Here is a 112,733-nt window from a genome sequence, read left to right as displayed (position 1 = left end):
CGCCGCTCGGGGCGGCTGGTGACAGCGTGGCCGACGGGGGCGCGGCCGACGGGGGCGTCCTCGACGACGCGCTGCCGGTCCTCGTCGGCGCCGCGTTCACCGCGGATGCTCCGGCGGACACCTACCTCGACGTCTCCGGCGCCGGCCACGGCGTCGCCTACGTCAACGGATTCTGCGTGGGCCGGTACTGGAACATCGGCCCCCAGCAGACGCTCTACGTCCCCGCGCCGCTCGTGCGGGAGGGTCGCAACGAGGTGCTGCTGCTGGATCTGGAGCGTCGGCCGACGGGGCTGGCGCTCGCCGAGGGGCATCGGTTCGGGCGCGCGGGCGCGGTTGCGGGTCCCGTGGGCGCGGTGACGGATGCTGCGGGCGCGGTGACGGATGAACGCGATGCCGGCGCGACCGCGACGGGCGGGCAGGCGTGAGCGGCCTGCGGATCGGCGTCGTCGGCCTCGGTGCGCGCGGCGGCCTCGCCCGGCATGCTCATCGCCCCGGCGAGGGGTCGGAAGTCACCGTCGTCGCCGATCCCAGCGAGCGCGCGGCAGTGCAGGCGAGCGACTGGTTCGGGGAGGATGTCGCGACCGTCGGCTCGGTGGATGAGCTGCTGGCCGGGCACGAGGTCGACGCCGTCATGGTGCTCACCCCGGACCATCTCCATGCCGAGGTGGCGCTGAAGACCCTCGGCGCGGGCCTGGCCACCTTCTGCGAGAAGCCGATGGCGATCAGCGTCGAGGACGCGGACGCGATGCTCGAGCTCGCCATGGAGAAGCGTGCCCGGCTGTACATCGGCCACAACATGCGCCACATGCCGGTGGTCCGCCAGATGAAGGCGATCGTCGACTCCGGCCGCATCGGCCGGGTCCGCGCGATCTGGTGCCGCCACTTCGTGGGCGCCGGCGGCGACTTCTACTTCAAGGACTGGCATGCCGAGCGGGCGAAGGCTATGAGCCTGCTGCTCCAGAAGGGCGCCCACGACATCGACGTGATCCATTGGCTCGCCGGCGGCTTCACCCGGCGCGTCTCCGGGATCGGCGACCTCGCCGTCTACGGGGACATCACCGACCGCCGCGACAACTCCGACCGGCGCATGGGTGACTGGTTCGACCCCGACATCTGGCCGCCCACCGCGCAGAAGGAGCTGAACCCGATCACCGACGTCGAGGACATCTCCATGCTTCAGATGACCCTGGACAACGGCGTGCTCGCCTCCTACCAGCAGTGCCACTTCACCCCTGACTACTGGCGGAACTACACGGTGATCGGGGACGCCGGGCGGATCGAGAACATGGGCGACGGCGGTGGGGACCAGATCCACATCTGGGAGTCCCGCCGCTCCGGTCCCGGCAGGCCCGACGCGGTCGAGGTGGTCGCCCGGGCCGACGGCGGGCACGGCGGCGCCGATCCGAGCCTGATCGGCGAGTTCCTGCGCTTCGCCCGCTCCGGCGGCGCCACCGAGGTCTCCGCGATCGCCGCGAGGGAGGCGGTCGCGACCGGCGTGAGCGGCGCCGAGTCGATCCGCGCCGGTGGCATGCCGAGGGACGTCCCGCCGGTGCCGGAGGCGGTGCGGGAGTACTTCGACGCCGGCCAGCCCGCGGAAGGTGTCGAGCCCCGCTGAGCCCGGCGGGCCCCACTGAGCGCGGCAGGCTCCGCAGAGCTGGGCGGGCTACGCGGCGTCGCGCTGCGCTGTCCCCGGGCAGCCGCCGACGGGGGCGGTCACGGTGCAGCGGTCACAGCACTCCGGTCACGGTTCGCCACACACCCTTCAAGCAGAGCCAGGGGCGGTGCTAACGTGCGCTTGGTACGGCCGGGAGGTCGGCGACGGAGCTTCTGGTCGCCCCACCTGCACCGACGTCGGAAGGACCTCGACCGTGACCGCTCTGGACACCACTGCCCGCAATGCCACCAGCGTGCCGATCGCGCCCCTGCTCGCCGAGCGCTGGAGCCCTCGCGGCTTCACCGCCTCCCACGAGCTGAGCGACGAGGAGGCTCGCAGCCTCGTCGAGGCCGTGCGCTGGTCCCCGTCCTTCATGAACGACCAGCCCTGGCGCGTGGCCCTCGCCCGACGCGGCACCGCCCTGTTCGGCGGGATCGTCCAGACCCTCGCCGGCTTCAACCAGACCTGGATGCCGGCTGTCTCGGCGATCGCCGTGCTGGTCACCGAGACCGAGCGCGACGGCGAGGCCGTGCCCTACGCCGAGTACGACGCCGGTCAGGCCGCCGCCCACCTCTCGATCCAGGCCGCGCATCTGGGCCTGTGGGCCCATCAGGCCGCCGGCTTCGACCAGGCCGAGATGTCCGAGCTGCTCGGCCTCAGCGCTGCGCAGAAGCCGCTGACCGTCATCGCGATCGGCGAGCACGCGGACACCGACGAGGTGCCCGAGAAGATCCGCGAGCGCGACGCCCGCCCGCGCGAGCGCCGCTCGGTCGACGAGATCCTCCTCGCCCCGATCGCCTGAGCGGTCGGCGGGGGCCGGCCGTTCGGTCGACGTCTCACCGGGCCGACGTCCTACCCGGCTGACGACTCAGTCGGCCGACGGTGCGAATCCGTAGGCGGCCAGCGCCTCGGAGACGTCGGCCGACGCAGCGGCGCCAGCGTGCAGCGGCCAGGCCGCGGCGACGAACCCGTCGGGCCGGACCAGGTACAGCCGGTCCGGGCGCATCTCGCCGAGCGGGTCGGCCGGGAAGGCGAGCGGACCCTCGATCGCCGCCGTGACCTGCGGTCGCAACGCGGTGGGCACGGCCGCCTCACCCACCTCTCCTGGTCTCGCACTCGGTGACGTTGCCGCTGCGCTGGTCACGCACCCACCCCCGTAGGTGTGCAGCTGCCAGGTCATCCGTCGCAGCGCCGCAGTGTTCTCCGCCGTCGGCCGCAGCCGCCTGCCCACCGCTGGATCCCGCGCCCAGCGAGGCTCCTCCTGCCCTTCGGGCACCGGGTGGTAGTGGATCCGGTACTGGCCGAGCAGCCCGGCGAGCCGCGGCCCGGCGGGGGAGCGCAGTACCCGCGGGATGATCAGCCCGGCCACGTCCCGCACCCGTCGGCGGACGAAGCCGGTGCCGCGCCCTGGCCTGGCAACCGCACCGAACGCCCGGTCGACCGAGCGCACGAGCGTCACGGCCACCGGGCGGCGCTCGGCCTCATAGCGGTCGATCTGGGCGGGGTCCCGCAGTCCGCTCGCGATGTCGGCCAGCAGGTTCACGAGGTGGTGGGCGTCCTGCAGGCCGGTGTTCATGCCCTGGCCGCCGACCGGGGAGTGCACGTGCGCGGCGTCGCCCGCGAGCAGCACCGGCCCCACCCGGAACCGGGAGGCCAGGCGGTGGTGGACCCGGTAGGACGAGAACCAGTCCACCCGCTCGTAGCGGATCCCCAGGTCCTCGCGCACGCCCGCGAGCGCTTCCTCCTGATCGGGACGGTCCCCGCCGTGCAGCCAGATCAGTCGCGCGTGCCCGCCCTCGCCGAGTGGGAACAGGATCGCGAACTTCTCCCGTCCTAACCGGGCCGAGAGCGCATCGGCCGCAGCGCCCTCGACGCCGTGCAGATCCGCGACGCAGAAGGTCGCGTCGTCGGTGACTCCGTCGAAGGTGAGGCCGAGCTGGTGGCGGACGGGGGAGCTCGCCCCGTCGGCCCCGATCAGCCAGCGGGTCCGCACCCGCACCTCGCCATCCGGTCCGGAGAGGACGGCGTCGACGCCGTCGTGGGCGTCCGGGTCGGCGGTGAAGGAGCGCAGCTCATGGCCGTAGGCGACCGGTGCACCCTCCGCGGCGAGGGTTTCGGAGAGCAGGGCCTCGGTGCGGCTCTGCTCGAAGATCCGCGCACCGGGGAACGGGGTCCAGCCGCGCTGCGCATCACCGAAGTCTGCCGCGATCGGCGCGGCACCCTGCCGGATCCGGATCCGTCCGGCGAGCTGCGCTCCCTCGAGTACCGGGTCGGCGAGCGCGAGCTGGTCCAGGATCTCCATCGACCGCGCCTGCACCACGATCGCGCGCGACTCCCGGGTGGGGCCGGACTTCCCGTCCACGACCAGGGTGGACAGGCCGCGGCGGTGCGCGACCAGACCCGCCATCAGGCCGGTGGGTCCGGCACCGACCACCAGCACGTCGACAGTGCGGGGGAGGGGGCGGGAGGTCGGGGCGGTGCTGCCCGTGCTGATGCCGGAGCCGGCGGCGCCGGTGGGGGATGCCATGCGGTCGACAGGGGAGGAGGCGGGATCAGCGGCGGTCATGTCGGGCTTCGTCTCGACGCAGGGGCGGAGGTGAGGCCCACGGTAGACCCGGCCGGTCGTGCCGGCGACGGCTGAGTGGGCGCAGAGGCTGCGGTGGTTCCTGCGGTTGGCGGAGAGCAGGGCGGCGAACTCTGCGCTCTCTGCGCGACCTCGCGGCCGTATGGGGCTTGAGGTCACGCACGGAGCGCAAAGTTCGCAGCTACGGGTCTGGTCAGGGTTGCGTCGGAGGCAGTGGCCCTGAAGAAGTGTCCTCAGCGTCGGAGGTCGGCCGTATAGCTCGAGCTCCGACGCTGACGACAGATTTCCAGGGGCCGCAGCCTCAGACTCGCAGCCCAAGACCCGCTGCCGGACCTGGGCTCCCCTCACTGCACCTGGCCCCCACCCGGCAGCCCTGCCCCTCACCTCACCGCGCCGTGACCGCCTCGCGGAACCAGGTGGTGATGGTGGTGGGGTGGGTGATGGCGGTGCCGACCACCACGGCCCGGGCGCCGGCGTCCCGGGCGGCCGCGGCGTGGACCAGGGTGTGCACGCGGCCCTCGGCGACCAGCAGTGAGGTCTCCGGCAGGATGCCCGCGAGCTCCTGGATCAGAGCCAGGTCCGGTCCCTCGGTCTTCGGCCGTGCGCCGGTGTAGCCCGACAGGGTGGTGCCGTCCAGGGCGAGGATGTCCGCGCCCGCGTCGACGACCTGCAGGGCGTGGTCGAGCGTGGGGTGATGAACACGCCCTCGGCGCCGTCCTTCCAGATGCCGATCACCGGCACGGACGCCGCGGCCCTGACCTGCCGGATGTCCTCCAGGCCCTGGGCGCGCACCGCGGACGCGCCGCCGATCTCGACCGCGGCGGCGACCTGCGCCATGGTGCGCGGGTCCCGCATCGGCTCCCCGGGGTAGGCCTGGCAGGAGACGATCAGGGTGTCCTCGAGCGAGGCGGTCAGCGCGTCCAGGGGTGCTCCTTCGAGGTGCCGACCGAGGGCCGGTACCGGTGGCGTCGTCGTCTCGACGCCCAGCCTATGGCCGCTGCTGCTTCAGCCCTGCCGCCCCTTGAACCGCGGCTTCACCTTGTTGATCACGTACACTCTCCCGCGCCGGCGCACCACCTGAGCACTCGGCTTCGCGGCGAGGGAGCGGAGCGAGGCGCGGACCGTCACGACGCGCTCCGGTTCCCGTAGCGGCGGCGGAACCGCTCCACGCGCCCGGCGGTGTCCAGGACCTTCGCCTGACCCGTGTAGAAGGGGTGCGAGGCGGAGGAGACCTCCACGTCGATCACCGGGTACTCGTGGCCGTCGGTCCAGGTGATGGTGCGCTCCGAGACGGCGGTGGAGCGGGTGAGGAAAGAGAAGTCGGCGCTCGCGTCGCGGAACACGACGGGGCGGTAGTCGGGGTGGATGCCCTGCTTCATGGGGCGGGTCCTCTCAGGGACGGGGCGAGATCGCGCTCACCAGCTGGACTTGGTGACTCCGGGCAGCTCACCGCGGTGGGCGAGCTGACGGAAGCGCACCCGGGACAGACCGAAAGTGCGCAGGTAGCCGCGGGGACGGCCGTCGACCGCGTCGCGGTTGCGCAGCCGGGTGGGGCTCGCATCGCGCGGCATCCGCTGCAGCGCCCGCTGGGCGAGCACCTTCTCGGACATCGGCGCGGCAGAGTCCTTCAGCGTGCGCTTCAGGGCGGCGCGCTCCTCGGCGTGCTTCGCGACGGTCGCGCGGCGCCGGGCGTCGGCGGCGATCTTCGAGGTCTTCGCCATCTCAGCGCTCCTCGCGGAACTCGGTGACCGCGCGCAGCACCGGATCGAACTTCCGCGTGACGAGCCGGTCGGGAGTGTTCCGGCGGTTCTTGGTGGTCATGTAGGTGTAGCCGGTGCCGGCGGTGGAGCGCATCTTCACCACGCCGCGCACATCGTTCTTCCTGGCCATAGGGGTTTTCCTCTCAGATCTTCTCTTCGCGGGCGCGGATCTCGGTGACGACGGCCTCGATCCCGCGGCGGTCGATGGTGCGCATCTCCCTGGTGGAGACGCGCAGGCGCACGGTGCGGCCCATTGACGGGACGAAGTACTGCTTCGTCTGGATGCCGGGGTCGAAGCGTCGCGAGGTGCGGCGGTGCGAATGGGACACGGACTTAGCGAAGCGGGGGACCGGTCCGTTGACTTGACAGCGCTGGGGCATGGACGGCGATACTAGTAATGAGAATGATTATCGTCAAGCGGGAAGTGCAGGACCCGTTCCCGAGAACCGCTCCTCGATGCCTCCTTCCCCGAACCACTCCCGGGGGCCCGGCATTCCCGCCCTGTCGCCGTCGTCACGGTGCTCGACCAGGTGCTGCGCGACGCTCTGCTGGCGAGCCTCCTCCTGGACGGCCAGGGGTTCCTCGCCCTGCGCTACGAGGTCACTGAGGACTCCTCCGCGCTGCGCCGCCTCGCCGTCGCGGCCGACGGGGTGCACGAGGACGAGCTGGTCGACCTCGCCCGCCTCGCCCGCCTCGCCCGCCTCCCCGAGGTGACCGGCATCCTGCTCGCCCCGCCGCTGAGCGCCGACCCGTCGATCGTGGCGGGCACGCTGCGCCCCCACGAGGACGCCTGGCACCTCGCCTCCGCCATCGCGCTCGCCGCCCTGCGCGAGTACTCCGACCTGCTCGTGCTCTCCGGCGACGCGGACGGCGCCGGGGCCGAGCTCGTCGAGCGCCTGCGCGCCCCCGAGCAGCGGCTCCTCCACGACCCCTTCGCCGCGACCGTGCAGTACGTGCTCGGCGGCGGGCGCCTGCGCGGGCGTGGCCGCTTCTGGGTGCCGGAGCGCCCGGACAGCATCTGCCAGTGGGACGGCGCCGGCGGCCAGGTCTCCATCGGTGCCGTCTGGCGGACCGACTCCGAGCTGCCCACCACGCGGCTCGTCATCACCGGTCAGGACCCCGAGGGCCTGCCGCGGGTGCGGAACGCCTTCGCCCGCAGCCTGCTCACCCCGCAGGAATGGGCGTGAGGCCCCGCACCGTGGTTCGGCGCCGAGGACCCCCTCCCACCCTGGCTCGGGGAGCGGGACGCCAGGGTGTGAGAGGGTCCGCAGGCGGTGCTCAGGCTGCCGTGACGGTGCGTCGGGCGTGTCTGCGGTGGGTGAGGATCACGAGGGCGAGCAGCGTGCCCCCGCTCACCGCAGCCACCACGATCCGCAGCACCAGGCTGCCGGTCGCGTCCCAGGCCGTGTGCAGAACGACAGCTCCGAGGACGGCGACCGCCAGCGCGAGCGCCCCGCGAGCCCTGTGGGACGTCTCGACCAGGAACCACAGCGCCGCGCACACCGCACCCGTCCAGGCCACGTGCCCGGCCGGGACCAACACCCCACGAAGCACGAGCGTCGTATCCAGTGCGCCGAGCCCGCCGCCCTTGGACAGCAGCGCCCCGAAGCCGTAGCCCATCGTCTCGAGCACCGCGAAGCCCGTGCCGGCCGCGATGCCGATCACGAGCCCGCCGCCCCGGGTCGCGCGATGGACGAGGGCGAGCACGATCAGAGGCACCACGAGCTTCGCGGATTCCTCGATCACCCCGACCAGCAGGATCGAGGCACCGCCGAGCACGGCGCCCGCGATCCGCTCCTCGAGGCCGGCCGCGCAGATGCCGAACAGGCCGCTCGCCGCGACCGTGACCAGCACGATCCGCCCAGGGACGAGGGGACCGCTGCGGGTGGACTGCGCGAGCAGCAGCACGGTCACGGGGATCGTCGCCGCGCCCACCAGCAGCAGCGTCGGCAGCAGGATCGGATTGCCGGTGAGGACCATGATCACGAAGGTCGTGACATAGGCGAGGAGCCCGCCCGCCAGCACCAGCAGCCAGGACAGCCGCAGGTGCCAGGGGTAGCGGGCGGGGGCTGCGCCGTTCGGCGGAGCGAGCCGGACCTGCGGGCCGGGCGCCGTCGCTCGAGGCTGCGTCGTGAGCCGCCCGTGGAGTCCGGGGGCCTGGGCGACAGGGCCGGGGACGGCCGCGCGAGCGGGGGACCGCGGGGCCGGGGGCCGAGGTGCTGGTGCCTGTGTGACGGGGAACTGTGCGGTCATCGCCCGCTCCCTCATCCGGCGGGCTTGCTCGTGCTCACCCGAGGTGAGGCGTCGTCATCGCGGCGGCGTCGAGGACAGTATGCCCCCGCGGGGAGGCGACGGCATCGTCTGCTCGGTCACTCCTCGTCGAGGCGCTGGTGCGCACGACTCCGACGCCGAGCCGGCGCCGCGTCCCGCCCCACGGACCCGCCGACGACGAGAGCCGTGACCCGGACCGGACGAGCTCGCTCGTCGGCGCCGGATCACGGCTCTCAGCGTGTGCGTGTGCGCCGCCCGTCGGGGCGGCGCAGGGGCTCTCAGGCGGTAGCGGTCCTCGCCGGCAGCACCTTGTCGGCGTAGCGGCGGCGGAAGCGCTCGACGCGCCCGGCGGTGTCCAGCACGGTGCCGCGACCGGTCCAGAACGGGTGCGAGGCCGAGGAGACCTCGACGTCGATCACGGGGTACTCCCGGCCGTCCTCCCAGCGCACGGTCTTGTCCGAGGTGCGGGTCGAGTTGGTCAGGAAGGATTTCCCGGCGCTCCGGTCCCGGAACACAACGGGTCGGTACTGAGGGTGGATGTTCTTCTGCATGGCGTTCTCCTCACCGCGTCGATGACTGAAGGATCAACGACGCAGGGGGTTCGCGTATTCCCGTGTGGCCCGGCCGGCTGTCGCGGCCTGTCGCGGCGCCCGTCGCCGCGAGGCGACGGGCGCCGCGGGGCGTCAGGCGGCGGTGTCGACGAGAGTGCGGCGGGCCTGCTCCTCCTCCACGGCGCGGCCTCCGGTGCGTGCCAGGTGCGCGGCGGAGGAGAGGTCCACCTCGATGACGGGGTAGATGTTCCCGTCCTCCCAGGTGGTCGAGTGCTCCGAGGTGCGAGCGGAGCGGGAGAGGTAGCGCAGCCCGGCGCTCTGGTCGCGGAAGACGACGAGATGGGGCTGAGGTCGATGGTGCTGTCGGTGGTCGGTCATGTGGTTCTCCTTCGATGTCGGCGCGCGGCCGACGTGATGTCTGTGTCCGGCACGGTGCCGGGTGGGTGTGCGTGCGGCAGCTCCGCCGGGGCGGAGCGGTGAGATCCCCGCGCGCAGGGCTGTCGGTGCCGCTGCGGCGTGGCGGGGTGCTCGCGGCGCCCGCTGGGGCGGGCTGCTCGCGCTGCACGCGGTGCGAGATCCGGGCGCCGCCGTCGTGGCGGGTCCGGCCGGGAGGGTCGCACGTCCGGCGACGGCCTGGGGCCGTGGTCCGGAGTGCTGCACGGTACGGGGCGGTCAACGGGGATGTCCAGGGGTTTATTCCGTGCCAGTGGGACGGCAGGGCCGAGGTGGTGAGCGACTGCACAGGCTGCTCTCCGTCGTCCGGGGTCTCTTGGAGTTCGGCAGTCGGTGTGATGGGCGAAGATTCATTGATCTGCCTCGGAGTGTCGAGGCTTCGAGACGAAAGGGTGCCGTGCGCCGCGCGGCCCAGGTGATGGCAGCGTCCTTGCCTCCGCAGTTCCCGGGTGAGCCGCAGCAGCCGATGTCGGGGTCGCCGAGCTCCCGCCCTCAGGGTCAGCCGCGCTTCGGCGCGACGCCGCCCGGTGGGTCGCCGAGCGGGGCGAGCTCCCCGTATCCCGCGCAGTGATCTCCGTACCCTGCCTCGGCGAATCCGCCGGGACCGTACGGTGACGACCGCGACCGCCGTCGAGGACGCCGAGGCGGAGGAAGCTGTCGAGGAGGACGTCGCCGAGGAGGACACCTCCGAGCCCGCGCCGGCCCCGAGGGGCAGGTCTACATCACCGTCCCGGTGACGGTGCAGTACACCGGACCGGAGTCGATCACCCCGTGGATCGAGCTCTACATCTCCTACGTCGCCGAGGACGGACGGTCCTACGACGAGGCCTCCGTGGTCCTCGAGGACGACTTCATGGACGTCGGCGACCTCTACGACGGCGGCACCGCCGAGGGCACCATGGCCTTCCTCATCCCCGAGGAGGCGGTCGGCTCGGGCACGTTCAGCGTCGAGGGCTTCCTGACCTCCGGCACGTACTTCGTCGCAGCGGTCTGAGCTGCTCGATGACGGGGCGTGACGGCGGGTGGCCTTCGGGTCACCCGCCGTCGTCGTGATGGCCGCGACCTGCAGCCCGATCCACGATCAGCAGCACGTCGGCCGGGCCTCCCTCGGCGCCGAAGGCGTGGGGGACCAGGGTGTCGAACTCCGCGCACTGATCGCCGGCGATGTGATGGCGCTGAGCGCCGAGCTGCAGGACCAGCGTCCCTGAGAGCACCACCAGTCACTCCTGACCGGTGTGGGCCCGCATCCGCGTGGGATCCGGGGGCGGGTCCACGACCCGTCGGCGCAGGATCACGGTGTCAGAACATGGTCGCGGTCAACGCGCTGGGTGGCACCTTCTGCTCCCCGCTGCTGGGGGAGGAGGGCGCCGGCGGGCGGGTGCCGAACCTCGCCCGCCTCCAGTTCCTGGATCCCGCCTTGCACGACCTCTACCCGGACTGGGAGCGGTTCGCCGAGATGTGCGTGGGGATCATGCGGGCCGAGGCCGGGCGCGACCCCCACGACCCGGTGATGCAGGAGATGGTGGGCGAGCTGTCCACCTGCTCGGAGACCTTCCGCCGACTCTGGGGCGCGCACGACGTGCGCACCCACGGCTCCGGCACCCAGCGCTTCAGACGCCCCGTGGTGGGGGAGGTCGAGCTCGCCTACGAGGAGCTGGCGATGACCGCCGAGCCCGGCCGGGTCATGCTCGTCCACACCGCCGAGCCCGGCTCGACCAGTGCCGAGCGCCTGCGCCTGCTCGCCAGCTGCGCGGCGTCGCAGCAGGTCCCGCGGCCGGCGCGAGGAGTCACGGGCCGGCTGCTGAGCCGCGCCGCGTGACGAGTCAGATGGCCGCGGCGGATCCTGATCCCCGCTCGGCCGCGGAGGCGGACTCCTGTGCCCATGGCCGCAGCGGGGAGACGGCATCGATGGCGTCGCGGCGGGGGCCTTGAGGACCGAGGACGACGTTCGAGGCCAGCGGGATCTGGTGGGACGCGCTCTCGAGGATGTGCATCAGGTACCCGGCAGTGTTCGGGAAGGCGAGAAGGTCACCGATCGCGACACCCTGCGGGAAGTCGAGCCTTCGACGCAGGATCAGCTCCGCCTCGATGCAGTACGCCCCGACGAGGAACGCGTGCAGCGGCGCAGAGCGTGGACCGTCGCCGGGGACCAGCAGCGGATCGACGAGGAAGTCGTCCGACGTGGATCGGCACTGGGTCCGATTCATCTCGAGCCCGATGAGCGGCACCCCATCGCTCGTCGTGGTGCGCTGCACGACGCGGGACAGCGTCAGGCCGCATCCGTCGAGCAGCGACCTGCCGGGTTCGCAGCGCAGCTCCAGGCCCCGCTCCCTCAGCGCGACGGCTGCGGTCTCCCCGGTGGCGAGCCGTGTGCTCAGCACCTGTTCGAGCCACTCCCCGCGCACCGGTTCCTGGTGGTACGGATAGACCTGGCGCAGAGGCTCTGCGCGCCACGTGACCGCGTCGACGCGGTCGCTCGTCGACGCATCGTGCGCTGTCCAGAACGCGTCCCACTGACCGGCGTCGTCGAGATAGGACATCGGGACGCCCCCGCCGATGTCGATGAACCGAAGGCCGTGCCCGAGGTCGCGGAGCGCATCGCCGAGACGAAGCGCCTCGTCGAGGGCCAGGGCGCGGTGCTGCGCGGCGTAGCCGTGGAGATGGAAATGTACTCCGTCGATCCTGAGGCCGGCGGCGGAGGTCCGGGCGCGATCGGCCCAGTGCTGCCAGGTCGCCGCGGACTCCCCGAATCGTGTGGGGGCGACGCCGCTGGCCGGGGTCGGTGCGAGGCGGAGCGCGACAGGCTGCGGCCCACCGGTCCTGTTCTCCGCTGCGACCTGCAGGAAAGCCTCGGCCTCGTCGAGGTTGTCGAGCACCAGCACGACACCCGTGTCGCGGGCGAGGCGCAGCAGCTCCGGTGGCTTCACAGCCGCGGTCACCACGACGTCCTCGGGCGCGTACCCCTGGTCGAGCACCTGGGACAGCTCCCGGTGGCTCCCGACGTCCACCCCGTGACCGGCGCGTCTCGCGGACTCGACCAGGCCCAGGGTCTTGTTCGCCTTGCGTGCGACGAAGATCCTCAGCGGCACGCCGTGACGGGCGGCCGCGGACTCCAGCTCGGAGGCGTTGCGGGACAGGGGCGAGAACTCATGGACGTTCACCGGGCTGCCGTACTGCTCGATCAGTGCGGAGCAGGCTCGACGATCCGCCAGCAGCTCTCGCATCCACGGCTCGAGACGGGCGCTGAGCGGGGGGAGCCCGCCGCAGCGGCGTCGCAGGGCCTCGGTGTCGCCGGGCGGATGATCGGCGGTGGGGTCCGCAGCGGTCGAGGACGAGAGGGCAGGTCTGGTCATCGCGAACCGATTCTTTGCTCGGGGGTGGTGGTCGTGGTCGGGCAGGGAGGGGCCGAGGGCTCGCCGTCGGTGCGGCGCAGTCTCGAGGTGATCCGCGCCGCCCAGAGACGCGGCTCGTCGTGGAGGTGCCGGTTCAGGGTGTCGTGCCCGATGACGTGGTCCTCCGTCGGGCGCCCGAGCAGGGCGAGGCCCTCCTGCCGCTGGCTCTGCCCGCGCGGGCGGCCCCCGGCGAGCGCAGTGCCGTCGTGGTCCACGGCCGCGCCGCGCCGTGCCGGTCGCACCTCGACCAGCGACTGGTCCACCAATGCTCGCGAGAGCGGGTCGAGGATCCCCACGATTCCCGGCGGCGCCAGCACGGCATCGACCACGACGTCCGGAGGGGCGTGACCGGGCGGGACGCCCTCGACTCCGGACGCCGTGATCCGGGTCCCGGCGTCCACCCAGGAGAGGTCCAGCGCCCCGGACCCGATCATGGCCAGCAGCATCTCCGCGACCTCGAGGGGAGGGCCGAACGCGAACCTCTCGAGCACCTGGGAGGCCCGACGGAAGCGAGCCCATTCCTCGGCGGGGGCCGCGGAACCGCGGACCGCGCGCGTGAGGGGGCGGTAGAGCCCGGCCCAGACGCGTCCGAGGATCCATGCGGGGCCGGGGGCCCGGCGACCTCGGCCGATCTCCACGCTCCGTCGCAAGGCGTCCTCGGCGTGGCCCGGTCCGCGGTGCAGATCCGGGTCGGATCCCGAGGCCAGTGCGCGTTCGACCGCCTCTCGCCCGAGGTCGGGTTCCGACACCGTTGTAGCGAGGGCGGCCGTGGCGACGTCCAGGACGAGGTCGATCACGGCATCGGGGCCGACGGCGGTCCGCTCGGAGCGGCTCAGTCGCCGCGCTCCCTCGGCGATGGCACCGCCCACCCCGGCCGGCAGGGGGAGCCGAGGGTCGGGCTTCGCGTCCAGGAGGCGGCCGTGGCGCGCCGTGGGCAGGAGGACCAGCGGCTCCTCGGAGCCGCGCCGGTGGAGGAGGCCGGGGACGCCGTCGGCGCGCGGGGTGAAGCGCCCGCCGCGCTCGAGGGTGAGCACGAGGGCGGCGTCGATGAACGTCAGGGCGCTGCCGCGCAGCGCCACCCGCGCGCCAGGCGGAACGTGATGAGAACCCAGCATCTCCGCGGCGGGCAGCACCGCTGGACGCAGCGGGATGGTCGAGGACCAGGTGCGGGCCAGGGCACCGGAGTGTTCCGCGGCATGTCCGGTGGCGAGCAGGATCTCCTCCACCGGCGGGAGCGCGCCGTGGATCGCGGTCACGATCTCCCAGTGCCCGGCCGTGCGCCGGAGGGACACCGCACGATCACTCACGGTCCTCGCCGTCACCCCGCTCCGGGCCATGTCCGCCAGCATCCGGAGCCACCGCGCATGGAGGTACTCGCCGACCACGGCGCGCGGCGGGTAGGTCGCGGAGACGAGGGCGGGATGAACTGCGGCGACCCAGTCGCGGAAGGACGGGCTCGTCCCGGTCGCCGGGACGTCCAGCAGAGCGGCGTCGACGTTGAGCCGCAGGGAGTGCGGTTGGGTGACGTCATAGGCGGCGCCGGTCCCCGCGACCGTTCCCGGGGCGACCACGGTGATCTCGAGGGGTCGGAGGGAGTCGTGGCATGCGGCGTCGCTGAGCTGGGCGCACAGCTCCTCGAGCGCGAACAGCGCCTTGGGGCCGTCGCCGACGACGGCCAGGGAGAGCGGCTGATCGCGCGCCGGAGCGCCCTCAGCCACGGCGGGCGAGGGCCCGCAGGGCCGTGGTCGCGGTGGCGACGTCGGAGGGAGCGGCGTGCAGCGTCGTGCGCACCCAGCTGTCGTCGTAGACGGTGCCGAGGTAGGGGACGCCGCTGTCGTGGACGATCAGGGCGACCCGGCTCCCAGGGGCGAGGTCCGGCACGAGGGTTCCCAGCGCGTGCACGATGCCTCCCGTCGAGGCGCCGGCGAGGATGCCCTCGCGCTCGGCGAGAAGTCGCGCGCCGACCACGCAGTCGAGCCCGCTGACGCGGACGACTCGATCCGGGTCGACCGTGCGGGAGATGTCCGTGACCACTCCGGCGCCCAGACCGGGCAGAGGGCGAGGGGCTGCGGTCCCTCCGAACAGCACGCTCCCTTCCGCGTCCACGGCGACCGTGGTCGTGTCCATCGAGGTGCGTCGGAGGTAGGCGCTGCATCCGGCGAGGGTGCCGGTGGTGCTGACCGCGGCCATCAGCACGTCGAGCCGGTGACCGGTGGCTTCGGCGATCTCTCGCATGGTCCCGTCCTCATGGGCGGCCGGGTTCGCAGGGTTGCCGTACTGGTGGAGGTTCACGGCCCCCGGGATCTCCGAGAGGAGATGCTCGACGCGACGCAGTCGAGCTGTGAGGAGGTCGCCGGTCTCCGGATCGGGGTCCGTCACCATCTCGATGCGTCCTCCGAGGGCCCGGATCGCCGCGACGGCGGTCCCGTTCGTGCGCGAATCGACCACGCAGACGAAGCGCACGGCGTGCTCCAGGCACACTCGCGCCAGGGCCACACCGAGATTCCCCGAGCTGGACTCGACGACCGTGCCGCCTGGACGCAGTCTGCCCGAGGCCACAGCATCGCGCACCATCGCCAGCGCAGGCCGGTCCTTGGTGCTGCCTCCCGGATTGGCGGATTCCAGCTTGGCCAGGACCTCGATGCCGGACTGCGGGAAGAGCCGGTCCAGGCGGACCAGCGGCGTTCGTCCGATCGCGGCGGAGACCCCGACCGCGATCGACTCGCGGCCCGTCGTCTGAGGGCGCCACGCGCCGGAGCCTTCGAGAGTGGTGCTCATCCGCTGCACGCTACGCCACCTCGCGCCGACCGAGGGCTCTTTCGGCCAGGTGCGCTCCACCGGATCGGTCGGCTCACCCCGGACACTGCATCGGCCCAGCTCGGAGCGGTGGCGGGACGCACGACGAACCGGTATCGCGAGGAGTCGGCGATGAACCGAACGGTCGGCATCCCTCCTCCCGCAGCGGAGATGGGTACGTTGCAGTGGTCGCGAGTCGTCATGCTGTGAATGGCCGCGATGGCGCAGCCACCACGATCGGAAGGAACGCCATGAACGGTATCGAGGAGTTCGGACAGAGCGACGTCGTGCGCATCCTGCGAGGGACGGAACTGGTCATGCTGACCACCGCGCTCCGGGACGGTGCGCTGGTCTCCCATCCGATGACGATCCAGGAGGTGAGCGACGACGTGGACGTGCTGTTCTTCGTGGGCCTCGACAGCGGGCATGCCGAGGCGCTGAGGCAGGGATCGGCCGTGAACCTCGCGGTGGCAGAGGGAGGGACCTGGCTCTCGGTGGCCGGGAAGGCCGTTCTCGAGGACGACCGCGCTCGGATCCGGGCTCTCTGGACCGATGCGGCCGAGGCCTACTTCCCGGAAGGGCCCGAGGACGAGAACCTGGGCCTGCTGCGGTTCTCCGGGGACTCCGCGCAGTACTGGGGCGTGCCGGGTGGGAAGGTCGCCGCGGTCGCACAGATCGTGAGGGCGCGCCTGACCGGGGACCGACCTGCCGGCGGCACCGCGACCACAGATCTCTGAGCGCTGAGAGCCCGAGCCGTGGCGTCCTCGGAGTGGGAGGTGTCGACACGGGCGGCCCCACCCCGAGCCATCGGGCGGTCCGCGCTCGACCGACGGGAGCCCGAGCGGTGATCGCCCCGCCGGTCCGACCGGTCGGATCCCTGCTCTCGTCCCCGGAGCCGGGCATAGCATGCGGGCCTTCAGGCTCGACGACGAGGGAGGCGCCATGGCTGATGGCTCGGACGGCATGGCGTCGAAGCATGGCCCGGCGAGTCCCGGCCATGAGGCGCGACACCCGGTCCCCTCGTCCCGCGTTCCGGGCCGAGGCTACCGGCTCCGGGTGCTCGACGTCGAGACCGGCCGCGCCACCGTCGTCCACGAATCCTTCGAGCTGCTCCTCGAGTCGGTGAGCTGGCCCGACGGGGGAGAGACGCTGATCGTGAGCGCAGGCGGCGCGCAGTGGGGCATCCCCGCCGGGGGTGGGGAGCCGCAATGGCTCGGCCCCGCCCCGGCCCCGGCGGACCCCGTCGACGGAGCGACCGGGGCCGCAGGGGGCGGGCGCGACGAGGCCGTCCTCACCCGTGTCGGCGCGTGCCGGCTCGCGGACGGCACCTGGATCCCCCGCGGGTCGTCCGCGTCCCCGGCACCGGAGGGGTTTCGGCCGCTCCGGCCGGCCACATTCGCGCTCGCGGAGCGGGCCCGGACCCGCGGGGCGCCGCGCACGGCGGCGGCTGGGCCGTCTTCGACGCGGAGAGCGACCCCGCCGCGCCGGGACATTCGCAGCTGTTCCGCATGCGACCCGACGGCACCGGGATCGAGCAGCTCACCCACGACGAGCGCGTGAACCGCTTCCCGCAGGTCTCCCCGGACGGCCGGCTGGTCGCCTATGTCAGCCAATCGCCGGGGATCGAGGAGGGCACCGTCGGAGCCGACTCGCTCCTGCGGCTGTGTGCGGTCGACGGGTCGGGAGGGCGCGATCTCGCCCGTCTCCACGGCGTGCCGGGGACCGCGGGCGGGCACTGCTGGTCCCCGGACTCCCTCCGCGTGGTCTGCCTCGATCGTCCGCAGGCGGACTGATCCCCGGCGGGCGGAGCGGGCCGGCGACGGTCGGCCCGCCGCTCAGCGGCGCCGGTCGCGGAGCGTTTTGAGCCAGCAGTCGACCACGTCCCAGGCGGCGACCGCGAGGATCGAGACCACCAGGATCACGCCGAGGGTGTGCATGGACTGCGCGTCGATGTCGCCGACGGTGCGGGCCAGCTCGAGCAGTTCCGGGCTCAGCAGCAGGTCGTTCGCGAAGAGGGCCAGCGTCCAGCCCGCGAAGAGGAGCGCGAGGACGGTGTTCGCCACGGCGAGACCCGTGCTCCAGCGGCCCCGGGCGTGCAGCACGATCGCGTGGACCATCTCGGCCAGGACGATCGCGACCAGCAGCAGCGTCCACAGCGGCCACAGCCCCGGGTGCAGGACCGGCAGCCAGTCGTCCTCGATCCGGACCAGCCCGATCAGCCGGTCCCAGACCAGGGCCGCGAGGACCAGTCCGAGCACGACGAGGGAGGCGATCAGGTCGGCGCGGCCAGTGCCGGACTCCTTCGGCTCGGGCAGGTCCTCCACGCTCCACGTCTCGGCGGTGTCCGCGCCGGTGCGCTCGAGGACCACGAACACGAGCGTGGTCCAGAAGGCCACGTGCACGGCCGCGGTGAGCGCGGTCGAGATCGCCTGGCCGATGATGGTCCCGACGTCGGCGCCGATCAGCGCCTGGGACAGGCCCACGCCGACGAAGGCGCAGGCCGGGACGATCCACAGCAGCAGGATCAGCAGGCGTCGCCAGGTGAGGTAGTAGCGCGGCCCCAGCAGGTGCAGAGGGCGGTCGGCGTAGCCGGCGGCGAGAGCGGCGGGGTCACCGAGGCCGGTGAGGACCTCGCGCTCGGCGGCCTCGGGGTCCTCGCCCTGTTCGGTGCGGGCCTCGACGGCATCCGCGATGGAGGCGGCGAGCTCGGCGCGCACGTCCTCCTGGGACTCGGCGGGGAGGGAGCGGATGGTGGCGCTGATGTAGCGCTCGGTCAGGGTGGCGGACATGTCAGGACTCCTCGTGCGCGGGGTCGGGCTCGGTGAGGGAGGAGAGCGACTCGGTCAGAGCGCGCCACTCGTGCTGGAGGGTCTCGGCCAGGCGGATCCCGTCGGCCGAGGTGGAGTAGAACTTCCGCGGCCGGGACTCCTCGGTGTTCCACTCGCTGGTGAGGAAGCCCTGCTTCTCGAGGCGCCGCAGCAGCGGGTAGAGGGTGTTCGCATCGGTGGGCAGGCCATGGGCGTCCAGCCGTTCGAGCAGCGCGTAGCCGTAGCCGGGCTCGCGCAGCAGCTGCAGGCAGGCGAGCACGACCGTGCCGCGTCGCAGCTCCTGCAGGTGGGTGTCGACAGCATCGCTCATGCCTCACACCGTAGTGTGTGAGACACAGTGTTGTCTAGGGGATAACGTCGTCCGGGGTCCGGAGCGGCGTGAGCGGTGCTCAGTCCGCGCGGCGGGCGGAGAAGCGGTGCAGCAGCTGCGGGGAGTGCCCAGGTGCCACGCCGTGGGCGCGGTCGAGCTCCAGCAGCTCGGGCAGCGGGTCCGCGCGCACGTCGACGAAGCCCGCCTCCTCCCAGACCGCGCAGATCCGCTCCACCCCGGCGCGGGCGAAGTCGAGGTGGTCAACGGCCGCCTCGTCGTAGGCCTCGGCGAAGTGCTCCTGGCGCGCGGTCGCTGGCGCCGCACCCCCGTCGTCCTCGGGCTCGAACCACTGCCCGTCGACCGCGACCAGCACGCCGCCCGGGCGCAGCAGCTCGTGCCAGCGCCGCAGCGCCGTGGGGGCGTCCCGCAGCGTCCACAGCAGGTAGCGGGAGACGATCGCGTCGAGGCTGCGGTGCGGGAACGGCGGATCCGTCGCGTCCGCCTCGAAGAAGGTCGGAGGGTGCGGATGGCTTTCGAGCTTCGCCCGCGCCTCGTCGAGCATGCCGGGGGAGAGGTCGATGCCGGTGACGTCGTATCCGACGGCCGCGAGGAGCAGGGCGACGTTGCCGCTGCCCGTGCCGAGGTCGAGCACCTCGCGCGTGCCGGGCGGCAGCGCGGCGCCGAAGGCCCGCGACCAGGCCTCGCGCTCGCCGGGCAGGGAGAGACGGGTCAGCTGGTGCTCGTCGTACTCGGCGGCCCAGCGGGTCCAGTAGCGGTTCCAGGCGAGCTGGTCCTCGGCGGCGGTGCGGGTCATCGGGGCGGCTCCAGGGGTGGTCGGGCAGCTGCGGCGCCCCGGAGTGCCAGGGCGGAGAGGGACAGACGAGCGACGGGTCAGCGGTGGCCGTCGCCCGCGAGGCGGAGCTGGTCGCCGCGACCACCCGCAGGAAGGGCAAGGGCATGGCACCGTCGGCCGACGCGACCGCCGCGGCCGACGGGACCGCGCCGATCTCCGCGACCGCCGTCGACTCCGCCGCGACGTCCGATGCGCCCGCCCCCACCGGAGGCACCTCGTCGGCCGCGACGTCGACGGAGGACGACGACGAGGAGGACACCCTCTCCTACAGCAACGTCATCGACGCCGCCGCCGGCGGAGCGGCCGACGGGCTGCGGCTCGCCCTGACCGTGGGCGCGATGCTGCTCGCCTTCATCTCCCTGATCGCGCTGATCAACCTGCTGATCGGCACGGTCGGCGGCTGGTTCGGCGCCGACGACCTCACCTTCCAGCAGATCCTCGGCTGGGTGTTCGCGCCGATCATGGTGATGATCGGGGTGCCCTGGAGCGAGGCCGTCGCCGCTGGCAGCTTCGTGGGCCAGAAGGTGGTGGTCAACGAGTTCGTCGCCTTCGCCGGCTTCGGCCCGCAGATCGAGTCCTTCAGCCCCAAGACCGCCGCGATCACCAGCTTCGCGCTCACCGGCTTCGCCAACCTCTCCTCGCTGGGGATCCTGCTGGGCGGCCTGGGCGGCATCGCCCCCAGCCGGCGCTCCGAGATCGCACAGCTCGGGCTCAAGGCCATCCTCGCCGGCACCCTCGCCAACCTCATGAGCGCCACCATCGCCGGGATCATGATCGGCTGACGCACCGCGGCGACACAGCCCGCCGGCACCCGTCGGCGTCGGCATCATCGGCGCCGGCACCGTCTCCGCGCATCTCCTGGACATCATGGTGGGCATCGAGACCGCGATCGCCGAGAACTCGATCGTGGAGATCTCCTCGACCTTCACCGAGGTCGAGCCGGTGCCCGCGGACGTCGACCCCTTCGCCGCGACGCTCTCCGAGGCCTCCGCCGCCGTCTGAGCCAGGGGGAGAGCCCCGGCCCGCTCGCTCGCGTCGGGGCTCTGCGCTGTACTGCGGCGCGGGGCGGGTCAGCGGGAGTCCGTGGCCCCTGCGCCGTGCTCGCGCCGCTCCCGGTCCTGCGCGGCCTGTTCGCGCTGGTCACGCCCGGCGCGCAGCGCGCGCCTCCCTCCGCTGCTCGAGCACACGGCGCAGGATCCACAGCAGGCCGACGAGCACCGCCAGCACCCCGGCCGGCACGCTGCGGGGCAGCTCGATCGGGCCCATCGCGATCGGGCCGAGAGCGAGCGCGAGACCGGCCAGCACGATCGCGAGGCCCACCAGGTATCCCTGCACATGGTCCCCGCGGCGCTGGGAGGGGGTGCGGTGCATCAGCGGATGGCTCCTCCGGGGTCGCGAGGTGTACACGCTACCGAAGGAGCGCATCGCGCTTCTTTGACGGGCTGTTCAGCCGGTCAGCGCGATCACGATCAGCAGCTGCGTGAGCAGGAAGCCCGAGAGCAGGTTCAGCCACAGGAACCGCCGCCAGCCCCGGTTCGCCTCCTCGGCCCGCTGATCGGCCAGCGATCGGAACGGCCAGGTGCTGAGGATGTAGGGCAGCACCAGCGCACCGGCCAGCATCGCCGGCCACCCGGCCAGCAGCATCACCAGCCCCGCTGCGGCGTACAGCGCGATCGCGAGCCGCACCGTCGGCGCGGCGCCGAGCACGGTGGCGATCGAGCCGATGCCGGCCTCGCGGTCCGGCTGGACGTCCTGGACCGCGCCGAAGGCGTGCGAGGCCATGCCCCACAGGAAGAAGGCGAGCAGGCTCGCCGCCGCCGTGAGGCTCAGCGGCGCCCCGGTCAGGGCGAGGCCGAACACCGCCGGGCCCACGAAATGGGTCGAGGAGGTCAGCGAATCCGCCACCGGCCGCTCCTTCAGCCGCAGCCCGGGCGCGGAGTACCCCACCACCGCGGCCAGCACGATCACCAGCACCACCGCAGAGACCGGCCCGCCCCAGGCGAGCAGCGCGATCACGAAGGGCAGCGCGAGCAATCCCGCGGACCACAGCGTCATCGCATGCCAGCGACGATCCAGCACGATCCCCTCCACGCCGCCCTTGCGGGGGTTGCGCAGATCGGACTCATGGTCGAAGACGTCGTTCACGCCGTACATCAGCAGGTTGTAGGGCACCAGGAAGAACACGGTGCCCACCACCAGCGGGATATCCACCCCGCCGCCGGCGAGCAGGTACGCCGCGGCGAAGGGGTAGGCGGTGTTGATCCAGCTCAGCGGACGGGAGGAGGCCAGCAGCTGACGCGCCGCCCCTGCCCACGAGCTCGCCGTGGTCATCGTGCTCATCGTTCACTCTCCGGGCCCAGCAGCAGCCACAGCGAGGGCAGCAGCAGCCCGGCGGCGAGCGGCCAGGCGAGGTCCTCCACCGGGGCGAGGCCGATCCGCACGCCCAGTAGCTCCGACTCCTCGAAGCGGAACAGATCCGCGGCGATCATCAGCGAGTCGAACACCGCCGTCATCACCCACAGCACCACGATGGTCCCGGCGGTGACCGCCCACCAGCCCCGGCCCGGCCGGCGCAGCACCACCGCGAGCGCGGTGACCAGCACGGGCACGATGAGGAACAGACCGGCCAGCGCTGCGTAGCTCATCGCTCCTCCTGTGGTCTCGAGGTCGGTGCCGAGACCCGTGACCGCGCGATGGCGGGGCGGAGCATGCCCACCAGGCCGTGCAGCACCAGTGTCAGGTAGCTCAGGAAGGTGATGAACACCAGTTCCTCGAGCGGCAGCTCGGGCCCGAGCATGATCCCGGTCATCAGCGGGCTCTGACCCATCCGGTAGTGGCCCACGGCGATCGCCGCCAGATCCCACAGCAGGAAGAACCCGATCCCGCCGCAGACCACCACCAGCGCGCGCCGCGGCGCGCGCCACAGCGCCAGGCGGAAGCGTCTGTCCAGCAGTCCCATGCAGGCCAGCGGCACCAGCAGCGCGCACAGATACACGAGCGAGATCATGCCACCGCCTCCGCCGCAGGCTCGGGCAGCGGGGAGGCCGAGCGATCCCCGCGCAGACGCTTGGCGACCAGCTCCGCGCTGATCAGGCACATCGGCAGACCGATCCCCGGGATCGTGCTCGAGCCCGCATACAGCAGCGACTCCACCTTCCGCGAGGCGTTGCCGGCGCGGAAGAACGCGCTCTGGGCCAGCGTGTGCGCAGGCCCCAGCATGCTGCCGCGCCACGCCCCGAGATCCTCGGCGAAATCCCCGGGACCCACGGTGCGGCGCACCACGATCCGCTCCGCGAGATCCGGGATGCCGGCCTGCGCGGAGAGCATCGCGAGCGCCTCCTCGGCCACGCGCTCCACGGCCGCGTCGCCGCCGCCGTCCAGCCCGCCGCGTCCGATCCCCGGATCGGCGGGCATCGGCACCAGCACGAAGAGGTTCTCATGCCCGGCCGGTGCCACCGACGGATCCGTCGCGGAGGGACGGCACACGTATGCCGAGGCGGGAGAGGGGATCCGCCCCTCGCGCAGGGCGGAGAAGTTCTCCTCCCAGTCCCGGGTGAACAGCAGGGTGTGGTGCGCCAGCTGCGGCAGCTCGCCCGTCACTCCCAGCATCACGAGCACGGCGCCGGGCCCGGGGGTGCGGCGCCGCCACCACGACTCGGGGTAGGTCTGCAGGTGGGGCGGCAGCAGGGTGGTCTCGGCCCGGTGCAGGTCAGCAGTCGCGACCACCACGTCCGCGGGGAGCGTGCGCGATCTCCCGTCGGCCCCGCGCACCTCCACGCCGCGCGCTCGCGCCCGGCGCGGCCCCCGTCGGCCCGAGACCCCCTCGCCGGGTTCCTCGGTGAGGATCCGAGTGGCGCGCGTGGAGGTGTGCATCCGCACGCCCTCGCGCTCCGCGAGCTCCGCGATCACCTCGATCAGGTGGGCGAAGCCGCCCATCGGGTACTGCACCCCGCCGGTCAGATCCAGGGCGCTCATCAGGTGGTACATGCTCGGCGCACGGTCCGGCGAGGAGCCCAGGAACACCGCCGGATAGCCCAGCACCTGCTGCAGCCGCGGATCCCGGAAGCGACGTGCCACGAAGCGGTCCAGCGGCTCGGTGAGCAGCTGCAGCAGGCGAGGGGCCTGCAGCGCCAGGCGCGGGGACAGGAACGGCCGCAGCGAGGTGAAGGAGGAGTAGAGGAACCGCTCGAGCGCCACGTCATAGGTGCGGGCCGCGGAGTCCAGGTGCTTCGCCAGCTGCAGCCCGGCGCCCGGCTCGATCCGCTCGAAGGCGTCGGCGTTGCGGGCCGCAGAGGCGCTCACATCCAGCCCCTCCTCATGCCCCTCGAACAGCACCCGGTAGCCGGGATCCAGCTGCCGCAGATCCAGCTGCTCGGCGGCGGAGGTCCCCAGCAGGCGGAAGAAGTGGTCGAACACCTCCGGCATCAGATACCAGGAGGGCCCGGTGTCGAAGCGGAACCCGCCGTGCTCCCAGGAGCCGGCGCGCCCGCCCAGCTCCTCGCGCGCCTCCACCAGGTCCACCTCGTGCCCGTCGCGGGCCAGCAGCGCCGCGGTGGCGAGGCCCGAGATCCCGCCGCCGATCACCACCACCCGGCTCATCGCCGCACCCCCAGCGCGGCGCGCGTGAGCACCAGCGCCTTGCGCGGCGCGGGCACCCGCACCCGGGCATGGCGGATCCGGGCCGCGGGGGTGGCCCGCAGCCGGCGGGCCAGCTCCGCGTACAGGCCGTGGGCGGCGGCGACGGCGCGACGGCTGGAGGAGGGCAGATGCGGCAGCGCGGTCGCGGCGTGGGCGAGGTCCTCCTCGATCTCGTCCAGCAGCAGGTCCCGGCGGGCGTCGTCGAACGCCGCCGGGTCCAGACCGGGCCCGTAGACCCGTCCCAGCTGGTCGTGGTCCTCCGCGAGATCGCGCAGGAAGTTCACCTTCTGGAAGGCGGCGCCGAGCGCGCTCGCCGCCGGGGCCAGGCGCGCGTACTCGGCCTCGTCCCCGTCCAGGAACACCCGCAGGCACATCAGCCCCACCACCTCGGCGGAGCCGTGCACGTACTCCGTCAGACTCGCCCGGTCGTGCACGGCGACGGTGAGGTCCGCCCGCATCGAGGCGAAGAACGGATCGATCAGCGCGGCGTCGATGCCGCAGCGTCGGGCGGTCACCGCGAACGCCTGCACCACGAGGTTCGTGGAGCGCCCTCCGGCGAGGGCGCGGGCCGTCTCTGCGGCGAGGTCCTCCAGCATCCGCGACCTCTCCTGCACCGTGAGGGCGGGCTCCGGATCGTCGACCACCTCATCGGCGATCCTCACCAGGGCGTAGATGCTGCGCACGTGCGTGCGCACCGGCTCGTCCAGCAGGCGCGAGGCCCATCCGAAGCTCGTCGAGTAGCTGGCGATCACGCACCCGGCGCTGCGCTGGGCGACCCGGTCGTAGAGCGTCGTGGCGGGCACGGCCCGCTCCCGCGGGGTCATCGTGCCAGCTCCGTCGGTCGATGCCCGCCGCGCGGGGAGCGGGCCGCCTCGGCGGCGGGACGGACGGCTGACGGGGAGCGGCCGGGCTCCGGCGCCTGCGCGGTGCGCCACAACGCCCACACCGCCGCGGCCGCGATCACCGCCGCGGCGGCGAGGGCGGCGACCGCCGTGACGGGGGAGTGGGGCGCGTCCAGCGCGCGGCCCGCGGCGATCCACGCCAGCCCCCAGATCATCGCCGCCGGGGCGGCGACCGGCCGGCGTCCCGCCCGGACCAGCGCCACGCCGAGCACCGCGACCACGGCCAGCACGGCCGCGGCGAGGACGCCGGGTGCCCCGAAGCCCGCGAACCCGGCGCCCTTCAGCGCGGCGGCGATGTTCGCGCAGGTCGCGACGCTCACCCATCCCAGGTACACCCCGAAGGTGCCGTCCACCACGAGCTGTTCGAGGGTGCCGCCGGCGGGGCGTGCGGTGAGCCGATGGGCGAGCAGGCCCAGCACCGCCAGCAGCAGCACGATCACCACCACGCTGACCCCCACCGCCCCGGCCTGGATGCTGAGGATCCACGCCGCGTTCAGCAGCAGCGAGGCGATCGCGGGCAGGGCGACGCCGCGGTGGTCGTGGCGGTCCCACCACTGCCATACGGCGTAGGCGCCGAGTCCCAGGTAGATGAGGCTCCAGATCCGGAAGGCGCCGGTCGCGGGGGCGAGGTGGGTGGCGTCGGCGGCGAGCAGGCCGCCGGCGGCCTCGTCGATCGGGTCGCCGCCGAACGCCCCCACCCCCACGGCGGTGCCCAGCATCGCGAGCGCGAAGCTCACGGTGACGGTGAGATGGCGCAGGAGCGGGCGGGCGGGGCGGGTCATGAGAGCTCCTCGGGGTCGGTGCCGGAGCGGGCGGGGGCGGCAGGGGCGGGACGGGCTGTCGAGGACCGGGCCGGCTCCGCCGTCTCGGCGGTGCGGGCGATGTTGCGCTGCATGCCGCCGAACACGATCCCGTGGAACGGCCACACCGCCCACCAGTACAGGTCCCCGCGCAGGCCGCGGGGGTGATAGATCGCGCGCTGGTGGAGGATCGCGGAGCCGTCGGCGGTCTCCTCCACCCCGAGCTCCAGCCAGGCCCGGCCCGGCAGGCGCATCTCGGCGCGCAGTCGCAGCAGGCGCCCCCGGTCCAGGCGCTCCACGCGCCACCAGTCCAGCGCCTCTCCCACCGCGAGGCGGTCGGGGTGGCGGCGACCGCGGCGCAGCCCGGGCCCGCCGACGAGGCGGTCCATCAGCCCCCGCGCCACCCAGCCCAGACGCCAGGAGTACCAGCCGCGGCGGCCGCCGATCCCCTCGATCACCGCCCACAGGGTCTCCGGCGCGGCATCGACCGGGCACTGCCGTTCGTCGCAGCGCACGATCCCGCCGGACCACTCCGGATCCTCCGGCAACGGGGAGGAGGGCGCGCCGGCCGGGGTGGCCGAGTGCCAGGCGGTGACCACGTCCAGCTCCCGGATCCTCGTCAGCGCCAGCGCGATCGCCCGGTCCACCCCGGTGAGGCCGCCCGGGGGTGCGGGCACCAGGCGCTGCAGATCCGACTCCGCCGCGACCGATTCGTGGATCAGCGACTCCACCAGCGGCCTCGCGATCGCCCTGGGCACCGGGGTGACCAGGCCGATCCAGTGGCTGGCCAGGCGCGGGGTGAGCACGGGGACGGTGAGGATGCGCCGCCTGGGCAGGCCTGCGGCCCGGGCGTAGGCCTGCAGCAGCGCGGCGAAGGTGAGCACGTCCGGCCCGGCCACGTCGAAGGTGCGGTTCGGGGCGCCCTCGAGGCGGGCGGCCGCCACCAGGTAATGCAGCACGTCCCGCACGGCGATCGGCTGGATCCGGTTGTGCAGCCAGCGAGGCGCCACCATCAACGGCAGACGCTCGGAGAGATGACGCATCATCTCGAAGGACGCGCTGCCGGAGCCGAGGATCACCGCGGCCCGCAGCACCACCGCCGGCACCTCGCCGGCCAGCAGGATCTCCCCCACCTCGCGGCGGGAGGCCATGTGGTCGGAGAGCGACTCCTGGTCGGGATGGATCCCGCCGAGGTACACGATCCGTCGCACCCCGGCCCGGGCCGCGGCCTCGGCGAAGGCACGCGCCCCCTCGCGGTCGCGGTCGGCGAAGCGGCGCCCGCCGCCCATGGCATGGATCAGGTAGTAGGCGGTGTCCACGCCGGCGAGGGCCGCGTCCAGGCTCGCCCCGTCCTCGACGTCGGCCTCCACCACCTCGACCGCACCGCGCCAGGGACGGCCCTCGAGCCGGTCGGCGTGACGGGCCATCGCCCGCACCCGGAGCCCCGCCTCGAGCAGGGCCGGGACCAGGCGCCCGCCGATGTAGCCGCTGGCTCCCGTGACCAGGACCAGCGGCGAGGAGGCGTCGGCCGGGGGTGGGGCGGTGGTGCTCATGCGGGCTGGTCCTCCTTCGCGCGGGGCGGCGCGGTGCCGGCCGAGGGGTGGGCGGGGCCGGGCAGGGTGAGCTCCACGCCGCGGAGGATCTGGGCCGTGGTGGCCTCGAGGGCGTCGCTTAGCGCCGCGGGCAGACCGTGCCGCAGAGCGGCCTCGGAGGCGCTGGTGAGGTGCCAGTGCGCGAGATCCTCCACCCAGGCGCGGGAGCCGCACGCGGTGAGCAGGTCGCGGGCGCGGGAGGCGTCGTGGTCGTCGAGGTCCGCGCGCCCCAGCAGCGACTGCAGGGCGGGCCAGGTCTCGGTGGTGGAGGCGTGGGCGATCAGCGCCGTGCGCTTGCCCTCGCGCAGGTCCCCGAGCGCGCTCTTGCCGGTGCGCTGCGCGTCGCCGAAGGTGCCCAGCAGGTCGTCCACCAGCTGGAAGCCGATCCCCAGCAGGCTGCCGATCTCGTCGAGGGCGGAGTGCACCTCGGAGGGCGCCTCGGCCAGCAGCGCCCCGGCGCGCAGCGGCAGCTGGAAGGAGTACAGAGCCGTCTTCAGCTCCGCGACCGCGAGCACCTCGCGCAGCGGGGCGGGGTCGGCGGCCGGTGCGAGCTGGAGGCGCACGTCGGCGAGCTCGCCGGCGGCCGTCGCGTGCAGGGTGGTCTCGAACAGGTCCAGCAGCCCCTCCACCACCGGGGCCGGGGCCTCGCAGCGGGAGATCGTGCGCATCGCCGTGATCAGTCCCAGGTCCCCGGCGAGGATCCCGGCGGCCTGGCCCAGCCGGCGCGCCCCGGCGGGGGTCGCGCCGTGCCGGGCGGCCTGCGCCGCCGCGCCCCCGGGGACGCTGGGCACACCGCGGCGCACCTCGTCCCCGTCGATCACGTCGTCCTGCACCACGAAGGCCGTGTGCAGCAGCTCCAGCGCCGCCCCCACCTGCACGGCGGCCTCGTGCCTCGTGCCGCCGAGCGCCGCATGCGCGGAGAGCAGCAGGGCGGGGCGCAGCCGCTTGCCGCCCTCGACGGCGTCGCCCAGCGCGGTCCACAGCTGCTCGTGATCGGGCAGCGGGAGCGGGCCGGGCAGGGCGGCGCCGCGCGCCAGCTGGCGGCGCAGCTCGCGATCGACGGACGGCAGGTGGGCGTCGCTCATGGCGTGCTCCCCGGTGTGAGGGCGTCCCCGAGCTGCGGCACCTGCGCGACCGCCCACGGGCTGAGGGTCCACGGGGCGAGGTCCACCAGGGCGGCGAGGTCGGCGGGCTCCACCCAGCGCAGATCCATCACCTCGTCCGGGTTCGGCGCGGGGTCGCTCTGCGCGTGGGCGACGAACACGGGGCACACCTCGTTCTCCACGACCCCCGAGGCGTCCACCGCGCGGTAGCGGAACTCCGGCAGCACCTCCCGCGGTGCGCCCACGCGCATGCCCAGCTCGTGCCGGGCATGGCGGGCGATGGCCTCGGGGAAGCTCTCGCCCTGGCGGGGGTGGCCGCAGAACGAGTTGGTCCAGACCCCCGGCCAGGTGCGCTTGCCGAGCGCCCGACGGGTGAGCAGCACCCGGCCGCCGGCGTCCACCACATGGCAGGAGAAAGCGAGGTGCAGTGGAGTGTGGGCGGAGTGCACGGTGGCGCGCGGCGCGAGACCGCACGGCGCGCCCTCGGCGTCGAGGAGCACGACGTGGTCCTCGACGCCGTCCTCGGCCCGGGCCCCCTCCGGCACGGCGGTGTCGATCACGAGCGCTCCCAACTACTTAGCCTGTCTACGTAAATGGACTGTAGCATCTGGGCATGACCGAGAGCACGGGACGCGACGGCGCCGCGACCGCCGCTCCGTACTGGTACCCCGAGCAGGACGGCGCTGTGGCGCTGCTCGCCGCGCTGCGTCGCTTCCGCGCCGCGAATCTCGAGATGCGCCGGCGGATGAGCGCCAGCATGGACATGAACACTACCGATCTTGAGGCGCTGCGCTTCGTGATCGCGCACGAGCACGCCGAGGACCCGGTCACCCCGCTGCAGCTGGCACGGCACCTGGAGATCTCCGGCGCCTCCACTTCGAAGCTGTTGGACCGGCTCACCGCCTCGGGCCACCTCGCCCGGGCGCCGCACCCCCACGACGGCCGCTCCCGGATCATCGTCGCCACCGACCACGCCCACGCCCAGGTGCGGGAGCGGCTGCGCGGGATGCACGAGAGGATGCTGGAGATCGCCCACGACGTGCCGCCCTCCGCGCGCACCGCCGCCATCGGCTTCCTGGACGCGATGGCGGAGCAGCTCGAGACGGAGGCCGCGCCCGAGAAGCTCACCCCGCCCGCGCCGTGAGGCGCGCGGCCGTGCGGCGGGAGAGCTCCTCGGGGAGCGGTCGCTCAGAACCTCCCGGCGGCCACCAGCTCGGTGCGCTCCTTCTGGCGCGCCACGTCCCGGGGGTGGACCCGGTAGAACAGCGTCCAGTACACGGCGTTGAGCAGGTACGGCGCCACCACGAACCACAGGAACATGGTCTGGCTGCTGAACGCCTCGGCCACGAAGCCGAGCCCGAGGGCCATCAGGGCGGTGATGCCGCCCTGGATGAGGGGGCACAGCATCGCGAACGCGGTGGCGCTCAGCTGGGAGGGGACCACGTTGGAGACCATCGGCAGCACGCAGCCGGAGAAGCCCACGGAGAACACCAGGCCCAGCAGCAGGTTCAGCGGGATCGAGACCACGAAGCCCTCGTAGGGGAGCTGGGTGACCAGCGCGACGGTGCCCGCGAAGGAGACCAGGTAGATCTGCATCAGCATGATGCGGCCCTTCTCGCCGAAGCTCCGCACGAAGAGGTCCGCCATCATCTCTCAGAAGGGCCCGAACAACATGCGCGCGAACTTGCTGATCGCGCTGAGCAGGCCCAGCATCCCCTCGCCCACGCAGAAGGCGGCGCCGATGAGCAGGAAGAAGGTGTTGATCAGCCCACCTTCGGAATTGTCGACCGCCTGGGAGAAGCCCATGGGGACCATCGCCCTGCCGGTGCGCTTGCCGGAGGGGGCGTCCCCTCCGAGGGCGTCGGGGCGGCGCGCGTCCCTGTCGACGACGGCGACGCCGGGGCCGCTGCCGCCGGCGGGGGCGACGATCGAGCCCGTGGCCGTGGAGACGTTGCCGGGGAAGGTGTCGGGCCGGCCGGTGCCGGCCCCGGGGGAAAGGTCGTCCATCGACGGTCCTCTCGAAAGCTGCCCGAGGGCGGAGGTGAACAGCGGTGTTCCAGTGCGAGGGAGCGGGGTGCGCTCGCGGACCGCGCAGGGCGCTCCCGGCGGGCACACGGCGGGTGGCGGGTCCGGGGTGGCGGGCGGCAGGGACCGGCGTATGGGAGCGCTGTCGCGGGACTTGCACGCATGGTCGCGTTTCGTCCACGTCGCGAGGAGCGCTGAGAGCCTGCGCCGCACCGCGCCCGCAGCACGTTCCGGGCCGCTCTCCGCAACGCCTTCTCGAGGGTGCCGGAGCACCGCGCAACACGGTGTGGCCGAGGCCACCTCGAAAAGGGCCGTTCTAGCTTGACGGGGTGGTTCCGGGGCCCGTAATGTTCTTCCTCGTGCCCAGGAGATCGGGACAGCGGGAAGGACGAGAGTCCAGCCAGCGAAACCGGTCGTGACCTGGGGCGGAAGGTCTCTCGGAAGAGGATCGCGACGCGGATCACACCGCAACGATTTGACTTGGGAGAGCGGAAGTCCTAAGTTATCAGGGTTGCCTCGGAGCGAGGAACCGCGAGAGCGGTTCGGTAGCACTGAGTGCGCGTGTTGCTTGATATCTCAATAGCGTGTCTGTTTATCGATGCCATTATTTTTGAATGGCAAATCATAACGGATGATACAGCAGTTTAATGCTGGTTGTTTGTTTATTTTGTCAGGTTATAGTTTTTCATGATTTTCATGGAGAGTTTGATCCTGGCTCAGGACGAACGCTGGCGGCGTGCTTAACACATGCAAGTCGAACGATGACGGTGGTGCTTGCACTACCTGATTAGTGGCGAACGGGTGAGTAACACGTGAGTAACCTGCCCCTCACTTCGGGATAACCTCGGGAAATCGTGGCTAATACCGGATATTAGTGTGCACCGCATGGTGCGTGTTGGAAAGATTTATCGGTGGGGGATGGACTCGCGGCCTATCAGTTTGTTGGTGAGGTAATGGCTCACCAAGACGATGACGGGTAGCCGGCCTGAGAGGGCGACCGGCCACACTGGGACTGAGACACGGCCCAGACTCCTACGGGAGGCAGCAGTGGGGAATATTGCACAATGGGCGAAAGCCTGATGCAGCGACGCCGCGTGGGGGATGACGGCCTTCGGGTTGTAAACCCCTTTCAGTAGGGAAGAAGCGAAAGTGACGGTACCTGCAGAAGAAGCGCCGGCTAACTACGTGCCAGCAGCCGCGGTAATACGTAGGGCGCAAGCGTTGTCCGGAATTATTGGGCGTAAAGAGCTTGTAGGTGGCTTGTCGCGTCTGCCGTGAAAACCCGAGGCTCAACTTCGGGCGTGCGGTGGGTACGGGCAGGCTAGAGTGTGGTAGGGGAGACTGGAACTCCTGGTGTAGCGGTGAAATGCGCAGATATCAGGAAGAACACCGATGGCGAAGGCAGGTCTCTGGGCCATTACTGACACTGAGAAGCGAAAGCATGGGTAGCGAACAGGATTAGATACCCTGGTAGTCCATGCCGTAAACGTTGGGCACTAGGTGTGGGGGACATTCCACGTTTTCCGCGCCGTAGCTAACGCATTAAGTGCCCCGCCTGGGGAGTACGGCCGCAAGGCTAAAACTCAAAGGAATTGACGGGGGCCCGCACAAGCGGCGGAGCATGCTGATTAATTCGATGCAACGCGAAGAACCTTACCAAGGCTTGACATGCACCGGACGACTCCAGAGATGGGGTTTTCTTCGGACTGGTGCACAGGTGGTGCATGGTTGTCGTCAGCTCGTGTCGTGAGATGTTGGGTTAAGTCCCGCAACGAGCGCAACCCTCGTTCTATGTTGCCAGCACGTCATGGTGGGGACTCATAGGAGACTGCCGGGGTCAACTCGGAGGAAGGTGGGGACGACGTCAAATCATCATGCCCCTTATGTCTTGGGCTTCAAGCATGCTACAATGGTCGGTACAATGGGTTGCGATACTGTGAGGTGGAGCGAATCCCAAAAAGCCGGCCTCAGTTCGGATTGGGGTCTGCAACTCGACCCCATGAAGTCGGAGTCGCTAGTAATCGCAGATCAGCAACGCTGCGGTGAATACGTTCCCGGGCCTTGTACACACCGCCCGTCAAGTCACGAAAGTCGGTAACACCCGAAGCCAGTGGCCCATCCTCGTGAGGGAGCTGTCGAAGGTGGGATCGGTGATTGGGACTAAGTCGTAACAAGGTAGCCGTACCGGAAGGTGCGGCTGGATCACCTCCTTTCTAAGGAGCATCACCAATTATGGTGGCCATCGTCGTCCGCGAGTGTCGGGCGGGTGGTTGCTCAGGGTGGAACATCGATGAATAGGCACTTCATCCGAGATCGGACGAGCTAGTACTTCCCAGTAGGGAATGGAACGCGAGACTGGTTGAGGGTTTGAGGTGGAGGCACGCTATTGGGTTGTGAGGCTGCACGCAGCCCCGGAACTTTCGGGTTGTGGGGTGTGTGGCTGGTCCTCCCTCATTTCTGAGCACTTTGTGTGTGAGGTTGTGGGTGTGGGGTTGTTTTTTGAGAACTGTATAGTGGACGCGAGCATCTTGTAAGCAATTTTTATATGCAAAGAGTGTCTTTGTGTTGCCGTAAGTTTTAAAGGGCGCACGGTGGATGCCTTGGCACAAGGAGCCGACGAAGGACGTGTGAGTCTGCGTTAAGCCTCGGGGAGTTGACAACTAAGCTGTGATCCGAGGATGTCCGAATGGGGAAACCCACCAGGGGTCATGCCCTGGTACCCGCTGCTGAATGTATAGGCAGTGTGGAGGGAACGCGGGGAAGTGAAACATCTCAGTACCCGCAGGAAGAGAAAACAAATAGTGATTCCGTGAGTAGTGGCGAGCGAAAGCGGAAGAGGCTAAACCTGGTCTGTGTGATACCCGGCAGGGGTTGCAGGCTTGGGGTTGTGGGACGTGTCTGATGGGTCTGCCGGCTTGTCGACGTGTACGTGTAGTGGTAGTCGAAGTCGTGGTGAGTGCGACGGCGTAGAGGGTGTGACCCCCGTAGACGAAACTGCTGCACGGCGTGACGCTGTTCCCGAGTAGCACCGGGCCCGTGAAATCCGGTGTGAATCTGCCAGGACCACCTGGTAAGCCTGAATACTACCTTGTGACCGATAGCGGACAAGTACCGTGAGGGAAAGGTGAAAAGCACCCCGGGAGGGGAGTGAAATAGTACCTGAAACCGTGCGCTTACAATCCGTCGGAGCCTTGAGGGGTGACGGCGTGCCTTTTGAAGAATGAGCCTGCGAGTTAGTGGTCGGTGGCGAGGTTAACCCGTGTGGGGTAGCCGTAGCGAAAGCGAGTCTGAACGGGGCGTTCAGTCGCCGGCTCTAGACCCGAAGCGAAGTGATCTATCCATGGGCAGTGTGAAGCGCGGGTAAGACCGCGTGGAGGCGCGAACCCACTTCAGTTGAAAATGGAGGGGATGACCTGTGGATAGGGGTGAAAGGCCAATCAAACTTCGTGATAGCTGGTTCTCCCCGAAATGCATTTAGGTGCAGCGTTGCGTGTTTCGTGCCGGAGGTAGAGCACTGGATAGGCGATGGGCCCCACCGGGTTACTGACCTTAGCCAAACTCCGAATGCCGGTACGTGAGAGCGCAGCAGTGAGACTGTGGGGGATAAGCTTCATAGTCGAGAGGGAAACAGCCCAGAACATCAGCTAAGGCCCCTAAGCGTGTGCTAAGTGGAAAAGGATGTGGAGTTGCTGAGACAACCAGGAGGTTGGCTTAGAAGCAGCCACCCTTGAAAGAGTGCGTAATAGCTCACTGGTCAAGTGATTCTGCGCCGACAATTTAGCGGGGCTCAAGCACACCGCCGAAGCTGTGTCATTTCAGCATTTGCTGGGATGGGTAGGGGAGCGTCGTGCAGCCGGTGAAGCCGCGGGGGAACCCAGTGGTGGAGGCTGCACGAGTGAGAATGCAGGCATGAGTAGCGAAAGACGGGTGAGAAACCCGTCCGCCGATTGATCAAGGGTTCCAGGGCCAGGTTTATCCGCCCTGGGTTAGTCGGGACCTAAGGCGAGGCCGACAGGCGTAGTCGATGGACATCGGGTTGATATTCCCGAACCGATCGTAGGAGGACCCATACCGAGGCGTCTGATGCTAACCACCCGAGCTTTCCCCATACCCTTCGGGGTGTGGAGGTTGGTGAGGCTGGGAACCAAGGTCGTAGTAGGTCAGCGCGAGGGATGACGCAGAGAGGTAGCTTCCGCGGACTTAATGGAATAGTCCGTCTAAGCGTGCAGCCCGTTCCCGGGTAATGCTGGGAACATTGAGGGTCAGGCGTGATGGGGATCCCGTATGGGCGTAGGTGAGTGATCCTGTACTGCCAAGAAAAGTTCCGGCGTGACGAATACGGTCGCCCGTACCCTAAACCGACTCAGGTGATCAGGTAGAGAATACCAAGGCGTTCGAGAGAATCGTGGTTAAGGAACTCGGCAAAATGCCCCCGTAACTTCGGGAGAAGGGGGGCCCGACCTGTGAGAGCGGGAAGGGCCGCAGAGACCAGGGAGAAGCGACTGTTTACTAAAAACACAGGTCCGTGCGAAGTCGTAAGACGCTGTATACGGACTGACGCCTGCCCGGTGCTGGAAGGTTAAGAGGACCGGTTAGAGCCCTTTGGGTTCGAAGCTGAGAATTTAAGCCCCAGTAAACGGCGGTGGTAACTATAACCATCCTAAGGTAGCGAAATTCCTTGTCGGGTAAGTTCCGACCTGCACGAATGGCGTAACGACTTCTCCACTGTCTCAACCGCGAACTCGGCGAAATTGCATTACGAGTAAAGATGCTCGTTACGCGCAGCAGGACGGAAAGACCCCGGGACCTTTACTATAGTTTGATATTGGTGTTCGGGACGGCTTGTGTAGGATAGGTGGGAGACTGGGAAGCATTCACGCCAGTGAGTGTGGAGTCGTTGTTGAAATACCACTCTGGTCGTTCTGGATTCCTAACCTCGGTCCGTGATCCGGATCAGGGACAGTGTCTGATGGGTAGTTTAACTGGGGCGGTTGCCTCCCAAAAAGTAACGGAGGCGCTCAAAGGTTCCCTCAGCCTGGTTGGCAATCAGGTGTTGAGTGTAAGTGCACAAGGGAGCTTGACTGCGAGACAGACATGTCGGGCAGGTGCGAAAGCAGGAACTAGTGATCCGGCACCTCATTGTGGAATGGGTGTCGCTCAACGGATAAAAGGTACCCCGGGGATAACAGGCTGATCTTGCCCAAGAGCTCATATCGACGGCATGGTTTGGCACCTCGATGTCGGCTCGTCGCATCCTGGGGCTGGAGTTGGTCCCAAGGGTTAGGCTGTTCGCCTATTAAAGCGGTACGCGAGCTGGGTTTAGAACGTCGTGAGACAGTTCGGTCCCTATCCGCTGCGCGCGTTGGATATTTGAGAAGTCCTGTCCCTAGTACGAGAGGACCGGGATGGACTGACCTCTGGTGTGCCAGTTGTTCTGCCAAGGGCATGGCTGGTTGGCTACGTCGGGAAGGGATAACCGCTGAAAGCATCTAAGCGGGAAGCCTGCTTCGAGATGAGATATCCTTGCACCCTTGAGGTGTGTGAGGCCCCCAGTAGATGACTGGGTTGATAGGCCAGATGTGGAAGCACAGTAATGTGTGGAGCTGACTGGTACTAATGGCCGATGACTTACAACAACTCATCTTTTTGTGTTGTTGCTGCTTGTGTTCGCGTCCACTGTGCGGTTCTCGAGAAACAACCCCAGCATCACGTCAGTGTGGTGTGTGGGCTGGTTGTGTCTCATAGAGTTACGGCGGTCATAGCGTCGAGGAAACGCCCGGTTCCATTCCGAACCCGGAAGCTAAGCTCGATCGCGCCGATGGTACTGCACTCGGGAGGGTGTGGGAGAGTAGGTCGCCGCCGGACATCTTCACTGGGAGTGGAGGAGTGCTTGAACCCCTGAAATGGGTGTTCGCCTCCTCCACTCCCTTTTTTCATGCCCGGATTCTGGTCCCGCTGCGGAGCGCGCCGCCGCTCAGCGGGTCAGGTACTCGTACTCCGCCGAGAACCCCTCGAGGGTGCCCTCGGTCCGCGTGGTGAGCGTGATAAAGGTGTCCTCGTCGGAGAGTCATTGCCGAAGGGCTCGTTCAGGTCCAGGGCGAGGTCGCTGATCGCCACCGGCGCCTCCGGGCTGAGCGGGTACTCGACCTCGCCGTCGGCGCCGGAGAGCGTGAGGGTGCCGCTGCCGGCCTCGACGGTGAACGTGCCGGACACGACGATCTGCGTGTGCCAGTGGTCGCCGGTGAGCTTCTCGCTCCACTGGCTCGTGGACTTCGAGAACCCGGCTGCGCAGCTCATTTCGTGGTGCGCGCCGCTGCAGCGGTTGTAGGATCCCTCGGTGCAGGCGCTCAGCAGCAGCATCGGCGCGAGGAGGAGTCCGGCCACTCCGGCGCGGAGGCGTGATTGCAGCATGCCGGTGAACGTACCCGGCACTACGGTCGCCCGGGACGGCGCAGCGCGGCCCGGCCGGCTCCGCCAGTAGCGCCGTGTTCCGCGCGGTCCGCGCGCTCGAGGCCACCAGCTCGATCCCGAGGCGCATGAAAAGCAGGGAGAACAGGGCGGGGATCCACCCGAGCAGCAGCGCCACGATGGCCGGGACGCCGTTGAACGTGGGGGAGCCGGTCTCGAGGCCCACCCCGCTGACGAGCATGCTGACCGCGATGCCTGCGCCGATGACCATCAGCCGGGTGAGCGCTGCGAGCACGATCGAGAGCACGTGCAGGACCGGGGGGAACCGGTCGGCGACGTAACGGTCGGCCCTGACGTCGAACAAGGCGCTCTCTGCCAGCTCACTTCCGAGGCGACCGCCGCGGCTGTGGCCAGCGCTGCTCGGTGCGTTCCTCGCTGCCCTCGTCATGGAGGCCTCCCCGCCGACGTGGATCGGCCTCCTCCTCGCCGCCGGTGCGGTCACCGCGCTCGGGGCGTCGCTCCGGCGCCTGTCCCATCGCCCGGACTGGTCACCCCGCCATGTCGCGGCGGCGGGGCTCGGGCTGATGCTCGGCCGCGGTCTGCTCGCCTTCACCATCACCCCGCTCGCGGGCCATGTGGACCAGGCCGCGAAGGTCGGCCACAACGCCGTCCTGCTCGCCGTCGTCCTGCTCGCCGGGGCCGTCGCGCTGGGGCCTGATCACCGGGACCGCTGAGGAGCGGGGCTGATCCTGGCCTCACCGCGTCGTGACAGGAGGAGTGTCCAACTGTGCGTAGACGTCATCGGCCTGGCCGTCCGCCTGCATCTGCCTGAGGGCGTCCGAACGCTGCTGCTGGAGGCTGTCCTGATAGGCGACGATATCACCAAGGCGAACCCTGCGGTGCCGGCCGCGCATGTCGAAGGGAAGTGGGCCTTCCTCGAGCAGCTTCACGAAGGTGGGACGCGAGATGTTGAGCATGTCTGCCGCCTCCTGCGTGGTGAGGAGCTGATGGTGGGGGACGACGGTGACGCCCTGCCCGTCGGCCAGATGGTGCACGATCTCCTCGAGGACCTCGGCGACGTCCGCGGGCAGCTCGAGCCGCGTGCCGGAGGCGGTCACCAAGGCAGGGAGCGGAGCGACCTCGGAGCCGCGGTCGCGAAGTGCGGTGACGAGGTCGATGAGCTTTCCGCGCTCGCTCTCGCGCGGCAGGTAGGTCTCCGGTGGACGACGGCGCGTTGCAGGCATGGCAGCTCCTCGAGGTCAGGCACCGTGCTACTCGAAAAAGCCGAAAGCTTGAAGGGTGTGGAGTGGCCGCGACCAAGCACGGCATGACACGCGAGGGCGCCTGCACAAAGGGGCGTTTCAGGGCACGGTGCGACGAATATCGTCAGCGCGTGCTTTGAGACGCCCTATTCTGCAGACGCCACCCCGAACGGGCGGGCCGAGCCTCACCCCGCGACGGGGATCTCCTCGGTCGGGGTGCGGGTGGGCAGGTTCTCCTGCCCGGCACCCGACTGTGCGGCCCCCGCCCTTGCGACCTGCTTCCGGTGCAGCGCGTAGCTCGCGCCCACGATCCCGAGGCCCAGCACCGCGAGGACCGCGCCGGTCCAGGCCGGGGCCACGAGGCCGAGGCCCGCGGCGAGCACGGCGGCACCGAGCGCGGCGCCGAGGGAGTTGCCGATGTTCAGGGCCGAGTGGTGCAGTGCCGCGGCGAGGGAGGGGGCGTCGGGCGAGGCGTCCATGAGGAACAGCTGCAGCGACGGGCCGAGGAACTGGGAGGTCACGGCGATCGTGAAGAGCACCGCCATGCCGGCGATCGCGTTCTCGGCCACGAGCGCGAACAGCGCCAGGGTGATCGCCATGCCGGTGAGGCCGATGACGAGGGTGCCGTAGAGCGACCAGTCGGCGAAGCGGCCGGCGATCAGGGTGCCGAGCGTCATGCCCACGCCGAACACGAACAGCGCAATGGGCACGGCCCGCTCGGGCATGCCCATCACGCCCGGCACGATCTCGCCGATGTAGCTGTACACCGCGAACATGCCGCCGAAGCCGATCGCGCCGATTCCGAGGCCGAACCACACCTGGGCGCGGCGCAGCGCCGAGAGCTCACCGCGCACCGAGGCGGCGGCGCCGGAGTTCTCCGGCTCGGGCACGAGACGCCAGATGGTGGCGGCGGTGACCGCCGCGATCACCACGACGATCCAGTACGCGGCGCGCCAGCCGACGGTCTGCCCGAGCGCCGTCGAGGCGGGCACCCCGAGCATGGTCGCGATGGTCAGGCCCAGCATCACCAGCGACACCGAGCGGGCGCGGCGTCCGGGCGGGGACAGGCGCGAGGCGACCAGCGCCGCGACGCCGAAGTAGGCGCCGTGGGGCAGGCCCGACAGGACGCGCGAGATGGCGAGGACCGCGAAGTCCGGGGCGAGGGCCGAGAGCAGGTTGCCGACGCCGATCAGGGAGATCAGCACCATCAGGAGCCTCGCGCGCGGCACCCGCACGGCGGCGATGGTGACCAGCGGCGCGCCGACCACCACGCCGAGCGCGTACAGGGAGATCAGCATGCCCGCGCGGGGGATGGAGACGTCCAGGTCGTGGGCGATCTGCGGCAGCAGGCCCATCGACGCGAACTCGGTGACCCCGATCGCGAAGGCGCCGAAGGACAGTGCGAGGATGACCAGGCGCAGTCGGCCGGGGGAGAGCGGGGTGGAGGACGCGGTGGGCGCGGTTCCGGGAGAGGTCGTCACGACGGGCTCCAGCAGGGGTCGGCAGGGGAGGAACGCTGCCGACGCTGGTAGCGGTGGGGACTCCGCGATGCTATCGGCCGACGGGGGCTCGGCGATAGGGGATGTGGGGGAGTCGCCCCGCCTGGATCGGCCGACGGGGCGGCCCCTCGGCGGCGCGGGTCCGTCAGCGGCTCGCGCCTCCTCAGCGACCCTCGCGCCTCAGCGCCCGAGGAGTCGGGCGAAGAAGCCGCGCGAGCCCGGGGCGTCCACCTTCGAGCCCGGGGTGCCCGCCTCGTGACCGCCGCAGCGCTGGGCCGCGGGGACGTTCTTCATGACCTGGTCCACGTGCTGGCCGCAGCCGGCCCAGGTGGTCTTTCCGCAGGTGGTGCAGGTGACTGCTCGGCACATCTCGGTGTCCTTCCGTCGTGGGGTGGTGGCGGGGCCGTGGGTCGGCCCGTCGAGGGAGGAGCCGACGAGTCGTCGGTCTCGGGGTGGTGGGGTGGTGTTCAGGCCTGACCGTCGGCCCAGCGGGACCAGCCGGCGTAGCTGCCGTCGAGCTCGACCACGTCGTGGCCGGCGCGGCGCAGAGCCGAGGCGGCGACGGTGTTGCGCAGCCCGGACTGGCAGAAGGTGATCACCCGCGCGGTGCCGGGTGCCGGGAGCCGGTCCTGGTGGAAGAGGACCTTGCCGGCGTTCAACTGCGAGGCCCCAGGGATCGAGCCGGCGGCGTGCTCGCCGCGGCCGCGCACGTCCAGCAGCAGCGCATCGGGCTCTGCCTCCTGGAGCGCGGCGAGGTCCGCGGGGGCGACGAGCGCGGGCGCCTCATGGGGGAGGCCCTCGAGGTCCGAGGTGAAGCCGGTGAGGGCGTCCACGCCCACGCGCACGAAACGGTCGCCCCACTGCGCGGCCTCCGCCGCGTCGGCCGCGAGGACCACAAGCTGCGCGGGATCGGTCTCGGGGTCGAAGGCCGAGCCGATGTGGGTGGCGGCCTTGCCGAGGGAGGGCAGGCTGAGCGCTCCGGGCACGGCGCCGGCGTGCACCTCGTCCACCCCTCGGGTGTCGACCAGCGCCACCGTGCCCGCCGTCATTCCGTCGGCGATCTCCTGCGCGGTGAATTCTCGCGGCACCGGTCGCTCGCCGAGCAGGGCGGGACCGGCCTGGTTCTGCCGCTTCATCCGGGCGAAGTAGGCGTGGGCGTCGGGCTGCCCGTCCAGCAGCGCGTCGACGAAGCCCTGCTCGTCGTCGGCCGCGAGGAAGGGCGCCCACCAGGCGAAGCGGCGCTCGTAGCCGACCGTGGTCGACGGCAGCGACCCGATCGCTTTGCCGCAGGCGGAGCCGGAGCCGTGGCCGGGGTGGACCTGCACGTGGTCGGGCAGAGGGAGGAAGACGCGCCTCAGCGAGGCGAAGAGCTGCTTCGCGCCCTCGAAGCGCGTGTTCTCCATGCCCACGGCCTCGTCCAGGAGGTCGGGTCGGCCGAGGTCGCCGGAGAAGACGAAGTCGCCGGTGAGGACGTAGCCGGGCTCGTCGGTGACGGCGCCGTCGCTGACGAGGTAGGCGAGGTGCTCGGGGGGTGTGGCCCGGGGTGTGGCGGGCGGACACCGTGACGTTGCCGAGGGTGATCGTGTCCCCGTCCATGAGGCGCTGCGCCTCGAAGCCGTACTGCCAGTCCTGCCCGCCCTCGCCGGAGACGTAGGCCTGCGCGCCCGTCGCCGCGGCCAGCTCGCGGGTGCCGGAGAGGAAGTCGGCGTGGATGTGGGTCTCGGCGACCGCCACGATCCGCATCCCGCGCGCGGCGGCGAGGTCGAGGTAGACCTGCACGTCGCGGCGCGGATCGACCACGAGCGCCTCGCCGCGCTCCTGGCAGCCGATCATGAAGCTCGCCTGCGCGAGGTCCTCGTCGTAGATCCGTTCGAGAAGCATGTCCCTCTCCTGTCCCTCCGGTGCGGAGACCGGGCCCGTCGGGCCGTGTGCCGCCGAGTGTAGGGGATACCCCAGGGGGTATGCAAGATACCCCCGGGGGGATAGGATCTCGGGTGTTCACCGCGCTCCTCGCAGCGCGTCGCCACCCGGCAGGCGCCGGGCCCACTCCCCAGGAGGCCGTCATGGAGCTCGACCCCTCGGAGATGACCGGTGTGATCAACCGGCTCAAGCGCGCCCAGGGTCAGCTGAGCGCCGTCACCCGCATGCTCGAGGAGGGCAGGGACTGCAAGGAGGTGGTCACCCAGCTCTCCGCCGTCTCCAAGGCGCTGGACCGCGCCGGCTTCGCGCTCATCGCCACGAACATGGAGAAGTGCCTGACCAGCCCCGACAAGGAGACAAACACCAAGGAGCTGGAGAAGCTGTTCCTCTCGCTCGCCTAGCGGTCGACCGGCAGTGTGCGGCTGGCACGATGGTCGGCCGACGGGGCGCACGGCCGACGGAGGCGACCGGGATACCCGCCCCATTGCCGCCCTTCCCGCCCCGTGCCAGCCTGAGGGCATGTGCCGCAACATCAAGCCCCTCCACAACTTCGCGCCCGAGGCCACCGCGCAGGAGGTGCACGACGCCGCCCTGCAGTACGTGCGCAAGGTCAGCGGGATGAACGCGCCGTCGAAGGCCAACGCCGAGGCGTTCGAGCGAGCCGTCGCCGAGATCGCCCACGCCACCGACCACCTGCTGGCCGACCTCGTCACCACCGCTCCACCGAAGGACCGCTAGGTCGAACGGGAGAAGGCCCGGGCGCGGGCCGCGAAGCGGTTCGGGACCGCCGCGGCGTCCTGACGGCCCACCCCGACCCACCCGGCCCCGGTTCCGTGCCCTGGACGCAATGGTCTCGTTTCGATCACGACGCCCTTCTGGCATAGGCGTGAAACAAGTGTTGCGGTGAGGTGGGGGCACCACGAGATGCGTTCCGCCCCGCATCCCGGCCCGATCAAGAAGGTGGTCCCCCGGTGAGCCGAACCCTGCACTCCACGCTCCGCGTCCTGCACATCTCCCCGGCACCCCTCGCGCTGCGCCGCCCCGCCCTGGGGGCGCTGGCGATCCTCCCGCACACCGTGCACTACAGCGGCGCGGACCTCGCCGAGCTGCGCCGCGCCCCCGAGTGCGATGTCGCGGTGTTCGATGCGACCTCTGACCTCACCTGGGCCCCGCACATGGCCGCCCGCCTCGAGGCCGCGCGACTGCACCTGCCGCTGGTGCTGATCATGGCCGAGAGCGGCCTGGCCGCCGCGAACCAGGACTGGGGCGCCGCGGATTACCTCCTGCCTACCTCCGGCCCTGCCGAGGTCGACGCCCGCCTCCGCCTCGCGCTGCGCTTCGCCCCGGCGCCGGACCTCGGCCCGGAGCTGATCACCGCGGGCGGGCTCGTGATCGACGAATCGAGCTACACCGCGACCCTGCATGGGCAGACGCTGGAGCTGACCTTCAAGGAGTTCGAGCTGCTGAAGTACCTCGCCCAGCACCCGGGCCGCGTGTTCACCCGCGCCCAGCTGCTGCAGGAGGTGTGGGGCTACGACTACTTCGGCGGCACCCGCACCGTGGACGTGCACGTGCGGCGCCTGCGCGCCAAGCTCGGCGCCGGCATCGAGTCCGCGATCCACACGGTCCGCAACGTCGGCTACCGCTTCGACCTCGCCGTCTCCGAGGCCGTCCCGGAGCTGCAGAGCGCCTGAGGAACCCCGTCATGACCCAGCCCGATCCGACACCGTCGCCGGAGCACCTCAGCCTGCCCGACACCACCGCCCTGCCCGACACCACTGCCCTGCCCGAGACCATCGCCTTGCCTGACACCACCGCGGTCCTGCTCGCAGCCGGGGAGGGGCGGCGTCTGGGTCGCGGCCCGAAGGCGCTGCTGCCGCTCGGCGGGGAGCCGCTGGTCGCGGTGCTGACCCGTCGCCTGCTCGAGGGCGGCTGCCGCGACGTCCTGGTCGTCACCGGCGCCTACGCCGACGAGGTCGGCGCGGTCGCGCGCGATGCCGGGGCGCGGGTCGCCGAGAGCCCGCTGTGGCGCACCGGCATGGCCGTCTCCCTGCGGGTCGGGGTCGCGGCGGCCGACGCCCCGCACCTCATGCTCGCCCTGGTCGACCACGTGGGGCTGAGCCCCGCGCTGGTGCGCCGGGTGCTCGGCGCGCACCGTCCCGGCCGCGCGACCGCCGCCTCCTATCCGGGGCCCGACGGTCGGCTCCTGCGCCGCCACCCGGTGCTGCTCGAGGCGGCCGACGCCCGCGCCGCCGCCGCGGAGGCCCACGGCGATCGCGGCGCCCGCGACTGGCTGCACCGTCACAGCGACCGGGTGGACCTGGTGGACTGCGGGGACCTCGACGACGGCGGCGACCTCGACACCATCGCCGACCTCTCCCGCCTCGCCCGCCGCTGACCCGCGCCCGTCGGTCGGCCCCGTCGGCCGCGCCGACCCCGTCCGCCGCGCCGACGACAGCTCGCCCCGCAAGGGACCGGCCCGCCCGGCCGGCCCCGTCGGCCGCGCCCTCATCCCCGGGCGCGCGCGTGCCCGACCAGCGCGACCGCCGCGCAGAGCGCCCCGGCGAGCAGCAGCCCCGCCCCGACATGCACCTGCAGCAGCAGCGCGCCGACGGCGGCACCGGCGAGCATGAGCAGCACGGCGAGCAGTCGGCGCAGCCACAGCGCTCCGGTCCCGCCGGCCAGTCGCGAGTCCATCGCGAGGCCGGTGATGGTGGAGGTGATGACCACGGTCGTCACGTCCTTCACCGCGAGGGCCCGGGCGGTCGCGGCCTGCGCCCCCATCGCGAGGCCCAGTGCTCCGGTCACGCCGAGCAGCGCCGTGTGCGGGGTGTCCTCCCACAGCAGCAGCATCGCGCCCGTGCCCACCACGACGGCGGCGACCGCGCAGAGCAGGGCGGTGGTCGCGCCGGTCCAGGCGCCGGTGCGCCCGCCGAGGGCGCGGCCGGCGAGGATCGCACCGAGCACGAAGCCTGCCAGCGCCAGCACCGGGCCGACCACGGGCAGGTCGTCCGCGCCGGTCAGCGCCATGCCGAGGATGACGACGTTGCCGGTCATGTTCGCGGTGAACACCCGGTCCAGCCCCAGGTAGCCGACCGCGTCGACGATGCCGGTGGCGAAGGTGAGGGCGAGCATGAGGCGCAGGTGCCGCGGGCGCAGGTCGGGCGCGGGCACGGCGCTCGTCTCCGGGGCGGCAGGGGCGGCGGGGCCGCTCGCGGGGGCGGAGGCGGTGTCGGCAGCAGGGGATCCGGTCATGGCCCCGGACGCTACGGACCTCCCGAAACCCCTGCGGCACGGCCGTGTAACAAGGGCGTAAAACCCCGCCCCTAGCGTTGAGCGTGAGCTGAGGAGGACCATGCTGACGGACATCCTGCGAGCGGGCGAGAAGGTGCCGGCCGGAGTTGCGCACCTCCCCGTGGAGGAGGGGACGAGCCTGTGGGGCCGACTGCCCTGCGCGGCCGACGCCCCCGTGCTGCGCCTCGAGCCCGGCGACGAGGCGGTCATCGACACCCTCAGCCACGAGGGGATCCTCGAGGACCAGGGCCGGGACCCGCGCGCCTTCTTCGGCGCCCACGGCGTCGAGCCCGAGCAGGTGCTGCCCGACGCGATCGCGCTCGCCGCCGGCCATCCCGGCCGCGACCGGGCGACCGACGGCCCCCATGTGGTCACCGGCCCGATCCACGTCGCCGGCGCCCGCCCCGGCGATCTGCTGAAGGTGACGATCCTCGAGCACGAGATGCGCGTGCCCTACGGCGTGGTCTCCAACCGCCACGGCCGCGGCGCCCTGCCCGGCGAGTACCCGGCCGGCCCCGCCACGGTCAGCGTGTTCGCCGGGGTCGAGGACACCGCGGACGGGCCCGTCGGCACCATGGCGCCGCGCGCCGGGGCCGAGCGCACCCTCCGCTTCCCGCTGCGCCCGTTCCTCGGGATCATGGGCGTGGCCGTGCCCGGTACGGATCGCCCCCACTCGGTGCCGCCCGGCCGCCACGGCGGCAACATCGACATCAACCTCCTCACCGCCGGGACCTCCCTCTACCTACCCGTCCAGGTCGAGGGCGCGCTCGCCTACGTCGGCGATCCGCACTTCGCACAGGGCGACGGGGAGGTGGCGCTGACCGCGATGGAGGCGAGCCTGCGCAGCCGGCTCCGGTTCGACGTGATCGCCCGCGACGACGCGGTCGCGCAGTTCGGCGAGGTGGTCGGTCCCCTCGCCGAGACCAGCGAGTACCTGATCCCCACCGGCATGGACGAGGACCTCGACCTCGCCGTGAAGGACTGCGTGCGCCACGCGATCGCGCTGCTCCAGGCCCGCTGGGGCCTGGATCCCGAGCATGCGCTCGCCTACCTCAGCGCCGCCACCGACTTCGACATCTCCCAGGTCGTCGACGTCGTCAAGGGCGTCCACGCCCGCATCCGCACGGCCGACTTCGCGGAGGTCCGCCCATGAGCACCACGTCGAGCTCTGTTCCTCCGGCCGACGTCCTCGCGGACCGCGCCCGCCCCGTCGCGCACGGCCCCGAGATCCCCGGGCTGCTCGAGGCGTTCTGGGAGTACGAGCGCGCGCTCATGGCCGACGACCTCCCGGCGCTCGACGCCCTGTTCGCCCCCGGCCCGGACACCCTGCGCGGCGACGCCGCGGGACTCCTGCGCGGCCACGACGCGATCAGCACCTTCCGCGGCGGGCGCGGCGGCGCCCCGAAGCGCCGCATCGTCGAGGTCGAGGTGCGGGCGCTCGGCGAGGACCACGCCGCGGTCGTCGCGATCACCGAGCTGCTGCGCGGCGGACGCGGCCAGCAGACCCAGGTGTGGCGCCGCGGCGAGGACGGCTGGAAGGTCGCCGTCGCCCACGTCGCCGTCGCCCCGCCCGCCATGGACCGCCGGATCTGGCGGGTCCTCGGCGCCCCGCTCGTCCCGGCCCCTGTCACCGCCGGCGGGGAATCGGCCGACGAGGGAGCGGGCCCCCTCGCCGGGGAGAGGATCGCGGTCAAGGACGTGATCGCGGTGGCCGGGCAGAGGATCGGCGGCGGCAGCCCCGCCCTGCTCGCCGGTGCCCGCCCCGAGCCCCGCCACGCCGACGCGGTGGAGCTGCTGCTGGACGCGGGCGCGGAGGTCACCGGCATCGCCGCGACCGACGAGCTCGCCTACAGCCTCGCCGGCACCAACACCCACTACGGCACCCCGCCGAACCCGCGTGCCCCGCACCGCATCAGCGGGGGTTCCACGTCCGGCCCCGCGTCGGCCGTGTCGCTCGGGCACGCGAGCATCGGGCTCGGCACCGACACCGGCGGCTCCCTCCGCATCCCCGCCGCCTACCAGGGGCTGTGGGCGCTGCGCCCCACCCACGGCGCCGTGCCCCGCGATGGGGTGCTGCCCCTCGCGCCGAGTTTCGACACGGTCGGCCTGCTCACTCGCACGCCGGACCTCCTCGCCCGCGCCGCCGCCGTGCTCCTGCCCGAGGAGCAGGTAGTGCTCGAGGACCCCGTGCTGCGCACCGTCCCGGGACTCGAGACGCTGCTGGACCCCGAGGTCGCAGACGCGCTCGACACCGCCCTCGCACGCTGGCGCACCGCGATCGCCGTCGAGGAGGCGGACCCGCTGGACGCCGACGAGCTCAGCGGTTTCGCCGAGACCTTCCGCCTCCTCCAGGCCCGCGAGGCATGGGCGACCCACGGCGCGTGGGTGCGCGCGCACCGCGACGCGCTCGCGCCCGACGTCGGCGCCCGCTTCGACGCCGCGGCGCAGGTCACGGCGGACGAGGCCGCCGATGCCCAGCAGGCCCGCACCCGCGCCGTCGGCCAGATCCGACGCCGCCTCGCCGACGGGGTGCTCGTCGTCTCCGCGGCCTCCTCGGTCGCGCCGCTCGGGCGGGACGCGACCGCGGGCGGCCCCGCGATCGAGGCGCAGCGCGCGCGGACCCTGCAGCTGACGTGCCTGGCGGGACTGGCCGGTCTGCCGGCGGTCGCGGTGCCGCTCGTGACCGCGAGCGGTCTGCCGACGGCGGTGACCCTCGTCGGCCCGCCCGGCAGCGACCTCGCCCTCATCGACCTCGCCACCCGGCTCGAGGAGGACACCGCACCTCCCGCAAGCCCCGCGCGGGGCACAGCCGCCGCCACCGGCCCCGCGCTCACCACCGGCTCCGCGCGCGCCACCGACCCCGCGCCAGGGAAGATCCCCGCATGAGCACGCCGCCCGCCCTCCAGCGCCTGAACACCGCACCGACCGCCGCGCTCGCCGAGCAGCTGCGCGCCTGCGCCCCGATCGAGTCCTGGGTGCGCCACCTCATCGCCGCCCGCCCCTACCCCTGCGCCGAGTCCCTGCTCGCCGAGGCCTCCGACCGCGCCCGACGTTGGACCCCCGATGAGGTCCACGCCGCCCTCGCCCACCATCCCCGCATCGGGGAGAAGGCGAAGGGCCTGGGCGCTGCGGAGACCGCGCACTCCGCCGCCGAGCAGGCGGGGGTGGAGGACCCGGGGGAGTGGGTGCGCGCGAACGCCCGCTACGAGGAGCGGTTCGGGACCGTGTTCCTCATCCGCGCCGCCGGCCGCACCCAGGCCGAGATGCTCGCCGAGCTCGAGCGGCGCCTGCTCCTCAGCGACGAGGACGAGCAGAAGGCGCGCGCCGAGCAGCTGCGCCAGATCGCCCTGCACCGCCTCGACGCGCTCCTCGCCGACTGACCCGCCTCCTCGCAGGCTTCCCGCCCTCGATCCGCGACGGAAACACCCCTGAAACGTCTGTTGCATTGACTGGGACCAGAACCTATGAATGTCCCAGAACTGCTTGCACGTCCCCAGAACGGAACCTCCTTGATGCGCACCTCGCAGATCGCCCCGCCGCCGCGGCTCCTGATGGGCCCCGGCCCCATCAGCGCCGACCCCCGCGTGCTGCGGGCCATGTCAGCCTCGCTGCTGGGCCAGTTCGACCCCGCGATGACGGCGCTCATGACCGAGACCCAGGGCCTGTACCGCGAGGTGTTCCGCACCCGGAACGAGGCGACGCTCCTGATCGACGGCACCTCCCGAGCCGGCATCGAGGCCGTACTCGTCTCCCTCCTCGAACCCGGAGACAAGGTTCTGGTCCCGATCTTCGGCCGCTTCGGCCACCTCCTGGTCGAGATCGCCGAGCGCTGCGGCGCCGAGGTGCACACGCTCGAGACCGAGTGGGGGCAGGTCTTCCCCGCCTCCGCCATCGAGGACGCGGTCCGCACAGTCCGCCCGAAGCTCCTCGCCGTCGTCCAGGGCGACACCTCCACCACCATGAACCAGCCCCTCGAGGAGCTCGGCGCGATCGCCGCGAAGCATGGCGCGCTGCTGTACACCGACGCGACCGCCTCCCTCGGCGGCAACGACCTGTACGTCGACGAGTGGCGGATCGACGCCGCGACCGCGGGCCTGCAGAAGTGCCTCGCCGGCCCCTCCGGCAGCTCACCCCTGACCCTCTCCGACCGCGCCGTCGAGGTGATCGGCGCGCGGCGTCACGTCGAGGCCGGGATCGCCGACGGCACGGCCGGGCGCGGCACCCGCATCCGCTCGAACTACTTCGACCTCGCGATGATCCTGGACTACTGGGGCGAGCAGCGCCTGAACCACCACACCGAGGCGACGAGCATGCTCTACGCCGCCCGCGAGTGCGCGAGCCTGCTGGTCGAGGAGGGGATGGACGCCGCCGTCGCCCGCCACCGCCTCCACGGTGCCGCCATGGCCGCCGGCATCGAGGGCCTGGGGCTCACCCTCTTCGGCGACCAGACCCACCGCATGCACAACGTCCTCGCCGTCACGATCCCGGACGGCATCGACGCCGACGCCGCCCGCGCCGCGATGCTGGACGACTTCGGCATCGAGATCGGCACCAGCTTCGGACCCCTGCACGGCAAGGTCTGGCGCATCGGCACGATGGGCTACAACGCCCGACGCGACGCCGTGCTCCTCACCCTCGCGGCGCTGGAGCAGGTCCTCCGCGCCGGCGGAGTCGACGTCGTGACCGGTGGCGGCGTCGGCGCGGCCCGCGAGCACTACGAGGGCGCGGGGGAAGGCGCGTCCGACGGGGCCGGGCAGGTCGGCGCGGCTGGGCAGGAGGGCGCGGCCGACGGGGCTGCCGCCGCCGTCGCGGGGGCCGCGCGATGACCGCCGACGCCACCACCCCCGCGAACTCTGCGACCCCCGCGAGCACCACCACCCCAGCCCTCTCCGCCGCAACCCTCGAGGCCGCCGCGCGCATCATGGCCGACTGCGACCGGCTCGCCGCGATCTCCGCCCTCGAGGACGGTATCGAGCGCACCTACCTCACCCCCGAGCACGCCCGCCACAACGCAGTCGCCGCCGAGCTCATGACCGCCGCCGGGATGCGCACCTGGCAGGACGCCGCCGGGAACCAGCGCGGACGCCTCGAAGGCTCCCGCCCGGGCCTGCCCGCCCTGGTCCTCGCCTCCCACCTCGACACCGTCCCCGACGCCGGCCGCTACGACGGCATCCTCGGGGTGCTCCTCGCCATCGAGACCGTCGCAAGGCTGAAGGACCGCGCGAGCGAGCTTCCCGTCGCCCTCGAGGTCGTCGCCTTCGCCGACGAGGAGGGCACCCGCTTCGGCGCGACGCTGCTGGGCAGCAGGGCACTCGCCGGCACCTGGGAGCAGGACTGGTTCGCCCTCGAGGACAAGGACGGGATCACCATGGCCGAGGCGTTCACCCGCTTCGGCCTCGACCCCGCCCACATCGCCGACGCGGCACTCTCCCCGGACGAGATCGCCGGCTACCTCGAGGTCCACATCGAACAGGGCCCCTACCTCGAGGCCGCGGACCGGCCCCTGGGCGTCGTCACCTCCATCGCCGGCGCCCGCCGCTTCACCCTCACCATCCTCGGGGAGGCCCGCCACGCCGGCGGCACCCCCTACGACCGTCGGCGCGACGCCCTCATCGGCGCGAGCCGCGCGGTGTTGGACATCGAGCAGATCGCGCGCGAGCGCGGCGCGATCGCCACCGTCGGCCGGTTGCAGGCCTACCCGGGCGGGGTGAACGTCGTGCCCGGTCGGGTGGAGATGTCCCTGGACCTGCGCGCCGAGACCGACGAGCTGCGCGACGCGGTGCTCGAAGAGACCCTCGGGAGCATCCGCGGCTTCTGCACCGAGCGCGGCCTCAGCCTCGAGGTCGAGCAGATCCACGAGGCCTCCGCCGTGCCCTGCGCCCCGCACCTCATGGACGCCGTTCGCACCGGGATCCGCGCGGTCGGCGATGATGCCGTCGGCGATGATGCGCCGCTCGAGCTGTTCTCCCGCGCCGGCCACGACGCGATGGCCATGGCGGCCCTCACGGACATCGGCATGCTCTTCGTCCGCTGCGCCGACGGGATCAGCCACCACCCCGACGAATCCGTGACCACGGAGGACGTCGCCGCGGCGCTCGACGCCTTCGAGGCCGCGACCCTCGCCGCGGCAGGGAGTCGTGCCGGCGGAAGTCCTGTCGACGGGAGTCGTGCCGGCGGGAGTCCTGTCGACGGAAGTCCTGCCGAGGCGAGTCCTGCGACCGGGGATCCTGCGGAGGAGAGTCGATGAGCGCCGCGATCCGCGTCCTCCCGTCGGCCGGCCTGCGCGAGATGCCGCGCCGCGAGGTGCGCATCGACGCCCGCATCGAGGCGAAGTACGCCGAGCTCACCCCGCAGGAGCGGCGGATCTGCGACTTCCTGCTCGAGCACCTCGGCGACCTCGCCGTGTTCAGCGCCGCGGACATCTCCCGCGAGACGGGGTGTCCAAGGCGACCGTCAGCCGGCCTGACGTCGAGTCGGCTCCTACGGGCTGGACCAGTGCCTGGACCTGGTCGAGGAGGCGCTCGCCGCGCCTGGTGAGGGGCTGGGGGAGTCGGCCGACGGGGCTGCCGGCGGGGCCGGCCGGGCGGCTGACGGGATCGACTCGGCCGACGGGGGCGAGCCCGCGCTCGGCCCAGACTGGGCCGTCGGCACGGGGATGGCGCTGTCGATGCTGGACACCGTCCCGCCGCGCGGCCACTTCTCCCACAGCCGCCTGGCGCTCCGCCCGGACGGCACGATCGAGGTGCGCATCGGCACGGCAGAGTTCGGCAACGGCACCACCACCGTGCACGTCCAGCTCGCCGCCGCCGCGCTCGGCTGCACCCCCGACCGGCTCACGATCCTGCAGTCGGACACGTCGCTGGTCGGTCACGACACCGGGGCGTACGGCTCCGCGGGCACCGTCGTCGCCGGCAAGGCGACGCTCCACGCCGCGCAGAAGCTGTTCGGGATGCTCGCCGAGCAGGCGGCCGCGCTCGCCGGGGTGGTGACGGCCGACGAGAGCGCTGCCGCCGGTGGCCTCGCGCCTGGCGGTGGGCACGTTGCCGGCGGTGGCCCCGCGCAGGACTGGACGGGTGAGGCCGCGGGCCTCCGCTACGGCCCGACCGGCACCCTCGTCACCTGGGAGGACATCGCCGCCAGCGCCACCGACGACGCACCCCTCGAGGCGGAGGCGCACTGGGACGGCTCGCCCCGCTCCGTCGCCTTCAACGTCCACGGGGTGCGGGTCGCCGTGCACCGCCGCACCGGCGAGCTGCGGATCCTGCGCAGCGTCCAGGCGGCCGATGCCGGCTTCGTCGTCAACCCCCTGCAGTGCCGCGGCCAGGTGCAGGGCGGGGCCGCGCAGGCCCTCGGCGCAGCGCTGTACGAGGAGGTGATCGTGGACGACGCCGGGAAGGTCACCACCGACATCCTGCGCCAGTACCACGTACCCACCTACGCGGACGTGCCCCGCACCGAGGTGCTCTTCGCGAACACCAGCGACCGCCTCGGCCCGCTCGGCGCGAAGTCCATGAGCGAGAGCCCCTACACCCCGGTCGCCCCCGCGCTCACCAATGCGGTCCGCGACGCGGTGGGCGTGCGGATGACCTCGCTGCCGATGAGCCGCGACCGGCTTTATCTGGCGATGAAGGCCGCGGGCGTCGTGCCCGGCCGACCCGCCTGAGCGCGCCCGGGAGCGCTCGCCCCTGGAACGGCCGACGGGCCGACGCGCGCGGCCTCGTCGGCCGGCCCGTCGGCCCGTCATGGACCGGGCCCGAGCGGTCAGCTCGCGTGCACTCCGGTGCCGCGGGCGTTGTAGAGGGTCGCGCCGCCGCCGCCGACGAGGTCGCGGTAGTCGGCGAGGACCTCGACCGCCTCCTCGCGCAGCACCCCGGTCTCCACCTCGATGCCGCGCTCGGCGAAGCGCCCGATCCAATCCTCGGGCATGGGGCCCTCGTCGAAGCCGGTCAGCTCCTCCACCTCGGGTCCGTCCACGGCGATGACAAGGCGCTTCACCCCGGACCACATGGTCGCGCCGTAGCACATGACGCACGGGCGGGCGTTGACCCACAGCTCCAGCGGCGCCGCCCCCGCTGCGCCCAGATCCCAGGTGCCGCGCCGCGCCTGGGCGAGGGACAGGGTGGTGACCTCGGCATGCATGGAGGAGAGCCCCGAGGCCAGCACCCGGTTCACGCCGGCGGTGACGATCTCACCGCTGGCGGGGTCGCGGACGAGCGCGGCGAAGGGTCCGCCGCCGCCCTCGCGCATGTTGCAGTCCGCGAGCCGGTTCAGCAGCCGCATCAGCACGGTGCGCGCCTCCTGCCCGTCCCCGACCGGGCCGTGCCCGAGCGCGGCGACCTCCTCGTCCACCCACACCGGCATCGACGCGCCGAAGGAGGTGACAGGTGAGGTGGGGTCGGAGCGGTGCTGCGGGGCCATGGGTGCCTCCCGGCGGAGCGCGGGCCGTGGTGGTGACGGCCTGGTGAGTGGGTGCGTGGGGTGGTCGGAGGGGCGGGAGCCGATCCGTCCCTCCGACCGCGGCCAGGCTAGGCGCGGGATGTGTCGACGGTGTTTCGGTGAGGCACGAGATCGTGGCGAGCTCCGCCCAGGTCGATCCCGGGTCAATCCCGCGACCGCGCTGAGACCCGTCCGAGACCTGGCCGAGACCTGCCCGGGCCCCGTGTTACGCCCCCGAAACAGGAGCGCACCGCTTGCGAAACAGCCGTTCCATAGCGTGGCCGCCATCGGATGACCTGTTGCGGAGCACTCGCTGCGCAGGAGCTCCTGCGCAGCCCGGTCGCGGCCCCCGTCGGCCGCCCCGGACCCCACGCGCCGCACGGTCCCCGATACCGCGCAGGACCACCGCGCGGACGAGAACCAGTGGAAAGAAGCGCCCTCGATGAACCGCCGTCCTGCCGCACCCGCCGCGCTCCCCGGAGTCACCGCCGCGCCCTCCCGCCGACTGCTGCTTGCCGGCGCGCTCGCCGCCCCCGCCCTCGCCCTCGCGGGCTGCTCCGGGTCGGCCGACGGCGCGAGCGCGGGCGGCAGCCTCGGCACCCTCGAGGTGAACCAGAACTGGATCCGCACCACTGAGTTCGCCGGCGAGTACTTCGCGGACTCCCGCGGCTACTACACCGACGCCGGCTTCGAGGAGGTCACCCTCATCCCCGGCGGCCCCTCCGGGACCTCCTCGGAGGCGATGGTGCTGTCCAACTCGGCACTGGTCGGGATGACGACCCCGCTGGCGGCCGGGTCGATGGTCGCGGGGGAGGAGGCGCCGCTGGTGCTGCTCGGTGCGAAGTTCCAGCGCAACCCCTTCACCATCTGCTCCACCTCCGCCACCCCCATCACCACCCCCGCCGACCTCGTCGGCAAGCGGATCGGCGTCGCCACCGGCACCAACGAGGTCCTGTTCGACGCGCTCCTCGAGGTCAACGGCATCGACCCGGCGGACGTCGAGCGGGTCACCGTCCAGTTCGACCCCCAGCCGCTGATCAACGGCGAGGTCGACGGCCAGATCTGCACCCTGACCAACGAGGCGATCACCGTCTCCCTCGCCGGGCTCGAGGCTGTGAACCTGCCGCTGGCCGACAACGGCCTGCCCTTCGTCTCCGGCGCCTTCGTCACCACCCTCCAGAACGTCGCCGAACGGCGCGAGGAGCTGAAGGGCTTCCTCGCCGCCACCGTGCGCGGCTGGAAGGACGCCCTCGCCGATCCCGAGGAGTCCGCGCGCCTGGCCTACGAGGAGTACGGCGCGGACCTGGGGCTCGACCCCGAGAAGGAGCAGCGCCAGGCCGAGGCCCAGAACCAGCTCGTGGTCAGCGACGAGACCGACGCGAACGGCCTGTTCACCATCTCCGACGAGCTCGCCGCGAAGAACATCGAGCTCCTCGCGCTCGCGGGGCACGAGGTCGACCAGGCCTCCTTCTTCGACCCGACCCTGCTGCAGGAGGTCTACGAGGAGAACCCCGACCTGCTCCCCGCCTGACCCCTCCCACGCACTGGCCCGCTAGCACCGCCACCCCTGATCCGGCACCCCCGAAAGGGCACCAGAATGACCGCGCAGAGCACGCCCCGCCCCACCCCCGAGCTGCCCCGGGCCGGCGCCACCGGGATCGACCTCCAGGGCCTGTCCAAGACGTACACCTCCGGCCGCAAGCCCGTGACCGCCTTCACCGACACCGACCTCGCCACGGACCGCGGCGCGTTCCTGTCGCTGCTGGGCCCCTCGGGCTGTGGCAAGTCCACGATCCTGCGGATCCTCGCCGGGCTCGAGACCCCCACGGCCGGCACCGCCCTCGTGGACGGGATGAGCCCCGCCGAGCTGCGGGCCAGCTCCCGCCTCGGCATCGCCTTCCAGGACTCGGCCCTGCTGCCCTGGCGCACCGTGCGCGGCAACATCCGCCTCGCCCTCGAGGTCGCCGGGAAGCTCGAGAACGAGCCCTACATCGACGACCTCCTGGACCTCGTGGGCCTGCGCGCTTTCGAGAACGCCAAGCCCGGCCAGCTCTCCGGCGGCATGCGCCAGCGCGTGTCCATCGCCCGCGCGCTCGTCGTCAAGCCCGAGGTGCTGCTGCTGGACGAGCCTTTCGGGGCGCTGGACGACATGACCCGTCAGCGCCTGAACCTCGAGCTGCTGCGCATCTGGACAGAGAAGCCCGCCACCACCCTCATGGTCACCCACGGCATCTCCGAGGCCGTGTTCCTCTCCGACCAGGTCGCCGTCATGAGCGCACGGCCCGGGCGCATCGTCGAGGTGTTCGACGTGGACCTGCCCCGCCCCCGCACCCCCGAGATGATGCGCACCCCCGAGTTCCACGCCCTGTGCGACCACGCCTCCGAGGTCCTCTTCGGCACCCCCACCGCCGCACTGCCCGAGAGCGCCTGAGACGGGACGGAGACGCACCCCATGACCACCTCGACCGCCGCCGCGGAGAAGAACCCCGCCCCCGCCGCCCCGCCCCGTCGGCCGCGAAGGCCGTTGCCCCGCTGGGCCCTCGGCGCGCTCGGCACGCTCGGCGTCATCGCCGTGTGGTGGCTGCTCGCCGCGACCGTCCTGTCCGGGGCGGGCGCCGCCCAGGGCGGCGCGATCCCCACCCCCGGCGCCATCGTCGCCCAGTTCGCGGCCGACGGATGGAGCTACTACTCCCGCAACGCCTCCGTCACCCTTGCCGAGGCCGGCCTCGGCTACCTGGCCGGGAACGCGCTGGCCCTGCTGCTCGCCGGAGTGGTGATGGTGGTGCCCGCGCTCGAGCGGATCATCACCCAGCTCGGCGTGATCAGCTACTGCCTGCCGCTGGTCGCGATCGGCCCGATCATCTTCATCGTCCTCGGCCCGCCCACCTCCGGCGCCCCCTCCGGCACCGCCGTGGTCCTCGCCGCCCTGTCGGTGTTCTTCACGACCCTGGTCGGCTCCATCCTGGGCCTGCGCAGCGCCGACAAGGCGGCGCTGGACGTCATCACCGTGTACGGCGGCACCCGCCTCACCCAGCTGCGCAAGGTCCAGATCATCTCCGCCCTGCCCAGCGTCCTGAACTCCCTGAAGATCGCCGCGCCCGGCGCGCTGCTCGGCGCGGTGCTCGGCGAGTACGTCGGCGGCGTGGACCGCGGGCTGGGGCCGGCGATGGTCAACGCCCAGCAGTCCCTCGAGATCGAGCGCGTGTGGGGCGTCGCCCTCGTGTGCGGGCTCCTCGCCGGCGGCGCCTTCGCCGCCCTCGCGCTCCTCGCCCGCTTCGCGACCCCCTGGGCCGCCGGCACCGAAGGAGGCAGGTCCTGATGACCCACGCCCTGAAGTCCCTCTCCCGCTCCACCCTCGGCGTCGCGATCTCCCTCGCCGTGGTTCTCGCGATCTGGGCCGGTGGCCTGCGCCTCCTGGACGTCTCCAGCTTCATCGGCAAGGGCCCGCTGGACGTGTTCGGCTACCTGGCGCTCGACGAGGACGCCGCCGCCCACCGCGCCGCCGTCGCGGACAACCTCACCATCACCCTCGCCGATGCGGCGATCGGCTTCGTCGCCGGGCTCGCCCTGGCGCTGGTCGCCGCGGCGGCATTCACCCTGATCCGCGGCGTGGAGGACGCGCTGCTGCCCATCGCGATGCTGCTGCGCTCCGTGCCGCTGGTCGCCATGGCCCCGATCCTCATCCTGATCTTCGGCCGCGGCACCGCTACCGTCGCCGCGATGGGCGGGATCGTGGTGCTGTTCCCGGCACTGGTCACCATCGTGCTCGGGCTGCGCTCCGCGTCCCCGGCGATGGTGGACGTGGTCTCCGTGTTCGGAGGCTCCAAGGTCGCCGCGTTCCGCAAGGTCGCCCTGCCCGCCTCGCTGCCCGCCTTCTTCACCGCGCTGCGCATCTCGATCCCGGGCGCGCTCACCGGCGCGCTGCTGGCCGAATGGCTCGCCACAGGCCAGGGCATCGGCTACCAGATCGTCTCGGATGTCTCCCGTGCCCGCTACGAGAGCGTGTGGGCGTCGGTCGTGGTCGTCACCGCCGCATCCCTGCTCCTCTACGGCATCGTCTCCGTGCTCGAGCGGCTCGTGCTGCGCCGCATGGGCCAGACGGTCTGAGCCCGTGGACCTCTCGACCGTCGAGGAGGTGCTCGCCACCGCCGATCCCGACGACTTCCGCGACGGGGACGCCTGGCTCGGCGGCGGCACGGTCCTGTTCTCCTACGGCAGCGACCGCCTGCGCCGCCTGCTCGACCTGCGCAGTGCCGACTGGGAGCCGTGGGAGCTGTGGGAGAGCAGCCTCGAGATCTCCGCGACCTGCACCATCGCCCAGCTCTACGCCCTCCCCGGCAGCGAGGCGCCCTATGGCGTGCTCCGCCCCGGCACGACTGCGCAGGCACGGGCAGGCGGGTTCCCGAGCGCCGAGGAGTGGCCCGCCACCGCGCTCATCCGCCCGTGCTGCGACGCGTTCGTCGCCTCCTTCAAGATCTGGAACACCTCCACCGTGGGCGGCAACGTCGCCACCGCCCTGCCCGCCGGGCCCATGACCTCTCTGCTCGCAGGCCTCGACGCCGACGCGCTGCTGTGGGCCCCGGGCGGCGGCGCGCGCCGCGTCCCAGTCGCGCAGCTCGTGATCGGCGACGGCCGCACCGTGCTCGGCCGCGGGGAGCTGATCCGCTCCTTCCTTATCCCGCGCGCCGCCCTCGAGTCCCGGGCGGCGTTCCGGCGGCTGTCCCTGTCGAACCTGGGCCGCTCCGGCGCACTGCTCATCGGCCGCGACCTGGGCGATGGACGCCTGCGCCTGACGATCACCGCCGCGACCGTGAGGCCCGTGCAGCTCGAGGTGCCGCTCGGCGCCGGGGAGGCGGAGGTGGCGGGACGGGTGGAGGCTGCGCTGCCGGCCCGGCTCCTCCACGACGACATCCACGGCCTGCCCGAGTGGCGGCGCGACATGTCCGTGCTGCTCGCCCAGGAGATCGTCGCCGAGCTCAGCGCCCCGCCCGCCCCGGTGCGGGAGGCGGCGCATCCGCTCGAGGGCGCGGGCGGGCACCTGCGCTGAACGGGCAGCTGCCGGGGCACCTCGGCGCGCGTCGTCCCGCGACGCCCCGGCCCCGCACGACCCCGTCGGCCGACCCCCGAACGACCCGACCCCCAGGAGACCCCTCATGCCCCACGCCCCGTGCGACACCCTGATCCACTCCGCGCACCTGGTCGTGGACCGCGGGCGCGAGCTGCCCGGCGGCTGGATCGCGCTCACCGCCGGGCGGGTCGCCGCCGTCGGCGCGGCCGACGAGCCCGCCCCCGAGGCGGCCGAGCGGATCGACGCCTGCGGGCGCCTGGTCACCCCGGGGCTCATCAACACCCACCACCACATGTACCAGAACCTCACCCGCGCCTACGCCCCGGCGATCAACGGGTCCCTGTTCGACTGGCTGACCGCGCTGTACCCGGTGTGGGCGCAGCTGGACGTCGACGACATCGAGATCTCCACCTACATCGCGATGATCGAGCTGCTGATGGGCGGCTGCACCACCAGCTCCGACCACCTCTACGTCCACCCCCGCCCCGGCTTCGTCGACGCCCAGGTGCGCGCCGCCCGCGAGGTCGGGATGCGGTTCGTCGCCACCCGCGGCTCCATGACCCGCTCCGTCGAGGACGGCGGCCTGCCCCCGGCCTCCGTCGTCCAGGACCACGACGCGATCATGGCCGACGCCGAAGCAGTCATCGCCGCCCACCACGACCCGGCTCCCGGCGCGATGATTCGGATCGCCCTCGCCCCGTGCTCCCCGTTCTCCGTGTCCGAGCGGATCATGGTCTCCTCCGCCGAGCTGTCCGCGCGCACCGGCGTGCGCCTGCACACCCACCTCGCCGAGGACCACGACGAGGACGACTACTGCGCCGAGGTGTATGGCTGCCGCCCCGCCGAGTACCTCGAGCGGGTGGGCTGGGCGGGGGAGCGCACCTGGCTCGCCCACTTCATCTACCCCAGCGAAACCGAGGTCGCGCGGCTCGGCCGCGCCGGCGTCTCCGCCACCCAGTGCCCGAGCTCCAACATGATGATCGGCCACGGCACCATGGACGCTCTGCGCTGGAAGGAGCTCGGGATGACCGTGGGGCTCGGCTGCGACGGCTCCGCCTCCACCGACAGCGCCTCGCTGTGGATGGAGACCCGCAACGCCCTCCTGCTCGGCAGGCTCCGCAACGGCCCCGCCTCCATGCAGGCCCGCGACGCCCTGGATCTCGCGACCCGCGGGAGCGCGGCGTGCCTCGGCTGGGAGGACGAGATCGGGCATCTGCGTCCCGGCGCCTGTGCGGACCTCGTGGTGTGGGAGACCCATCCCGTCGCGCTCGCCGGCGCCCTCACCGACCCCGTCGAGGGCTGGCTGCGCACCGGTCCCGCCCGCGCCTGGCACACGCTCGTCGCCGGAAAGGCGCTGGTGAGGGATGGGGAGCCGGTCGCACCCGCGCTCGGCGAGATGCTGTGCGCGCATCGGCGGTCGGCCGAGCGGCTGCAGGCGGCGGCGCTGGGGTGAGGGGGTTCGGGTGATGAGGTGGGGCGGCCGACGGGGCCTGGAACACTGAGCCCATGAGCGCTGCTGCACCGACGCGGCCCTGCGGCGTGTTCGCGGGCCTCGCGACCCTGGACGTCATCCACCGCATCCCCGCGTCGCCCGGGGTGAACCAGAAGATCACCGCCACCGCCCAGTTCGTCGCCGCCGGCGGACCCGCCGCGAACGCCGCCGTCGCTTTCGCCGCCCTGGGCGGGCGGGCCGTGCTGCTCACCGCGCTCGGCACCGGGCCGATCGCCGAGACCATCGCCGCCGAGCTGCGCGGCGTGGGCGTCGAGGTCGTGGACGTCGCCCCGGACCTCGTGGAAGCGGCGCCGGTCTCCTCCGTCGCCGTGCTCGAGACGACCGGGGAGCGGTCCGTGATCGGCGGCGACGCCGCCGGCCTGGTCGTCCCGGCGCCCGATCCCGCGCAGGTGCGGGAGCTCGTGGGGCCTGCCGACGTGGTGCTGCTCGACGGCCACCACCCCGCCCTCGCCCAGGCCGTGCTCGCCGAGGCGCGGGTGCATGGACGGCCGACGGTGCTGGATGCGGGACGCTGGAAGCCCGTGATGGAGGACCTGGTGGGCGGCGTGAGCGACGTGGTCGCCTCCGCCGACTACCGCACGCCCGGCGCGGAGACCTCCGAGGAGACCGCCGCGGAACTGCGACGCCGCGGCGCGGAGGTGGTGGTCGTGACCGCCGGCGCCGATCCCGTGCGCTGGTGGGCGGGGGAGCGGAGCGGCGAGGTGCCGGCCGTGCAGGTCGAGGCGGTGGACACGCTCGCCGCGGGGGACGTGTTCCACGGCGCGTATGCGCACGCGCTCGCCGAGGGTGCGGGGATCGAGGAGCGGATCCGCGTGGGGGCGGAGGTCGCGGCGGTGAGGGTGTCCCGGGGTGGGGCCGCGGGGGTGGATCGGGGAGGTGGGGGTGCGGGGGTGGGCCGTGCGCGGAAGAGGGATATCCGGGCCATGACAGTAGATAACTGTCATGGGATGGATATCGCGCACTGACCGGACCCACCCACCGCGCCCCAGCAACCCCGGCTACCCTGCAACTGTCGGCCACTGCAGGCCGGCGACCTCGCGCCCACAGTCGCCGCGCGAGGCTCCTCGACCGTCAGGACCACCGTTGGAACAGATCACCGTCGCCGGCCATCCCGAGCCCGTCGCCGTCTCCGAGATCGCCGCTCGCCAGCTGCGCGAGCGGCTCGACGCCGTGCGCGAGCAACGCGGAGCGGACGCGGCCGACCACCTCGAGCAGCTCGTCGGCCAGCGGATCGGCATCCTGCTCGCCGCCGGCACCCCCAGCATCGACGTCGCCACCATGCGCTCGATCGTGAACTACGTCGAGCTGCCCGCGGAGGAGGAGACCCCCGCAGGCCTCGGCCGCACCCTCGAGAACCTCCGCGAGAAGCTCTCCCAGCGCGGCGGCCTCCAGAACATGGGCTGACCGCCTCCGCCCCTCCTTCCCCGACCCTGACCGCTCACCGCCGAGCAGAGAGAGCGAGGACCCCAATACCCTGCAGAACGTCCCCGCCTTCGTCCTGGACGCCGCCGGCGCCGAGGACACGCCGGGCCTCGACCGCCTCCGCGCCGACCATATCGACGTCGCCGCCCCGAAGCCCGGGGAGGTGCTGGTCGACGTCGCCGCCTGCGGGGTCTGCCACACCGACCTCCACGTCATCAAGGACGAGGTCGCCTTCCCGACGCCCGCCGTGCTCGGTCACGAGGTCTCCGGAATCCTCGCGGCCGTGGGGGACGGGGTCACCCACGTCAGCCCGGGTGACCGTGTGGCCTGCAGCTTCATCATGCCGTGCGGCACATGCCGCCACTGTGAGAAGGGCCTCGAGGACCTCTGCGAGACCTTCTTCCAGCAGAACCGGCTCGCCGGCCACCTCCACGACGGCACCACGCGATACACCCGCGGTGGCGAGGACATCGCCATGTACTCCATGGGTGGCCACGCCCGCACCTGCGTCGTCCCCGCTCGCGCCGTGTTCCCGCTGCCGGACGGCGTGCCCCTGCACGAGGCCGCGATTCTCGGCTGCTCGCTGTTCACCGCCCACGGCGCCGTGCGCACCGTCGCAGACGTGAGGCCCGGCGAGAGCGTCGCCGTGGTCGCCACCGGCGGCATCGGGCTGAGCATCATCCACCTCGCCCGCGCCGCGGGCGCCGAGCGGGTCATCGCCGTGGACATCGACGACGCGAAGCTCGAGCTCGCGCGCGAGCTCGGCGCGACCGACAGCATCAACTCGCTCAGCGTCGATCCGGCCGACGAGGTCCGGCGCCTCGTCGGTCACGGCGTCGACGTCGCCTTCGAGGCCCTCGGGTCCGTGCGGACCGTCCAGCAGGCCGTCGATCTGCTGGACGACGGCGGCCGCGCCGTCCTCGCCGGCATCGCCCCGGCCGGCCAGACCCTCGACGTGGACATCGCCAAGGTGGTGCGCCGCAAGCTGCGCATCCTCGGAACCTTCGGCGCTCGTGCGTCCACCACCATGCCCGAGGTGATCCGCCTGGCCGAGGAGGGCAGGATCGACCTGGGCACGCTCATCACCCACCGCTTCGCCTTCGACGAGATCGGGCAGGCGTACCGGATGTTGAACGACCGCGAGATCCGTGGGCGGGGGCTCGTGGTGACCCGGCCCGAGCTGAGCTGAGCCGGAGCCGCCCGAGGCGCAAGGTGGATCCGCGGCGCACGCCCCGCGTCAAGGACCTGCCGTGGATCCCGTTCGCGTCGGGGGGTGCTTGTCGAGCACCGCGACCCGCCTCCGACATGGCGAGCTGACCTGCGCAGATATCGATCCTCTCGTCCGTCGGCCGCTCTGGCAGCGCCCGTGATCGGCGCCACAGAAATTTGACGCCCTCGTTTCGCCACGTGTCAAAGTCGTAACCGACGACCGCCGTGGGTCGACGGCAGCACGCCCGCCGCGACTTCCGACACCCGTCTCCCGCATCCCCGATCCAGGAGTAGACGTGTCCCGTCACATCGCCCCCCTGAACCCCACCCGTCGCGGCTTCGGCGCTCTCGCGCTCGGTGCCCTGGCGACCGCCGGCACCGCCTCGGTGCTCGGCGCCCCCTCGGCGCAGGCGGCCCCCGCAGCCTCGGCCGCTCCCGCCGCCCCGACCGCGGACGGCCCCCAGCCCACAGTGCACACGCAGCAGGCCCACGACCCGATCACCAGCGACTTCCACGCCCGCTGGACCCGTGCGGACGCCCGCCAGATCATGCGCACCCAGAACGACCCCGACGTGGCGCGCGGCGAGAACTCGATGCCCGAGTCGATCACCATGCCGGAGATCCCCAGGGACTTCCCGATCATGACCGACGAGGTGTGGGTCTGGGACACCTGGTCGCTGACCGACGAGTACTCGAACCAGATGAGCTACAAGGGCTGGGACGTCATCTTCTCCCTCGTCGCTCCCCGCGAGATCCCCTTCGACGAGCGCCACTGGAGCGCCCGCATCGGCTACTTCACCCGTCCCTCGACCGCGGATCCCGACGACGCCTGGACCTACGGCGGCTACCTCTTCGAGGACGACACCTCGCTGTCCAACACCGAGTGGTCCGGCTCCGCCCGTCTCATGCAGGGCAACAAGGTGCGCGTGTTCTACACCGCCACCACCTTCGGTGAGAAGCGTCCCGGCACCCCCGGCAAGCCGGCCGTCCTCGCCACCGTCGAGGGTCAGATCAAGGCCACCAAGGCCGGCGTGAGCTTCTCGAAGTTCGGCGAGCACCTCGAGATCGCGGAGCCCGACGGCACCTGGTACCAGACCCAGGAGCAGAACCCCTACTTCTCCTTCCGCGATCCCTTCACCTTCGAGGATCCGGCGCACCCGGGCGTGACCTTCATGCTCTTCGAGGGCTGCGGCGCGGGCGTTCCCGGCACCGCCGAGACCGACGCGACCGTCGAGGACCTCGGCTACGTCGAGGGCGACCCGTTCGCGGAGACGGTCGACGAGGTCAACGCCAAGGGCGTCCAGTGGCAGCGTGGCAACATCGGCTTGGCCTGGGCGGACTCCAAGGACCTCACCTCCTGGACCATGCTCCCCCCGATCCTCACCGCCTACGGCGTGAACGATCAGACCGAGCGCCCGCAGATGATCATCCAGGACGGGAAGTACTTCCTGTTCACGATCTCCCACCAGTTCACCTACGCGGCGGACCTGCGTGGCCCCGACGGCGTCTACGGCTTCGTGGGCGACGGCATCCGCTCGGACTTCCAGCCGCTGAACTCCTCCGGCGTCGTCCTCGGCAGCCCCGTGGACCTGAACCTCCCGGCCGACGCCCCCGAGTCGCCCACCGAGGGTCAGAATCCGCGCCAGTTCCAGGCCTACTCGCACTACATCCAGCCCGGCGGGCTCGTGCAGTCCTTCATCGACAACGTCGAGGGGCGCCGCGGCGGCACCCTCTCGCCCACGGTGAAGGTGGACCTGGACGGCGCCACCGCGACCTCCGCGGTGGACTACTCCTTCGGCGACAACGGCCTCGGCCCGTACGCCTACATCCCCACCAACAAGCGCAAGGGCGGGGTCGGTCACTACAAGTGATCGGCAGCCTGCGCCGCGGCCCCCGGGCTTGACGGCCCCCGGGCTTGACAGCCCCTGGGTCTGTTGGCGCAGGACTCGCAGCACAGCGACGACGGCGCGGTGTCGCCCCCGAGCAGGGGCGGCACCGCGCCGCGGTGCGTGCGGGGTGCCCGCCCGGTGCTCTCTCGAGGTGCCCGCGGTGCCCGCGCGACGGGCCGCGGGTCGGGTCAGTGCTCGCGCAGGCGCAGCCCTGTGAACCGCGCGGTTCCGCCCGCCGCGTGCAGGCGTACGTGCTCCTCCCCGGGGGAGGGGTGGACGGTCATCGAGGCGACGGTGCGGCCGTCGTCGAGGAACACCTCCACGCTCTGCGTGTCCACGAGCACCTGCAGATGCGCGGAGCGGGCGTCCGGGGCGATCGGGGCGACCGCCGCGGTCCGCCCCGCGAAGGGCTCTGCGTCGCCGTCCTGCGCGATCGCGCTGCCGCTGCGGTCCACGCGCAGCTGCCCGCCGCCGAGCGTGATCCGGGTGCCCCGCGAGCCGTTCGCGGACCCGACCACGGTCACCGCCGCCTCGGCCCCGTCATCCCAGCTCACGTCCATCTCCAGGCCGAACGCGCGCCCCAGTGCACCGAGCTCGACCAGGCCCTCGGGCTCGGCGTCGGCTCCTGAATGCTCGGCCCCTGAACCCTCGATCCCTGAACCGTCGGACGCGCTCTCGCCGGACGCCCCGGCGGCGACCTCCTGGTCCGCGAGGTCCGGCGCGGCGGTCGCGGTCGCCGCGAGCGCCGGCACCGGGGCCGAGACGAGGGTGAGCGCGTCGTCGGCGTCCCGCACCAGGCGCACCTCGCGCACCACTGAGTACTGGCCGTCGTAGCCGTCGGAGGCCGCCGTCGCGGAGGCCTCGCGCGCGTAGGCCCAGTTGTTCATCCAGCCGATCGCGTGGCGCACGTGCTCCGGGTCCTCGACGGACGGCCACGTCACCGCGGCGTACCAGTCATGGCCCCGGTCCAGCCAGCGCGGTGCGGGCTCCGTGGGCGTGAAGCGCTCGCCGTCCCAGTCGCCCACCCAGTACGCGTAGTTCGTCGGCTCGCCGGCACCGCTGCCGTCCAGGCTCGCGCCGAGCACCCAGTGCGCGGTGCCGTCGTCCGCGGTGAGGGGAAAGAGGTCCGGGCACTCCACCCCGCCGAGGTCCGGACCGTCGGGGTCCTGATCGCGGTAGGCGAAGTCGGACCGCGACTCCCAGGAGCGCAGGTCCGGCGAGGTCCAGAAGGACACGCGATGGTCGCGGCCGAGGGCGCACACCCACTGCCCCCGCTCCGCGTCCCGCTGCAGCTTCGGGTCGCGGAACCACGAGGCCTGGGCGAGCTCCTCCTCGGTGCGGGCGTCGCGGCCGTCGGGGTTCTCCAGCACCGGCTCGGCCTCCAGGGCGAAGGTCGCGCCGTCCGACGAGGAGGCGAGGTACTGCTCCTGCAGCTCGGCCCGGCCGTCGGTGGGACGGGTGGTCAGCGCGATCAGCGTCCCGGCGCCGAGCCCCGCGGTGTCCTCCTCGTCCACCACGGCGGAGCCGCTCCACACGTCCACGCCGTCGGCGCCGGTCAGCGCCGTGCCCTGGTGGGTGAAGGCGACCAGGTCCGTGCTGGTCCAGTGCGTCCACGAGGTGGGGCCGGGGACGGTGTCCTCGGCATGGTGGAGCCCGTAGAGGTGCAGGGTGTCCCCGCTCCGCACCGGGCGCTGCGGGTCGCCGATCCACCCGGAGGGGGCGGTGAGGTGGAAGCGCGGGCGGAGGCTCGCGGCCTCCTCGTCGGCCGCCCCGTCCGGCGCGTCGTCGCTCGGTCCGCCGTCGTCGGCGGAGGGCTCCGGGGCGTCCTCGTCCCGGGTGCAGGAGCTCGCCGCCAGTGCGAGCGGGCCGAAGGCGACTCCTGCGGCGGTGCGCTGCAGGAGGGAACGGCGGGTGGGGCGGGTCATGGCGGCTCCGAGGCGAAGGGGTGGGATCCGTGCGCCTCCTCGCGCGATCTCCCGACCGTAGCGAAGGGCGCGGGGGCGGCACCACCGGGTGTGAGGGGAGCCGCGCGGCGACGGTCCGACCACGCTCGTCGCCTACTCTGGGGGAGTGACCACCGCCGCTCGTCGCCGCCCCACCTCCGCCGATGTCGCCGAGCGCGCCGGGGTGTCCCGCGCGACGGTCTCCATGGTGCTGAACGGTCGCACCGAGGGCACGGTCTCCGAGGCGAACCAGCGCAGGGTGCTCGAGGCCGCGGCGGAGCTCGGGTACACCCGCTCCGCCGTCGCGATGTCGCTGAGGGAGCGCCGGACCCGCACGATCGGACTGATCAGCGACGAGATCGCGACCTCCCCCTGGGCCGGGCGGATGGTGCGCGCCGCGAACCAGGCCGCCGCCGAGCGCGGCTACATGGTGCTCGCTGCGGACCTCTCGCGGCGCGAGGCGACGATCGAGGCGCGGTGCGGATGCTCGCCGAGCGGCAGGTCGACGGGCTCGTCTACGGCTCGATGGGCCGCACCCGTATCGCGCTGCCCGTCCTCCCGCCGGACATGCCGCTGGTGCTCATGAACTGCGAGGAGGGGGACCTGGAGGCACCCGCCCCCTGGACGGCCGCCTCCCCGCCCGCGGTCATCCCCGACGACGTCCAGGGCGCCCGCCGGGCCGCCCGACGCCTGCTCGAGGTGGGACACCGCCGCATCGTCATGGTCTCCGGAAAGGACCATTCGGTCGCGACCCGTGAGCGCGAGGAGGGCTTCGCCGCCGAGATCACCGCGGCCGGTCTCGTGCCGCGGATCGTCCGCGCGGGCTGGGAGATGGACGACGGCCACCGCGCCGGCGCCGCCCTGCTGGCCGAGGACGAGCCGCCCACCGCCCTCTTCTGCATCCGCGACCGGGTCGCCGCCGGAGCGATCCACGCCGCCGCGCTCGCCGGGGTGCGCGTGCCGGAGGACCTCTCCGTGATCGGCTTCGACGACGAGGACTTCTTCGCCGAGGTGCTCACCCCACCGCTGACCACGATCGCCCTGCCCCATCAGGAGATGGGGCGGCGCGCGATGACGATGCTGCTCGACCTCGTCGAGGGCGCCGGGTCGCACGTCGGGGCGGGCGGCGGCCCGGGCGGGTCGGCCGACGGGATGGTCGGCGGGTCGGCCGACGCGACAGCCGATGCGACGGCCGACGCGACAGTCGACGCGACGGCCGACCGCACCGCCGACGAGCAGCGCGCCCGCGTCGTCGTCGTGGAGTGCCCGCTCGTCGAGCGCAGCTCGGTCGCCCGCGCTCCGGAGGCCTGAGCCGCTGAGGCCCGCGCCCCTGAGGCCGGCGCCTCCGAGGCCCGCGCCCCGGAGGCCCGCGCCCCGGAGGCCGGCGCCCCTGAGGCCGGAGCCGTCGGGCCGTCGCACCTCGGGACGTGAGCCGTCCGGAGGCTCGGCACGCCGGTCCGCGAACCGCCGTCGGCAGGCCGCGGTGGAGACCGCCCTGATCCGCACCATCTCCACCGCCATGAACGCCACGCTCCCCTCCCTCGCCCGCTACGCCGCCCTCGGCGTCGCCGCGGTGTCCGGCATGGCGATCGCGGACGTGCTCGCCTTCACCTTCCACTGGAACGAGTTCTTCCGCCTGCTGATCTTCATGCTCTCCGAGAAGAACTACGCACTCCCGCTCGGAGTCGTCGCACTGCAGGGGAACCTCGGCACGGGCTCGATCTCGGTGGTCCTCGCAGGCGTGATCCTCTCGATGATCCCGGCCGTGGTCGCGCCAGTCCGGCACATCGCGTCCGCATCTGTGTCGTCGCCATACCGAGGAGGGCAGGCGTTCTCCCCGTGCGATCGGCGGCGGGTCGCGTGACCGGATGCGCGTCGCGTGTGGACACGCCGCGATGCATGAGGTACCTTCGGCGCCACGCACTAGACAACGTTGTCACCCGAGGGAGGGACCGCAATGCGATGCAGCAGGAACCGGTGCCGCCCCGCCGCGCTGACGATTCCCGATGGAGGGAACCTCCCATGCCTCGCACCAACGCTCCTCGTCGCTCGCTCCGCGCCCTGTGCGTCGGCGCCGTCGCCGTTCTGACCCTCGGGCTGGGCTCGACGCACGCCCTCGCCGACGGCGCCCCCGGCACCGAGCCCTACCGGCCCGGGTACCACTACACGCCGGAGCGGAACTGGATGAACGACCCCAACGGGCTGGTCTTCCACGACGGTCTCTACCACCTCTACTACCAGTACAACCCCGAGGGCAGCCGGTGGGGGAACATGTCCTGGGGGCACGCGACCAGCCCGGACCTCATGACCTGGACCGAGCAGCCCCTGGCCATCGGTCAGACCTTCGATGAGCAGGGGCGGAGCATCGAGGACATCTTCTCGGGCTCGGTGGTCGTGGACCACGGCAACACCAGCGGTCTCGGCATCGACGGCGAGGATCCGCTCATCGCGCTGTACACCAGTGCGTACACGAGCGCGCATCCCGAGCGTGCGGGTCAGCAGGCCCAGTCCCTCGCCTACTCCACCGACGGCGGGTTCACCTGGGAGAAGTACGCGGGCAATCCTGTCGTCGATCGCGGATCGGCGAACTTCCGCGACCCCAAGGTGTTCTGGTACGAGGGCGCCACGCCCGCGGAGTCGCACTGGGTGATGGTCGCGGTCGAGGCCACCGAGCACAAGGTGGTCCTCTACACCTCCGATGATCTGCTGACCTGGGAGCACGCCTCCGACTTCGGGCCGGCCAACTCCGTCGGCGGTGTCTGGGAGTGCCCCGACCTCTTCGAGCTCCCCGTGGACGGGAACCCCGAGGAGACCCGGTGGGTGCTGGTCGTGAACCTCAACCCCGGTGCCGTGGCCGGGGGCAGCGGAGGGCAGTACTTCGTCGGCGACTTCGACGGCACCTCCTTCACCGCCGAGAACATCGTCGACGAGGTCCCGGTGCCGGAGGGTGACGTGCTGTGGGACTTCGAGGGCGGTGACTTCACCGGCTGGGAGGTCACCGATCAGGACGGTCGGCCCACCGAGGACGGGCCGTTCGGGAACGCACCGGCGACCGGCGCCCTGAGCGGTCAGCAGACCGTGAGCGGGTTCGTGGGGGAGGGGCTCGTGAACTCGTTCCACGGCGGCGACGCACCGGTGGGGTCGATGGAGTCCGCGCCGTTCACCGTGGAGCGGAGCCATCTCTCCTTCCTCGTCGGCGGCGGGAACAACCCTCGCCGCGAGGGCACGAGGCTCGACTCCGCACCGCCCGCCGGCACGCTGCTGTGGAACGGCTTCGAGGCCGCCGACGGCGCCGCGACCCTCGCGGATCTCGGGTGGACCGGCAGCGGCGACCTCGCGGCGGAGGACAGCCCCTCGCCCGACGGCGGGGAGGGTGCGATCGGCGCGATGCGGGTGAACACCTGGACCGGCGGCCCGAAGGGCGATGACAACATCGGCACGCTCACCTCCCCGCAGTTCGTCCTCGACGGCGCCCACCTCAACATGCTCGTCGGCGGAGGCGGACGCGAGGAGGACCCCGAGCAGACCCTGGAGGTGCAGCTCCTGGTCGACGGCGAGGCGGTGCGTCGGCTCACCGGCCCGTCCGACGGGCTGCTGAACTGGCGCAGCTGGGACGTCTCGGATCTCCAGGGCCGCACCGCGCAGCTCCGTGTGGTGGACGAGGCGACCGGGGACTGGGGCCACCTGACCCTCGACCACGTCGTGATGGGCGACGAGATCGCCCTCCCGCAGAGCACTGAGACCACGGTCAACCTCGTCGTCGGCGGCGAGGTGGTCCGCACCGCGACCGGCACGGACAGCGAGAGCCTGGACTGGACCAGCTGGGACGTGCGCGAGTTCGCAGGACAGCAGGCGCGCCTCCGCATCGTCGACAACAAGAGCGGCGGCTGGGGCCATGTGCTGGTCGACCACGTCGTCGCCACCGACGGGCCCGTCCCCTCGACGCTCGAGAGCTATCAGTGGCTGGACCGGGGCCGCGACTACTACGCGTCCGTCTCCTACTCCGACGCGCCCGACGGCAGGCGGATCATGCAGGGCTGGATGAACAACTGGCTCTACGCGGGCGCGGTCCCGACCTCCCCGTGGGTCTCGTCCATGACCCTTCCGCGCGAGGTGACCCTGACCCGCACCGCCGACGGGATCGAGCTCGCCCAGGCGCCGGTCGCGCACGCCACCGATGCGCTCATCGCGGAGTCCGCGAGAACGGTCTCCAGAGCGACCGTCGACGACCGCACCGCGCCGCTGCGTGTGCGCGGACAGCGCCTCGGCGGGGACATGATGCGCCTGGACGTGCGCCTGGACCCCGGCACGGCGAAGCGCGCCGGGGTGGTGGTGCGAGCCTCCGACGGCTTCGCCGCCGATCCGTCGAAGAGCGCCGACGGGGCGGAGGGCACGCTCGTGGGATACGACGCCGAGAGCGGGAAGGTGTTCGTGGACCGCACGCGCTCCGGCGCCGTCGGCTTCCACGACGACTTCGCCGGGCGCGTGGACGCCCCGGTCACCCGGGAGGCGGACGGCACGGTCTCGTTCAGCGTCTGGGTGGACCGCTCCTCCGTGGAGGTGTTCGCCGCGGGCGGGACCCGCACCCTCACCGAGCTCGTCTATCCCGATCCCGCCTCCCAGCAGGTGCTCGCCTTCGCCGAGGGCGGCCGGGCGAGAATCCTCGAAGCGACGGCGACCCCGGTGGCGCAGACCATGTTCACCGACGGGACCGGGGTGACGGGACCATGACCGCCCCGCAGCCACCCGGACCGGGACGACCGAGCCGCCCGAGCGCGGCATCCGACGAGGAGAAGGAGGAGACGATGGCAGAACCGCACGCCATCCTCGAGATGCGCAGCATCACCAAGCTGTTCCCGGGGGTCAAGGCGCTCGACGACGTCACGATGTCCGTGCGTCGAGGCGATATCCACGCGATCTGCGGGGAGAACGGCGCCGGGAAGTCGACGCTCATGAAGGTGCTCTCCGGGGTGTACCCCCACGGCACCTACGGTGGGCAGATCGTCTTCGAGGGCGAGGAGATGTCCTTCAAGGACATCAAGTCCTCGGAGAGCGCCGGCATCGTCATCATCCACCAGGAGCTGGCGCTCATCCCGGAGCTCTCCGTCACCGAGAACATCTTCCTCGGCAACGAGATCGTCGCCTCGGGCCTCATCGACCGTCGTGAGTCCCGTCGGCGCTGCCGTGACCTGCTCGCCCGGGTGGGCCTCGAGGTGGACCCGGACATGGCGGTGAAGTATCTGGGCGTCGGCCAGCAGCAGCTGGTGGAGATTGCCAAGGCGCTGTCCAAGAACGTGAAGCTGCTGATCCTGGACGAGCCGACCTCCGCCCTCAACGAGGACGACTCCGAGAACCTGCTCCTGCTGATGAAGGGCCTCAAGGGCCGAGGGATCACCTCGATCATGATCTCCCACAAGCTCAACGAGATCGCGGCCGTCTCCGATGCGGTGACCGTGATCCGTGACGGCCGCACCGTCGAGACCTACGCGGTCGAGGCGGGCGAGGTCGACGAGGACCGCATCATCCGCGCGATGGTGGGCCGCTCCCTGGACAACCGCTACCCCGACCACGCGCCGAATCTCGGTGGCGAGACCGTCCTCGAGGTCCGCGACTGGACCGTCGAGCACCCGAACGTGCCCGGCCGACTGGTGTGCGACGGGGAGAGCTTCGTGGCCCGCCGCGGCGAGATCGTCGGCTTCGCCGGGCTCATGGGGGCCGGGCGCACCGAGCTGGCGCGCTCGCTGTTCGGCCGCTCCTACGGCATCCACCGCTCCGGGCAGATGTTCCTGCACGGGGAGGAGGTCGAGCTGCGCACGGTGCGGGACGCCATCCGGCACCGCCTCGCGTACGTCTCCGAGGACCGCAAGCAGCTCGGCCTGAACCTGTTGGACAGCATCAAGCGCACCATCGTCTCGGCGAACCTGCCGGCCGTGGTCCGCAGAGGGCTCATCGATCCCTCGCGGGAGCGGGCCGTCGCCGAGCGGTACCGGTCCTCGCTGCGGATCAAGACCCCCGGGGTCGACGTCGGCGTCGCCACCCTCTCCGGGGGCAATCAGCAGAAGGTCGTCCTGGCCAAGTGGCTCTTCCCCGAGCCCGACGTGCTGATCCTGGACGAGCCCACCCGCGGCATCGACGTCGGCGCGAAGTTCGAGATCTACAAGCTCATCCAGGACCTCGCCGACCAGGGCAAGGCGATCATCGTGATCTCCTCCGAGCTGCCCGAGGTGCTGGGACTCTGCGACAGGATCTACACGATCTGCGAGGGGCGCATCACCGGCGAGGTCGACCGCGCAGACGCCGACCAGGAGACCCTCATGCGCCTGATGACCACCACAGTCGGCTCCGCCGCCTGAGCCGACTCCCATTCACGCAGCAACGAAAGAGCACACCCATGAATGTCGTGAAGCAGATCTTCGGGACGGACCTCCGTCAGTTCACGATGGTCTTCGCCCTCGTGGCCCTCCTCCTCGGATTCCACATCGCCTCCGGCGGCAACATGCTGACGCCGGGGAACATGCAGAACCTCATCGCCGGCAACGCCTACGTGCTGATCCTCGCGATCGGCATGGTGATGGTGATCGTGATCGGCCATATCGACCTCTCCGTCGGATCCGTCGCCGGATTCGTCGGGATGTGCGTGGCCCTCTCCGCCCGTGACCTTAGCTTCCCCTGGTGGGCGGCGCTGCTGGCCGGACTGGTGATCGGTGCCGCGATCGGCGCCTGGCACGGGTTCTGGCTCGCCAAGGTGGGGATCCCCGGGTTCATCACCACCCTCGCCGGCATGATGATCTTCCGCGGCGGCGTGATCTGGATCAGCGGGTCCGTGAGCGTGCCCGTACCGCCCGAGCTGAACGTGCTCGGCGCCGGCTACCTGCCCGAGTGGGGACCCGGGTTCACCCAGCTCAACAACTCCACCCTCCTGCTGGGCCTGATCGCGATCGGCCTGTACGCCTGGAACCAGATCAGCACCTACCGCCAGCGCGTCGCCGACGGCGAGACGGATCTGAACCGCACCGCGGTGATCATCCGCGTGGTGCTGGTGGCCGCGGTCCTCGGATACGTCACCTACCTCTTCGGCAGCGGCCGGCCCGGCACGTCGTTCCCCGTGCCCGGTCTGATCCTCGTCGTGCTCGTGCTCGTCTACCACGTGATCACCCAGCGCACCACCTTCGGCCGTCACATCTATGCCGTCGGCGGCAACAAGCAGGCGGCCGCGCTCTCCGGTGTCAGCGTCAGCAAGGTGCAGTTCTTCGTCATGATGAACATGTCCTTCCTCGCCGCGCTCGCCGGCATCCTCTTCGTCGCGCGCGCCACCTCGGCAGGCCCCACCGACGGCAACATGTGGGAGCTCGACGCCATCGCCGCCGTGTTCATCGGCGGAGCCGCGGTCTCCGGCGGCATCGGCACCGTCACCGCCACGATGATCGGCGGCCTCGTGATGGCCACCCTGAACTCGGGCCTGTTCCTCATGGGCGTCGGACAGGACAAGACCCAGGTCATCAAGGGTCTCGTACTCCTCGCCGCCGTGGCCTTCGACGTCTACAACAAGCAGCAGGGACGTCCCTCCATCACCGGTCGGCTCTTCGGCGACCGAGGCAAGTCGGAGAGCACCACCGACTCTGCCCAGATCGCGCCCGCCGCGCCCGGCGCCGCCGAGGCCTGAGCGCCGCGGGACATCCGCCCCGATCCCGAGCGCGGACGCCGTCCGCGACTCGCCCCCCTGACCCCATCCCCACCCTGGAGCCCGACGACGGGCCTCCACTTCACCTGAGGAGATCCACCATGAAGCGCAGGACGTTCACCCTCGGCGGCGCTGCTGCCGCCACTGCCCTCCTGCTCGCCGCCTGCGGCGAAGGACGCACCGGAGAGACCGGAGGCGGCGAGGACGCGGGCACCGGCTTCGACGCCGGCGCCACCATCGGAGTGTCCCTGCCGTGGCTGGGCACGCAGAACTGGGCCGAGGCCCAGGCCATGTTCAAGGAGCAGCTCGAAGCGGCCGGGTTCACCCCGCTGATCCAGGCGGCGGACAACAAGGTGCCGCAGCAGCAGCAGCAGATCGAGGCGATGATCCAGCAGGGGGCGAAGGCGATCGTCGTCGGCCCCATCGACGGCACCCAGCTGGGCAGCGCCCTCGCGGCCGCCAAGGACGCCGGCGTGCGGGTCCTCGGCTACGACCGCCTCATCGAGAACACCGACGCGGTCGACGGCGTGGTCCAGTTCGGCAGCATCCGCACCGGTGAGCTGCAGGGGCAGTCCCTGCTCGACGGACTCGCCGAGCGCAAGGGCGACGGTCCGTACAACATCGAGCTGTTCGGCGGCGGACCGGCCGACCCGAACGCCCCGAACTTCTTCGAGGGCGCCATGTCCGTTCTGCAGCCCAAGATCGACGACGGCACGCTCGTGGTCGTGTCCGGCCAGACGGACTTCCAGCAGTGCGCCACCCAGGACTGGGACAACGGCAAGGCCCAGGCCCGCATGGACTCGCTGCTCGCCGCGAACTACTCCGACACCCCCATCCACGGGGTGCTCTCCCCGAACGACGGCATCGCCCGCGCGATCATCACCTCGTGCAAGTCCGCCGGTCAGGATATCCCGGTGGTCGACGGCCTCGACGCCGAGACCGAGTCCATCAAGTCGATCTGGGCCGGTGAGCAGTACTCGACCGTGCACAAGCCGACGAAGGACCTCGTGGCCAAGACCGTCGAGATCATCTCGGCGTTCCAGAAGGGCGAGGAGGCGCCCGCGGCCGACGAGACCGAGGACAACGGCGTGATCGAGGTGCCGATCTACGCGTTGGATCCGATCGTCGTCACCAAGGAGAATGCGCAGGAGGTCTTCGCGGACGATCCCGATCGACTGGCGCTGCTCGAAGGCTGACTCGAACGACGGTGGTGGCCCCGAGGCGCGATGCCTCGGGGCCACCACCCTTGTGGAGGGGAAGAGAGCATGGCGAAGAAGCGTGCCACGATGAAGGACGTCGCCGCCCGGGCGGGCGTCGGGTTCAAGACCGTCTCGCGGGTCGTCAACGGCGAGCCCGGCGTCTCGGACGCGACGGCGGAGAAGGTGCGGAAGGCCGCCAAGGACCTCAACTACCGAAAGGACATGACCGCCGGGAACCTCCGCCGTACCGAGGGGCGCACCGACAGCATCGGGCTGCTCGTGTCGAGTGTGGGCAACGAGTTCGACTCCCGTCTCCACCGTGCCGTCGAGGACGCCGCCCTGGCGCACGGGGTCAGCGTGTTCGCCGCGAGCACCGACGAGGACGCCGAGCGGGAGCGCCTGCTTGCCCTCACCCTCGTCGCACGCCGGGTCGACGGCCTGGTGCTCATGCCCTCCGGGGACCTCTCCTTCCTCCAGCACGAGCTCGATCTGGGCACCCCGGTGATCGCCGTGGACCGACCGCCCACGGGACTGTCCATCGACACGATGATGGTCGACAACGACGGCGGCGCGCATGCCTCGATCGCCCACCTCGTGGAGCATGGGCATCGGCGGGTCGCGGTCCTGACGCACCTGTCGACGCTGACCACGGCCGCGCAGCGCATCGCCGGCGCGCGCAGGGCCTGGGCCGAGGCCGGGCTCCCAGGCTCGGCGCTCCAGGTCGTGACCGGCCTGTCCAGCACGGAGGACACGCTCCGCGCGGTGTCCGCCGTGCTCGGGTCGGCGGAGCCGCCGACCGCGATCTTCGCGGCCCGCAACGCGATCTCCGTCGGCGTGGTGCGCGCTCTCCAGAGCCGTGGCCTGCAGCGGGAGGTCGCCATGATGGGCTTCGACGACTTCGACCAGGCGGATCTGCTGGATCCTGCCGTGAGCGTGGTGGGCCAGGACCCGGCCGAGCTCGGCACCCTCGCCACGGAGCGGCTCTTCGCACGCCTCGAGGACCCCTCCCTCGTCGTGGAGCAGGTGGTCGCGGGCACCGAGCTCGTCCTCCGTCGCTCCTGCGGCTGCGGGGCGTGAGCGGGGAGGGATCCGCCTGCGCTCATGCACCCGCCGATGAGGAGGGTGCAGGACCTGGGCGAGGCGTCCCGGGATCGTGGGAGGGACGCCGACAACGGCAGCCCTGACCTCTGCGATGCGACACATAGATGCCGAGGACGGCACGGCGGTGGAGACGCTGATCGGGTCAGAGATCGCCGGCGACATCGCCCGCGTACAGACGAAGCCCGCCTCGCCGAGACCCGTAACTTCACCCCGATTCGGCGATCCACGGCACGTCGAGTAGGGCAGGGACCGCGTATCCCTTGCCGTGCACCGCGAGTGTGCCGGGGAGGTCCGGTAGCACCTGCACGGTCTCGGCGTTCTCGCAGATGATCACCACGATAGGGGACACATGCCGACAGGCGACCCCTACGGCGACCTTGCCACGTGGACATCCTGCTGGCGCTCGGACTCGTTCCACGTACCGCTGCCATCAGCCCGGGCGCACTGCACCTGTTCGGCTGACCAGAGGCGATCACTCGGTGGATCCCCTCCGCAGAGGCTCTCGTCCAGGACTCCCGTCGAGCAACCCAGGTGACCGAACAGTTCATCGCAGTAGCGAGCCGGCCCGCGCCCGGTGCCGTGGTCGTCGCCCGTCGCGGCGGAGCCATCGGAGCACGCGGGCCTCAGGAATCCGACCTTCAGCTCGGTGTCCTGACCGCACCAGTCGCCTGATCGAGCACCAGCCCTGCTGACCGAAGAATAGGCAGAGTCCATCCAAGAAGGGTGGACGGCAAATCACGAAGCGTCGGCGTCCTCCTGGTCCTCGAACTCCTCCGTGAAGTTCTCCGGACGGTCGGTCTCCTCGGAGTCGAGGTCCCAGTCCCGCGCGACGGCCTTGCCCATCGCCGTCTCGATGATCGTCACCAGACGAGCTCGACGATCCTCGAAGTAGCCGTCGAAGTCACCGGCGCGGAGGTACGCGGGATCGATCGCGTGGGTCGTGATCTGCTGGTCAACCTGATCGGGCGTGAGGCCCTTCGCATCGAGGCGATGCATGTACACAGCGGGCGAGTCGCCGCTGAGTCGGATGTTCGTCGACTTGGACAGCGGCGTCTTGTTGATGATGCTTTCGCGACGCCAGTCCTCGATGCCGTTCTCATTGCACCACTTCTTCGGGAAGACATGGTGGATGTCCACCTGAAGTTCGTCGTACGTCGCGAAGTCCAGCTCACGATCGAGCATCCAGTCCTTCGTGGGACGTTCCTGTGCCATCAGCAGCGCGTAGACGCCCTTGTACGCAGCCGACTGGCGCGTGCGCAGCGAGCCGAGGCGGGACTCGGCGAAGGTGGCACGGGCGACGGTGTCGGGAAGCTCGCTGCTCTCGGTGAGCGCCCACCCAGGAACCTGTTCGGCGTCGCGGCTGATCTTGGTCTCGATCGTCGCGCCGTACTGCTCGCCGAGAACACCGCACCAGTACCACTGGTTGAGCCGGGCGCGGACGGCATGCTCCTCGGCTCGTTCTCCGAGCAGCACGTGGAAGACCGCAAGCGCGATCAGCTGGCTGCGGTACGGAACGTCGCCCGAGCTGTGAATGTGGAGTGATCGCAGATGACGAGCGACGGCCGGGAGCGCGCGGCGCATGAGCGGGGCGACCCGGCGATAATCACGCAGCTCCATGCTCAGGATGTCCTCCCTGCGGGCACTGGTCTGCGAGAGCTTCTTCCCTGTCAGCCCCTTGGCTGCATCAGCCTTCCTCTTCTCGAGGGTGACGAGGACCGAGATCCCCATCAGGATGTCGGTGTTGCGAATGCCGTGGAGCGCGCGATGATCGTCGATCACCTTCTGCGTGAGCTCCCAGTCCTCGCCGAGCCGGAAGTCCTTACCGGTCTCCTCGAAATAGGCGCGGTCGCCCGCGAAGGTGGCTGTCAGCAGCTCGAAGGTGTCGAGGGGCAGTCCGCCGGTGTTCACCTTCTCGAAGACTGTGGCGACCGCGTCCTTGCCGATGTCCTTCTTCAGCTGGATCGCCGGAATCTTGTACTGCTGCATCGGGTTCAGGATCTTCGTCGTGAACGTCTGCATGACAGCGGTTCGATCAACGTCCTCGTCGGGCTTCTTCGCCTGCATGTAGCCGAAGAGCCACGGCATCGCGGCCTGCTGGTCGAAAAGCACGCTCAGCGGCATGAGACCCTCGAGCTGCTGCTTCTCGGGCGTCGAGACATCGAAGCGGACGTCGCGATTGAAGTTCTCCCGGATCACCCCATCGGCAGGGAGCGAAAGCACCGCTTCGTCCTGGGACCGTGCATCGCCGAGCGCCTTCTCGACGTCGATGAAGTATCGTCGGGTGAGCTTGTGGTGCCGGACATCCTCGGTCTCGACGATCCCGTCTCCGGTGAGCGCCTGGTACATCGACGTCATCCGCTGCTGGCCATCCAGGAGAAGCAGCTCAGGCTCCTTCGCTGCGGTCTCGAGCTGAACGCCGGTCAGGGGACGGGGCTTGAACCTGATGTTCTCGCCACCCGTCTCCAACGTCATGATCACGCCCATCGGATGCCCGCGCAGGACCGTCACGAGGAGCGAGCGAATCCGCTCGTCATCCCATCGGTAGGGGCGCTGGAAGTCCGGCAACTGGAGGGTGCCGTCAGACGCGTCCTTCAACATCTCGGTGATCGTGTATTGGGGCGTCTGGAATGTCGACATGCGTTGCGGGTCCTTCCTCAGGCGGTGCACGTTCGTCCATCATCGCGCGACTCTCGCAGAGATGCAGCGCATTGACCGAGCCTCAGGCCGTCGCCTCCCCCGCCCGATGCAGCAGCACCTCGTCCAGCAGATCATCTGAGTGGAACTTCGCGAAGTTCGACGGCCCTCGACGCATGAGCCCGAGCGCCATCGTGCGCGCAGCCAGTAGGACGCTGGAACGCGCCAGTACCTCGGCCATCGCCCCTGCCGGAAGCGCGATCGTCTCGCAATCCTTGTAGCTGCGGTAATGCGAGGTCCGCCGGATCATCAACCCTCTGCGGTCCTTGGCGTTGATGATGCTGGAGGCGACGTTGAGGATCACGTTGGTCTCGCCCTCGTTCGGGAAGTGGTGCGCGAAGAGCAGCTCCACGTTGTGGGCGTTGACGGTGAAGAGCCGGTACCGGTCCTTGGACTTCGCCGTCCCGGGCATCGCCGAGACTCCCCAGTACAGGCCACCTGTCACGGACGGCCACGGAATGACCTCGTGGACGTACTCGGTGAGATCCGCGAGCGCCTCCGGGTACGCCGGGTGAGCGGCGAGCTGCTCGTACTTCGGCCGGATCCGCCGACGGCGCTCCGCGGCGCGGGCGCGCTCATCGAGCGGGTACGCCGGCTTCACGCCCTCGAGCCATTCCTCCTGCTGCTGGCGGTCCACCACGAGATCGATCTCGGCATCGCCGCCGGGCATCTGGGTGAAGGCCCTGTTGCGGACGGTGTAGCTGCGCTCCGTCTGCGTGATCAGGGTGCGCTCGACGTCGTTGAGCTCATCGCGCCCGCACTCGAGGAACGAGACCGCCGTGATGTCACTCCAGCGCCGCCTATGCGAGGCGAGCCGGCTGGTCAGATCGACGGTCTGGCCGACGTAGCGCTCGCCGTTCGCGAACTCCAGTGTGTAGATCCCGCAGAGCTTCCGGTCGAGTCCGAAGTAGATGCTCGGCGCGACGTCGTTCGAGACGTCCCAGCGCTTCTGCCGTCGAGGTGATGCCACTATCTCTTCCCGTCCTCACCGTTCAAGTGCCGCATCTTCATTGCCGCCAAGTGGGAATCGCGCATTCACGACTTCCCGCTCTCCCTGCCCCACATCCACAGCACGATGTCGAGCGCACGGAGAGTGGCGAGATCCGTCCGACCCACCGCCTCCTCCACCTCGTCGGCTCGCTCCTTCAGGTACCCGTCCGCGCGGAGCGCCTCCCACCACAGACGCCACGAGTTCTGGTTACCCAGCTGGATCACCTGATTGACGACGGAGTCCTCGATCGGGATCAGCCGCGGGCGCTTGCGCGCCATGATCTTGCTCGCGGTCGTGGGGCCGACTCTCCACCGCTGCGCTGGAGCATCGTTGCGCCGCAGCAGATCCCAGAGCTTCAGCGCGGGGGAGTCTTTGCCGAGCACCTCGTCGAACTGCTCCTCGTCCTCAATGTCTTCGAGGCAGAGCTCCGGCTCGATCTCGGCCAGCAGCTCGGAGATCTCCCCAGCGGAGTCGCCGAGGATCCCGAGCGCTGCCCGGCCCGACACGGTGACCGCGAGCATCTGCACGGCGAGCAGATCGTCGGCGCTCACCGTGTTCTCGAGATTCTGCTCCGCACTGAAGGTCTCGAAGTGGGCACCGGTGTAGGCGAGCGTGCCGGGATGCGTCTCCGAGGCCGCGAAGTACTCGGTGGCGAGCTCGATCGCGTTCTCGCTGCTGATGCGCTCGACAGCTTCACGGATGGTCACGTGATCCTCCTTGGTGCAGGACGTTTGCATGCCAAATCAGTACCCCAGCTCAACCCGCCGCCGCAGCTTCTCCGGGTCCGGCGCCCCAGCCTGCGGTCGGGCCAGAGCGACCCCATCGAACCGCGAGAGCTCCTCCCGCAGCGGGGCATCGTCGCCCACCCGCTCCCACCGCACCCGGCTCACCCCGTCGGGAGTGATCTCCAGGTACCCCGCGTCGAACGCCCGGTCCACGAACGTGGACAGGCAGATCCCATTGCTCGGGTCCAAGCGGATCGAGGTGTCCTCGCTCCACGGCACGATGTGCGAGGCGACGAGGAACGCGCGGGTGCCGATGCCGGTGAGAGCGCATGTCCATTGATAGTTGCTCTTCACCTCTTCCGCGAAGGAGCGCCGCGCGCTGCCGCGGGTCCGCGTCAGCACCTCCCGGTCCTCGACGGCGAACTGCCCTTCCGGGATGCGCTGGTCGAACTCCCGGACCAGGTCGGGGTTCACGGGAGCGGCCTCGGCCGTGAGGTCGTCCTGGCCGGCGCGCAGCGCACCGTCCTGATACCCGAAACGCTCCTCGCCGCCCAGGGTGATCGAGGCGGCGATGCGGTCGAACACCCACTCCTCGTCATTGGAGCGGAGCGGGTTGAAGCGGAAGACTCCGAGGAACCGGTAGTCCCCGGAGGGGCCCTCCTTCCCGAAGGCGATCACGTCCTCGCGGCGCGTGGTCTCCATCCGGTGGCCGTACTGGCTGCCGTCGGCCGGGCGCATCGTGATCTCGAGACCCTCGGGGGAGAGGGCGTTGATCCAGTCCCGGTTCGCGAAGAGCTTCGGGAACCACACGTCCGTGTGCTCATCGAGCCGGATCGTCGCCTGCTGATGCCCCTTGTACTCGAACCCGAACAGCCGGGCGACCTCCACATGGGTGCGGAACGAGACGTCATCGTCCATGGTCAGCGCACCGCGCTCGAGCAGGTCCGAGATGTCCACAGCCATGACCAGATCCTAGGTTCGCCCCCGGACAATCGGCAGGGCCGTCCCGCCCCGTCCGAATGTCCGCCCTGACCAGCACAATGCACGCAAGTTGCCGTAGAGTCACTGCGGTAGAGATGCCGCAGGGAGGATCGCAGTGCACGCACAGGCAGTCGAGGAGGACGCCGGCGTGATCTCGCCCGGCTCCCTGGTGGTCGTCCGTGACGAGACGTGGCTCGTCACCTCCGTGGAGGACACCCCGGACGGGCCGCTGTACGCGGTCCGCGGGGTGAGCGACTTCGTCAAGGACACCACCGCGTCCTTCTACCGCTCCCTCGACGACATCTCCGTCCTCGCCCCGGAGGACTCGACCGTCGTCGCGGACACCTCCCCGCGCTACCGCCGCACCCGGCTGTGGATCGAGTCCACCCTCCGCAAGACCCCGGTCCCCGTCGACCACCCGGACCTCACCGTCTCGACCCAGATGCTGGCGGACGATCTCCCGTACCAGCGCGAGGCCGTCGAGATGGCGCTGGACCCGGAGCGGATCCGCCCCCGTCTGCTGATCGCGGATGCGGTCGGCCTCGGAAAGACGCTCGAGATCGGCATGATCCTTTCGGAGCTGATTCGTCGCGGTCGCGGCCGGCGCATCCTTATCGTCTGCCCCCGCCATGTCCTCGAGCAGATGCAGCACGAGCTGTGGACCCGCTTCGCGATCCCGTTCGTGCGCCTGGACTCCGAGGGCGTGCAGCAGGTCAAGCAGCAGCTGCCGGCGTCGCGGAACCCCTTCACCTTCTTCGAGAAGGTGATCATCTCGATCGACACCCTCAAGCAGGACCGTTTCGTCCACGACCTGCGCCACCATCGCTGGGACGCGGTCGTGATCGACGAGTCGCACAACGTCACCAACCAGTCCACGCAGAACAACCAGCTCGCCCACGTGCTGGCACCGAACACCGATGCGCTGATCCTCGCCTCGGCCACCCCGCACAACGGCTCCAACGACTCCTTCGCCCAGCTCATCAGCCTGCTGGAGCCCACCGCCGTCTCCCCGAAGCGCGAGATCGCCGAGGACGCCACACAGCGCCTCATGATCCGCCGCCACCGTTACTCGGACTCGGTGAAGGACGAGGTGGGGGAGAACTGGGCGGAGCGCAGGCCGCCGGAGATGCTGCCGGTCGAGCCCTCCCCGGAAGAGCTCGCCGTCGCCCACGAGATCGCCTCGACCTGGACCCACCCGCCCGCGGGCCACGGCCCCATGTCCGGCCGCGGCTCCCAGCTGTTCCCGTGGACCCTCGCCAAGGCCTTCCTCTCCTCCCCGGTCGCGCTCCGCGAGACGCTCCGCAACCGCGCCCGCGAGATCCTCGGGAAGGCCGATGCCGGCACCCTCGCCGAGATCCCGCCCAGCAGCGCCTTCGCCGCCGAGGCGGCGGCCCTCGATCGCCTCGGCGCTCTGAACGAGGCCTGCCTCCCGGCCGACGGCACTCCCCGCTCGGGCAAGTACCAGCGTCTGGTCCAGCTGCTGCGGGACAAGGGCGTCGCCCGCACGTCGCCCGAGCGCGTGGTCGTCTTCGCCGAGCGCGTCGCGACCCTGTCGTGGCTGCGTGAGCACCTCCTGGAGGACCTGAAGCTCAAGGACGACCAGATCGCGGTGCTCCACGGTGGGCTCACCGACGTCGAGCAGCAGCGGATCGTGGAGTCCTTCAAGCAGAGCTCCTCCGCGATCCGCATCCTCATCACCGGCGACATCGCCTCCGAAGGTGTGAACCTCCACGCCCAGTGCCACGAGCTGGTCCACTTCGACGTGCCGTGGTCCCTCATCCGGATCGAGCAGCGCAACGGCCGCATCGACCGCTACGGCCAGCGCACACCCCCGCAGATCACCGCCCTGTTGCTGGACCTCTCCGAGGTCGACGGCTTCGACGGTGACATCTACGTGCTCCGCCGTCTCCTCGAACGTGAGAAGGAAGCCCACGAGCAGCTCGGCGACGCCGCGTCCCTCATGCAGAAGTACGACGCCGGCGCCGAGGAGCGCGCCCTCATCGACGTGCTCCGCAGCGAGAAGGACGTCGAGGACGTGCTCCCCGAGGTCGCACAGATCGACCCGATGAGCGCCTTCCTCCAGGGCCTCCTCGCCCAGGACTCCGCTCCTACCCGTCGCCGCGACGGCCACCGCGCCGCGCAGGAGACCTCCTTCGCCACGGGCCTGTTCACCTCCGACGCGGACTTCCTGCTCTCGGGCCTCACCGAGCTGCACACCGAGCCCGGCCGGCCGATCGCCAGCGGCGGGGTCGACCTCGTGCTGGACCGGTCCACGGGCCTGATCCAGTTCACCCCCGGCGAGAACCTCGGCCGGCGCCTCGACCACCTCCCGCAGTCCTACCTCAAGGACCGCCGCGTCAAGGAGACCCTGCACCTCACCTCCCGGGCCGACGTCGCCGCGAAGCGCCTGCGCGCCGCGCTCGACGACGACACCGGCACCAACTGGCCCGACGTCCACTACCTCGGCCCGCTCCACCCGGTCCTGGACTGGATGAGCGACCGCGTGCTCGGCGGCGTCCCGAGCGGTGAGGTCTTCGCGATCCACGGCAAGGTCGACCAGCCCTGGGTGATCTTCCAGGGCACCCTCACCACCGCCCGCGGCCAGATCGTCTCCTCGACCGTCCTCGGCATCGCCAATGACCACGGCACGCTGCGCGCCCTCCCTCACACCGCGCCCTCGTCCCTGTTCCAGGAGATCGGCCTCGACCCCGACGCGATCGGCACCGCCGTCGAGGACCCGGCCCAGTACCAGGCACTCCTCCGGCAGGCGGTGCCCGTCGCCCGCGAGTTCATGGAGCAGAGGATCGCCCCGGGCATCACGGCGGCCGCGGAAGCCCGCGTCCAGCACTGGCAGGAGGAGCAGCAGCGCTGGGAGGCCGACGCCGCCCACACCCGCGGCCAGTCCGCCCTGCTCCTCGCCACCCGTGACGCCCTCGCGGTGGAGAAGAAGCTCGTCACCGACATGCTCCCGGACCGCACCTTCGCACGCCCGCTGCTCGTCGTCGTCCCCCGTCCCCAGGCCTGAGGAGTCTCCCCATGGCGATCAGCGATGCCCTCTACGTGGTCGAGGACTGGATCAGCGAGCACTACTTCACCGCGGATGACGCGTCGAAGACCTTCACCGCCCGCACCAAGGCACTGCTCCAGGAATGGCGCACCACCGGCGAGGAGGACCCGACCTGGCAGAGCCCCCGGGACCGCTTCACCGCCGCCCGCACGGGCCTGGTGAGCCGCCTGCTGGATCTCCAGGCCGACACCGCCGCACTCCCGGAGACGGCGAGCTCGAGCGAGCGTCGCGAGCTGCTGGGGGAGCGGTCCCTCCGACTGGCCGACGAGCTCCGCACGATCCTCGGCTACACCGAGCAGACCGATTCCGACGGCAACGCGGCTCCCGGCCGCTGGGACGTGACCACCACCGGACCCCTGCGTCGCTACGCGACACGGGGTGTCGACGAGGCCCCGTTCGCGATGCTCGACGCGCTCGCGGCCGACGACGTCCAGGATGTCCTCGCCAAGCAGGCCGGCTACCTCCCCACCGACGTCGTTCTCCACGAGGGCACCGAGGACGAGCAGCGTCTCACCACCGTCCCCCAGGTCCTCTCCGCCCTCGCCATCGAGAAGGACGCTCCCGAGTTCCTCCTCGTCCTCGCCGGCCGCTTCGCCGTCCTCACCTCCTCGCGCCTATGGCCGCAGGGCCGTTACCTCGTCGCCGACCTCCAGACCATCGCCGAGCGCAATGACCAGAAGCGCGGCGGCGAGGTCGAGCGCATGCTCGCCGCCCTCAGCGCCGACTCCCTCGCCCCGGATGCGAACTCCCAGATCTGGTGGACCGACACGGTCCAGGAGTCGATCGACAACGCGGTGGGAGTCTCGGAGGACCTCCGCGACGGCGTCCGCGAGAGCATCGAGATCATCGCCAACGAGGTGATCCGCCGCCGCGACGCCCAGGGACTCGCGCCCCTGCCGCAGGACCAGGCGCAGCCGCTCGCCCTGCAGTCGCTGCGCTACCTCTACCGGATCCTGTTCCTGCTGTACGCGGAGGCGAGCCCCGAACTGGGCGTGCTCCCGGTCGGTGCCCCGGAGTACCAGGCCGGTTACTCCTTGGACCGCCTCCGTGATCTCACCCAGCGCGAGGTCCCTCTCGATGCGGCCGACGGCACGTACCTGTACCGCTCCCTCCAGGTCCTCTTCGACCTCATCAACACCGGCCACCGCCCCGAGGACGTGCAGGCGGACGGTCCTGCCGAGCACGGCGGCGGCGCCCTCGTCTTCGAGAACCTCGACGCGGACCTGTTCCGCGCCGACCGCACCGCCCTCATTGACGAGGTCAAGCTCGGCAACAAGGCACTCCAGGCCGTGCTCGAGAACCTCCTGCTCTCCCGGGTGCAGAAGGGCAAGAGCCGCGGCTTCATCAGCTACGTCGCCCTCGGCATCAACCAGCTCGGCGCGGTCTACGAGTCCCTCATGAGCTACACCGGTTCCTTCGCCGACCAGGACCTCGTCGAGGTCGCCAAGGGCGGGGACCCGAAGGACGGCTCCTGGGTGGTCCCGGAGGACGTCATCGACGACTCCATGACCCAGCACCTCGTCATGGTCGAGGACGAGACGGGCAAGAAGGTGCCACGCACCTACCGCCACGGCGAGTTCGTGTTCCGTCTCTCCGGCCGCGCCCGCCAGCAGTCCGCGAGCTACTACTCCCCGGAGGTCATCACCTCCTTCACCGTCGCCCAGGGCCTCGCCGAGCTGCTCGACCCCGTCATCACCGACGAGACCGACCTGCCCGAGGGTACTGTGGTGTTCGACGACGAGGACTTCGACCACCAGCCGATCCGTCGCAGGCGCACCACCGCTGCGGAGATCCTGAACATGTCGATCTGCGAGCCAGCCCTGGGCTCCGGGGCGTTCGCGATCGAGGCGGTGCGCCAGCTCGCCGCCGAGTACCTCACCCGCCGTCAGGACGAGCTCGATCAGCGCATCGACCCCGAGCGGTACGCGGAGGAGCTGCAGCGGGTGAAGGCCTATATCGCCCTGCACAACGTGTACGGCGTGGACCTGAATCCCACCGCCGTGGAGCTCGCCGAGGTGTCCCTGTGGCTGGACACGATGGCACCGGGGCTGAAGGCACCGTGGTTCGGTCTGCGGCTGCGCGCCGGTAATTCGCTCATCGGTGCGCGGCACGCCGTGTACCGCGCGGACACACTCAAGAAGTCCAAGCTCAAGGCCGTCGTGGAGACCGCGCCGGAGACCCTGCCGGTCACCACCGTGCACGACCCCGTCGGGGCCGACGGCACGCGAGCGAGCATGGCTGGGCGGATCGCCCACTTCCTGCTGCCGGGGGAGGGGTGGCTCGCCGCCGCGCAGGATGCGGAGATCAAGAAGCTCGCCCCTGACGCCGCGAAGGACCTCCGCGACCACGCTAAGGACTGGGCCGGGAAGCTCACGCCGCCGCAGCTCGCGCAGCTGCAGACCCTCTCCCAGCGCGTCGAGGAACTGTGGGGCCTGGCCCTGCGCCGCATCCGCGCCGCGGAGGAGCAGTCCCGCCGCGCGATCCCCGTGTGGGGCGCGGAGACCAGCGAGGGCGGCGCAGTCACGAGGACGCAGATCGAGGACACCCTCGCGGATGCGAACTGTGCCTACCAGCGGCTGCGCCTGGTGATGGACGCCTGGTGCGCCCTGTGGTTCTGGCCTGTGCTCCCCGACGACGAGATCGCCCCGCCGAGGTTCCCGCAGTGGCTGGCGACGGTGCAGAAAATCCTCGGGACGTCCTTCGAGGTCGTGAAGCACACGAAGAACGCCAAGGGACCCGGCGAAGGCCAGCTCGCGCTCGGCAGCGCGGAGGTATGGGAACAGCTCGATGCTGTCGAAATGATGTTCCCCTTGGGCAATGCCGCGAACACCGAGCGGCTCATCGCCGACACCCCGTGGCTGAAGCGCTGCACCGAGATCGCTGCCGAACAGCGCTTCTTCCACTGGGAGCTCGACTTCGCAGCGGCGTTCGACCGTAGGGGTTTCGACCTGCAGGTCGGGAACCCGCCGTGGGTGCGGCCGACGTTGGACCTCCCGGGACTGCTGGGAGAGTTCAACCCGTGGTGGGTGCTCAGCAACAAGCCGTCGAACGCAGAGAAGAAGCACCGGCGGGAACTGACTCTCGGTCATGAGGGTGCGGCGGAGGCGCTGCTGTCGGGGACTCGCGATGTCGCTGCGACGGCGGAGTTCGTCGGCTCTGCGGCGATGTATCCGGACATGACTGGGACCCAGCCGGACCTATACCGGAACTTCATGGCGCAGACGTGGGCGCACTCGTCAGCGACCGGCATCGTCACGCTCGTGCACCCGCCGACGCATCTCACCGATGCACGCGGGTACGCCCTGCGTCTGGCGACCTACCGGCGCATGCGCCGTCACTGGCGGCTCCTAAACAAACTCCGTCTCTTCCACGAGATTAAGGACGAGATTTGGTATTCAGTGAACGTCTATGGAGCGCCACGTGACGTTGACTTTCTGAGCGCGGTCGGGATCTTTCACCCGACGGTTGTGGAGGCATCGTTCCGCCACGACGGTACCGGCCCTGAGCCTGGTTTCAAGAACGCCGAAGGGAGCTGGGACCTCACGCCTCACCGCGCCCGTATTCAGCGTAATCGGCGGGATCAGCTCGAGCTGTGGCACTCTCTCATGGAGTCGGGCAACTCTGAAGTGGCGGTGGAGTCGAGTCGCATGCTTTCGAGCGTCAATCACGCCGCGGCGACGGCGCTCGAGATCCTTTCGAGGACCACAAAGGTCGGCTCGCTCGCCCCGCGATTCAGCAGTGGATGGCACGAGACTGGTGACCGTGCCAAGGGCCGCTTCGAGTCCCGCTGGGGAGTGCCGGAATCGTGGGAGGAAGTGATACTGCAGGGGGCTTCTTTTCACGTCTCAAATCCATTGTTCGCGCAGTTGAACAGCACCATGAAGAATTTCCAAGATTACTCCGTGACCGACCTCGAGGCGTTGTTGCCCTCGGCGATCCCCGCGACCGAGTACAAGCCCCTCTATTGTGAGACGAAGGCCGCGGGCGGTGAGCTCGTCTCCAACACGTCCATCTACGACAAGGCCTACGGCACCTGGTCCTACACCAACACCCGTGATGGCGAGACGGTCACGGATGTGACGCCGGTTCGTACCTTCTACAGGGTGATGTGGCGGGCTATGGCTGCTGGCAACGGGGAGAGAACTCTCGTTCCCGCTATCTTCCCGCCGGGTGCGGCGGCCGTCCACTCGGTGAACTCCTACGGCCTTCCCGGATGTGCGAAAACATCGCTGGTTGGGCTCGTTGCTTCGATGGGGTCATTGCTTGCCGATTTTGTGATACGCAGTTCCGTCGGCTCGGGCATATCTCCAACTGCGGTAGAACGGCTACCGGTCGTTCCGAGCGACCACTGGCTAGCCCCGGCCGCGCATTTGCGCACCCTCCGCCTCAACTCCCTCACCACTGCCTACGCCGATCTCTGGCGTGACACCTTCGACTCCTCCTTCACCGCCGATGCCTGGACCGGTGGCCTCGACCGTCCGAACCGGCCCGCCCTCGGGGACGTCGGCCCGGAGTGGTCGATGGCGTCGCCGCTGCGGATCGATGAGGACCGCAGGCAGGCGCTGGTGGAGATCGACGCGATCATGGCGATCGTCACCGGGATCTCGATCGATGACCTGGTGACGATCTACCGCACCCAGTTCGGGGTGCTGAACGACTACGACCGCGGCGAGGGGAAGAAGGCGTACATCTTCGACGCGAACGGCCGGCAGATCCCGAGCGCCGTCCGCACCGCCTGGAACAAGGCGGGCCGACCCGAGACGGGCTTGCCGCTCGAGGACCGTACCGCCGTGCATCCCAGCGCCACCGGCACCGGCCGCACCATCGTGTACGAGCAGCCGTTCCGGATCCTCGATCGGGAAGCGGACATGCGCCAGGCCTACGCCGAGTTCACCCGGCGGATGGAGGAGAACGGATCATGACGGAGCTGCTGCCCACCCGGCAGGCCGCGGATCTGCGCCGCGCGGTCATCGACTACGTGACCACGGCGATCTCGCTCGCCGATCCGTCGGTCGCAAGCGCACTCGATGCCTTCCTCACCGATGAGGACTCGGGGATCTTCCTCGGCCCCTACCTGCGCACGCGTCTGCCCTTCGCGGGGGGCAGCGACGTCGCCGCGGCACGGGAGCTGGTGCCGAGCCTGCCGGAGTGGTTCGAGCCCTACGCCCACCAGGCCGCCGCCTTCTCCCGCCTCACCACCAGCCCGCAGGCACCGGGGGAGCAGGACGAGGCCGGGTTCCGGCTCCCACAGCCCACGATCGTCACCACCGGCACCGGCTCCGGCAAGACCGAGTCCTTCCTCTACCCCGTGCTCGACCACGCCGCCCGTGCGCGGAAGGCCGGGATCGGCGGGATCAAGGCACTCATCCTCTACCCCATGAACGCGCTCGCGAACGACCAGGCCGGCCGCCTCGCGAAACTCCTCACAGACACCCCCGCCTACCAGGGCCTCAGCGCCGCGCTCTACACCGGCGAGGCCTCCCACGACCCCTCCACCGTCGTCACCGCGGACTCGCTCATCACCGACCGCGAGATGATCCGCGGCTCCGCCCCGGACGTGCTGCTGACGAACTACAAGATGCTCGACCAGCTGCTGCTGCGCCGCGCCGACCGGCCCCTGTGGGAGGCCTCCGCCGCGTCGCTGCGCTACCTGGTGCTCGATGAGTTCCATACCTACGACGGCGCGCAGGGCACGGACGTGGGCATGCTGCTGCGTCGCCTGCGCCTGGTGCTCGACCAAATCGTGCCCGGCCGCGTGCACCTCACCCCCGTCGCCACCTCCGCCACCCTCGGCGACGGCGCGGATGCGTCGACCGCCATGCTCGACTTCGCACGTACAGTCTTCGGCACCGACATCGGCGAAAATGCCGTGATCACCGAGACCCGCTTCGACCTCGACGAGTTCGTGCGGCCCTCGCGCGAAGCAGTCGTTGCAGCAGAGACGGGTGCGGCGGGGGAGGGAACTGCACTTCGAGCGCAGCGACTTCCTTCGGCGTCTTCCATGGCCTTTGCCGTCGGACCCCACCTCGAACCAGGCCATCCAGTCGACGCCGACCAGCTCACTGTCGACGTGCTCGATGTGCTGTGGTCCGCCGATGATGCGACCGCGAGTACCGTGGCCGCGCAGCACGGCATCTCCACCCGGGACCTCCTGCTCGCCCACCCGCTCGTCGCGGATCTTTTGCGCAGCACCGCTCGTGCGACGGAGCTGCGCGACCTGGCCTCGACGGTCTTCCCCTGGATCTCCGATTCATCTGTCGCCCAGGACTTCACGACAGCTCTCCTCGCGGTGCTCTCCCACGAACGCGCCCGGAAGGAGGCACCGCGCAACTCTTTCCCGAATCTCGAAGCCCACCTCTGGCTGCGCGAGATCACCCGCGTGGACCGCATTGTCAGCACCGCCCCGACTTTCACCTGGTCCGACGCTCTCGCCGAGGACGATGACCGCGCCCTGCCCGCCATCTACTGCCGGCACTGCGGACGCTCCGGCTGGGGCGTCACTACCCGTGCCGTCGGCGACGACCTCGACCTGCGCCCCGACCGCATCCGCAAGGACTCCGCGGAGAAGACCGGACGCTTCCGCGCACTCATCCTCGACGTCACCACCACCGATGAGGACCCTGACGCCACCACTCCTGAGACCTCCCGCCGCCGCTATCTGAGACTCGCCAGCGAATCCCTCGACCGCCTCGGCCCCGTGGAGGGAGACCCGGACTCCGACGTGTTCCGCGTGCTCGTGCACGCCGGCCTCGACGCGGACAAGCACGCCAACGACCAGACCTGCCCGGCCTGCGGCGAGAAGGACGGGATCCGCTTCCTCGGCACACGCCTGGCGACCCTGCTCTCCGTCGCGCTCACCAGTCTCTTCGGCACGCCCGGCCTCGACCTGCAGGAGAAGAAGGCACTCGTCTTCACCGACTCCGTGCAGGACGCCGCCCACCGCGCGGGCTTCGTCGAAGCACGCTCCTACAGCCTCACCATGCGCTCGGTCATCCAGCACGCACTCACCACCGAGCCTGCACCGATCACCACTCTCGTCGAGCGGATGCTCGCCTCCGCCACCACGGACGAGCAGCGCTACCGGCTCCTCCACCCCACGATCACGGACTCCGACCGGCTCACCGCCTTCTGGCACCAGGACCCTGAGCGCCGCCGCGGCCACCGCACCCGCGACATGCAACGAGCCACCGCGCGCGTCGCCAAGCGACTCACCTTCGACGTCGGCCTCGAACTGGGACTCACCGGACAGGTGGGTCGCACCCTGCTGCTCACCGGCTCGGCGCTCGCCCACGTGCGCGCCACCGACACGGAGCTCGATCAGGCCGCGGAACGCGCGCTCGGCACGAGCACACTGCAGCTCGACGGGGACGACGTCGCCGTGCGCCGACGCTGGGTGCGCGGCATCCTCGAGCGCTTGCGCACCCACGGCGCCATCGCCCACGACTGGCTGACGTCCTTCCGCCGCGACGGCGGACCGGTGTACCGCCTCTGGGGAGGACGCCCCGAGCAGGACCTCATGCCCGCGTTCCCCACCGGCCGTGCCCTGCCGCAGCTTCCGAGCATCGGCCGACAGGGCGCTCGCAGCGAGTTCGAGGACGCGACCTCCCGTTCCGGCTGGTACGCGGACTGGAGCGCTCGCGTGCTGGCCCGCGACCGCGGCACCACCTCCACGTTCCTCCGCCCGCTCCTCGACGCCCTCACCGACCAGGGAGTCCTCGACGTCGAGGAGGCCACCAGCGGCGGGCTGCGCAGCTACGCCCTCGTCCCGGACCGCATCGAAGCGTGCCTGCCCGCCGGCACCGCGGAGGACGGCACTCCCGTGCTGATCTGCGACGAATGCCGCGAGACGGTGACCGGCACCAGCACCGTGCTCGCCCAGCTGCAGGACGGACCCTGCCTGCGCCACCGCTGCCTCGGCACGCTCCGGACCCGTGAGCTGCGCGCCACCTACTACCGCAGCCTCTACCAGGGCGACATGCGACGCGTCGTCGCCCGCGAACACACTTCCCTGCTCACCACCGAGGACCGCCTGCGCTACGAGACGTCCTTCAAGAACAGCGAGCAGGCACCCGGCACGCCCAACGTCCTCGTCGCCACCCCCACCCTTGAGATGGGCATCGACATCGGCGACCTCTCGACTGTGCTGCTCGCCTCCGTCCCGAAGACCGTCGCCAGCTACCTCCAGCGCGTGGGACGCGCTGGCCGACAGACCGGCAACGCCCTGGACGTCACCTTCGTCGCCGGCCGTGGGCGCGCAGCTGGCCTCTACTACGACCCCCTCGACCTGTTGAACGGCACCGTTCGCGCACCGGGTGCGTACCTCTCGGCGCAGGAGATCCTCCGACGACAGCTTCTCGCGTCCGTCCTCGACACCCTCGCCGGCGACGATCGTGTCCAGCCTCCTGCTCGCACCACACCCGTGCTGGCGTCCGCAGCGCCGGGCACCTTCCTGGGGCATGTCATCGAGGAGATGACCCAGAACGGGGAGGTGCATGTGGACCGATTCCTCGCGCGCTTCACCACAGGCACTCATTCCTGGGATGGACTCACCGATCAGGCCCGTGAGGATCTGCGGGCCTGGGCACTGCCGCAGGACGATGGTGGTCAGAGCCAGCTCATCGCATCCCTCCACACCGCTGTCGCACGCTGGACGGCGAGCCGGGAGGAGCTGCGCCGCCGACGCGCGAGGATCCAGACCAACCTCGAGCACCTCGAGAACCAGCCGTTGACCGATGAGCGCGCCGAGGCCATGGCAGCGCTTCGCGCCGAGGATCTCCTCATCTCCGCCGAGCAGGACGAGATCGGTGCCGAGCCCACCCTCACCGCCGAGGAGCAGGAGAAGGAACGCCGACGCCTGCGCGGCCGCGCCGGTCAGCTCAGCGCCGAGGTGTCCGCCCTCGACAGCGCCCACTGGATCGGCGTGATGGAGCGCTACGGCCTCCTGCCCAACTTCACCCTGGTCGACGACGCGGTCGCGCTCGAAGCCACCGTGATCTGGCAGGACGAGGACGGCACCTGGAAGCACGACCCCGTGAGCTACACCCGCTCCGGTGCCGCCGCCCTCACCGAGCTCGCGCCTGGCGCCCACTTCTACGCCCACGGCCGCGAGCTCGTGGTCGACGCTGTGGACATCGGCATCGACGGTGCTGCCCTGAAGCCCACCGCGTTCTGCCCGCGCTGCGGCCTCGCCCACCCCTTCGAGAAGAGCCAGCCACCCCAGTCCTGCCCGAACTGCCACAGCGCCGAGATCGCCGACGCCGGCCAGCACCGCGACGTCATCGACCTCACCCGCGTCTACTCGACCATGAGTCGCAGCCGGACCCGCATCGGCGACTCCCGGGACGACCGCGAGAAGGTGCAGTTCGAACAGGCACTCTCCGTCTCCTTCCACGACGCCAAGCAGGTCCAGAGCTGGAACGTGGTCGGCACCGGATTCGGGATGCGCTTGGACCGTGACACTACCCTGACCCGGTTGAACCTCGGCCGCCCCCACCAGGTCGCCGAGAAGATCCGCATCTCCGGGGAGGAGCGCACCGCGCCCGGATTCCTGCTCTGCGCCCACTGCGGCCATCACGACTCCGACACCGCCGGGAACAAGCCCCAGGACCACCAGGCATGGTGCGACCTCCGCTACGCACGCGAGGGCGACAACCGCGCCGCACTCCTCTCGCGCACCTTGAAGACCGAGACCGTCCTCATCACGCTCCCGCCCGAGATCCTCGACGACGCCGCCGGCGACCTGCTCGTGAATCTCGTCGCCGCCCTGCGACTCGGCATCCAGATGCGCTTCGGCGGCAGCATCGGCAACCTCGACGTCGACCTCATCGCCCACCCCAACGAGGCCGGTCACACAGCGGTGCTGCTCTCCGACACCATCGTGGGCGGCACCGGCTACCTCTTCGAGCTCGCCTCCGCGCGCTCCGTCTGGGACGTGCTCCTCGCCGGACTCCGAGCACTCGAGACCTGCCCCTGCCAGGACGAGGGACTCGCCGCATGCCACCGGTGCCTGCTGCCCTACGTCCGGCCCGACGCCTACGAGAGCATGCGCCGCACCACGGCGATCGAAGCGCTCCACGTGCTGCTCGGGGCCGAGGACCCGCAGCCTGGTGCGATGCAGTGGACCGTCGAGGAGCGCGAGGTCGAGCTCGGCGCGGTCTCCGAGTCCTCCCTCGAGCGGCGCTTCCGCAACGCGTACATCCACGCGATGCGCAGCATCGACGGTGCCGACGTCACCACGCGCGGCTCCTCGATCAGCGTCCGCTACGACGAGCGCACCTTCACCCTCGAGAGCCAGGTCGACATCGCAGGCTCGCGCCCCGACTTCGTCCTCACCTGGCCCGGCAGCGACGTGAAGGGCGTCGCCATCTTCACCGACGGCCGCGAGTTCCACGCCACCGCCGCGAAGAACCGCGTCGCCGACGACGCCATCAAGCGGATGCGCCTGCGACGAGCCGGGTACCTGACGCTCTCGATCACGGAAGCGGACCTCACGGAGGACGCCGCGCGGCGTGAGGACCTCGACAGCGACCGTGCACAGGGCGCCTTGCCGGCCTTCGTCGACCCCGTCACCGTCCGCCAATGGGCCGACGCGGGAGCGCAGTACCGTACGCTCGAACCGCTGCTGCGCGCCACCCCCTTCGGTCTCCTCACCGAGATCGTCACCCGTGGCAAGGTCGACCGCCTGAACACGCTGGCCGCGGCCCTCCCCGTCCTGATGGTGAAGGGCGGCGACCAGTCCTCGCTCACCACACTCGGGGAGGTCTCGGCGGAGCGCATCGGCACAGAACTCCTCTCCGGGACGCGACCTGCCCCCTTCTCCGACCCGACACGACTCGCTGTCGCGAAGGCCCGGGACGAGGTCGCTGCCGTGGGACAGCCCGGCCCGCTGCGCTTCAGCCTCACCCTCGTCCTCGACGACCGCGACGAGGCGCTGCGCCGCGGGAGCTCCGCGGACTCCTGGCGCACTTGGCTCCAGCTCGCCAACCTCGCCCAGGGCGACCCCTTCGGTGACACGCTGCGCCTGACCACGGTGAGCCTGGTCGAGGCCGGCATCGACGTGACCTCCGACGGCGCCGCTGCACCGCGGATCCCGTCGGCCGAAGAACCCACCGCGCAGCCCACCCGCGAGCAGACGGAAGCCCCCACGACCCCGACGCCGACGCCGCTGCCCGCGGACGTCGTGGCTGTTCCCGAGCTGGACGACGCCGAGGCCGGGCATCTCTCGCCGGAGTGGCAGGACGCCCTCGATGAGGCGGCGGACGAGATCGAGCGCCGCCTCATCACCCTCGTCTCCCGTTACGACATCGAACCGCCGATCATCGGCGACGAGTACGGCGAGGGGACCCCGCTCGAGATCGCCTGGCCGGACCGCAAGGTCGGCGTCACCGCCGAGGAGCTCTCGCCCCGCGAGCGCACCGCACTCGAACAGCAGGGCTGGGCGATCGTCGGACCCGACCCCGAAAATGTCCTTGCAGCACTGGAGCTGACCGGACGAGGAGACCAATGAGCGACGGCATCATCGCCATCTCGGACACCTTCCTGCCCACCCTCACGACGGTGCCCAGGGACGTGGCGGGGCAGGTCACGTCCACTCTCGACACCCTGCGCACGACTCCCGAGTCGCCCGGCCTCCACGTCGAGCCGATCCAGAACGCCAAGGACGACCGGATCCGCTCCGTCCGCGTGAACCGCCAGTACCGGGTGCTCGTATTCCGCCTGAACTCGTCCGGGCAGAACGTGTGGCTCGTCGAGGGCATCTACGACCACGACGACGCCTACCGCAAGGCGCGCACGCTCTACCTGCGCATGAACCCGATCTCCGGCACCACCGAGATCCGGTCCGACGAGGACGCCGTGAAGACCGGCGGTGGCTACAGCGAGGAGGAGGTGCGCTCCCGCGCCGCAGCACTCGCCGAGAAGCTCGCGGCGGAGCGCATGCTCGCGCAGCAGCAGAGCGGCCTCGAGGCTGAGGAGGAGGCGTCGGACGCCGCATCGCCGGGGGAGGGCGAAGAGGCAGCTGTCGAGGAGGTGGCGCCGTCAGTTCCCGTGCCCTCGGGCCCGTTCCTCGAGTACACCGCGCAGCAGCTGATCGAGGACCTCGGCCTCGACCCCGACCTCGCGGAGGAGGCGGCTCAGGCGACGGGGGAGGAGCTCGACGCCCTCACGAGCCGCACGAAGGGCTGGCAGGGCACCGCCCTGCTCGACCTCGCCACCGGCTCGACCCTGGAGGAGGTGCGTGCGTCGTACTTCACGGGTGTGATCGGCGGCAGCGAGGTCGGCACCCCGTCGGGCACCGAGGATGTCCTCGAATCGCTGAGCGCCGAGAAGTCGCAGGCGAGCTACCACCTCATCGAGGACGACAAGGCGCTCGCCGAGGTCCTCGCCTCCGGCAGCTTCGCCCAGTGGCGCATCTTCCTCCACCCCGAGCAGAAGACCTACGTCGACGTGAACACCCGTGGCCCGTACCGGGTCACCGGCGGTGCCGGCACCGGGAAGACCGTGGTCCTCGTGCACCGCGCCGTACGGCTCGCGAGGAAGTCCGTGGAGGCCGGTCACCCGGCGCGGATCGTGCTCACCACCTACACCCGCACCCTCGCCGAATCGCTCGACCAGCAGGTCCGCACCCTCGCCCCGGACATCGCGCGTCCCGACGCGCTCGGCAAACCCGGCATCCACGTCACCGGCGTGGACCGGATCGCCTACGGCGTGATCACCGGCGCTCAGGACCTCGCCCCGATGGCGAGCGTGCTCGGATGGACGGCGCGGGGACCGAAGTTCACCCGCCACGCCCGCGAATGGGACATCGCGATCGACACCGCGGCCGCAGCCGGGAACGTCCGTGACCGCAGCCAGCCGCACGTCACCGCAGCGTTCCTTATAGACGAGTACCGGGAGGTGGTCCTCCCGCACCGCGTTCTTACCGAGGGGGAGTACCTGCGCGTGACCCGGAGCGGACGCGGCACCAGGCTCGGCCGCGCCCAGCGGCGCGAGGTGTGGGCCGCGATCGCCGCCTACCGCGAGAACGGCAAGCGCGACGCCGCCCTCGATTGGGACGAGACCTCCGCCGTGGCCGCCGCGATCCTCGACGCGCGCGCCGAGGCGACGGGGGAGCGGGTCGCCGACCACGTGCTGGTCGACGAGGGCCAGGACCTCCGCCCCACCCAGTGGCAGATGCTCCGAGCGCTGGTCGCCGAGGGCGAGGACGACATGTTCATCGCCGAGGACTCCCACCAGCGCATCTACTCCAACCCTGTGAAGCTCGGCCGCTACGGTATCGCCATCCGCGGCCGGTCACGCCGCCTGAAGCTCAACTACCGCACCACCGCGCAGAACCTGGCTTTCGCCGTGTCGATCCTGCGCGGCGGCGCCTTCGACATCGCCGCCATGGAGGACGACGACCCGGCCGACGAGGTCGTCCACGGCGGGGAACGCGGCACCTTCCGCTCCGCCCGCAGCGGACCCGAGGTGACGTTCCTGCCCGCCACCGACCTGGCCGACGAGATCGAGAAGGTCGCCTCACTGCTGCGCGACTGGCTCGATGAGGTCGTCAAGGAGGGCGGGGACCCGTCGACCATCGGCGTGCTCACGCGGTTCAACAAGACCCGCGACACCCTGGTGCGCGCGCTCGACGACCGCGGTCTCCGCGTGGTGTCGGTGGACCGCAACACCACCTACCGCGGCGGGGCGCCGCTGGTGATGTCGTTCCACCGGGCCAAGGGCATGGAGTTCACGCACGTGGTCCTGTTTGGCGTGGACGACTCGTCGTCCATCGATCCCTCGCGGGGTGCGTATGACGACCAGACCCGTGAGGCGGCGGAGCTGCAAGAGCGGTCGCTGCTGTACGTGGGGGCGACGCGGGCGCGGGATAAGTTGGCGGTGGCGTGGCGTGGTCGGGAGAGTGCTCTTTGGTGCCGATAGAACCGGAAGGATTCGAAAGGGCTCCGGTGTGTCGTTTGTGGATCGGTTGCCGCGGGCCTGGTGCGGCGGATTGTAGTTTTGTCGAGTCAGCTAACTTACGGAGACGGGCGTCTTGAACGGAATTGCGGCACTAGATTACGGCCATTACTACAAGTTCACCTCGTCCCTAGGGATAGGCCTCATGCTGGCGGCGTTCCTGATGCCATGGGGATTCGCTCAGGTTGATGCCGTATTGCGTATCACGGAGGGTGACCTTCAGAGCTACACGCCGGTGGCGCGCGAAGCGCTTCTCGAACGGCAAGAGATAATATCATCCCTTCAGGGTTCGGGTATTCCCATTTTGGTGATAGTAATGTTTTTTTCGGGCTTAGCTCTATTGCTTCAGGGGGCGTCGCAGTGGCGTGATCGCCAGCTAGTGGCCAACGAAACTGAGAATGTCGTCCTCGAGAAGCAGAGGGCGGAAATCTTAAATGCGCCGTCTGAGAAGATGGAGGAGAAGAGGGCAAGGGAAGCCGAGGAGTTCATGGAACTGGCCGGCAAACCTGATCGTGTGCCCGAAAAGCTGGCGGGCGAGATTGGCGACAAGCGTGCCCCGGGGGATGCGACCATGCGCCCCCCGGGTAGTCTGGTCGAGGATGCGAATGGCAAGACTCTCGGAGATACAAATGGTAAGCCGGAATTGGGAGCGCGTGAATTGCGCCATCAGCAAGTTCGACAGAAGGTCGTGGAGCTCGAGGGCTGGCTGTATCGCATCCTTGTCGAAGCCTACGGGGGTGACTTCAATGTAACTCCCGGGGCCGCCGTCAGGAATGTAGAGTCGGGTAGGACAGTTATCGTGGATGCAATTATTAGCCCCGTCAGGGACGACTCGTACGGGCAGGTAGCATTTGACGTAAGGCTCTCACGCGTCAAGATGTTTTCGAAGAGGATGCGTGATTCCATGGTGCGGCTGGCCTCAGTTGCGGTCTGGCTGAAGGGTGGGTTCTCGTATCCCGCCAGCCCCGATGGGCAGAAGAGGGCGGAATGTAAGGCGATACAGGTGGTGGCACTACAGGATTATTCGGACATGTCGGACCGGGATGTTCGCGGTCTCGAGTTAATGGCAGGTGACCTGCGCGAGAGTTTTCGTGAGCCAGTTGGAATTCTTGTGGTCGATAGTGATCGTCTGGGCTCCATTGGGGTCGAAGACTTCCGAGATGCAGTTCTTAGGATTTGGACAGGAGAAGGTTTCGTTCAGTTTGTCCAGCCGCTGGCGTGATAGGGGTGCAGGGGTTTGGGGTGGACTCGAGTCGGTGAGGGTTAGGTTGGGAGTCGCCCGGAGTCGCCCGAGCGTGAGAATGGCACTGGGGGACGATTCGTTATTCGCTTTGGATGTCAATGGGATTCGACCATGCCCCCTCTCTATATTGCCTTTCGCTTTGAACTTTGCGGCCGACAGGATCCGCGTGAACTTGATCCATCCCGGCTCCATCGAGACCGGCCCACCCGCGCTGCCGCGATCTCCTGGGGGCAGGCCTCGGAGATGAACGCCGCCGGCATCCCGCTGGCCCCGCACATCGGGCCCGAGTTGGACCTCTCTGGGAGATGACGGCTGATTCTGTCGATGATCCTCCTGGTCAGGGCCGTGCGGGAGGTCGTGGGTGACACACTAACGGGATGGTGTTTCTGCGGAAGGTGAAGACGGCGTCGGGTGCGACTGCGGTGCAGATCGCCGAGCGGAAGAAACGCCGGGATGTAGTGCTGGAGCACCTCGGCTCCGCCCATACCGAGGCCGAGCTTGCCGCGCTGATGAGTGCGGGCCGGGACAAGATCAACGCGGGCCAGGAGGCCCTTGACCTGGGTCTTCCGCGGGATCCGCAGTCAGCGGTGGTCCACTCGAAACGCTCCCGCCAGCTGGTGGAGACGCTCCAGGTGGCATGGACGGCGCTGGGGTTCGACGTCATCGAGGACGAGGCGTTCTTCCAGCTCGTCGCCGCGAGACTGATCGAGCCGACCTCGATGAGCGACTCCGCTCGCGTGCTGACCGAGGTTGGGATGGACCCGGTGCACCGCTCGACGATGAAGCGCTGCCTGGCCCGCGTCGCCGAGCGCGAGTACCGCGACCATATTGCCACGAAGTGCGTCGAACACGCTGCCACCAGCGGTGACATCTCGCTGGTCCTCTACGACGTCACCACGCTCTACTTTGAGGCGGAGCACGAGGACGAGCTGCGGAAGGTCGGCTACTCCAAGGAACGCCGGGTCGATTCGCGGATCGTGGTGGGTCTTCTGGTGGATCGTGGCGGGTTCCCGTTGGAGATCGGCTGCTTCGAGGGGAACCATGCCGAGACCCGGACGATCGTGCCGATCATCAAGCAGTTCCAGACCCGCCACAACCTTGCCGACATGGTTGTGGTCGCTGATGCCGGGATGCTCTCCACCGCCAATCTGACGGCGCTGGACGAGGCGGAGCTGAAGTTCATCGGCGGCTCGAGACAGGTGAAAGCGCCGGGTGACCTGGAGAATCACTTCCACTGGGAGGGGGATGCGTTCACCGATGGGCAGTTGATCGACACGATCACCCCGCGCCACGGCAACACCAGGACCGAGCGAAAGAAGAACCGGCGGGAGCCGGTCTGGGACCCCGAGCAGCATCTCGTGCACTGGCGGGCCGTCTGGGCTTACTCCCGCAAACGCGCAGTCCGGGACGGACACACGCTCACTGCGCAGGAGAACCGGGCCCGGGCCGTGATCGACGGGGACGTGGCGGTGAAGTCGACCCGGTTCTTGAAGAACCACTGGGCCTGTCAATTTGTCTGTGTAAGCGGGGTGTTCACAGGTATGGGGTGATCCGGTCGGGGTAGGCGGCGGCGAGCTGGGCGAGGGCCTGCTTCCAATTCGAGACGACCTGCCCCTCGACGAGCCGGCCCTGGGCCTTCCGCTCGTTCGCGGGCTTGCCACGGTCTCGGGCGCGATCGGCGGCGCGCTTGTCTTCGATGTTGCAGATCGCGAGCCAGAGCAGCTTCACGGCCGCGTCCGTCGAGGGGAAGTGTCCACCGTTCTTCGTGACCTTCCGCAGCTGGTAGTTCAACGACTCGATCGCGTTGGTCGTGTAGATGACCTTCCTCAGCATCGGCGGGAACTGGAGGAACGGCACGAACCGGTCCCACGAGTTCTTCCAGGTCATCACGATCGAGGGGTACTTCTGCCCCAGTGACGAGGTCTCGAACTCGACCAGCGCCGCCCAGGCCGCGTCCTCGCTGGCCGCGGTGTAGATGGGCTTCAGCGCGGCGGCGACCTTCTTGCGGTCCTCGTAGGCCACAAACCGCGTCGCGGCCCGGATCAGGTAGACCACGCAGGTCTGGACCATCGAGTCCGGCCAGGTCGCCTCGACCGCCTCCGGCAGGCCCTTGAGCCCGTCGCAGCACACGATCAGCACGTCCCGCACTCCGCGGTTGGCGAGGTCAGCGCAGACATGGGCCCAGAACGCCGACCCCTCGGTGTCCGGGACCCAGATCCCCAGCACGTGCTTGACCCCGTCAAGATCGACGCCGACCGCAATGTAGGCGGCGCGGTTGATGACCTGGCTGTTCTCCCGGATCTTGATTCGGATCGCGTCGAGATAGAGGACTGGGTAGAACTCCTCCAGCGGCCTCGCCTGCCACGCGGAGACCTCCTCGAGCACGGCGTCGGTGACGTTCGAGATCGTCTCGTGCGACAGGTCCGTGCCGAGCGTGGACGCCAGGTGATGCTGGATGTCCCGGATCGTCACCCCGCTGGCATAGAGGCTGATGATCATGTCATCGAGGCCGCCCAGGCGCCGCTGGCCTTTCGGGACCAGGCGCGGCGTGAACGAGCCGGCACGGTCCCTCGGGACGTCCAGCGCGATCGGCCCGACCTCCGACTGGACCGTCTTCGGCGTCGTCCCGTTACGGGAGTTGGCGTGCTTCGACGCGTCCTCAGAGCCCTTCTCGTTGCCGAGATGGCTGCTCAGCTCGGCCTGCAGGCCCCGTTCCAGCGCGGCCTTGACCAGCGCGGGCACGAACCCGCCATCGCCGGTCAGCTCTACATTCCCGGCGTCGATCTGAGCGAGCAGCGCGTCCAGCTGCCCGGCGGCCTTCAACTGCTCGACCAGGTCCTGGCCCGAAGGCCCACCCGGCGTCTTCTCGTCGGTCATGGTCATGATTCTTACCGTTCCTTTCGGTACGGCTTACACAGACCATCTGACACGCCCCTACGTCACCAATATCCCCGCCCAGGTCATGCCGCCGGCAGAGGTGCTCTCGAACTATCACGACCTCTGGCACGTCGAGCAGCCCTTCCGGATGAGCAAGACAGACCTGCAGGCCAGGCCCATATTTCACCGGCAACGCGACGCGATCGAAGCCCACCTCACCATCGTGTTCACTGCCCTGGCGATCGCCCGCTACCTGCAGCACAAGACCGGGTTCAGCATCCGCAAGATCATCCGCACACGACGCCCACTCCAAGACGTCACCATCAGCCTCGCCGGACTGCAGATCACAGCCAAGCCCGAACTCACCGACGACGCCCGGCACGTGCTTGATGCACTGACTCACTAAAAAGGTCCAACTCAGGACCTCGAGCATCCGGGCGATCGTCTCCGCCCGCGCGCCCGTGTTCAGCAGCACCGGGATCTCCTCGGGTACGGCCTCGCGCACCTCACGGAGCATCGCCGGATCCGGTCCCGCCCCCGCCATCGGCCCCGAGACGAGGATCCCGTCGGGAAGCGATGAGACCACGGTCGAACGAGCGATCTGTGCGGCCGTGAGCGGAACGGTCAGCGCGGGGAGGGCATCCAGACCTCGGCCTGCGAGTCCTCGTCGTAGTAGTGGCCGGACGGGATGGTCTGCAGCTCGATGAGCATCCCCCACGGCGCCTTCACGTAGACGCTGCCGTTGCCCGGTGAGTCCTCGTGGCGGCTGTTGCCGTGCACTTCGGACAGGGGCCTGCCCCCGGCCGCGACCAGCCGCGCGAGGCTGCCCTCGATGTCGTCGCAGTACAGGGAGATGTGGTTCAGGCCGAAGTCCGCGAGGCCGGACGCCGCGCGCTGCTCCCCGCGGATCTCGAACACCTCGAGCCCCGGGCCCTCGCCGATCACGATCATTCGCTGGCGATGGATGGCAGCGCCGGAGGGCAGACCCAGCTGACGCTCCACCTCCTCGCCCTCGCGCGGCTCGTCCTCGGGGGTGAGGCCGTCGTAGGCGACCTTCGCGCCGAGCCCCTCGACGAAGAACGTGGTGGCGGCGTCGAGATCGGGGACCGTCACCCCAATGTGCTGGATGCCGCGGGGCAGGGGGCCGGCGGTGGGAGCGGGGGACTCTGACATGGGGGGCGTCCTCTCTCTGGTGATGCGCGGTGCATACGTCTATGGCCACCGTACTCGCGCGGCCTGGGACGGCCGACGTCCTCTGTCCCGGCATCGGACCGAGCGAGTCCGGCCCCGTCACCACCGGGGCGATCCTCGACCTGCCTGCCTGGCATCTGCTCGCCAACACCGGCACCGTGACCTCGCGGCTCAGCGAGCGGGGCTTCTGCTTCTCCCCGGAGGCGACTTCCCTTGCCCGGGAGGCGCTGACCCGCTGAGCCGCGGTGTCGGGTCAGGGGGCTGGCCAAGCAGATCGTGTGGATGCAGGTCAACGGCCAGGCCGCGGTCGCCCTGCAGGAGGGCGAAGCGGTGGCGGCCTCAGCGACCCAGCAGCCGGGCGAAGAAGCCCTTCTCCGGGGCCGCCTCGGCGTGGCCGGGGCAGCGGTCGGCGGGGCGGACGTCCTTCATGACCTGGTCGACGTGCTGGCCGCAGCCGGCCCAGGTGGTCTTGCCGCAGGTGTTGCAGGTGGTGGCTCGGCACATGGCGTGCTCCTTCGGTGAGAGGTGAGAGAGGAGGGGTGTGAGCGGGGTGCGGGGCACGGTCCGGCGCGAGCCGGGGAGGGGGAGGCCGCCCGGCACCGGAGCGGCGGGCTCCGGCGCGGGGCGGGTGACCTCGGCGGGTGGCCTCAGCGCGCCGCGACGCCGCCGGGCACCAGGGCGGTCTCGACGGTGGGGGAGTCGGCCGTGCGGTTCCACGGCATCCTGCCGAGCACCGCGGCCATGGCGCAGGTGTCGCTGAGCGCCGAGTAGGTGAGCCCTGCGCCGATCGCGCCCGCGACCAGGCCCAGGCGTCGGTGGACCAGCTGTCCGGCGAGGGTGCCGGCGAGCACCAGGGTGCCTGCCGTCATCCGCACCTGGCGGTCCATCGCCCAGCGGCCGCCGCTGCGGTTCACCTCGCCCACGGCGTCCTGGTAGGCGGCGATGCCGCCGTCGAGCACGTCGATGCCCTCCAGGCCGGACTGCTGCAGCGCCTCGCAGGCCTTCCCGGCGCGGGCGCCGGAGCGGCACACCAGCACCACGTGCTCGCCCATGCGGCCGGCGAGCGTGTCGGTGTGGGCGGTGAGCAGGTCCAGTGGCACGTTGTGGGAGCCGGGGATGTGGACGGTCTCGAACTCGCCGGGGGTGCGCACGTCGATCACCATCAGCTCGGGGTCCGTGCTGAGGCGGTGGGCGAGCTCGGCAGGGGTCACGGTGCGAGTGGTGGGGGTGGCGGTCATCGGGCGTCCGCTCCGGTGGTCCCCAGCTCGTGCTGTGCGGCGGCCCAGCGGGACCAGCCGGCGTAGCTGCCCTCCAGCTCCACCACGTCGTAGCCGGCGCGGCGCAGCGCGGCCGCGGCCACGGAGTTGCGCAGCCCGGACTGGCAGAAGGTGATCAGGCGCCCGGCGTCCTTCGCGGGCAGGTCGCCGGGGTGGAAGAGCACCTTGCCGGCGGAGAGCTGGTCGGCGTCGTCCACCGTGCCGGCGGCGTGCTCGGTGCGCGTGCGCACGTCCAGCAGGTGCGCATCCGGCTCCTGCGCGCGCAGCGCGGCGAGGTCCGCCGGGGCCACGGTGGCGGGGGCGGACAGCTCCAGCCCGTCCAGGGAGGGGATGTAGCCGGTGAGCGCGTCCACGCCCACCCGCACGAAGTGGTCGCCGTAGGTGGCGGCGGTGGCCGCGTCGGGCGCGAGCACCACCAGCTGGGCGTCGTCGGTCTCGGGGTCGAAGGCCCAGCCGATGTGGGTGGCGGCCTTGCCGAGGGAGGGGATCGACAGCGCGCCGTGCACCGTGCCCGCATGCACCTCCGCCACGGGGCGGGTGTCCACCAGGGCGAGAGAGCCGTCGGCGAGGCCGCCGGAGAGCTCACCGGTCGCCACCTCGCGCGGGGCGGGGCGCTCGCCCAGAAGGGCGGGGCCGTCGGTGTTCTGCCGCTTCATGCGGGCGAAGTAGGCGTGGGCGTCGGGCTGGCCGTCCAGCAGCTCGTCGATGAAGCCCTGCTCGTCGTCGTTCTCCAGGAACGGGCCCCACCAGGCGAACCTCCGCTCGTAGCCCACCGTGGTGGAGGGCAGCGCGCCCAGCGCCTTCCCGCAGGCGGAGCCGGCGCCGTGGCCGGGGAACACCTGCACGTGATCGGGGAGGGTGAGGAACGCGCTCTTCAGGGAGGCGAACAGCTGCTTCGCGCCGGCGAAGCGGGTGTCCTCCATGCCCACGGCCTCGTCCAGCAGGTCCGGGCGGCCCAGGTCCCCGGAGAACACGAAGTCGCCGGTGAGGAAGTAGCCGGGCTCGTCGGCGAAGGCGCCGTCGGTGACCAGGTAGCTGAGGTGCTCGGGGGTGTGGCCCGGGGTGTGGCGGGCGGTGACGGTGATGTTGCCCAGCTGGATCGACTCGCCGTCGTGCAGGCGCTCGGCCTCGAAGCCGTATTGCCAGTCCTCGCCGCCCTCGCCGGAGACGTACGCCGTGGAGTCGGTGGCGGCGGCGAGCTCGCGGGTGCCGGAGAGGAAGTCGGCGTGGATGTGGGTCTCGGCCACGGCGGTGATGGTCATGCCGTGGTGGGCGGCGAGGTCGAGGTAGACCTGGATGTCGCGCCGCGGATCCACCACCAGCGCTTCCTTCTGCGCCTGACAGCCGATGAAGTAGCCGGCCTGGGACAGGTCCTCGTCATAGATCCGTTCGAGAAGCATCGTTCCTCCAGTGGGTGTGCGGGACGGGCAGCGGACGGGATACCCCCGAGGGTATCAGATACCCCGGGGGGTATGCGAGGCGGGTCGGGCGGTGCGCAGCGGACGGGACGACACCAGCATCCAGCATCCGGCGGCGAGCAGGGCGAGAAGCGCCACGACTCCGCCGACGACGGCGCCGACTGCGCCCGGGAGCTCCTGCACGAGGACGAGAGCCCCCATGGCGAGGACGAACACCCCGAAGCCCGTGCGCAGCGCCCGCTCGGGGAGATGGCCTGCCGCTCGCGCGCCGAGCAGGGAGCCGAGCACGGCTGCCAGCGTCACCCCGCCCACCAGGGCCCAGTCCAGCGAGACGGAGGTGAGATAGCCGGCGAGACCTGCGAACGACTTCATCGCGATGACCACCAGCGACGTGCCCACGGCGACCGGCATCGGCAGTCCGGCCAGCAGCGCTAGCGCGGGCACCACCAGGAAGCCGCCGCCCGCGCCGACGAGCCCGGTGACCAGGCCCACCGCGAGCCCTTCGAGCGCGATCCTGCTCGCGGACGGCTCCCGGGTCGGTCCCTCCTCTGCGGGCGCGCCCCGTCGGCCCCGGAGCATCGCGACCGACGTCGCGATCATCATCAGTGCGAACGCGACCATCAGCACCGCGCTCGGGATGTGCCCGCCGAGGAGTCCGCCCAGGAAGGCCCCGGCCATACCGGCGGCCCCGAACCTCACCCCGGTGCGCCACCGCACCCGGCCGGCGCGGGCGTGGCTGATGGCGCCGGCGGCCGAGGTCACGCCGACAACGACGAGCGAGGCGGCGATCGCCTCCTTGGCCGGAAGCCCCGCCACGTAGGCGAGGATGGGCACCGTCAGGATCGAGCCCCCGCCGCCGAGCAGCCCCAGGGAGACTCCGATGAGTACGGCCAGCAGCAGGGTGAGCGCGAGGGTGGGTGTCACGAGGGGTCTTTCGAGAGGTGGGTCGGAGGCTCGCGGCGAGACCGCCTCCGTCGCCGAGCCTGCCACATACCCCAGGGGGTATGCAAGACACCCCGGGGGGTATACTCTGGGGCGTGCGGACCGACCCGAGGAGAACGCCATGGACCTGAACCCCGATGACATGACTCCTGTGGTCAACCGCCTCAAGCGCGCCCAGGGGCAGCTCGCGGCCGTCACCCGGATGATCGAGGAGGGCAAGGACTGCAAGGCCGTCGTCACGCAGCTCTCCGCCGTTTCCAAGGCGCTGGACCGCGCCGGCTTCGCGATCATCGCCAGCGGCATGGAGCAGTGCATGACCAGCCCGGAGAAGGACCTGGACCGCAAGGAGCTCGAGAAGCTGTTCCTCACGCTCGCGTGAGAGGCGGGGCGCAGCGCGCCGTCGCCCGGTGCCCCGCAACGCCCCATCGGCAGCCGCTCCGGGATCGCCTCGCCGCCCCCCGCTGTGCCGTATGCCGACATCGCCTCGGAGCGCCGCGTCGGGGAACGGCGGCCGACGGGCACTCCCTGGGGGCTGCCTCGCTCGCCGCCCCCGCGCGGCGAGCCGTGCCATCAGCCCGGAGGGGGCGAGGCGGGCGGCGGTCCAGATCGCGGTGTAGCGCCGACTCGGGACGGAGACGGCCTTCCCGCGCCCGGCATGGCGCAGCGACTCCTCCACCACCCGCGGCGCCTCCAGCCACAGCCAGTCCGGGATCCCCTCCTCGCCGCGCGGCAGGCCCAGCCGGGCGTGGAAGTCGGTGTGGGTGTAGCCGGGGCACACCGCGGGGACGGTCACGCCACGGGGCCGGTAGGCACCATTCGCCCAGCGGGAGAACTGGACCTGCCAGGACTTCACGGCACCGTAGGTGGAGCGGGGCATCACCGCGGAGGCAGAGGCGATGTTCAGGATCGTGCCGGAGCGGCGCTCGAGCATGCCCGGCAGCGCCGCGTGCATCAGCCGCATCGGCACCTCGACGTGCAGGCGCAGATGCCGGGCCTCGTCCTCGATGTCATTGCGCTCGAAAGCCAGCGGCAGCCCGAAGCCGGCGCTGTTGACCAGCAGATCCACCGGCCGGGCCGGAGCGGGATGCCGGGATCAGCCCTTGCTCACTCCTCCTCGTCCTCGTCGCTCTCCACGTTCCACCCGGCACCGCAGTCCTCGCACGTCCGGTCGCTGAAGGCCAGGACGCACCCCTGCCACTGGACCCACGGCGGATCCTCCTCGTCGAGGCGCGGGTCCGGACCGCCGAGCGGATGGTGGATCAGCTGGTGCGAACCGCACACGGGACAGGTGCCGCGCGGCTCAGAGTACGGCTCCGGCGGCTCGTCGCCGAGGATCATGATCATGCGCCGAGAGTAGGGCGGGGGTCCGACAGATCATCGCCCCCGCCCGGGCTGCTCACTCCCCGCTGAACACCGGGAACGCGGCGTGCTCGCCGTAGTCCCGCGCCTCCAGGCCCTCCAGCGCGGCCATGTCCTCCGCGGTGATCTCGAAGTCAACCTGGGCGTTCGCGCGCATGTGCTCCGGGTTCGCGGTCTTCGGCAGCGAGACGGTGCCCAGCTGCAGCGTGTATCGGATGCACAGCTGCGGGACGGTGACCCCGTACCGCTCGGCCATCGCCTGCACGTCGGGATTCTCGATGATCGCGCTGTGGGCGATGGGGGAGTAGGCCTGGACGCGGATGCCCTGCGCCTCGCAGAACTCCAGCAGCTCGCGGGGCGTGTTCCCGGCGTGGACCAGCAGCTGGTTCACTTGCGGCACCATCTCGGCGTGCTCGAGCAAGTAGCCCAGGCCCATCGTCGCGAGCGACCCCTGGATCGAGGCGACGGCGGCGTCGTAGTCCTTCACCTCGGCGGCGATCTTCGTCGAGACGAAGAGCTCCTCGCGCGCGACGCCGGAGGTGCGCACGCCCTCGCCGACGCCGCTCTCGTTGCCGTAGGCCTGGGCGGTGTCGATGTGGCGATAGCCGATCTCGACCGCGGCGCGGACTGCGTCTGCCGCCTTGTCGTCGTCGATGAACCATGTGCCGAGCCCGAGGCGCGGGATCTCGGCGCCGCCGGTCAGGGTGTAGGTCTCCTCCAGGATGCTCATGCGGTCTCTCCGTTCGTGGTGGGAAGCTGCGCGTAGACCTCGTCGGTGACGGGCTCGAGCCATTCGTTGCGCACGCTCTCGCCGGGCGTGATGAAGGCCAGGTGCGAGAACCAGGCGTCGGAGGTCGCGCCGTGCCAGTGCTTCGTCCCGGCGGGGATGCGGACGCTCGTGCCCGGGGTCATGCGCACCGGCTCCTCGCCGTCGGCCTGGTACCAGCCGGACCCGGCCGTGCACAGCAGGATCTGGTCGCCGGCGCCGTCCTCGCCGTGGTGGATGTGCCAGTTGTTGCGGCAGCCCGGCTCGAAGGTCACGTTGCTGACCGGGGTGCTGCCGCCGGTGAGCGGGGCCAGGTAGGACCGGCCGATGAAGTACTGCGCGAAGGCGTCGTTGGGCTCCCCGAGTGGGAAGGGCTGGTCGAAGGTCGTCTCGGTCATGCATCCCAGTGAAGACCTGCCCTCGTCCACGAACCAGGCCCTCCTGGTACACCCCGCAGCTCTCGACGCCTCCGCGGCGCCGGCGCGCGCGCACGGTGCTGGCAGGGATCGTCGAGGACAGGGAGCCCACCGGCCGACGGGCGTCCGCCCACCGGCAGACGGGCCGCGCACTGCGCGATTCCGGACGAGGGTTGCGTATCTGCCAACCGGAGAGCGTACTGTGCAACACGTGTCCGACTCCCGGCGCCCCGCAGCGCAGCGGCCCGCCGGGACCGGCACCCCTCCCATCCCCTCGTGATCGGCAAGGCCCCCATGACGACCGGCTCCACGGACACCGCCGCGGAGGAGACGTTCCCCGTCCCCACCGGCGCGCCGCCCGCGCCGTCGGAGATCGTCGAGCCCGCTGAGCCGCCCCGTGGCCGCGGGGCGATGCTGCTGCTCGGCATCGGACTGATCCTCATCGGGCTGAACCTCCGCATCGGCGTCGCCGCGATCGGACCAGTGGTCGGCGAGATCCGTGCCTCGCTGGGCCTGTCGGCGACCGTCGTGAGCCTGCTGACCACGATCCCCGTGTTCGTGTTCGGGGCGTTCGCGTTCCTCACTCCGGGCCTGACCCGGCGGCTCGGCATGCACCGACTGCTCGCGATCGTGCTGCTGGTCCTCGCGGCGGGGAACCTGCTGCGGCACGAGCCGAGCATGACCGCCCTGTTCGCCGGCACCGTGCTCGTCGGCATCGCGATCGCGGTGGGGAACGTCGTGATGCCGGCGGCGATCAAGCAGGACTTCGCCCACCGCGCCGGTCTGATGATGGGCCTGTACACGATGTCGCTGTTCGTCGGCGCGGCCTTCGCCTCCGGGCTGACCGCGCCGCTGCTGCCGGTCCTCGGCGGCAGCTGGCGGGCTGCGCTGGCGATCTGGGCCGTCCCGGCGGTGCTGGCCCTGGTGGTGTGGCTGCCGCAGCTGCTCCGCTCGCCCGGACGCCTGCGCTCCGCAGGCGCGGTCGCCGACGCTCCGAGCGGACGCGGGAGCACGCCGCTGGGAGCGATCCTCACCGACCCACCGCCATCGCCGTCACCGGGTTCATGGGGCTGCAGAGCGTCAGCTACTACACGACGGTGACCTGGGTGCCGACCATCCTGCTGGACGCCGGGATGGACGTGACCGCCGCCGGCGGCATGATCGCCTACTCCGCGTTCCCCGCCGCGCTCGCCGCCCTGCTCGCGCCGACCCTCGCCGCGCGGCTGGGGCCGACGTGGCTGCCCCCCGTCGTGGCCGTGCTGCTCCTCGGCGCCGCCTATCTCGGTCTGATCATCGCGCCGGCGAGCGGAGCCGTGGCGTGGATGACGGTGCTGGGCCTCGGGCTCGGCGCCTCGATCAGCCTCTCGCTGACGTATATCGTGTGGCGCTCGCCGACCACGCACCTCACCGGCCAGCTCTCGACGGTGTCGCAGGGCTTCGTGTACCTGGTCGCCGGGTTCGGCCCGCTCGGCATCGGCGCGCTCCACGCCGCGTCCGACAGCTGGGCCGTGCCGCTGATCGCGCTGTGCGTGGTGCTGGTCGGGCAGCTCGTCGCCGGCATCGTCGCGAGCCGGCCGGTGTTCATCCGTGCCCGGGGTGCGGAGGGCATCGAGGCCGCGTAGCCTGGCAGGCCCCGCCGAGGAGAGGACCGATGGAACAGCCCGCCGCCACCCGCACCGAGCAGATGTCGCGCCGGAGCGAGAGGCACCACGCCCCGCACCAGCCGGACGGGGCGCCGGTGTTCAGTCTGATCATCTTCGGTCTGGTGCTGACCGCGTCGCTCACGATCGACGGCTTCTCCGATGCCTCGCCGGATCCCGGCATCGCGCTGGTGGCCGCAGGGTTCATGCTCTGTTTGGGCGTCGCGAACCTGCTCGATCCCGCCGCCCGGCGGCTCGTCGCCGGCGTGCGCATCGGTGGCTATGTGATGGCCCTGCTCGGCTTCGTGCTGCAGTTCGTGGGCTGATCTCCGCATCGCGGGGCGATCCGACCCCGCGCTCAGCCCTGCTTGAACTCCAGCACCCGCTCCTGACCCTCGCCGTTGGTCGCCCACGAGGGATCGCCGGGCATGACCGCGAGCGGATCCCGCTCCCGGGGGCTGCGGCTTACATCCGGTGCGGCCAGGCTGCGGCGCAGGGCCTCGTCGATCGTCACCCGCGCCGCATGGCCGTCCGGCAGCAGCTCGGAAAGCCATCGCTCGTCCCGTGCGACCATGTCCTCGCGCAGGCTCTCCATCAGCGCGGTGACCGTGGGGGCGGGGATGTCGGAGAGCCACGATCCCACCGCTGTGACCAGGGCCTGGGGCATCACCGGGACGGAGAACCCGGGCCGTTCCTGGTCCGTGAGCTCGAGGACCTTCTGAACGAGCTGGGGATAGGCGATGACCTCGCCCCCGCCGATGTCGTACACGCCGTGGGCGCTCCCGGTGATCACGGCGGCCCGGATCGCGGCGACGGCGTCGACCACGGCGATCGGTT

General features: G+C 70.8%; 99 protein-coding genes, 3 rRNA genes and 9 pseudogenes (2 of these 111 running past the window's edge). 56 read left to right on the top strand and 55 right to left on the bottom strand.

The window, feature by feature from the left end; genetic code table 11:
- The 3 genes from HNR70_RS12225 to HNR70_RS12215 form a co-directional block, all read left to right on the top strand.
- Positions 1 to 425, top strand: partial view of a glycoside hydrolase family 35 protein gene (locus tag HNR70_RS12225; RefSeq protein WP_184325899.1) — the end only. The gene continues 1,600 nt to the left of window position 1, outside the view; only the last 425 of its 2,025 coding nucleotides appear in the window; its start codon lies off the left edge, out of view; the stop codon is at positions 423 to 425.
- The gene (locus tag HNR70_RS12220; protein WP_184325898.1) at positions 422 to 1,615 is read left to right on the top strand and encodes a Gfo/Idh/MocA family protein; all 1,194 of its coding nucleotides are present in this window, start codon (positions 422 to 424) and stop codon (positions 1,613 to 1,615) included. The genes HNR70_RS12225 and HNR70_RS12220 overlap by 4 nt, the downstream gene beginning before the upstream one ends.
- Positions 1,616 to 1,868: 253 nt before the next feature.
- A complete protein-coding gene (locus tag HNR70_RS12215; RefSeq protein WP_184325897.1) occupies positions 1,869 to 2,456 on the top strand; it encodes a nitroreductase family protein in 588 nt (195 codons plus the stop codon).
- Between the two features lie 66 nt (positions 2,457 to 2,522).
- Here HNR70_RS12215 and HNR70_RS12210 read toward each other — a convergent pair whose 3' ends face one another.
- From HNR70_RS12210 to rpmB, 7 genes and pseudogenes are all read right to left on the bottom strand, one after another.
- Complete coding sequence (locus HNR70_RS12210; protein ID WP_246375216.1) at positions 2,523 to 4,220, bottom strand: FAD-dependent monooxygenase; 1,698 nt, start codon at positions 4,218 to 4,220, stop codon at positions 2,523 to 2,525.
- Between the two features lie 403 nt (positions 4,221 to 4,623).
- Positions 4,624 to 5,162: pseudogene (locus HNR70_RS12205) on the bottom strand (N-acetylmannosamine-6-phosphate 2-epimerase).
- Positions 5,163 to 5,243: 81 nt separating this feature from the next.
- Complete coding sequence (gene rpmJ / locus HNR70_RS12200; protein ID WP_184325896.1) at positions 5,244 to 5,366, bottom strand: 50S ribosomal protein L36; 123 nt, start codon at positions 5,364 to 5,366, stop codon at positions 5,244 to 5,246.
- Positions 5,363 to 5,617, bottom strand: a complete 255-nt coding sequence (locus tag HNR70_RS12195) for a type B 50S ribosomal protein L31 (RefSeq protein WP_184325895.1) — start codon at positions 5,615 to 5,617, stop codon at positions 5,363 to 5,365. The genes rpmJ and HNR70_RS12195 overlap by 4 nt, the downstream gene beginning before the upstream one ends.
- A 36-nt stretch (positions 5,618 to 5,653) precedes the next feature.
- The gene (gene rpsN / locus HNR70_RS12190; protein ID WP_184325894.1) at positions 5,654 to 5,959 is read right to left on the bottom strand and encodes a 30S ribosomal protein S14; all 306 of its coding nucleotides are present in this window, start codon (positions 5,957 to 5,959) and stop codon (positions 5,654 to 5,656) included.
- A 1-nt stretch (position 5,960) separates the two neighbouring features.
- Positions 5,961 to 6,128 (bottom strand): 50S ribosomal protein L33, encoded by a 168-nt coding sequence (rpmG, locus tag HNR70_RS12185; RefSeq protein ID WP_184325893.1) that lies wholly within the window; start codon positions 6,126 to 6,128, stop codon positions 5,961 to 5,963.
- A 13-nt stretch (positions 6,129 to 6,141) separates the two neighbouring features.
- The gene (gene rpmB, locus HNR70_RS12180; RefSeq protein ID WP_184325892.1) at positions 6,142 to 6,378 is read right to left on the bottom strand and encodes a 50S ribosomal protein L28; all 237 of its coding nucleotides are present in this window, start codon (positions 6,376 to 6,378) and stop codon (positions 6,142 to 6,144) included.
- A 138-nt stretch (positions 6,379 to 6,516) separates the two neighbouring features.
- On the opposite strand from rpmB, the gene HNR70_RS16390 reads away from it, so the two are divergent.
- Positions 6,517 to 7,185, top strand: a complete 669-nt coding sequence (locus HNR70_RS16390; RefSeq protein WP_184325891.1) for a GTP-binding protein — start codon at positions 6,517 to 6,519, stop codon at positions 7,183 to 7,185.
- Positions 7,186 to 7,276: 91 nt separating this feature from the next.
- Here the strand turns inward: HNR70_RS16390 and HNR70_RS12170 are convergent, their stop codons facing one another.
- The 3 genes from HNR70_RS12170 to HNR70_RS12160 form a co-directional block, all read right to left on the bottom strand.
- Entirely contained in the window at positions 7,277 to 8,251 is a 975-nt protein-coding gene (locus tag HNR70_RS12170) for a PrsW family intramembrane metalloprotease (protein WP_184325890.1), read from the bottom strand.
- A gap of 296 nt (positions 8,252 to 8,547) precedes the next feature.
- Positions 8,548 to 8,820, bottom strand: a complete 273-nt coding sequence (locus HNR70_RS12165) for a type B 50S ribosomal protein L31 (protein ID WP_184325889.1) — start codon at positions 8,818 to 8,820, stop codon at positions 8,548 to 8,550.
- A 132-nt stretch (positions 8,821 to 8,952) separates the two neighbouring features.
- Positions 8,953 to 9,198, bottom strand: a complete 246-nt coding sequence (locus HNR70_RS12160) for a hypothetical protein (RefSeq protein ID WP_184325888.1) — start codon at positions 9,196 to 9,198, stop codon at positions 8,953 to 8,955.
- Positions 9,199 to 10,012: 814 nt separating this feature from the next.
- Between HNR70_RS12160 and HNR70_RS12155 the strand changes: the two genes are divergently transcribed.
- Entirely contained in the window at positions 10,013 to 10,267 is a 255-nt protein-coding gene (locus HNR70_RS12155) for a hypothetical protein (RefSeq protein ID WP_184325887.1), read from the top strand.
- 40 nt (positions 10,268 to 10,307) lie between these two features.
- Here HNR70_RS12155 and HNR70_RS12150 read toward each other — a convergent pair whose 3' ends face one another.
- Complete coding sequence (locus tag HNR70_RS12150) at positions 10,308 to 10,490, bottom strand: cupin domain-containing protein (protein WP_246375869.1); 183 nt, start codon at positions 10,488 to 10,490, stop codon at positions 10,308 to 10,310.
- A gap of 89 nt (positions 10,491 to 10,579) precedes the next feature.
- Between HNR70_RS12150 and HNR70_RS12145 the strand changes: the two genes are divergently transcribed.
- A complete protein-coding gene (locus tag HNR70_RS12145; RefSeq protein ID WP_312857656.1) occupies positions 10,580 to 11,092 on the top strand; it encodes an MmyB family transcriptional regulator in 513 nt (170 codons plus the stop codon).
- A gap of 4 nt (positions 11,093 to 11,096) precedes the next feature.
- Here HNR70_RS12145 and HNR70_RS12140 read toward each other — a convergent pair whose 3' ends face one another.
- The 3 genes from HNR70_RS12140 to HNR70_RS12130 are packed head-to-tail and all read right to left on the bottom strand — an operon-like array spanning position 11,097 to position 15,443.
- Positions 11,097 to 12,626, bottom strand: a complete 1,530-nt coding sequence (locus HNR70_RS12140) for a type III PLP-dependent enzyme domain-containing protein (RefSeq protein ID WP_184325886.1) — start codon at positions 12,624 to 12,626, stop codon at positions 11,097 to 11,099.
- On the bottom strand, positions 12,623 to 14,383 hold the full coding sequence (locus HNR70_RS12135; protein WP_184325885.1) for an FAD/NAD(P)-binding protein: 1,761 nt from the start codon (positions 14,381 to 14,383) through the stop codon (positions 12,623 to 12,625). The genes HNR70_RS12140 and HNR70_RS12135 overlap by 4 nt, the downstream gene beginning before the upstream one ends.
- On the bottom strand, positions 14,376 to 15,443 hold the full coding sequence (locus tag HNR70_RS12130; protein ID WP_184325884.1) for a pyridoxal-phosphate dependent enzyme: 1,068 nt from the start codon (positions 15,441 to 15,443) through the stop codon (positions 14,376 to 14,378). Before HNR70_RS12130 ends, HNR70_RS12135 begins: the two co-directional genes overlap by 8 nt.
- Before the next feature lie 269 nt (positions 15,444 to 15,712).
- Here HNR70_RS12130 and HNR70_RS12125 point away from each other — a divergent pair, with 269 nt between their 5' ends.
- Positions 15,713 to 16,198: a pyridoxamine 5'-phosphate oxidase family protein gene (locus tag HNR70_RS12125; protein ID WP_184325883.1), complete on the top strand. Its 486-nt coding sequence runs from the start codon at positions 15,713 to 15,715 to the stop codon at positions 16,196 to 16,198.
- A 771-nt stretch (positions 16,199 to 16,969) separates the two neighbouring features.
- Positions 16,970 to 17,254 (top strand): TolB family protein, encoded by a 285-nt coding sequence (locus HNR70_RS12120; protein ID WP_184325882.1) that lies wholly within the window; start codon positions 16,970 to 16,972, stop codon positions 17,252 to 17,254.
- Positions 17,255 to 17,296: 42 nt separating this feature from the next.
- On the opposite strand, the gene HNR70_RS12115 is transcribed toward HNR70_RS12120, so the two are convergent.
- The 3 genes from HNR70_RS12115 to HNR70_RS12105 form a co-directional block, all read right to left on the bottom strand.
- A complete protein-coding gene (locus HNR70_RS12115) occupies positions 17,297 to 18,250 on the bottom strand; it encodes a permease prefix domain 1-containing protein (protein ID WP_184325881.1) in 954 nt (317 codons plus the stop codon).
- A gap of 1 nt (position 18,251) precedes the next feature.
- Positions 18,252 to 18,599, bottom strand: coding sequence for a PadR family transcriptional regulator (locus tag HNR70_RS12110; protein ID WP_184325880.1), 348 nt, complete (start codon positions 18,597 to 18,599; stop codon positions 18,252 to 18,254).
- Between the two features lie 79 nt (positions 18,600 to 18,678).
- A complete protein-coding gene (locus tag HNR70_RS12105; RefSeq protein ID WP_184325879.1) occupies positions 18,679 to 19,413 on the bottom strand; it encodes a class I SAM-dependent methyltransferase in 735 nt (244 codons plus the stop codon).
- An 83-nt stretch (positions 19,414 to 19,496) separates the two neighbouring features.
- Here HNR70_RS12105 and HNR70_RS12100 point away from each other — a divergent pair, with 83 nt between their 5' ends.
- Together HNR70_RS12100 and HNR70_RS16270 are read left to right on the top strand one after the other, a co-directional pair.
- Entirely contained in the window at positions 19,497 to 20,234 is a 738-nt protein-coding gene (locus HNR70_RS12100; RefSeq protein WP_312857655.1) for a nucleoside transporter C-terminal domain-containing protein, read from the top strand.
- 85 nt (positions 20,235 to 20,319) lie between these two features.
- Complete coding sequence (locus HNR70_RS16270; protein WP_281383218.1) at positions 20,320 to 20,454, top strand: hypothetical protein; 135 nt, start codon at positions 20,320 to 20,322, stop codon at positions 20,452 to 20,454.
- Between the two features lie 138 nt (positions 20,455 to 20,592).
- Here the strand turns inward: HNR70_RS16270 and HNR70_RS12095 are convergent, their stop codons facing one another.
- The 10 genes from HNR70_RS12095 to idi all read right to left on the bottom strand — a co-directional run bounded on the left by HNR70_RS12095 (position 20,593) and on the right by idi (position 29,047).
- Positions 20,593 to 20,823, bottom strand: coding sequence for a hypothetical protein (locus HNR70_RS12095; RefSeq protein WP_184325878.1), 231 nt, complete (start codon positions 20,821 to 20,823; stop codon positions 20,593 to 20,595).
- Between the two features lie 75 nt (positions 20,824 to 20,898).
- Complete coding sequence (locus HNR70_RS12090; protein ID WP_184325877.1) at positions 20,899 to 21,783, bottom strand: prenyltransferase; 885 nt, start codon at positions 21,781 to 21,783, stop codon at positions 20,899 to 20,901.
- A 5-nt stretch (positions 21,784 to 21,788) separates the two neighbouring features.
- Positions 21,789 to 22,097, bottom strand: coding sequence for a lycopene cyclase domain-containing protein (locus HNR70_RS12085; protein ID WP_184325876.1), 309 nt, complete (start codon positions 22,095 to 22,097; stop codon positions 21,789 to 21,791).
- Entirely contained in the window at positions 22,094 to 22,459 is a 366-nt protein-coding gene (locus tag HNR70_RS12080; protein WP_184325875.1) for a lycopene cyclase domain-containing protein, read from the bottom strand. The genes HNR70_RS12085 and HNR70_RS12080 overlap by 4 nt, the downstream gene beginning before the upstream one ends.
- Complete coding sequence (gene crtI / locus HNR70_RS12075) at positions 22,456 to 24,051, bottom strand: phytoene desaturase family protein (protein WP_184325874.1); 1,596 nt, start codon at positions 24,049 to 24,051, stop codon at positions 22,456 to 22,458. The genes HNR70_RS12080 and crtI overlap by 4 nt, the downstream gene beginning before the upstream one ends.
- On the bottom strand, positions 24,048 to 24,914 hold the full coding sequence (locus HNR70_RS12070; protein WP_184325873.1) for a phytoene/squalene synthase family protein: 867 nt from the start codon (positions 24,912 to 24,914) through the stop codon (positions 24,048 to 24,050). Before HNR70_RS12070 ends, crtI begins: the two co-directional genes overlap by 4 nt.
- Positions 24,911 to 25,774, bottom strand: coding sequence for a TspO-related membrane protein (locus HNR70_RS12065; protein WP_184325872.1), 864 nt, complete (start codon positions 25,772 to 25,774; stop codon positions 24,911 to 24,913). Before HNR70_RS12065 ends, HNR70_RS12070 begins: the two co-directional genes overlap by 4 nt.
- Positions 25,771 to 27,345, bottom strand: a complete 1,575-nt coding sequence (locus HNR70_RS12060; RefSeq protein WP_184325871.1) for an SDR family oxidoreductase — start codon at positions 27,343 to 27,345, stop codon at positions 25,771 to 25,773. Before HNR70_RS12060 ends, HNR70_RS12065 begins: the two co-directional genes overlap by 4 nt.
- On the bottom strand, positions 27,342 to 28,469 hold the full coding sequence (locus tag HNR70_RS12055) for a polyprenyl synthetase family protein (RefSeq protein WP_184325870.1): 1,128 nt from the start codon (positions 28,467 to 28,469) through the stop codon (positions 27,342 to 27,344). The genes HNR70_RS12060 and HNR70_RS12055 overlap by 4 nt, the downstream gene beginning before the upstream one ends.
- Complete coding sequence (idi, locus tag HNR70_RS12050) at positions 28,466 to 29,047, bottom strand: isopentenyl-diphosphate Delta-isomerase (protein ID WP_312857654.1); 582 nt, start codon at positions 29,045 to 29,047, stop codon at positions 28,466 to 28,468. The genes HNR70_RS12055 and idi overlap by 4 nt, the downstream gene beginning before the upstream one ends.
- Positions 29,048 to 29,100: 53 nt before the next feature.
- Between idi and HNR70_RS12045 the strand changes: the two genes are divergently transcribed.
- Complete coding sequence (locus HNR70_RS12045) at positions 29,101 to 29,631, top strand: MarR family winged helix-turn-helix transcriptional regulator (RefSeq protein ID WP_184325869.1); 531 nt, start codon at positions 29,101 to 29,103, stop codon at positions 29,629 to 29,631.
- 44 nt (positions 29,632 to 29,675) lie between these two features.
- Here HNR70_RS12045 and HNR70_RS12040 read toward each other — a convergent pair whose 3' ends face one another.
- Entirely contained in the window at positions 29,676 to 30,134 is a 459-nt protein-coding gene (locus tag HNR70_RS12040) for a hypothetical protein (RefSeq protein WP_184325868.1), read from the bottom strand.
- 6 nt (positions 30,135 to 30,140) lie between these two features.
- On the bottom strand, positions 30,141 to 30,494 hold the full coding sequence (locus HNR70_RS12035) for a hypothetical protein (protein ID WP_184325867.1): 354 nt from the start codon (positions 30,492 to 30,494) through the stop codon (positions 30,141 to 30,143).
- 711 nt (positions 30,495 to 31,205) lie between these two features.
- Here HNR70_RS12035 and HNR70_RS12030 point away from each other — a divergent pair.
- The 3 genes from HNR70_RS12030 (at position 31,206) to rrf (ending at position 36,377) form a co-directional block, all read left to right on the top strand.
- Positions 31,206 to 32,725: ribosomal RNA gene (locus HNR70_RS12030) — 16S ribosomal RNA — on the top strand.
- Positions 32,726 to 33,080: 355 nt separating this feature from the next.
- Positions 33,081 to 36,148: ribosomal RNA gene (locus tag HNR70_RS12025) — 23S ribosomal RNA — on the top strand.
- Positions 36,149 to 36,260: 112 nt separating this feature from the next.
- Positions 36,261 to 36,377 (top strand): 5S ribosomal RNA (gene rrf, locus HNR70_RS12020).
- The 16S, 23S and 5S rRNA genes sit together here, the layout of an rRNA operon.
- Positions 36,378 to 36,494: 117 nt before the next feature.
- Here rrf and HNR70_RS15980 read toward each other — a convergent pair.
- Together HNR70_RS15980 and HNR70_RS16520 are read right to left on the bottom strand one after the other, a co-directional pair.
- A complete protein-coding gene (locus tag HNR70_RS15980; protein WP_246375215.1) occupies positions 36,495 to 36,923 on the bottom strand; it encodes a hypothetical protein in 429 nt (142 codons plus the stop codon).
- A 76-nt stretch (positions 36,924 to 36,999) separates the two neighbouring features.
- Positions 37,000 to 37,368, bottom strand: a pseudogene (locus HNR70_RS16520) (DUF4282 domain-containing protein); the annotation flags it as partial.
- Between HNR70_RS16520 and HNR70_RS12010 the strand changes: the two are divergent.
- Positions 37,367 to 37,654, top strand: a complete 288-nt coding sequence (locus HNR70_RS12010; protein WP_184325865.1) for a hypothetical protein — start codon at positions 37,367 to 37,369, stop codon at positions 37,652 to 37,654. The pseudogene HNR70_RS16520 and the gene HNR70_RS12010 sit on opposite strands and share 2 nt — an antisense overlap.
- Before the next feature lie 21 nt (positions 37,655 to 37,675).
- Here HNR70_RS12010 and HNR70_RS12005 read toward each other — a convergent pair whose 3' ends face one another.
- The 4 genes and pseudogenes from HNR70_RS12005 to HNR70_RS11990 form a co-directional block, all read right to left on the bottom strand.
- A complete protein-coding gene (locus HNR70_RS12005; protein WP_184325864.1) occupies positions 37,676 to 38,164 on the bottom strand; it encodes an excisionase family DNA-binding protein in 489 nt (162 codons plus the stop codon).
- A 203-nt stretch (positions 38,165 to 38,367) separates the two neighbouring features.
- Positions 38,368 to 39,663: an MFS transporter gene (locus HNR70_RS12000; RefSeq protein WP_184325863.1), complete on the bottom strand. Its 1,296-nt coding sequence runs from the start codon at positions 39,661 to 39,663 to the stop codon at positions 38,368 to 38,370.
- Between the two features lie 198 nt (positions 39,664 to 39,861).
- Positions 39,862 to 40,050 (bottom strand): DUF8730 family Cys-rich protein, encoded by a 189-nt coding sequence (locus tag HNR70_RS11995; protein WP_184325862.1) that lies wholly within the window; start codon positions 40,048 to 40,050, stop codon positions 39,862 to 39,864.
- 98 nt (positions 40,051 to 40,148) lie between these two features.
- Positions 40,149 to 41,562, bottom strand: a pseudogene (locus tag HNR70_RS11990) (rhodanese-like domain-containing protein).
- Between the two features lie 182 nt (positions 41,563 to 41,744).
- On the opposite strand from HNR70_RS11990, the gene HNR70_RS11985 reads away from it, so the two are divergent.
- The 4 genes and pseudogenes from HNR70_RS11985 (at position 41,745) to HNR70_RS11970 (ending at position 43,999) form a co-directional block, all read left to right on the top strand.
- Positions 41,745 to 42,002 (top strand): metal-sensitive transcriptional regulator, encoded by a 258-nt coding sequence (locus HNR70_RS11985; protein WP_184325861.1) that lies wholly within the window; start codon positions 41,745 to 41,747, stop codon positions 42,000 to 42,002.
- A gap of 118 nt (positions 42,003 to 42,120) precedes the next feature.
- Positions 42,121 to 42,336, top strand: a pseudogene (locus tag HNR70_RS11980) (DUF2277 domain-containing protein); the annotation flags it as partial.
- A gap of 269 nt (positions 42,337 to 42,605) precedes the next feature.
- A complete protein-coding gene (locus HNR70_RS16265; RefSeq protein ID WP_376768837.1) occupies positions 42,606 to 43,295 on the top strand; it encodes a winged helix-turn-helix domain-containing protein in 690 nt (229 codons plus the stop codon).
- A gap of 11 nt (positions 43,296 to 43,306) precedes the next feature.
- Positions 43,307 to 43,999, top strand: a complete 693-nt coding sequence (locus HNR70_RS11970; protein ID WP_184325859.1) for a nucleotidyltransferase family protein — start codon at positions 43,307 to 43,309, stop codon at positions 43,997 to 43,999.
- A gap of 110 nt (positions 44,000 to 44,109) precedes the next feature.
- Here HNR70_RS11970 and HNR70_RS11965 read toward each other — a convergent pair whose 3' ends face one another.
- Positions 44,110 to 44,736, bottom strand: coding sequence for a YoaK family protein (locus HNR70_RS11965; protein ID WP_446680323.1), 627 nt, complete (start codon positions 44,734 to 44,736; stop codon positions 44,110 to 44,112).
- Positions 44,737 to 44,956: 220 nt separating this feature from the next.
- Between HNR70_RS11965 and HNR70_RS11960 the strand changes: the two genes are divergently transcribed.
- The 7 genes and pseudogenes from HNR70_RS11960 to HNR70_RS11930 form a co-directional block, all read left to right on the top strand.
- Positions 44,957 to 46,048, top strand: a complete 1,092-nt coding sequence (locus HNR70_RS11960) for an acetamidase/formamidase family protein (protein ID WP_184325857.1) — start codon at positions 44,957 to 44,959, stop codon at positions 46,046 to 46,048.
- A complete protein-coding gene (locus tag HNR70_RS11955; protein ID WP_184325856.1) occupies positions 46,045 to 47,781 on the top strand; it encodes an AtzH-like domain-containing protein in 1,737 nt (578 codons plus the stop codon). The genes HNR70_RS11960 and HNR70_RS11955 overlap by 4 nt, the downstream gene beginning before the upstream one ends.
- Positions 47,778 to 48,275: a 2-oxo-4-hydroxy-4-carboxy-5-ureidoimidazoline decarboxylase gene (locus tag HNR70_RS11950; protein WP_184325855.1), complete on the top strand. Its 498-nt coding sequence runs from the start codon at positions 47,778 to 47,780 to the stop codon at positions 48,273 to 48,275. The genes HNR70_RS11955 and HNR70_RS11950 overlap by 4 nt, the downstream gene beginning before the upstream one ends.
- A gap of 132 nt (positions 48,276 to 48,407) precedes the next feature.
- Complete coding sequence (locus HNR70_RS11945; RefSeq protein ID WP_184325854.1) at positions 48,408 to 49,721, top strand: (S)-ureidoglycine--glyoxylate transaminase; 1,314 nt, start codon at positions 48,408 to 48,410, stop codon at positions 49,719 to 49,721.
- A complete protein-coding gene (locus HNR70_RS11940; protein ID WP_184325853.1) occupies positions 49,718 to 51,142 on the top strand; it encodes an allantoate amidohydrolase in 1,425 nt (474 codons plus the stop codon). Before HNR70_RS11945 ends, HNR70_RS11940 begins: the two co-directional genes overlap by 4 nt.
- Positions 51,139 to 51,432 (top strand): hypothetical protein, encoded by a 294-nt coding sequence (locus HNR70_RS11935; RefSeq protein ID WP_184325852.1) that lies wholly within the window; start codon positions 51,139 to 51,141, stop codon positions 51,430 to 51,432. Before HNR70_RS11940 ends, HNR70_RS11935 begins: the two co-directional genes overlap by 4 nt.
- A pseudogene (locus tag HNR70_RS11930) lies at positions 51,371 to 52,558 on the top strand (xanthine dehydrogenase family protein molybdopterin-binding subunit); the annotation flags it as partial. The gene HNR70_RS11935 and the pseudogene HNR70_RS11930, both read left to right, overlap by 62 nt.
- 98 nt (positions 52,559 to 52,656) lie before the next feature.
- On the opposite strand, the gene HNR70_RS11925 reads toward HNR70_RS11930, so the two are convergent.
- Positions 52,657 to 53,313, bottom strand: coding sequence for a nucleoside deaminase (locus HNR70_RS11925; protein WP_184325851.1), 657 nt, complete (start codon positions 53,311 to 53,313; stop codon positions 52,657 to 52,659).
- A 460-nt stretch (positions 53,314 to 53,773) separates the two neighbouring features.
- Between HNR70_RS11925 and HNR70_RS11920 the strand changes: the two genes are divergently transcribed.
- From HNR70_RS11920 to HNR70_RS11875, 10 genes are all read left to right on the top strand, one after another.
- Positions 53,774 to 54,862, top strand: coding sequence for an ABC transporter substrate-binding protein (locus HNR70_RS11920; protein WP_184325850.1), 1,089 nt, complete (start codon positions 53,774 to 53,776; stop codon positions 54,860 to 54,862).
- Between the two features lie 66 nt (positions 54,863 to 54,928).
- Positions 54,929 to 55,762 carry an ABC transporter ATP-binding protein gene (locus HNR70_RS11915; protein ID WP_184325849.1) on the top strand — a complete coding sequence of 278 codons (834 nt, stop codon included), beginning with the start codon at positions 54,929 to 54,931 and terminating at the stop codon, positions 55,760 to 55,762.
- 21 nt (positions 55,763 to 55,783) lie between these two features.
- Positions 55,784 to 56,650: an ABC transporter permease gene (locus tag HNR70_RS11910; RefSeq protein WP_184325848.1), complete on the top strand. Its 867-nt coding sequence runs from the start codon at positions 55,784 to 55,786 to the stop codon at positions 56,648 to 56,650.
- Entirely contained in the window at positions 56,650 to 57,438 is a 789-nt protein-coding gene (locus tag HNR70_RS11905) for an ABC transporter permease (RefSeq protein WP_184325847.1), read from the top strand. Before HNR70_RS11910 ends, HNR70_RS11905 begins: the two co-directional genes overlap by 1 nt.
- 4 nt (positions 57,439 to 57,442) lie before the next feature.
- Positions 57,443 to 58,378, top strand: a complete 936-nt coding sequence (locus HNR70_RS11900) for an FAD binding domain-containing protein (protein WP_184325846.1) — start codon at positions 57,443 to 57,445, stop codon at positions 58,376 to 58,378.
- Positions 58,379 to 58,484: 106 nt separating this feature from the next.
- Complete coding sequence (locus tag HNR70_RS11895) at positions 58,485 to 59,852, top strand: 8-oxoguanine deaminase (protein ID WP_184325845.1); 1,368 nt, start codon at positions 58,485 to 58,487, stop codon at positions 59,850 to 59,852.
- Positions 59,853 to 59,905: 53 nt separating this feature from the next.
- Positions 59,906 to 60,877 (top strand): PfkB family carbohydrate kinase, encoded by a 972-nt coding sequence (locus HNR70_RS11890; protein ID WP_246375214.1) that lies wholly within the window; start codon positions 59,906 to 59,908, stop codon positions 60,875 to 60,877.
- Between the two features lie 118 nt (positions 60,878 to 60,995).
- Positions 60,996 to 61,316 (top strand): hypothetical protein, encoded by a 321-nt coding sequence (locus HNR70_RS11885; protein WP_184325844.1) that lies wholly within the window; start codon positions 60,996 to 60,998, stop codon positions 61,314 to 61,316.
- A gap of 181 nt (positions 61,317 to 61,497) precedes the next feature.
- Positions 61,498 to 62,523 (top strand): zinc-binding dehydrogenase, encoded by a 1,026-nt coding sequence (locus HNR70_RS11880; protein WP_221421130.1) that lies wholly within the window; start codon positions 61,498 to 61,500, stop codon positions 62,521 to 62,523.
- Positions 62,524 to 62,839: 316 nt separating this feature from the next.
- A complete protein-coding gene (locus HNR70_RS11875) occupies positions 62,840 to 64,414 on the top strand; it encodes a glycoside hydrolase family 68 protein (RefSeq protein ID WP_312857652.1) in 1,575 nt (524 codons plus the stop codon).
- A gap of 206 nt (positions 64,415 to 64,620) precedes the next feature.
- Here the strand turns inward: HNR70_RS11875 and HNR70_RS11870 are convergent, their stop codons facing one another.
- Positions 64,621 to 66,357, bottom strand: a complete 1,737-nt coding sequence (locus HNR70_RS11870) for a glycoside hydrolase family 32 protein (RefSeq protein WP_184325843.1) — start codon at positions 66,355 to 66,357, stop codon at positions 64,621 to 64,623.
- A gap of 145 nt (positions 66,358 to 66,502) precedes the next feature.
- Between HNR70_RS11870 and HNR70_RS15970 the strand changes: the two genes are divergently transcribed.
- From HNR70_RS15970 to HNR70_RS11835, 8 genes and pseudogenes are all read left to right on the top strand, one after another.
- Entirely contained in the window at positions 66,503 to 66,961 is a 459-nt protein-coding gene (locus tag HNR70_RS15970) for a LacI family DNA-binding transcriptional regulator (RefSeq protein WP_312857651.1), read from the top strand.
- Entirely contained in the window at positions 66,859 to 67,686 is an 828-nt protein-coding gene (locus tag HNR70_RS11865) for a substrate-binding domain-containing protein (protein ID WP_246375213.1), read from the top strand. The genes HNR70_RS15970 and HNR70_RS11865 overlap by 103 nt, the downstream gene beginning before the upstream one ends.
- A gap of 259 nt (positions 67,687 to 67,945) precedes the next feature.
- A pseudogene (locus HNR70_RS11860) lies at positions 67,946 to 68,239 on the top strand (hypothetical protein); the annotation flags it as partial.
- A gap of 158 nt (positions 68,240 to 68,397) precedes the next feature.
- The gene (locus HNR70_RS16260) at positions 68,398 to 71,106 is read left to right on the top strand and encodes a glycoside hydrolase family 32 protein (protein WP_184325842.1); all 2,709 of its coding nucleotides are present in this window, start codon (positions 68,398 to 68,400) and stop codon (positions 71,104 to 71,106) included.
- Positions 71,107 to 71,180: 74 nt separating this feature from the next.
- On the top strand, positions 71,181 to 72,728 hold the full coding sequence (gene mmsA, locus HNR70_RS11850) for a multiple monosaccharide ABC transporter ATP-binding protein (RefSeq protein ID WP_184325841.1): 1,548 nt from the start codon (positions 71,181 to 71,183) through the stop codon (positions 72,726 to 72,728).
- 38 nt (positions 72,729 to 72,766) lie between these two features.
- Entirely contained in the window at positions 72,767 to 74,038 is a 1,272-nt protein-coding gene (locus HNR70_RS11845) for a sugar ABC transporter permease (RefSeq protein ID WP_184325840.1), read from the top strand.
- Positions 74,039 to 74,157: 119 nt separating this feature from the next.
- The gene (locus HNR70_RS11840; RefSeq protein ID WP_184325839.1) at positions 74,158 to 75,252 is read left to right on the top strand and encodes a substrate-binding domain-containing protein; all 1,095 of its coding nucleotides are present in this window, start codon (positions 74,158 to 74,160) and stop codon (positions 75,250 to 75,252) included.
- Between the two features lie 69 nt (positions 75,253 to 75,321).
- Entirely contained in the window at positions 75,322 to 76,332 is a 1,011-nt protein-coding gene (locus HNR70_RS11835) for a LacI family DNA-binding transcriptional regulator (RefSeq protein ID WP_184325838.1), read from the top strand.
- 229 nt (positions 76,333 to 76,561) lie between these two features.
- Here HNR70_RS11835 and HNR70_RS15955 read toward each other — a convergent pair whose 3' ends face one another.
- The 5 genes from HNR70_RS15955 to HNR70_RS11810 form a co-directional block, all read right to left on the bottom strand.
- Positions 76,562 to 76,774, bottom strand: a complete 213-nt coding sequence (locus tag HNR70_RS15955) for a Wadjet anti-phage system protein JetD domain-containing protein (RefSeq protein WP_221421129.1) — start codon at positions 76,772 to 76,774, stop codon at positions 76,562 to 76,564.
- Between the two features lie 317 nt (positions 76,775 to 77,091).
- Complete coding sequence (locus HNR70_RS11825; protein WP_184325836.1) at positions 77,092 to 78,993, bottom strand: GmrSD restriction endonuclease domain-containing protein; 1,902 nt, start codon at positions 78,991 to 78,993, stop codon at positions 77,092 to 77,094.
- Between the two features lie 82 nt (positions 78,994 to 79,075).
- Positions 79,076 to 80,020: a GIY-YIG nuclease family protein gene (locus tag HNR70_RS11820; protein WP_184326743.1), complete on the bottom strand. Its 945-nt coding sequence runs from the start codon at positions 80,018 to 80,020 to the stop codon at positions 79,076 to 79,078.
- Between the two features lie 65 nt (positions 80,021 to 80,085).
- Positions 80,086 to 80,748 (bottom strand): DUF6308 family protein, encoded by a 663-nt coding sequence (locus HNR70_RS11815; protein WP_184325835.1) that lies wholly within the window; start codon positions 80,746 to 80,748, stop codon positions 80,086 to 80,088.
- 36 nt (positions 80,749 to 80,784) lie between these two features.
- Positions 80,785 to 81,729: an HNH endonuclease gene (locus tag HNR70_RS11810; RefSeq protein ID WP_184325834.1), complete on the bottom strand. Its 945-nt coding sequence runs from the start codon at positions 81,727 to 81,729 to the stop codon at positions 80,785 to 80,787.
- Between the two features lie 133 nt (positions 81,730 to 81,862).
- On the opposite strand from HNR70_RS11810, the gene HNR70_RS11805 reads away from it, so the two are divergent.
- From HNR70_RS11805 to HNR70_RS11780, 6 genes are all read left to right on the top strand, one after another.
- Positions 81,863 to 84,772 carry a DEAD/DEAH box helicase gene (locus HNR70_RS11805; protein WP_312857650.1) on the top strand — a complete coding sequence of 970 codons (2,910 nt, stop codon included), beginning with the start codon at positions 81,863 to 81,865 and terminating at the stop codon, positions 84,770 to 84,772.
- Between the two features lie 11 nt (positions 84,773 to 84,783).
- Positions 84,784 to 89,736: a restriction endonuclease gene (locus HNR70_RS11800; protein WP_184325833.1), complete on the top strand. Its 4,953-nt coding sequence runs from the start codon at positions 84,784 to 84,786 to the stop codon at positions 89,734 to 89,736.
- On the top strand, positions 89,733 to 96,320 hold the full coding sequence (locus tag HNR70_RS11795) for a DEAD/DEAH box helicase (RefSeq protein WP_184325832.1): 6,588 nt from the start codon (positions 89,733 to 89,735) through the stop codon (positions 96,318 to 96,320). Before HNR70_RS11800 ends, HNR70_RS11795 begins: the two co-directional genes overlap by 4 nt.
- Positions 96,317 to 98,731 (top strand): UvrD-helicase domain-containing protein, encoded by a 2,415-nt coding sequence (locus tag HNR70_RS11790; RefSeq protein ID WP_184325831.1) that lies wholly within the window; start codon positions 96,317 to 96,319, stop codon positions 98,729 to 98,731. The genes HNR70_RS11795 and HNR70_RS11790 overlap by 4 nt, the downstream gene beginning before the upstream one ends.
- 181 nt (positions 98,732 to 98,912) lie before the next feature.
- Complete coding sequence (locus HNR70_RS11785; protein ID WP_184325830.1) at positions 98,913 to 99,989, top strand: hypothetical protein; 1,077 nt, start codon at positions 98,913 to 98,915, stop codon at positions 99,987 to 99,989.
- 398 nt (positions 99,990 to 100,387) lie between these two features.
- Positions 100,388 to 101,560, top strand: a complete 1,173-nt coding sequence (locus HNR70_RS11780) for an IS1634 family transposase (protein WP_184325829.1) — start codon at positions 100,388 to 100,390, stop codon at positions 101,558 to 101,560.
- Here HNR70_RS11780 and HNR70_RS11775 read toward each other — a convergent pair.
- A complete protein-coding gene (locus HNR70_RS11775) occupies positions 101,544 to 102,887 on the bottom strand; it encodes an IS256 family transposase (protein ID WP_184325828.1) in 1,344 nt (447 codons plus the stop codon). The two genes, HNR70_RS11780 and HNR70_RS11775, sit on opposite strands and share 17 nt — an antisense overlap.
- Positions 102,888 to 102,945: 58 nt before the next feature.
- On the opposite strand from HNR70_RS11775, the pseudogene HNR70_RS11770 reads away from it, so the two are divergent.
- Positions 102,946 to 103,293 (top strand): annotated as a pseudogene (locus HNR70_RS11770) (IS1634 family transposase); the annotation flags it as partial.
- A 39-nt stretch (positions 103,294 to 103,332) separates the two neighbouring features.
- Here the strand turns inward: HNR70_RS11770 and HNR70_RS16515 are convergent.
- Positions 103,333 to 103,473: pseudogene (locus tag HNR70_RS16515) on the bottom strand (hypothetical protein); the annotation flags it as partial.
- Positions 103,474 to 103,511: 38 nt separating this feature from the next.
- The gene (locus HNR70_RS11760) at positions 103,512 to 104,060 is read right to left on the bottom strand and encodes a VOC family protein (RefSeq protein WP_184325827.1); all 549 of its coding nucleotides are present in this window, start codon (positions 104,058 to 104,060) and stop codon (positions 103,512 to 103,514) included.
- Between the two features lie 41 nt (positions 104,061 to 104,101).
- Between HNR70_RS11760 and HNR70_RS11755 the strand changes: the two genes are divergently transcribed.
- The gene (locus HNR70_RS11755) at positions 104,102 to 104,317 is read left to right on the top strand and encodes a hypothetical protein (RefSeq protein WP_184325826.1); all 216 of its coding nucleotides are present in this window, start codon (positions 104,102 to 104,104) and stop codon (positions 104,315 to 104,317) included.
- 100 nt (positions 104,318 to 104,417) lie between these two features.
- Here HNR70_RS11755 and HNR70_RS11750 read toward each other — a convergent pair whose 3' ends face one another.
- The 4 genes from HNR70_RS11750 to HNR70_RS11735 form a co-directional block, all read right to left on the bottom strand.
- Entirely contained in the window at positions 104,418 to 104,582 is a 165-nt protein-coding gene (locus HNR70_RS11750; protein WP_166649429.1) for a DUF8730 family Cys-rich protein, read from the bottom strand.
- A gap of 143 nt (positions 104,583 to 104,725) precedes the next feature.
- The gene (locus HNR70_RS11745; RefSeq protein ID WP_184325825.1) at positions 104,726 to 105,316 is read right to left on the bottom strand and encodes a rhodanese-like domain-containing protein; all 591 of its coding nucleotides are present in this window, start codon (positions 105,314 to 105,316) and stop codon (positions 104,726 to 104,728) included.
- Positions 105,313 to 106,755, bottom strand: a complete 1,443-nt coding sequence (locus HNR70_RS11740) for an MBL fold metallo-hydrolase (RefSeq protein ID WP_184325824.1) — start codon at positions 106,753 to 106,755, stop codon at positions 105,313 to 105,315. The genes HNR70_RS11745 and HNR70_RS11740 overlap by 4 nt, the downstream gene beginning before the upstream one ends.
- A 54-nt stretch (positions 106,756 to 106,809) precedes the next feature.
- Positions 106,810 to 107,697 (bottom strand): sulfite exporter TauE/SafE family protein, encoded by an 888-nt coding sequence (locus tag HNR70_RS11735; protein ID WP_184325823.1) that lies wholly within the window; start codon positions 107,695 to 107,697, stop codon positions 106,810 to 106,812.
- Between the two features lie 139 nt (positions 107,698 to 107,836).
- Between HNR70_RS11735 and HNR70_RS11730 the strand changes: the two genes are divergently transcribed.
- Entirely contained in the window at positions 107,837 to 108,094 is a 258-nt protein-coding gene (locus tag HNR70_RS11730; RefSeq protein ID WP_010549885.1) for a metal-sensitive transcriptional regulator, read from the top strand.
- 372 nt (positions 108,095 to 108,466) lie between these two features.
- Here HNR70_RS11730 and HNR70_RS15950 read toward each other — a convergent pair.
- The 4 genes and pseudogenes from HNR70_RS15950 to HNR70_RS11710 form a co-directional block, all read right to left on the bottom strand.
- Positions 108,467 to 108,781, bottom strand: a pseudogene (locus HNR70_RS15950) (SDR family NAD(P)-dependent oxidoreductase); the annotation flags it as partial.
- Between the two features lie 38 nt (positions 108,782 to 108,819).
- Complete coding sequence (locus HNR70_RS11720; RefSeq protein WP_184325822.1) at positions 108,820 to 109,059, bottom strand: hypothetical protein; 240 nt, start codon at positions 109,057 to 109,059, stop codon at positions 108,820 to 108,822.
- Positions 109,060 to 109,111: 52 nt separating this feature from the next.
- The gene (locus HNR70_RS11715) at positions 109,112 to 109,804 is read right to left on the bottom strand and encodes an aldo/keto reductase (protein WP_184325821.1); all 693 of its coding nucleotides are present in this window, start codon (positions 109,802 to 109,804) and stop codon (positions 109,112 to 109,114) included.
- On the bottom strand, positions 109,801 to 110,238 hold the full coding sequence (locus HNR70_RS11710; protein ID WP_184325820.1) for a cupin domain-containing protein: 438 nt from the start codon (positions 110,236 to 110,238) through the stop codon (positions 109,801 to 109,803). The genes HNR70_RS11715 and HNR70_RS11710 overlap by 4 nt, the downstream gene beginning before the upstream one ends.
- A 294-nt stretch (positions 110,239 to 110,532) precedes the next feature.
- On the opposite strand from HNR70_RS11710, the gene HNR70_RS15945 reads away from it, so the two are divergent.
- From HNR70_RS15945 to HNR70_RS11700, 3 genes are read left to right on the top strand one after another with little or no spacing between them, the layout of a single operon-like run.
- The gene (locus HNR70_RS15945; RefSeq protein WP_312857649.1) at positions 110,533 to 111,357 is read left to right on the top strand and encodes an MFS transporter; all 825 of its coding nucleotides are present in this window, start codon (positions 110,533 to 110,535) and stop codon (positions 111,355 to 111,357) included.
- Positions 111,321 to 111,878 (top strand): MFS transporter, encoded by a 558-nt coding sequence (locus tag HNR70_RS15940; RefSeq protein WP_246375211.1) that lies wholly within the window; start codon positions 111,321 to 111,323, stop codon positions 111,876 to 111,878. The genes HNR70_RS15945 and HNR70_RS15940 overlap by 37 nt, the downstream gene beginning before the upstream one ends.
- Positions 111,879 to 111,907: 29 nt before the next feature.
- The gene (locus HNR70_RS11700; RefSeq protein ID WP_184325819.1) at positions 111,908 to 112,222 is read left to right on the top strand and encodes a hypothetical protein; all 315 of its coding nucleotides are present in this window, start codon (positions 111,908 to 111,910) and stop codon (positions 112,220 to 112,222) included.
- Between the two features lie 32 nt (positions 112,223 to 112,254).
- Here the strand turns inward: HNR70_RS11700 and HNR70_RS11695 are convergent, their stop codons facing one another.
- Positions 112,255 to 112,733, bottom strand: the end of a protein-coding gene (locus HNR70_RS11695) for an NAD(P)H-binding protein (RefSeq protein WP_184325818.1). The gene runs 547 nt beyond the window's last position; 479 of the gene's 1,026 nt are visible here — the last part of the coding sequence; its start codon lies beyond the right edge, outside the window; the stop codon is at positions 112,255 to 112,257.

The sequence above is a fragment of the Brachybacterium aquaticum genome (genome assembly GCF_014204755.1).
GTDB classification, from domain to species: Bacteria; Actinomycetota; Actinomycetes; order Actinomycetales; family Dermabacteraceae; genus Brachybacterium; species Brachybacterium aquaticum.
This window is presented reverse-complemented; position numbering and strand designations above follow the sequence as displayed.

What these genes read in the sequence shown, in the direction of transcription:
- HNR70_RS12035 (WP_184325867.1), bottom strand. Translation starts at nt 30,494, where the DNA reads ATGGACGACCTTTCCCCCGGGGCCGGCACCGGCCGGCCCGACACCTTC.
- HNR70_RS11710 (WP_184325820.1), bottom strand. Translation starts at nt 110,238, where the DNA reads ATGACCGAGACGACCTTCGACCAGCCCTTCCCACTCGGGGAGCCCAAC.
- HNR70_RS12060 (WP_184325871.1), bottom strand. Translation starts at nt 27,345, where the DNA reads ATGAGCACCACCGCCCCACCCCCGGCCGACGCCTCCTCGCCGCTGGTC.
- HNR70_RS11730 (WP_010549885.1), top strand. Translation starts at nt 107,837, where the DNA reads ATGGACCTGAACCCCGATGACATGACTCCTGTGGTCAACCGCCTCAAG.
- HNR70_RS11925 (WP_184325851.1), bottom strand. Translation starts at nt 53,313, where the DNA reads ATGGCCCCGCAGCACCGCTCCGACCCCACCTCACCTGTCACCTCCTTC.
- HNR70_RS11905 (WP_184325847.1), top strand. Translation starts at nt 56,650, where the DNA reads ATGACCCACGCCCTGAAGTCCCTCTCCCGCTCCACCCTCGGCGTCGCG.
- HNR70_RS12045 (WP_184325869.1), top strand. Translation starts at nt 29,101, where the DNA reads ATGACCGAGAGCACGGGACGCGACGGCGCCGCGACCGCCGCTCCGTAC.
- HNR70_RS11935 (WP_184325852.1), top strand. Translation starts at nt 51,139, where the DNA reads ATGAGCGCCGCGATCCGCGTCCTCCCGTCGGCCGGCCTGCGCGAGATG.
- HNR70_RS12010 (WP_184325865.1), top strand. Translation starts at nt 37,367, where the DNA reads ATGGAGGCCTCCCCGCCGACGTGGATCGGCCTCCTCCTCGCCGCCGGT.
- HNR70_RS11840 (WP_184325839.1), top strand. Translation starts at nt 74,158, where the DNA reads ATGAAGCGCAGGACGTTCACCCTCGGCGGCGCTGCTGCCGCCACTGCC.
- HNR70_RS11845 (WP_184325840.1), top strand. Translation starts at nt 72,767, where the DNA reads ATGAATGTCGTGAAGCAGATCTTCGGGACGGACCTCCGTCAGTTCACG.
- crtI (WP_184325874.1), bottom strand. Translation starts at nt 24,051, where the DNA reads ATGAGCCGGGTGGTGGTGATCGGCGGCGGGATCTCGGGCCTCGCCACC.
- HNR70_RS12005 (WP_184325864.1), bottom strand. Translation starts at nt 38,164, where the DNA reads ATGCCTGCAACGCGCCGTCGTCCACCGGAGACCTACCTGCCGCGCGAG.
- HNR70_RS12130 (WP_184325884.1), bottom strand. Translation starts at nt 15,443, where the DNA reads ATGAGCACCACTCTCGAAGGCTCCGGCGCGTGGCGCCCTCAGACGACG.
- HNR70_RS11760 (WP_184325827.1), bottom strand. Translation starts at nt 104,060, where the DNA reads ATGTCAGAGTCCCCCGCTCCCACCGCCGGCCCCCTGCCCCGCGGCATC.
- HNR70_RS11780 (WP_184325829.1), top strand. Translation starts at nt 100,388, where the DNA reads ATGGTGTTTCTGCGGAAGGTGAAGACGGCGTCGGGTGCGACTGCGGTG.
- HNR70_RS11950 (WP_184325855.1), top strand. Translation starts at nt 47,778, where the DNA reads ATGAGCACGCCGCCCGCCCTCCAGCGCCTGAACACCGCACCGACCGCC.
- HNR70_RS11865 (WP_246375213.1), top strand. Translation starts at nt 66,859, where the DNA reads ATGCTCGCCGAGCGGCAGGTCGACGGGCTCGTCTACGGCTCGATGGGC.
- HNR70_RS11870 (WP_184325843.1), bottom strand. Translation starts at nt 66,357, where the DNA reads ATGACCCGCCCCACCCGCCGTTCCCTCCTGCAGCGCACCGCCGCAGGA.
- rpmB (WP_184325892.1), bottom strand. Translation starts at nt 6,378, where the DNA reads ATGCCCCAGCGCTGTCAAGTCAACGGACCGGTCCCCCGCTTCGCTAAG.
- HNR70_RS15980 (WP_246375215.1), bottom strand. Translation starts at nt 36,923, where the DNA reads ATGCTGCAATCACGCCTCCGCGCCGGAGTGGCCGGACTCCTCCTCGCG.
- HNR70_RS11755 (WP_184325826.1), top strand. Translation starts at nt 104,102, where the DNA reads ATGGCCACCGTACTCGCGCGGCCTGGGACGGCCGACGTCCTCTGTCCC.
- HNR70_RS12195 (WP_184325895.1), bottom strand. Translation starts at nt 5,617, where the DNA reads ATGAAGCAGGGCATCCACCCCGACTACCGCCCCGTCGTGTTCCGCGAC.
- HNR70_RS11785 (WP_184325830.1), top strand. Translation starts at nt 98,913, where the DNA reads ATGCTGGCGGCGTTCCTGATGCCATGGGGATTCGCTCAGGTTGATGCC.
- HNR70_RS11715 (WP_184325821.1), bottom strand. Translation starts at nt 109,804, where the DNA reads ATGAGCATCCTGGAGGAGACCTACACCCTGACCGGCGGCGCCGAGATC.
- HNR70_RS11810 (WP_184325834.1), bottom strand. Translation starts at nt 81,729, where the DNA reads ATGGCTGTGGACATCTCGGACCTGCTCGAGCGCGGTGCGCTGACCATG.
- HNR70_RS11965 (WP_446680323.1), bottom strand. Translation starts at nt 44,736, where the DNA reads ATGCTCGCCCTCACCTTCGCCACCGGCATCGTCGACGCGGTCGGCTAC.
- HNR70_RS12120 (WP_184325882.1), top strand. Translation starts at nt 16,970, where the DNA reads ATGCGACCCGACGGCACCGGGATCGAGCAGCTCACCCACGACGAGCGC.
- HNR70_RS15940 (WP_246375211.1), top strand. Translation starts at nt 111,321, where the DNA reads ATGGGGCTGCAGAGCGTCAGCTACTACACGACGGTGACCTGGGTGCCG.
- HNR70_RS11890 (WP_246375214.1), top strand. Translation starts at nt 59,906, where the DNA reads ATGAGCGCTGCTGCACCGACGCGGCCCTGCGGCGTGTTCGCGGGCCTC.
- HNR70_RS12160 (WP_184325888.1), bottom strand. Translation starts at nt 9,198, where the DNA reads ATGACCGACCACCGACAGCACCATCGACCTCAGCCCCATCTCGTCGTC.
- rpmG (WP_184325893.1), bottom strand. Translation starts at nt 6,128, where the DNA reads ATGGCCAGGAAGAACGATGTGCGCGGCGTGGTGAAGATGCGCTCCACC.
- HNR70_RS12085 (WP_184325876.1), bottom strand. Translation starts at nt 22,097, where the DNA reads ATGAGCTACGCAGCGCTGGCCGGTCTGTTCCTCATCGTGCCCGTGCTG.
- HNR70_RS12115 (WP_184325881.1), bottom strand. Translation starts at nt 18,250, where the DNA reads ATGTCCGCCACCCTGACCGAGCGCTACATCAGCGCCACCATCCGCTCC.
- HNR70_RS11915 (WP_184325849.1), top strand. Translation starts at nt 54,929, where the DNA reads ATGACCGCGCAGAGCACGCCCCGCCCCACCCCCGAGCTGCCCCGGGCC.
- HNR70_RS12210 (WP_246375216.1), bottom strand. Translation starts at nt 4,220, where the DNA reads ATGACCGCCGCTGATCCCGCCTCCTCCCCTGTCGACCGCATGGCATCC.
- HNR70_RS12065 (WP_184325872.1), bottom strand. Translation starts at nt 25,774, where the DNA reads ATGACCCGCCCCGCCCGCCCGCTCCTGCGCCATCTCACCGTCACCGTG.
- HNR70_RS12125 (WP_184325883.1), top strand. Translation starts at nt 15,713, where the DNA reads ATGAACGGTATCGAGGAGTTCGGACAGAGCGACGTCGTGCGCATCCTG.
- HNR70_RS12145 (WP_312857656.1), top strand. Translation starts at nt 10,580, where the DNA reads ATGGTCGCGGTCAACGCGCTGGGTGGCACCTTCTGCTCCCCGCTGCTG.
- HNR70_RS12095 (WP_184325878.1), bottom strand. Translation starts at nt 20,823, where the DNA reads ATGCACCGCACCCCCTCCCAGCGCCGCGGGGACCATGTGCAGGGATAC.
- HNR70_RS11750 (WP_166649429.1), bottom strand. Translation starts at nt 104,582, where the DNA reads ATGTGCCGAGCCACCACCTGCAACACCTGCGGCAAGACCACCTGGGCC.
- HNR70_RS12105 (WP_184325879.1), bottom strand. Translation starts at nt 19,413, where the DNA reads ATGACCCGCACCGCCGCCGAGGACCAGCTCGCCTGGAACCGCTACTGG.
- HNR70_RS11740 (WP_184325824.1), bottom strand. Translation starts at nt 106,755, where the DNA reads ATGCTTCTCGAACGGATCTATGACGAGGACCTGTCCCAGGCCGGCTAC.
- HNR70_RS12170 (WP_184325890.1), bottom strand. Translation starts at nt 8,251, where the DNA reads ATGACCGCACAGTTCCCCGTCACACAGGCACCAGCACCTCGGCCCCCG.
- HNR70_RS11960 (WP_184325857.1), top strand. Translation starts at nt 44,957, where the DNA reads ATGCTGACGGACATCCTGCGAGCGGGCGAGAAGGTGCCGGCCGGAGTT.
- HNR70_RS11825 (WP_184325836.1), bottom strand. Translation starts at nt 78,993, where the DNA reads ATGTCGACATTCCAGACGCCCCAATACACGATCACCGAGATGTTGAAG.
- HNR70_RS11720 (WP_184325822.1), bottom strand. Translation starts at nt 109,059, where the DNA reads ATGATCATGATCCTCGGCGACGAGCCGCCGGAGCCGTACTCTGAGCCG.
- HNR70_RS11835 (WP_184325838.1), top strand. Translation starts at nt 75,322, where the DNA reads ATGGCGAAGAAGCGTGCCACGATGAAGGACGTCGCCGCCCGGGCGGGC.
- HNR70_RS12080 (WP_184325875.1), bottom strand. Translation starts at nt 22,459, where the DNA reads ATGATCTCGCTCGTGTATCTGTGCGCGCTGCTGGTGCCGCTGGCCTGC.
- HNR70_RS11955 (WP_184325856.1), top strand. Translation starts at nt 46,045, where the DNA reads ATGAGCACCACGTCGAGCTCTGTTCCTCCGGCCGACGTCCTCGCGGAC.
- HNR70_RS11775 (WP_184325828.1), bottom strand. Translation starts at nt 102,887, where the DNA reads ATGACCGACGAGAAGACGCCGGGTGGGCCTTCGGGCCAGGACCTGGTC.
- HNR70_RS12110 (WP_184325880.1), bottom strand. Translation starts at nt 18,599, where the DNA reads ATGAGCGATGCTGTCGACACCCACCTGCAGGAGCTGCGACGCGGCACG.
- HNR70_RS11970 (WP_184325859.1), top strand. Translation starts at nt 43,307, where the DNA reads ATGACCCAGCCCGATCCGACACCGTCGCCGGAGCACCTCAGCCTGCCC.
- HNR70_RS11945 (WP_184325854.1), top strand. Translation starts at nt 48,408, where the DNA reads ATGCGCACCTCGCAGATCGCCCCGCCGCCGCGGCTCCTGATGGGCCCC.
- HNR70_RS11800 (WP_184325833.1), top strand. Translation starts at nt 84,784, where the DNA reads ATGGCGATCAGCGATGCCCTCTACGTGGTCGAGGACTGGATCAGCGAG.
- HNR70_RS11910 (WP_184325848.1), top strand. Translation starts at nt 55,784, where the DNA reads ATGACCACCTCGACCGCCGCCGCGGAGAAGAACCCCGCCCCCGCCGCC.
- HNR70_RS11795 (WP_184325832.1), top strand. Translation starts at nt 89,733, where the DNA reads ATGACGGAGCTGCTGCCCACCCGGCAGGCCGCGGATCTGCGCCGCGCG.
- mmsA (WP_184325841.1), top strand. Translation starts at nt 71,181, where the DNA reads ATGGCAGAACCGCACGCCATCCTCGAGATGCGCAGCATCACCAAGCTG.
- HNR70_RS11940 (WP_184325853.1), top strand. Translation starts at nt 49,718, where the DNA reads ATGACCGCCGACGCCACCACCCCCGCGAACTCTGCGACCCCCGCGAGC.
- HNR70_RS11745 (WP_184325825.1), bottom strand. Translation starts at nt 105,316, where the DNA reads ATGACCGCCACCCCCACCACTCGCACCGTGACCCCTGCCGAGCTCGCC.
- HNR70_RS11790 (WP_184325831.1), top strand. Translation starts at nt 96,317, where the DNA reads ATGAGCGACGGCATCATCGCCATCTCGGACACCTTCCTGCCCACCCTC.
- HNR70_RS12040 (WP_184325868.1), bottom strand. Translation starts at nt 30,134, where the DNA reads ATGGCGGACCTCTTCGTGCGGAGCTTCGGCGAGAAGGGCCGCATCATG.
- HNR70_RS12070 (WP_184325873.1), bottom strand. Translation starts at nt 24,914, where the DNA reads ATGACCCCGCGGGAGCGGGCCGTGCCCGCCACGACGCTCTACGACCGG.
- HNR70_RS12055 (WP_184325870.1), bottom strand. Translation starts at nt 28,469, where the DNA reads ATGAGCGACGCCCACCTGCCGTCCGTCGATCGCGAGCTGCGCCGCCAG.
- HNR70_RS12140 (WP_184325886.1), bottom strand. Translation starts at nt 12,626, where the DNA reads ATGACCAGACCTGCCCTCTCGTCCTCGACCGCTGCGGACCCCACCGCC.
- rpsN (WP_184325894.1), bottom strand. Translation starts at nt 5,959, where the DNA reads ATGGCGAAGACCTCGAAGATCGCCGCCGACGCCCGGCGCCGCGCGACC.
- HNR70_RS16270 (WP_281383218.1), top strand. Translation starts at nt 20,320, where the DNA reads ATGGTGGGCATCGAGACCGCGATCGCCGAGAACTCGATCGTGGAGATC.
- HNR70_RS12090 (WP_184325877.1), bottom strand. Translation starts at nt 21,783, where the DNA reads ATGACCACGGCGAGCTCGTGGGCAGGGGCGGCGCGTCAGCTGCTGGCC.
- HNR70_RS11700 (WP_184325819.1), top strand. Translation starts at nt 111,908, where the DNA reads ATGGAACAGCCCGCCGCCACCCGCACCGAGCAGATGTCGCGCCGGAGC.
- HNR70_RS11985 (WP_184325861.1), top strand. Translation starts at nt 41,745, where the DNA reads ATGGAGCTCGACCCCTCGGAGATGACCGGTGTGATCAACCGGCTCAAG.
- HNR70_RS12165 (WP_184325889.1), bottom strand. Translation starts at nt 8,820, where the DNA reads ATGCAGAAGAACATCCACCCTCAGTACCGACCCGTTGTGTTCCGGGAC.
- HNR70_RS16260 (WP_184325842.1), top strand. Translation starts at nt 68,398, where the DNA reads ATGCCTCGCACCAACGCTCCTCGTCGCTCGCTCCGCGCCCTGTGCGTC.
- HNR70_RS11895 (WP_184325845.1), top strand. Translation starts at nt 58,485, where the DNA reads ATGCCCCACGCCCCGTGCGACACCCTGATCCACTCCGCGCACCTGGTC.
- HNR70_RS11995 (WP_184325862.1), bottom strand. Translation starts at nt 40,050, where the DNA reads ATGTGCCGAGCAGTCACCTGCACCACCTGCGGAAAGACCACCTGGGCC.
- HNR70_RS11920 (WP_184325850.1), top strand. Translation starts at nt 53,774, where the DNA reads ATGAACCGCCGTCCTGCCGCACCCGCCGCGCTCCCCGGAGTCACCGCC.